The 115343-nt window shown below is 57.5% G+C and carries 103 protein-coding genes and 2 pseudogenes (2 of these 105 only partly in view); 67 read left to right on the forward strand and 38 right to left on the reverse strand.

Annotated features, from left to right (window positions below; all coding sequences use genetic code 11):
• The 3 genes in view from H2Z33_RS09705 to H2Z33_RS09715 are tightly spaced (at most 12 nt apart) and all read left to right on the forward strand, a layout consistent with a single transcriptional unit that may run on beyond the window.
• Nucleotides 1–244 carry the end of a TRAP transporter substrate-binding protein gene (locus tag H2Z33_RS09705; protein WP_045328567.1) on the forward strand. The gene continues 728 nt to the left of window position 1, outside the view, so only the last 244 of its 972 coding nucleotides appear in the window; its start codon lies off the left edge, out of view; its stop codon occupies nt 242–244.
• A 12-nt stretch (nt 245–256) separates the two neighbouring features.
• Complete coding sequence (locus H2Z33_RS09710; RefSeq protein WP_015571482.1) at nt 257–766, forward strand: TRAP transporter small permease; 510 nt, start codon at nt 257–259, stop codon at nt 764–766.
• A gap of 10 nt (nt 767–776) precedes the next feature.
• Nucleotides 777–2063, forward strand: coding sequence for a TRAP transporter large permease (locus H2Z33_RS09715; RefSeq protein WP_015571481.1), 1287 nt, complete (start codon nt 777–779; stop codon nt 2061–2063).
• Between the two features lie 99 nt (nt 2064–2162).
• Here the strand turns inward: H2Z33_RS09715 and zntA are convergent, their stop codons facing one another.
• On the reverse strand, nt 2163–4334 hold the full coding sequence (gene zntA / locus H2Z33_RS09720) for a Zn(II)/Cd(II)/Pb(II) translocating P-type ATPase ZntA (RefSeq protein WP_063135393.1): 2172 nt from the start codon (nt 4332–4334) through the stop codon (nt 2163–2165).
• Nucleotides 4335–4410: 76 nt separating this feature from the next.
• Nucleotides 4411–5037, reverse strand: coding sequence for a lysoplasmalogenase (locus tag H2Z33_RS09725; protein ID WP_003861515.1), 627 nt, complete (start codon nt 5035–5037; stop codon nt 4411–4413).
• A 129-nt stretch (nt 5038–5166) separates the two neighbouring features.
• On the opposite strand from H2Z33_RS09725, the gene H2Z33_RS09730 reads away from it, so the two are divergent.
• The gene (locus tag H2Z33_RS09730) at nt 5167–5526 is read left to right on the forward strand and encodes a DUF2500 domain-containing protein (protein WP_017384123.1); all 360 of its coding nucleotides are present in this window, start codon (nt 5167–5169) and stop codon (nt 5524–5526) included.
• Nucleotides 5527–5609: 83 nt separating this feature from the next.
• On the opposite strand, the gene H2Z33_RS09735 is transcribed toward H2Z33_RS09730, so the two are convergent.
• Nucleotides 5610–5891 carry a DUF1145 family protein gene (locus H2Z33_RS09735; protein WP_015571478.1) on the reverse strand — a complete coding sequence of 94 codons (282 nt, stop codon included), beginning with the start codon at nt 5889–5891 and terminating at the stop codon, nt 5610–5612.
• Entirely contained in the window at nt 5875–6477 is a 603-nt protein-coding gene (gene rsmD / locus H2Z33_RS09740) for a 16S rRNA (guanine(966)-N(2))-methyltransferase (RefSeq protein WP_015571477.1), read from the reverse strand. Before rsmD ends, H2Z33_RS09735 begins: the two co-directional genes overlap by 17 nt.
• A 127-nt stretch (nt 6478–6604) precedes the next feature.
• Here rsmD and ftsY point away from each other — a divergent pair, with 127 nt between their 5' ends.
• The 6 genes from ftsY (at nt 6605) to livJ (ending at nt 13589) form a co-directional block, all read left to right on the forward strand.
• Entirely contained in the window at nt 6605–8065 is a 1461-nt protein-coding gene (gene ftsY / locus H2Z33_RS09745) for a signal recognition particle-docking protein FtsY (RefSeq protein WP_015571476.1), read from the forward strand.
• A 2-nt stretch (nt 8066–8067) separates the two neighbouring features.
• Nucleotides 8068–8733, forward strand: coding sequence for a cell division ATP-binding protein FtsE (ftsE, locus tag H2Z33_RS09750; protein ID WP_006812284.1), 666 nt, complete (start codon nt 8068–8070; stop codon nt 8731–8733).
• Nucleotides 8726–9781, forward strand: coding sequence for a permease-like cell division protein FtsX (gene ftsX / locus H2Z33_RS09755; protein WP_017384126.1), 1056 nt, complete (start codon nt 8726–8728; stop codon nt 9779–9781). Before ftsE ends, ftsX begins: the two co-directional genes overlap by 8 nt.
• Nucleotides 9782–10031: 250 nt before the next feature.
• Nucleotides 10032–10889 (forward strand): RNA polymerase sigma factor RpoH, encoded by an 858-nt coding sequence (rpoH, locus tag H2Z33_RS09760; RefSeq protein ID WP_000159624.1) that lies wholly within the window; start codon nt 10032–10034, stop codon nt 10887–10889.
• 136 nt (nt 10890–11025) lie between these two features.
• Nucleotides 11026–12291 carry a 4-aminobutyrate--2-oxoglutarate transaminase gene (locus H2Z33_RS09765; protein WP_032655388.1) on the forward strand — a complete coding sequence of 422 codons (1266 nt, stop codon included), beginning with the start codon at nt 11026–11028 and terminating at the stop codon, nt 12289–12291.
• Nucleotides 12292–12488: 197 nt separating this feature from the next.
• Entirely contained in the window at nt 12489–13589 is a 1101-nt protein-coding gene (livJ, locus tag H2Z33_RS09770) for a branched chain amino acid ABC transporter substrate-binding protein LivJ (RefSeq protein ID WP_074133822.1), read from the forward strand.
• Between the two features lie 596 nt (nt 13590–14185).
• Here the strand turns inward: livJ and panM are convergent.
• Nucleotides 14186–14569 (reverse strand): aspartate 1-decarboxylase autocleavage activator PanM, encoded by a 384-nt coding sequence (gene panM / locus H2Z33_RS09775; RefSeq protein ID WP_063135391.1) that lies wholly within the window; start codon nt 14567–14569, stop codon nt 14186–14188.
• A 424-nt stretch (nt 14570–14993) separates the two neighbouring features.
• Between panM and livK the strand changes: the two genes are divergently transcribed.
• The 10 genes from livK (at nt 14994) to ugpQ (ending at nt 25044) form a co-directional block, all read left to right on the forward strand.
• Nucleotides 14994–16103, forward strand: coding sequence for a high-affinity branched-chain amino acid ABC transporter substrate-binding protein LivK (gene livK / locus H2Z33_RS09780; RefSeq protein ID WP_023295547.1), 1110 nt, complete (start codon nt 14994–14996; stop codon nt 16101–16103).
• Between the two features lie 46 nt (nt 16104–16149).
• On the forward strand, nt 16150–17076 hold the full coding sequence (gene livH / locus H2Z33_RS09785) for a high-affinity branched-chain amino acid ABC transporter permease LivH (RefSeq protein ID WP_015571470.1): 927 nt from the start codon (nt 16150–16152) through the stop codon (nt 17074–17076).
• Nucleotides 17073–18350: a high-affinity branched-chain amino acid ABC transporter permease LivM gene (locus H2Z33_RS09790; RefSeq protein ID WP_003861542.1), complete on the forward strand. Its 1278-nt coding sequence runs from the start codon at nt 17073–17075 to the stop codon at nt 18348–18350. Before livH ends, H2Z33_RS09790 begins: the two co-directional genes overlap by 4 nt.
• Nucleotides 18347–19111, forward strand: a complete 765-nt coding sequence (gene livG / locus H2Z33_RS09795; RefSeq protein WP_003861544.1) for a high-affinity branched-chain amino acid ABC transporter ATP-binding protein LivG — start codon at nt 18347–18349, stop codon at nt 19109–19111. Before H2Z33_RS09790 ends, livG begins: the two co-directional genes overlap by 4 nt.
• Before the next feature lies 1 nt (nt 19112).
• Entirely contained in the window at nt 19113–19826 is a 714-nt protein-coding gene (gene livF / locus H2Z33_RS09800; protein WP_015571469.1) for a high-affinity branched-chain amino acid ABC transporter ATP-binding protein LivF, read from the forward strand.
• A gap of 260 nt (nt 19827–20086) precedes the next feature.
• Nucleotides 20087–21403, forward strand: coding sequence for a sn-glycerol-3-phosphate ABC transporter substrate-binding protein UgpB (ugpB, locus tag H2Z33_RS09805; protein ID WP_045333883.1), 1317 nt, complete (start codon nt 20087–20089; stop codon nt 21401–21403).
• A 102-nt stretch (nt 21404–21505) separates the two neighbouring features.
• The gene (ugpA, locus tag H2Z33_RS09810) at nt 21506–22393 is read left to right on the forward strand and encodes a sn-glycerol-3-phosphate ABC transporter permease UgpA (protein WP_003861551.1); all 888 of its coding nucleotides are present in this window, start codon (nt 21506–21508) and stop codon (nt 22391–22393) included.
• Nucleotides 22390–23235 (forward strand): sn-glycerol-3-phosphate ABC transporter permease UgpE, encoded by an 846-nt coding sequence (gene ugpE, locus H2Z33_RS09815; RefSeq protein WP_015571468.1) that lies wholly within the window; start codon nt 22390–22392, stop codon nt 23233–23235. The genes ugpA and ugpE overlap by 4 nt, the downstream gene beginning before the upstream one ends.
• A 1-nt stretch (nt 23236) precedes the next feature.
• Entirely contained in the window at nt 23237–24307 is a 1071-nt protein-coding gene (locus H2Z33_RS09820; protein WP_017384129.1) for a sn-glycerol-3-phosphate import ATP-binding protein UgpC, read from the forward strand.
• Complete coding sequence (gene ugpQ / locus H2Z33_RS09825) at nt 24304–25044, forward strand: glycerophosphodiester phosphodiesterase (protein ID WP_063135390.1); 741 nt, start codon at nt 24304–24306, stop codon at nt 25042–25044. The genes H2Z33_RS09820 and ugpQ overlap by 4 nt, the downstream gene beginning before the upstream one ends.
• Here ugpQ and H2Z33_RS09830 read toward each other — a convergent pair.
• Nucleotides 25034–25405: a DUF2756 family protein gene (locus tag H2Z33_RS09830; protein WP_015571465.1), complete on the reverse strand. Its 372-nt coding sequence runs from the start codon at nt 25403–25405 to the stop codon at nt 25034–25036. The genes ugpQ and H2Z33_RS09830 overlap by 11 nt on opposite strands.
• 122 nt (nt 25406–25527) lie before the next feature.
• On the opposite strand from H2Z33_RS09830, the gene ggt reads away from it, so the two are divergent.
• Nucleotides 25528–27273, forward strand: a complete 1746-nt coding sequence (gene ggt, locus H2Z33_RS09835) for a gamma-glutamyltransferase (protein ID WP_074133821.1) — start codon at nt 25528–25530, stop codon at nt 27271–27273.
• 87 nt (nt 27274–27360) lie between these two features.
• Here ggt and yhhY read toward each other — a convergent pair whose 3' ends face one another.
• Nucleotides 27361–27849, reverse strand: a complete 489-nt coding sequence (gene yhhY, locus H2Z33_RS09840; protein ID WP_015571463.1) for an N-acetyltransferase — start codon at nt 27847–27849, stop codon at nt 27361–27363.
• 310 nt (nt 27850–28159) lie between these two features.
• Between yhhY and H2Z33_RS09845 the strand changes: the two genes are divergently transcribed.
• The 5 genes from H2Z33_RS09845 to gntU all read left to right on the forward strand — a co-directional run bounded on the left by H2Z33_RS09845 (nt 28160) and on the right by gntU (nt 33101).
• The gene (locus tag H2Z33_RS09845; RefSeq protein ID WP_032655374.1) at nt 28160–29197 is read left to right on the forward strand and encodes an oxidoreductase; all 1038 of its coding nucleotides are present in this window, start codon (nt 28160–28162) and stop codon (nt 29195–29197) included.
• Between the two features lie 123 nt (nt 29198–29320).
• Nucleotides 29321–30016, forward strand: coding sequence for a pirin family protein (locus tag H2Z33_RS09850; protein WP_003861565.1), 696 nt, complete (start codon nt 29321–29323; stop codon nt 30014–30016).
• A 91-nt stretch (nt 30017–30107) separates the two neighbouring features.
• Nucleotides 30108–31103: a gluconate operon transcriptional repressor GntR gene (gene gntR, locus H2Z33_RS09855; RefSeq protein ID WP_032655371.1), complete on the forward strand. Its 996-nt coding sequence runs from the start codon at nt 30108–30110 to the stop codon at nt 31101–31103.
• A gap of 126 nt (nt 31104–31229) precedes the next feature.
• Nucleotides 31230–31757 (forward strand): gluconokinase, encoded by a 528-nt coding sequence (gntK, locus tag H2Z33_RS09860; RefSeq protein WP_003861569.1) that lies wholly within the window; start codon nt 31230–31232, stop codon nt 31755–31757.
• Nucleotides 31758–31760: 3 nt separating this feature from the next.
• The gene (gntU, locus tag H2Z33_RS09865; protein ID WP_017693851.1) at nt 31761–33101 is read left to right on the forward strand and encodes a gluconate transporter; all 1341 of its coding nucleotides are present in this window, start codon (nt 31761–31763) and stop codon (nt 33099–33101) included.
• A gap of 153 nt (nt 33102–33254) precedes the next feature.
• On the opposite strand, the gene H2Z33_RS09870 is transcribed toward gntU, so the two are convergent.
• Together H2Z33_RS09870 and yhgN are read right to left on the reverse strand one after the other, a co-directional pair.
• The gene (locus tag H2Z33_RS09870) at nt 33255–33701 is read right to left on the reverse strand and encodes a hypothetical protein (RefSeq protein ID WP_032655370.1); all 447 of its coding nucleotides are present in this window, start codon (nt 33699–33701) and stop codon (nt 33255–33257) included.
• A gap of 365 nt (nt 33702–34066) precedes the next feature.
• A complete protein-coding gene (gene yhgN, locus H2Z33_RS09875; protein ID WP_003861574.1) occupies nt 34067–34660 on the reverse strand; it encodes an NAAT family transporter YhgN in 594 nt (197 codons plus the stop codon).
• A 178-nt stretch (nt 34661–34838) separates the two neighbouring features.
• Here yhgN and asd point away from each other — a divergent pair, with 178 nt between their 5' ends.
• From asd to glgP, 6 genes are all read left to right on the forward strand, one after another.
• On the forward strand, nt 34839–35942 hold the full coding sequence (asd, locus tag H2Z33_RS09880) for an aspartate-semialdehyde dehydrogenase (protein WP_003861575.1): 1104 nt from the start codon (nt 34839–34841) through the stop codon (nt 35940–35942).
• Between the two features lie 239 nt (nt 35943–36181).
• Nucleotides 36182–38368: a 1,4-alpha-glucan branching enzyme gene (gene glgB, locus H2Z33_RS09885; protein WP_045328586.1), complete on the forward strand. Its 2187-nt coding sequence runs from the start codon at nt 36182–36184 to the stop codon at nt 38366–38368.
• Entirely contained in the window at nt 38365–40338 is a 1974-nt protein-coding gene (gene glgX / locus H2Z33_RS09890; RefSeq protein WP_063135389.1) for a glycogen debranching protein GlgX, read from the forward strand. The genes glgB and glgX overlap by 4 nt, the downstream gene beginning before the upstream one ends.
• A 17-nt stretch (nt 40339–40355) precedes the next feature.
• A complete protein-coding gene (gene glgC / locus H2Z33_RS09895; protein WP_017384139.1) occupies nt 40356–41651 on the forward strand; it encodes a glucose-1-phosphate adenylyltransferase in 1296 nt (431 codons plus the stop codon).
• Complete coding sequence (gene glgA, locus H2Z33_RS09900) at nt 41651–43084, forward strand: glycogen synthase GlgA (RefSeq protein WP_017384140.1); 1434 nt, start codon at nt 41651–41653, stop codon at nt 43082–43084. The genes glgC and glgA overlap by 1 nt, the downstream gene beginning before the upstream one ends.
• Before the next feature lie 18 nt (nt 43085–43102).
• Nucleotides 43103–45550: a glycogen phosphorylase gene (gene glgP / locus H2Z33_RS09905; RefSeq protein ID WP_032103634.1), complete on the forward strand. Its 2448-nt coding sequence runs from the start codon at nt 43103–43105 to the stop codon at nt 45548–45550.
• A gap of 87 nt (nt 45551–45637) precedes the next feature.
• Here glgP and glpD read toward each other — a convergent pair whose 3' ends face one another.
• A complete protein-coding gene (gene glpD, locus H2Z33_RS09910) occupies nt 45638–47146 on the reverse strand; it encodes a glycerol-3-phosphate dehydrogenase (protein ID WP_032649735.1) in 1509 nt (502 codons plus the stop codon).
• Between the two features lie 285 nt (nt 47147–47431).
• Here glpD and glpE point away from each other — a divergent pair, with 285 nt between their 5' ends.
• From glpE to H2Z33_RS09925, 3 genes are read left to right on the forward strand one after another with little or no spacing between them, the layout of a single operon-like run.
• Nucleotides 47432–47764 carry a thiosulfate sulfurtransferase GlpE gene (gene glpE, locus H2Z33_RS09915; RefSeq protein ID WP_015571452.1) on the forward strand — a complete coding sequence of 111 codons (333 nt, stop codon included), beginning with the start codon at nt 47432–47434 and terminating at the stop codon, nt 47762–47764.
• Nucleotides 47765–47811: 47 nt separating this feature from the next.
• A complete protein-coding gene (glpG, locus tag H2Z33_RS09920) occupies nt 47812–48642 on the forward strand; it encodes a rhomboid family intramembrane serine protease GlpG (RefSeq protein WP_063135388.1) in 831 nt (276 codons plus the stop codon).
• A 16-nt stretch (nt 48643–48658) separates the two neighbouring features.
• Nucleotides 48659–49417, forward strand: a complete 759-nt coding sequence (locus H2Z33_RS09925; RefSeq protein WP_045142188.1) for a DeoR/GlpR family transcriptional regulator — start codon at nt 48659–48661, stop codon at nt 49415–49417.
• 62 nt (nt 49418–49479) lie between these two features.
• Here H2Z33_RS09925 and malT read toward each other — a convergent pair whose 3' ends face one another.
• Nucleotides 49480–52185 carry an HTH-type transcriptional regulator MalT gene (malT, locus tag H2Z33_RS09930; RefSeq protein ID WP_015571449.1) on the reverse strand — a complete coding sequence of 902 codons (2706 nt, stop codon included), beginning with the start codon at nt 52183–52185 and terminating at the stop codon, nt 49480–49482.
• Between the two features lie 572 nt (nt 52186–52757).
• On the opposite strand from malT, the gene malP reads away from it, so the two are divergent.
• Both malP and malQ read left to right on the forward strand, forming a co-directional pair.
• Entirely contained in the window at nt 52758–55151 is a 2394-nt protein-coding gene (gene malP / locus H2Z33_RS09935) for a maltodextrin phosphorylase (protein WP_033488065.1), read from the forward strand.
• A gap of 9 nt (nt 55152–55160) precedes the next feature.
• Entirely contained in the window at nt 55161–57239 is a 2079-nt protein-coding gene (malQ, locus tag H2Z33_RS09940; RefSeq protein WP_063135387.1) for a 4-alpha-glucanotransferase, read from the forward strand.
• A gap of 111 nt (nt 57240–57350) precedes the next feature.
• On the opposite strand, the gene gntT is transcribed toward malQ, so the two are convergent.
• The 3 genes from gntT to gntX all read right to left on the reverse strand — a co-directional run bounded on the left by gntT (nt 57351) and on the right by gntX (nt 60290).
• A complete protein-coding gene (gene gntT, locus H2Z33_RS09945) occupies nt 57351–58667 on the reverse strand; it encodes a gluconate transporter (RefSeq protein ID WP_017384145.1) in 1317 nt (438 codons plus the stop codon).
• A gap of 305 nt (nt 58668–58972) precedes the next feature.
• On the reverse strand, nt 58973–59548 hold the full coding sequence (gene nfuA / locus H2Z33_RS09950; protein ID WP_003861601.1) for a Fe-S biogenesis protein NfuA: 576 nt from the start codon (nt 59546–59548) through the stop codon (nt 58973–58975).
• A 61-nt stretch (nt 59549–59609) separates the two neighbouring features.
• A complete protein-coding gene (gntX, locus tag H2Z33_RS09955; RefSeq protein ID WP_017384146.1) occupies nt 59610–60290 on the reverse strand; it encodes a DNA utilization protein GntX in 681 nt (226 codons plus the stop codon).
• Between the two features lie 36 nt (nt 60291–60326).
• On the opposite strand from gntX, the gene bioH reads away from it, so the two are divergent.
• Entirely contained in the window at nt 60327–61109 is a 783-nt protein-coding gene (gene bioH, locus H2Z33_RS09960; RefSeq protein ID WP_063135386.1) for a pimeloyl-ACP methyl ester esterase BioH, read from the forward strand.
• Here the strand turns inward: bioH and feoC are convergent.
• The 5 genes from feoC to greB form a co-directional block, all read right to left on the reverse strand.
• The gene (feoC, locus tag H2Z33_RS09965; protein ID WP_017384148.1) at nt 61084–61320 is read right to left on the reverse strand and encodes a [Fe-S]-dependent transcriptional repressor FeoC; all 237 of its coding nucleotides are present in this window, start codon (nt 61318–61320) and stop codon (nt 61084–61086) included. The two genes, bioH and feoC, sit on opposite strands and share 26 nt — an antisense overlap.
• 11 nt (nt 61321–61331) lie before the next feature.
• Entirely contained in the window at nt 61332–63650 is a 2319-nt protein-coding gene (feoB, locus tag H2Z33_RS09970) for a Fe(2+) transporter permease subunit FeoB (protein WP_015571442.1), read from the reverse strand.
• Nucleotides 63651–63680: 30 nt separating this feature from the next.
• A complete protein-coding gene (gene feoA, locus H2Z33_RS09975; RefSeq protein ID WP_015571441.1) occupies nt 63681–63908 on the reverse strand; it encodes a ferrous iron transporter A in 228 nt (75 codons plus the stop codon).
• A gap of 319 nt (nt 63909–64227) precedes the next feature.
• Nucleotides 64228–66558, reverse strand: coding sequence for a Tex family protein (locus tag H2Z33_RS09980; protein WP_015571440.1), 2331 nt, complete (start codon nt 66556–66558; stop codon nt 64228–64230).
• A gap of 87 nt (nt 66559–66645) precedes the next feature.
• A complete protein-coding gene (gene greB / locus H2Z33_RS09985; protein WP_017384149.1) occupies nt 66646–67119 on the reverse strand; it encodes a transcription elongation factor GreB in 474 nt (157 codons plus the stop codon).
• A gap of 228 nt (nt 67120–67347) precedes the next feature.
• Here greB and ompR point away from each other — a divergent pair, with 228 nt between their 5' ends.
• Nucleotides 67348–68067, forward strand: coding sequence for a two-component system response regulator OmpR (gene ompR, locus H2Z33_RS09990; protein ID WP_001157751.1), 720 nt, complete (start codon nt 67348–67350; stop codon nt 68065–68067).
• On the forward strand, nt 68064–69410 hold the full coding sequence (gene envZ / locus H2Z33_RS09995) for a two-component system sensor histidine kinase EnvZ (protein ID WP_003861615.1): 1347 nt from the start codon (nt 68064–68066) through the stop codon (nt 69408–69410). The genes ompR and envZ overlap by 4 nt, the downstream gene beginning before the upstream one ends.
• Nucleotides 69411–69503: 93 nt before the next feature.
• On the opposite strand, the pseudogene H2Z33_RS10000 reads toward envZ, so the two are convergent.
• From H2Z33_RS10000 to H2Z33_RS10025, 6 genes and pseudogenes are all read right to left on the reverse strand, one after another.
• A pseudogene (locus tag H2Z33_RS10000) lies at nt 69504–70133 on the reverse strand (phosphoenolpyruvate carboxykinase (ATP)); the annotation flags it as partial.
• A gap of 153 nt (nt 70134–70286) precedes the next feature.
• A pseudogene (locus H2Z33_RS10005) lies at nt 70287–71273 on the reverse strand (phosphoenolpyruvate carboxykinase (ATP)); the annotation flags it as partial.
• Nucleotides 71274–71619: 346 nt separating this feature from the next.
• The gene (hslO, locus tag H2Z33_RS10010) at nt 71620–72498 is read right to left on the reverse strand and encodes an Hsp33 family molecular chaperone HslO (RefSeq protein WP_023304550.1); all 879 of its coding nucleotides are present in this window, start codon (nt 72496–72498) and stop codon (nt 71620–71622) included.
• Between the two features lie 24 nt (nt 72499–72522).
• The gene (gene hslR / locus H2Z33_RS10015; protein WP_003861618.1) at nt 72523–72924 is read right to left on the reverse strand and encodes a ribosome-associated heat shock protein Hsp15; all 402 of its coding nucleotides are present in this window, start codon (nt 72922–72924) and stop codon (nt 72523–72525) included.
• Entirely contained in the window at nt 72921–73604 is a 684-nt protein-coding gene (gene yrfG / locus H2Z33_RS10020; RefSeq protein WP_000550486.1) for a GMP/IMP nucleotidase, read from the reverse strand. Before yrfG ends, hslR begins: the two co-directional genes overlap by 4 nt.
• 64 nt (nt 73605–73668) lie before the next feature.
• The gene (locus H2Z33_RS10025) at nt 73669–75807 is read right to left on the reverse strand and encodes an intracellular growth attenuator family protein (RefSeq protein ID WP_017384151.1); all 2139 of its coding nucleotides are present in this window, start codon (nt 75805–75807) and stop codon (nt 73669–73671) included.
• Between the two features lie 327 nt (nt 75808–76134).
• Here H2Z33_RS10025 and nudE point away from each other — a divergent pair, with 327 nt between their 5' ends.
• Nucleotides 76135–76695 carry an ADP compounds hydrolase NudE gene (gene nudE, locus H2Z33_RS10030; RefSeq protein WP_003861622.1) on the forward strand — a complete coding sequence of 187 codons (561 nt, stop codon included), beginning with the start codon at nt 76135–76137 and terminating at the stop codon, nt 76693–76695.
• Nucleotides 76696–76789: 94 nt separating this feature from the next.
• Here nudE and mrcA read toward each other — a convergent pair whose 3' ends face one another.
• On the reverse strand, nt 76790–79342 hold the full coding sequence (gene mrcA / locus H2Z33_RS10035; RefSeq protein ID WP_045907643.1) for a peptidoglycan glycosyltransferase/peptidoglycan DD-transpeptidase MrcA: 2553 nt from the start codon (nt 79340–79342) through the stop codon (nt 76790–76792).
• Between the two features lie 120 nt (nt 79343–79462).
• On the opposite strand from mrcA, the gene pilM reads away from it, so the two are divergent.
• From pilM to trpS, 12 genes are all read left to right on the forward strand, one after another.
• Nucleotides 79463–80236 carry a pilus assembly protein PilM gene (gene pilM, locus H2Z33_RS10040; protein ID WP_058687098.1) on the forward strand — a complete coding sequence of 258 codons (774 nt, stop codon included), beginning with the start codon at nt 79463–79465 and terminating at the stop codon, nt 80234–80236.
• Complete coding sequence (locus tag H2Z33_RS10045; RefSeq protein WP_063135385.1) at nt 80236–80727, forward strand: PilN domain-containing protein; 492 nt, start codon at nt 80236–80238, stop codon at nt 80725–80727. The genes pilM and H2Z33_RS10045 overlap by 1 nt, the downstream gene beginning before the upstream one ends.
• 3 nt (nt 80728–80730) lie before the next feature.
• Complete coding sequence (locus H2Z33_RS10050; RefSeq protein ID WP_058686421.1) at nt 80731–81183, forward strand: hypothetical protein; 453 nt, start codon at nt 80731–80733, stop codon at nt 81181–81183.
• Entirely contained in the window at nt 81173–81577 is a 405-nt protein-coding gene (locus tag H2Z33_RS10055; RefSeq protein WP_045907644.1) for a HofP DNA utilization family protein, read from the forward strand. The genes H2Z33_RS10050 and H2Z33_RS10055 overlap by 11 nt, the downstream gene beginning before the upstream one ends.
• A complete protein-coding gene (gene hofQ, locus H2Z33_RS10060) occupies nt 81489–82727 on the forward strand; it encodes a DNA uptake porin HofQ (RefSeq protein ID WP_023295533.1) in 1239 nt (412 codons plus the stop codon). Before H2Z33_RS10055 ends, hofQ begins: the two co-directional genes overlap by 89 nt.
• Before the next feature lie 286 nt (nt 82728–83013).
• Nucleotides 83014–83535 (forward strand): shikimate kinase AroK, encoded by a 522-nt coding sequence (aroK, locus tag H2Z33_RS10065; protein ID WP_003861630.1) that lies wholly within the window; start codon nt 83014–83016, stop codon nt 83533–83535.
• Between the two features lie 57 nt (nt 83536–83592).
• Nucleotides 83593–84681: a 3-dehydroquinate synthase gene (gene aroB, locus H2Z33_RS10070; RefSeq protein WP_063135384.1), complete on the forward strand. Its 1089-nt coding sequence runs from the start codon at nt 83593–83595 to the stop codon at nt 84679–84681.
• 92 nt (nt 84682–84773) lie between these two features.
• Nucleotides 84774–86063: a cell division protein DamX gene (damX, locus tag H2Z33_RS10075; protein ID WP_048219403.1), complete on the forward strand. Its 1290-nt coding sequence runs from the start codon at nt 84774–84776 to the stop codon at nt 86061–86063.
• Nucleotides 86064–86130: 67 nt separating this feature from the next.
• Complete coding sequence (gene dam / locus H2Z33_RS10080) at nt 86131–86943, forward strand: adenine-specific DNA-methyltransferase (protein ID WP_015571432.1); 813 nt, start codon at nt 86131–86133, stop codon at nt 86941–86943.
• A 39-nt stretch (nt 86944–86982) separates the two neighbouring features.
• Entirely contained in the window at nt 86983–87660 is a 678-nt protein-coding gene (gene rpe, locus H2Z33_RS10085; protein WP_003861634.1) for a ribulose-phosphate 3-epimerase, read from the forward strand.
• A complete protein-coding gene (gene gph / locus H2Z33_RS10090; protein ID WP_015571431.1) occupies nt 87653–88414 on the forward strand; it encodes a phosphoglycolate phosphatase in 762 nt (253 codons plus the stop codon). Before rpe ends, gph begins: the two co-directional genes overlap by 8 nt.
• Complete coding sequence (gene trpS / locus H2Z33_RS10095) at nt 88407–89411, forward strand: tryptophan--tRNA ligase (protein ID WP_015571430.1); 1005 nt, start codon at nt 88407–88409, stop codon at nt 89409–89411. The genes gph and trpS overlap by 8 nt, the downstream gene beginning before the upstream one ends.
• A gap of 137 nt (nt 89412–89548) precedes the next feature.
• Here the strand turns inward: trpS and H2Z33_RS10100 are convergent, their stop codons facing one another.
• The 5 genes from H2Z33_RS10100 to tsgA form a co-directional block, all read right to left on the reverse strand.
• Entirely contained in the window at nt 89549–89719 is a 171-nt protein-coding gene (locus H2Z33_RS10100) for a YhfL family protein (RefSeq protein WP_008503029.1), read from the reverse strand.
• A gap of 142 nt (nt 89720–89861) precedes the next feature.
• The gene (cysG, locus tag H2Z33_RS10105; protein WP_017384159.1) at nt 89862–91235 is read right to left on the reverse strand and encodes a siroheme synthase CysG; all 1374 of its coding nucleotides are present in this window, start codon (nt 91233–91235) and stop codon (nt 89862–89864) included.
• 134 nt (nt 91236–91369) lie between these two features.
• Entirely contained in the window at nt 91370–91696 is a 327-nt protein-coding gene (gene nirD / locus H2Z33_RS10110; protein WP_015571429.1) for a nitrite reductase small subunit NirD, read from the reverse strand.
• Nucleotides 91693–94236 (reverse strand): nitrite reductase large subunit NirB, encoded by a 2544-nt coding sequence (gene nirB / locus H2Z33_RS10115; protein WP_063135383.1) that lies wholly within the window; start codon nt 94234–94236, stop codon nt 91693–91695. The genes nirD and nirB overlap by 4 nt, the downstream gene beginning before the upstream one ends.
• A gap of 260 nt (nt 94237–94496) precedes the next feature.
• A complete protein-coding gene (gene tsgA, locus H2Z33_RS10120) occupies nt 94497–95681 on the reverse strand; it encodes an MFS transporter TsgA (RefSeq protein ID WP_063135382.1) in 1185 nt (394 codons plus the stop codon).
• Nucleotides 95682–95959: 278 nt separating this feature from the next.
• Between tsgA and ppiA the strand changes: the two genes are divergently transcribed.
• The 4 genes from ppiA (at nt 95960) to argD (ending at nt 99124) form a co-directional block, all read left to right on the forward strand.
• Nucleotides 95960–96532 (forward strand): peptidylprolyl isomerase A, encoded by a 573-nt coding sequence (ppiA, locus tag H2Z33_RS10125; RefSeq protein ID WP_000920483.1) that lies wholly within the window; start codon nt 95960–95962, stop codon nt 96530–96532.
• 105 nt (nt 96533–96637) lie between these two features.
• Nucleotides 96638–97222 carry a putative adenosine monophosphate-protein transferase Fic gene (locus H2Z33_RS10130; RefSeq protein WP_026080671.1) on the forward strand — a complete coding sequence of 195 codons (585 nt, stop codon included), beginning with the start codon at nt 96638–96640 and terminating at the stop codon, nt 97220–97222.
• Nucleotides 97223–97252: 30 nt separating this feature from the next.
• On the forward strand, nt 97253–97816 hold the full coding sequence (gene pabA, locus H2Z33_RS10135; RefSeq protein WP_017384162.1) for an aminodeoxychorismate synthase component 2: 564 nt from the start codon (nt 97253–97255) through the stop codon (nt 97814–97816).
• Nucleotides 97817–97903: 87 nt separating this feature from the next.
• The gene (gene argD / locus H2Z33_RS10140) at nt 97904–99124 is read left to right on the forward strand and encodes a bifunctional acetylornithine/succinyldiaminopimelate transaminase (RefSeq protein WP_177799048.1); all 1221 of its coding nucleotides are present in this window, start codon (nt 97904–97906) and stop codon (nt 99122–99124) included.
• Here the strand turns inward: argD and H2Z33_RS10145 are convergent.
• Together H2Z33_RS10145 and crp are read right to left on the reverse strand one after the other, a co-directional pair.
• Nucleotides 99121–101208, reverse strand: coding sequence for a YccS/YhfK family putative transporter (locus H2Z33_RS10145; RefSeq protein ID WP_063135380.1), 2088 nt, complete (start codon nt 101206–101208; stop codon nt 99121–99123). The genes argD and H2Z33_RS10145 overlap by 4 nt on opposite strands.
• A gap of 57 nt (nt 101209–101265) precedes the next feature.
• On the reverse strand, nt 101266–101898 hold the full coding sequence (crp, locus tag H2Z33_RS10150) for a cAMP-activated global transcriptional regulator CRP (protein ID WP_000242758.1): 633 nt from the start codon (nt 101896–101898) through the stop codon (nt 101266–101268).
• Nucleotides 101899–102208: 310 nt separating this feature from the next.
• On the opposite strand from crp, the gene H2Z33_RS10155 reads away from it, so the two are divergent.
• Nucleotides 102209–102613 (forward strand): OsmC family protein, encoded by a 405-nt coding sequence (locus H2Z33_RS10155; protein WP_015571423.1) that lies wholly within the window; start codon nt 102209–102211, stop codon nt 102611–102613.
• 94 nt (nt 102614–102707) lie between these two features.
• On the opposite strand, the gene H2Z33_RS10160 is transcribed toward H2Z33_RS10155, so the two are convergent.
• From H2Z33_RS10160 to H2Z33_RS10170, 3 genes are read right to left on the reverse strand one after another with little or no spacing between them, the layout of a single operon-like run.
• Entirely contained in the window at nt 102708–103577 is an 870-nt protein-coding gene (locus H2Z33_RS10160) for a phosphoribulokinase (RefSeq protein ID WP_003861663.1), read from the reverse strand.
• Nucleotides 103578–103607: 30 nt separating this feature from the next.
• Nucleotides 103608–103826: a YheU family protein gene (locus tag H2Z33_RS10165; RefSeq protein WP_014171926.1), complete on the reverse strand. Its 219-nt coding sequence runs from the start codon at nt 103824–103826 to the stop codon at nt 103608–103610.
• Complete coding sequence (locus tag H2Z33_RS10170; protein WP_017693875.1) at nt 103826–104845, reverse strand: hydrolase; 1020 nt, start codon at nt 104843–104845, stop codon at nt 103826–103828. Before H2Z33_RS10170 ends, H2Z33_RS10165 begins: the two co-directional genes overlap by 1 nt.
• 228 nt (nt 104846–105073) lie before the next feature.
• Between H2Z33_RS10170 and mdcA the strand changes: the two genes are divergently transcribed.
• The 8 genes from mdcA to mdcH all read left to right on the forward strand — a co-directional run bounded on the left by mdcA (nt 105074) and on the right by mdcH (nt 112120).
• Nucleotides 105074–106729: a malonate decarboxylase subunit alpha gene (mdcA, locus tag H2Z33_RS10175; protein WP_015571421.1), complete on the forward strand. Its 1656-nt coding sequence runs from the start codon at nt 105074–105076 to the stop codon at nt 106727–106729.
• Nucleotides 106729–107586: a triphosphoribosyl-dephospho-CoA synthase gene (locus H2Z33_RS10180; RefSeq protein ID WP_017384166.1), complete on the forward strand. Its 858-nt coding sequence runs from the start codon at nt 106729–106731 to the stop codon at nt 107584–107586. Before mdcA ends, H2Z33_RS10180 begins: the two co-directional genes overlap by 1 nt.
• A 9-nt stretch (nt 107587–107595) precedes the next feature.
• The gene (gene mdcC, locus H2Z33_RS10185; RefSeq protein ID WP_000411786.1) at nt 107596–107895 is read left to right on the forward strand and encodes a malonate decarboxylase acyl carrier protein; all 300 of its coding nucleotides are present in this window, start codon (nt 107596–107598) and stop codon (nt 107893–107895) included.
• Complete coding sequence (locus H2Z33_RS10190; RefSeq protein WP_017384167.1) at nt 107888–108721, forward strand: biotin-independent malonate decarboxylase subunit beta; 834 nt, start codon at nt 107888–107890, stop codon at nt 108719–108721. Before mdcC ends, H2Z33_RS10190 begins: the two co-directional genes overlap by 8 nt.
• Nucleotides 108721–109521 carry a biotin-independent malonate decarboxylase subunit gamma gene (gene mdcE, locus H2Z33_RS10195; protein WP_032104009.1) on the forward strand — a complete coding sequence of 267 codons (801 nt, stop codon included), beginning with the start codon at nt 108721–108723 and terminating at the stop codon, nt 109519–109521. The genes H2Z33_RS10190 and mdcE overlap by 1 nt, the downstream gene beginning before the upstream one ends.
• A 123-nt stretch (nt 109522–109644) precedes the next feature.
• Nucleotides 109645–110604, forward strand: coding sequence for an AEC family transporter (locus tag H2Z33_RS10200; protein WP_000222846.1), 960 nt, complete (start codon nt 109645–109647; stop codon nt 110602–110604).
• Nucleotides 110605–110606: 2 nt separating this feature from the next.
• Complete coding sequence (locus H2Z33_RS10205; RefSeq protein ID WP_045910890.1) at nt 110607–111224, forward strand: malonate decarboxylase holo-ACP synthase; 618 nt, start codon at nt 110607–110609, stop codon at nt 111222–111224.
• Nucleotides 111224–112120 (forward strand): malonate decarboxylase subunit epsilon, encoded by an 897-nt coding sequence (gene mdcH / locus H2Z33_RS10210; RefSeq protein ID WP_023295524.1) that lies wholly within the window; start codon nt 111224–111226, stop codon nt 112118–112120. The genes H2Z33_RS10205 and mdcH overlap by 1 nt, the downstream gene beginning before the upstream one ends.
• 85 nt (nt 112121–112205) lie before the next feature.
• Here mdcH and H2Z33_RS10215 read toward each other — a convergent pair whose 3' ends face one another.
• Nucleotides 112206–113138: a LysR substrate-binding domain-containing protein gene (locus H2Z33_RS10215; protein ID WP_017384171.1), complete on the reverse strand. Its 933-nt coding sequence runs from the start codon at nt 113136–113138 to the stop codon at nt 112206–112208.
• A 15-nt stretch (nt 113139–113153) separates the two neighbouring features.
• Nucleotides 113154–115058 (reverse strand): ABC transporter ATP-binding protein, encoded by a 1905-nt coding sequence (locus tag H2Z33_RS10220; protein ID WP_063135379.1) that lies wholly within the window; start codon nt 115056–115058, stop codon nt 113154–113156.
• Nucleotides 115059–115190: 132 nt separating this feature from the next.
• On the opposite strand from H2Z33_RS10220, the gene kefG reads away from it, so the two are divergent.
• Nucleotides 115191–115343, forward strand: the beginning of a protein-coding gene (gene kefG / locus H2Z33_RS10225; RefSeq protein WP_003861686.1) for a glutathione-regulated potassium-efflux system ancillary protein KefG. The gene runs 399 nt beyond the window's last position; only the first 153 of its 552 coding nucleotides appear in the window; its start codon is at nt 115191–115193; its stop codon lies off the right edge, out of view.

Genomic DNA, 115343 nt, shown 5'->3' on the forward strand with positions numbered 1-115343 from the left:
GAAATGGGACAAGCTCAGCGCTGACGAACAGCAAAAGATCCTGGTGCTGGCCCGCGAAGCGCAGTTCGAGCAGCGCAAGCTGTGGAATGCGTATAACGACCAGGCGCTGGCGAAAATGAAGGCCGGCGGGGTGCAGTTCCACGACATCGATAAAACGGTGTTTATCAAGGCGACAGAGCCGGTGCGCGCGCAGTATGGCGATAAGCATCAGGATCTGATGAAAGCCATCGCTGACGTCCAGTAAACCGGAGTACGTATGTCCGAACTCTACCTGAAGTGGATGGACCGTCTGTACCTGTTCGCCATGGCGGTGGCAGGTATTTCGCTGTTGGTGATGACGATTGTCATCCCCATCGGCATTTTTTCACGCTACGTGCTTAATCGCGGCGAATCCTGGCCGGAGCCGATCGCCATTATCTGCATGGTGACGTTTACCTTTATCGGCGCGGCGGTGAGCTACCGCGCCGGGTCGCATATTGCGGTCAACATGCTCACCGACCGCCTGCCCGCGTCGCTGCAAAGAGTGTGCGCGCGGATGGTGGATCTGCTGATGCTGCTGATTTCAGGCCTGATGTGCTGGTACAGCTACTGGCTGTGCGTCGAGCTGTGGGAGCAGCCGGTGGCGGAGTTTCCGCTTCTGACCTCCGGCGAAAGCTATCTGCCGCTACCTGTCGGATCGGCCATTTTGATCCTGTTTGTGCTTGAACGCCTGCTGTTTGGCTCGCAGGAAAACCGTCCGGTCGTGCTGATCGGCAATCACAGTTAAGGGGTGAACAATGGATGCGTTTGTTTTGTTATTCACCCTCGCCATTTTGCTGGCGCTGGGGATGCCGGTGGCCTTCGCCGTCGGCTTAAGCGCCGTGGCGGGCGCGCTGTGGATTGACCTGCCGCTGGAGGCGCTGATGATCCAGATCACCAGCGGGGTGAATAAATTTACCCTGCTGGCGATCCCGTTCTTCATTCTTGCCGGGGCGATCATGGCGGAAGGGGGCATTGCCCGACGGCTGGTCAACTTCGCGTACGTTTTTGTCGGCTTTATTCGCGGCGGGCTGTCGCTGGTGAACATCGTGGCATCAACGTTCTTCGGCGCGATTTCCGGCTCGTCGGTGGCGGATACGGCGTCTATCGGCAGCGTGATGATCCCGGAGATGGAGAAGAAGGGCTATCCGCGCGAATACGCGGCGGCGGTGACGGCCAGCGGGTCGGTGCAGGCGATCCTGATCCCGCCCAGCCACAACTCGGTGATTTACTCCCTGGCGGCAGGGGGAACGGTCTCCATCGCCACGCTGTTTATCGCGGGCGTGCTGCCGGGCCTGCTGCTGGGCGTGAGCCTGATGGTGCTCTGCCTGTGCTTCGCCCGCAAGCGCGGCTATCCGAAAGGGGACAAAATCCCGTTCAGGCAGGCGCTGAAAATCATGCTAGATGCTCTGTGGGGGCTGATGACGGTGGTGATTATCCTCGGCGGGATCTTGTCCGGGATATTCACGGCGACCGAATCTGCCGCCGTGGCCTGCCTGTGGGCGTTCTTCGTCACCATGTTCATTTACCGCGATTACAAGTGGAATGAACTGCCGAAGCTGATGTGCCGCACGGTGAAAACCGTCACCATCGTGATGATTTTGATTGGCTTTGCCGCGGCGTTTGGCGCGGTAATGACCTACATGCAGCTGCCGATGCGCATCACCGAATTCTTCACGTCGCTGTCCGATAACAAATACGTGATCCTGATGTACCTCAACATCATGCTGCTGCTGATTGGCACGCTGATGGACATGGCGCCGATCATCCTGATCCTGACCCCGGTGCTGCTGCCGGTGACCAACTCGCTGGGGATCGATCCGGTGCATTTCGGGATGATCATGATGGTGAACCTGGGGATTGGGCTGATCACGCCGCCGGTCGGGTCGGTGCTGTTCGTGGCGAGCGCGGTGAGTAAGCAGAAGATCGAGCACGTGGTGCGGGCGATGCTGCCGTTTTACGGTATGTTGCTGGTGGTGCTGGGGATGGTGACGTACATCCCGGCGATATCATTGTGGTTGCCGGGGGTGCTAGGGATGCAGTGACGCCGTTTTATGCCGGGTGGCGGCTACGCCTTACCCGGCCTACGGTTACGGTTCGGAGATGTTGTAGGCCCGGTAAGGCGTAGCCGCCACCGGGCATTTTTACCGACGGCGCAACAGCCGCAACGCGTTCGCCGTAACCAGCACCGTCGCCCCCGTATCCGCCAGCACCGCCAGCCACAGGCCGGTCATGCCGAGCAGCGTGGTGACGAGGAATATCCCCTTCAGCCCCAGCGCAATCCCAATGTTCTGGCGGATGTTGGCGCGCGTCGCCCGCGCCAGGCTAATCATCTGCGCCAGCCCGGTCAGGCGGTTGTGGGTCAGCGCCGCATCCGCCGTCTCCAGCGCCACATCGGTGCCGCTGCCCATCGCAATGCCGATGGTGGAAGCCTTCATTGCCGGGGCATCGTTTATCCCGTCCCCGACCATCGCCAGCGGGGCATGACCGTTCAGCTCGGTTACCGCGCTGACTTTATCCGCAGGCAACAATCCGGCCTTAAACTCCAGCCCCAGCTCGCCGGCAATCGCCGCCGCCGCACGCGGGTTATCACCGGTCAGGATCACGCCCTGTACCCCCAGCCTGTGCAGCGCGTCGACGGCGTCTTTCGCATCGTCACGCAGGGTGTCGCGCAGCGCCAGCATGCCCATCGGTACACCGTCCTGCATCACGGCAACGACCGTCTGCCCGGCCTGCTCTAATGCCTCAACCTGTGGATTCGGGAACGCGCCTGCCGCGGCGATCAGCACTTTTTTGCCTTCGACCACAGCCTCAATCCCTGACCCGACCAGCGCTCGCTGGGCGGTTGCCGGAGGGATGGTCAGCCCGCGCCCCTTCGCTTCACGCACAATCGCCTGCGCCAGAGGGTGGGTGGAGCCCTGCTCCACGGCAGCGGCCAGCGTCAGCAGGGCGTCTTCACTGATGTCCTGCGGATACACGCCGGTCACCTGCGGCTTGCCGACGGTCAGCGTGCCGGTTTTATCGAAGGCGATGTGCTGAACCTGGCTCAGCTGTTCCAGCGCCGCGCCGCCCTTAATCAGCGCCCCGCGACGTGCCGCCGCCGCCAGCCCTGAGGTAATCGCCGCCGGGGTGGAGATCACCAGCGCACACGGACAGCCGATCAGCAGCAGCGTCAGCCCTTTGTAAATCCAGCCCTCCCACGGCGCGCCGAAGAACAGCGGCGGGACGACGGTGACCAGCAGCGCCACCAGCATGATGGCGGGGGTGTAAATCCGGCTGAAGCGATCGATAAAGCGTTCTACCGGCGCGCGGCGCTCCTCGGCTTCTTCTATCAGCCTGAGGATGCGGTCGATGGCGCTGTCGCCCGGTTCGGAAAGGACCGTCAGCAGCACCAGTCGGTCGACGCTGGTGGCGCCCGCAGGCACCTTTTCACCTGCCGCGCGCGCTACCGGGATGGATTCCCCGGTCAGGGCGCTTTCGTCAAAGCTCGCGGTGGCGGTAATGAGGGCCCCATCGGCTGGCAGACGTCCGCCTGCGGGCACTTCAATCACGTCGCCCGGGCGCAGGGTATTGATGGCGACCGTTTCACGCTGACCACGAATAACCCGCGTGGCGGTTTCCGGCTTCAGCGCCATCAGCGCGCTCACCCCTTTACGCGCCCGGCTCGCCGCCCAGCCCTCAAGGCGTTCGCCAATTAAGAACAGCAGCAGCACAATCGCCGCTTCGGCCGTCGCGCCAATAAACAGCGCCCCGATAGCCGCCACGCTCATCAGCGTTTCGATGGCAAACCAGCTGCCGCTTCTCATCAGACGCAGCGCCTGACGCGCAATAGGGAACAGGCCAACCAGCGTGGTGGCGATAAACGCCAGGTTGCCGAACGGGTGGTTGATTTGCTCCAGCCCCCAGCTCAGGGCCATCATGATGATGAGGGTAATGAGCGGCAGATTTTCTTTTAGCGGGGACGTTTTTTCTGCGGGCGCCGTTTCGCTGCGCAGGGTATAACCCGCTTTGCTGACGGCGGCTTCAACCTGTCTGCTGACGTCGTTTTCGGCGCTGACCAGCAGCTTTTCGGTAGCGAACAGCACCTGAACGTGTTTCACACCCGGCACCTGCTTCACCGCATTTTCCACTTTGCGGGCGCAGGCCGCGCAGTCCATGCCGTTGACCACCCAGCTATAGTGATTGCCGTTTTCAGGCAGCGCTTCGGTCCGGGTTTCGCACGCGCCCTCGCCGCAGCAGTCCTCTTTTGGCGGAACCGGGCTGAGCTTAAGTGCCGAGAATTGGGGAACTTTTTTAGGTATTTCTGGAGTCGACATGGCAGTCTCCGGTAATGATAATTTTCTCATTAACCGCAGCATACACTCTGGAGTCGACTCCAGAGTCAAGCGTTATTTAGATATACAGCGAACGTACAATCAGGAAGTGTCCGGCAAAGTAACAGGCGGCGGAAATCGCATTATCCGCACGGAAGCGGCGGCGATAGTGGCTGCCCAGCCAGACGATATTGCCCAACAGCAACAGTGCGGCACCAAAGAACGCAGACATTGCCGGAGCGGTCGGACGGAAGAACCACAGCTCGCCCGCCAGCCACACCATCACCAGCGTCATGGCGATAAACGTACAGACCGGGAGACGCATCTCTTCCAGACGCGACCAGATCACCGCGATCAGCAGGGCGCCAATCACCAGCAGCACCAGCGGCAGCGGCCAGAAGAAGGAGAGCGTCATCTGGCTGGCAAAGTAGATGGTATAGAGCAGATGCGACAGGAAGAACGCCCCCACGGCGTACAGCAGGCGCTGGCGCGGCAGCAGGGTTAAGGCATCGCCAATCAGGGAAGCACACAGCCCCGCGAGGACAAGATAGCTAACGGCGTTAAACATCGGGGCCTGCCAGGCAAGCAACAGCAGGAGTAATAGCGTGACGGGTTTAAACAACCAGCGCTGCCAGGCTGGGCCACGGTAAGACGCATCGACGTAAAGCCATGCGGAAAAACAGACAGCGATAAATGACCAAAGCATATTAACTCCCTGTAACTGTTGAGGCTGAATGATCAGTTCCTGATCCAGTGTAGTGACGCGAGCGGGCGTTTGGCAATGCCGGGGCAGGCGAGGTATCCTGAATTCCGCATAATCTGATGGGATTTTTCAATGAGCAAGATGCCGCTGTTTTTCATTATCGTGGTGGCGATTATCGTCATTGCCGCCTCGTTTCGCTTCGTGCAGCAGCGCCGTGAGAAGGCCGACAATGACGCCGCGCCGCTGATGCAAAAGCGCGTGGTGGTGACGAACAAGCGTGAGAAGCCGCTTAACGACCGCCGCTCCCGCCAGCAGCAGGTGACGCCAGCGGGCACAACGATGCGCTATGAAGCGAGCTTTAAGCCGGAAACCGGCGGGCTGGAGATGACCTTCCGCCTGGAGGCGCAGCAGTACCACCAGCTGACGGTGGGGGAGAAAGGCACGCTGAGTTACAAAGGGTCGCGGTTTGAAGGATTTGAACCGGAGCTGTAATTTTCCCCTCACCCCGGCCCTCTCCCAAGGGGAGAGGGTGTAATCGTCCCCTCTCCCCTTGGGAGAGGGTTAGGGTGAGGGGCCTACTTCTTCACCTGCGCCTTAAACTTCTTCATCCACACCAGCAGCTCAAACACGCCGAAAATAAACACCCGCAGCTGCTGCCAGCCGGTCATCGGTGGGCCATCTTTCGGCAGACCGTTTTTCAGCATCACCATCTGCAAGGCATGCATGAACGCGGTAAAAATCAGCGCCACGTTAATAAAGATATTCAGCGGACGCGGGAACGGGTGCACCAGATTCAAAATCAAAAATGCCCAGACGCCCAGCATCAGCACGCGCCCTACGTTAATCAGTACTGGCATCGGATCCTCCTTGTGCCTGACGGTGATACAGACGATAAGCCACCTGGCCGGCGACCTTCTCGCGGTGCAGATCCCAGTGAACGGGAACGGGCGGCAGGCCATTTTCCACTTCGCTTTCAACGTAAATCAGCGCGTCGTCTGCCAGCCAGCCATTTTTTTCCAGCAACGATAATGTCTCTTCCAGCAGCCCTTTACGGAACGGCGGGTCAACAAACACCACGTTGAAGGGCGTCCCCTGTTGGGCGAGGAAGCTCAGCGTGTTGGTATTCACCACTTTCGCGTTGGTTGCCTTCAGCGTAGCCAGATTTTGCTGCAACGTCTGCGCGACGCCGCGCTCCATCTCCAGCAGCGTGGCGCTGGCGGCATAACGCGACAGCGCTTCCAGCCCCAATGCACCGCTTCCGGCGAAGCAGTCCAGGCAGTTGGCGTCTACCATAGACGGGGCGAGCCAGTTAAACAGCGTCTCGCGAACGCGGTCCGTGGTGGGGCGTAAACCGGGGCTGTCCGGCACCGGTAATTTCCGGCCTCGCCACTGACCGCCGATAATGCGAATTTGACCGGCCGGGGCGCGGGTGGGTTTCTTCATCTCAGGAAAGCTCTGTTAACCATTGCCCTGCGATTGCGGGCGGTGATGTCAATTAAGTAAAGTGTTAGACTATTTCATCATTTTTTTAGCTTCCCTGTATATAGCGCCGCGAGGAGTGTAGTCGCAGATGGCAAAACAAAAAAAACGTGGCTTCTTTTCCTGGTTGGGTTTCGGTGAAAAAGAGCAAGAAACAGAACAGAAAACCGAGGAACAGCAGGTTGTAGAAGAGCCGTCACAGCCTGAAACGCCTGTCGAAACCGCTGCGGTTGTCGAAGCGGAAGAGCCAGCCCACAGCAAAGAAGAGATTGAATCCTTTGCCGAAGAGGTGGTTGAGGTTACTGAACAGGTTCAGGAGAGCGAAAAACCAGAGCCGGTTATCGTTGAAACCCTTAACGAAGCGCCGCAGGCCACTATCGAACACGAAGAGCTGCCGCTGCCGGAAGAGGTGAAAGCTGAAGAGGTTTCTGCCGAAGAGTGGCAGGCCGAAGCGGAAACCGTTGAAATTGTTGAGGCGGTGGAAGAAGAAGCGGCCCTTGAGCCAGAGCTGACCGACGAAGAGCTGGAAGCCCAGGCGCTGGCGGCGGAAGCGGCTGAAGAAGCGGTCATCGTCGTGCCGGTGGAAGCGCAGGCCGAAGAAGAGATCGTTCAGGAGCAAGAAAAACCGACTAAAGAAGGTTTCTTCGCGCGCCTGAAGCGCAGCCTGCTCAAAACCAAAGAAAATTTAGGTTCCGGATTTATCAGTCTGTTCCGCGGCAAAAAGATCGACGACGATCTGTTTGAGGAGCTGGAAGAGCAACTGCTGATTGCGGACGTGGGCGTGGAAACCACCCGGAAGATCATCGCCAACCTGACCGAAGGGGCGAGCCGCAAACAGCTGCGTGACGCCGAGGCGCTGTACGGCCTGCTGAAAGACGAGATGGGTGAAATTCTCGCAAAAGTTGACGAACCGCTTAATATTGAAGGAAAAATGCCGTTTGTTATCCTGATGGTTGGCGTCAACGGCGTGGGCAAAACCACCACCATCGGCAAGCTGGCGCGCCAGTTTGAGCAGCAGGGCAAATCGGTGATGCTGGCGGCGGGCGATACCTTCCGTGCGGCAGCGGTGGAACAGCTTCAGGTGTGGGGCCAGCGCAACAATATTCCGGTTATTGCTCAGCACACCGGCGCGGATTCCGCGTCCGTGATTTTCGATGCCATCCAGGCGGCGAAGTCGCGTAACGTGGACGTGCTGATTGCGGATACCGCAGGGCGTTTGCAGAACAAATCGCACCTGATGGAAGAGCTGAAGAAAATCGTTCGCGTCATGAAGAAGCTGGACGAAGATGCACCGCATGAAATTATGCTGACTATCGACGCCAGCACCGGACAGAACGCCATCAGCCAGGCGAAACTGTTCCATGAAGCGGTAGGACTGACCGGGATCGCGCTGACCAAGCTGGACGGGACCGCGAAAGGCGGGGTGATCTTCTCCGTGGCCGACCAGTTCGGCATTCCTATCCGTTACATCGGTGTGGGCGAGCGTATTGAGGATTTACGTCCGTTTAAAGCGGACGACTTTATTGAGGCACTATTTGCCCGAGAGGACTAACAATGATTCGCTTTGAACACGTCAGCAAGGCCTATCTCGGCGGGAGACAAGCGCTACAGGGGGTGACATTCCACCTCCAGCCAGGCGAGATGGCATTCCTGACCGGCCATTCCGGCGCGGGGAAAAGTACCCTGCTCAAGCTGATCTGTGGGATCGAGCGGCCAAGCGCCGGGAAAATCTGGTTCAGCGGCCATGAAATTAGCCGTCTTAAGAACCGTGAAGTGCCGTTCCTGCGTCGTCAGATTGGCATGATTTTCCAGGATCACCACCTGCTGATGGATCGCACGGTTTTCGATAACGTCGCGATCCCGCTGATTATTGCTGGCGCCAGTTACGATGATATCCGCCGTCGTGTTTCGGCGGCGCTGGATAAGGTCGGGCTGCTGGACAAAGCGAAGAACTTCCCGATCCAGCTCTCCGGCGGTGAGCAGCAGCGCGTGGGTATCGCCCGCGCGGTAGTGAACAAGCCTGCCGTTTTGCTGGCGGATGAACCGACCGGTAACCTGGACGATGCCCTCTCTGAAGGGATCCTGCGTCTGTTTGAGGAATTTAACCGCGTGGGGGTCACGGTACTGATGGCGACGCACGACATGGGGCTGATCTCCCGCCGTTCGTACCGCATGCTGACCCTGAGCGACGGGCATTTGCACGGAGGCCACGGTGAATAAGCGTGATGCAATGAACCAGATTCGGCAGTTCAGCAACCGGTTTGACCGTTTCCGCAAGCCTCAGGGCGGCGGGGACGGCAATCGCAATGCGCCTAAGCGTGCCAAAGCGGCACCGAAACCGAACTCCCGCAAAACCAACGTCTTTAACGAGCAGGTGCGGTACGCCTTCCAGGGCGCGTTGCAGGATCTGAAAAGCAAACCGCTGGCGACGTTCCTGACGGTGATGGTGATTGCCATCTCCCTGACGCTGCCCAGCGTCTGCTACATGGTTTACAAAAACGTAAACCAGGCGGCGTCCCAGTACTATCCGTCGCCGCAGATCACCGTTTATCTGGATAAAGCCCTCGACGATAACGCGGCGGCTCAGGTGGTGGGGCAGATTCAGGCCGAGCAGGGCGTGGAGAAGGTGAACTATCTTTCCCGCGATGAAGCGCTGGGTGAGTTCCGCAACTGGTCCGGATTCGGCGGCGCGCTGGATATGCTTGAAGAGAACCCGCTGCCCGCGGTGGCGGTGGTGATCCCGAAACTCGATTTCCAGGGCACGGATTCGCTCAACACCCTGCGCGACCGCATTACCCGCATTAACGGGATTGATGAAGTGCGCATGGACGACAGCTGGTTTGCCCGTCTTGCCGCCCTGACCGGGCTGGTAGGACGCGTGTCGGCGATGATCGGCGTGCTGATGGTGGCGGCGGTGTTCCTCGTCATCGGTAATAGCGTGCGCCTGAGCATCTTCGCCCGTCGCGATACCATCAACGTGCAGAAACTGATTGGCGCAACGGATGGTTTCATCCTCCGCCCATTCCTTTACGGCGGCGCGTTATTAGGTTTTTCTGGTGCATTTCTTTCATTGATATTGTCAGAAATTTTGGTGATGCGGCTGTCGTCTGCCGTGACTGAAGTGGCGCAGGTTTTCGGAACTAAGTTTGATATCAGTGGCTTAGGGTTCGATGAGTGCCTGCTGTTGCTGCTGGTGTGCTCCATGATCGGCTGGGTGGCGGCATGGCTGGCAACGGTTCAACATTTACGCCACTTTACTCCCGACTAATAAAAGCGTGATATAATCTTTCCCTGCACCGAGATGTTCGCTTGCAGGGAAAGCGTCCCTGTTGTCACTTCCCCTGTAATCATCTTCATGTCACATTTTGTGCGTAATTTATTCACTGTTGCACCTGGAACTTGTGGATAAAATCACTGTCTGATAAAAGAGTGAATGCTAATCTCGTTGCTCAAACGCTTTGGCATGGTTGTTGCCTGACGGGGACAACCTGGACCAGAAGAAACATTGAGAGGAATGAATGACCAAAGAAATGCAAACTTTAGCTTTAGCCCCTGTTGGTAACCTGGAATCTTACATCCGGGCTGCGAACACCTGGCCGATGTTAACGGCTGAGGAAGAAAAGGAGCTTGCTGAAAAGCTGCATTACCAGGGCGATCTGGAAGCAGCTAAAACGCTGATCCTGTCTCACCTGCGCTTTGTTGTTCACGTTGCTCGTAATTATGCGGGCTACGGCCTGCCGCAGGCGGACCTGATTCAGGAAGGTAACATTGGCCTGATGAAGGCGGTACGTCGCTTTAACCCGGAAGTGGGTGTGCGACTCGTCTCCTTCGCCGTGCACTGGATCAAAGCGGAAATTCACGAATACGTCCTGCGTAACTGGCGTATTGTGAAAGTCGCCACGACGAAAGCGCAGCGCAAACTGTTCTTCAACCTGCGTAAAACCAAGCAGCGTCTGGGCTGGTTCAATCAGGATGAAGTGGAAATGGTGGCGCGCGAGCTGGGCGTTTCCAGCAAAGACGTCCGCGAGATGGAATCCCGTATGGCCGCGCAGGACATGACGTTTGATATGTCTGCCGACGATGACGCGTCCGACAGCCAGCCGATGGCCCCGGTTCTGTATCTACAGGACAAAACCTCTAACTTTGCTGACGGCATTGAAGAGGATAACTGGGAAGACCAGGCGGCGAACAAGCTGACCTTCGCGATGGAAGGCCTCGACGAGCGTAGCCAGGATATTATTCGTGCCCGCTGGCTGGACGAAGATAACAAGTCCACGTTGCAGGAACTGGCCGACCGCTACGGCGTCTCCGCTGAACGTGTGCGTCAGCTTGAGAAAAACGCCATGAAAAAACTTCGCGCCGCTATCGAAGCGTAATTTCCGCGAAGTATACCGAGAACCCTCGAATGCAAATTCGGGGGTTTTGTTTTTTTAGCGCCCGCTCTGGCGAATTTCTTCCCCCTGGCAAACACTTACTGATGCGCTAAGCAGGCGACTTTCAGAGGGTGACAGGGTGAAAAATAACGAACTGAACGACCGGCGTTTACAGGCGACGCCGCGCGGTATCGGCGTCATGTGTAACTTCTATGCCGATAAAGCCGAAAACGCCACGGTGTGGGACGTGGAAGGTAACGAGTATATTGATTTTGCCGCCGGGATCGCCGTGCTGAATACCGGGCATCGACATCCTAAAGTTATCGCCGCCATCGAAAAACAGCTTCACGCCTTTACCCATACCGCTTATCAAATCGTCCCCTATGAAGGTTATGTGGCGCTTGCCGAGCGCATCAACCAGCGCGTACCCATAGAGGGGCCAGCCAAAACCGCCTTCTTCTCAACGGGGGCGGAAGCGGTCGAAAACGCGGTGAAAATCGCCCGCGCGTACACCAGACGTCCCGGCCTTATCACCTTCGGCGGCGCGTTCCACGGCCGTACCTTTATGACCATGGCGATGACCGGCAAAGTGGCGCCCTATAAGCTCGGCTTCGGCCCGTTCCCCGGCTCGGTGTACCACGCGCAATTCCCCAACAGCCTGCACGGGGTTAGTACCGCCGAAGCGCTAAAAAGCCTGGAGCGCATCTTCAAAGCCGATATCGCGCCCGATCAGGTGGCGGCAATCATTATTGAACCGGTTCAGGGCGAGGGCGGGTTCAACGTCGCGCCCGCTGATTTTATGCAGGCGCTGCGTGCCCTGTGCGATACCCACGGGATTTTACTGATTGCCGACGAAGTGCAAACCGGCTTCGCGCGTACCGGCAAGCTGTTCTCCATGGAAAATCACTGCGTGAAGCCCGATCTGATCACCATGGCGAAAAGCCTGGCGGGCGGGATGCCGCTCTCTGCCGTCTCTGGCCGGGCGGAGGTGATGGATGCGCCCGCGCCGGGTGGGTTGGGCGGCACCTACGCGGGTAACCCGCTGGCGATTGCGGCGGCCCATGCGGTGCTGGATGTGATTGACGAGGACGATCTCTGCACCCGCGCGGCGCATCTCGGGCATCATCTGGTCGAGGTGCTGAATAAAGCGAAGGATGGCTGTCCGTATATCGCCGATATCCGTGGGCAGGGCTCGATGGTGGCGGTAGAATTTACCGATCCGCAAACCGGACAGCCGTCGCCCGAATTTACCCGTCAGGTTCAGGAGCGCGCGTTGAACGAAGGGCTGCTGCTTTTGAGCTGCGGCGTTTACGGCAACGTTATTCGCTTCCTCTACCCGCTCACCATCCCCGAAGTGCAGTTCCGTAAAGCGCTGGATATTATTTCCGCCTCGCTGACACGATAAAGCCAAAAGCCCGGCTGAAATGACAGTTGGGCTTATCATATTTTCATTTCAAATTAGCTATTCCAAAATCATAAAAATGGGGTATGTTTTAGCAGAGTATGCTGAAAAAGCGCGAACAGCACGCCTATAACTGAAATAAAGCGCTACACAACAACATCACAACAATCGTTATAACCATAATAATGGGGAATCTCAGGATGAACATGAAGGGTAAAGCGTTACTGGCAGGATGTATCGCGTTGGCACTCAGCACTATGGCCCAGGCCGATATTAAAGTGGCCGTGGTGGGCGCGATGTCCGGTCCGGTAGCACAGTACGGCGACCAGGAATTTACCGGCGCGGAACAGGCGGTTGCAGACATTAATGCTAAGGGCGGCATCAAGGGCGAAAAGCTGCAAATCGTAAAATATGACGATGCCTGTGACCCGAAACAGGCGGTCGCGGTGGCGAACAAAGTGGTAAACGACGGGATCAAATACGTTATCGGTCACCTGTGCTCCTCTTCCACCCAGCCCGCGTCTGACATCTACGAAGACGAAGGCATTCTGATGATCACGCCGGCCGCGACGGCGCCAGAGCTGACCGCGCGCGGCTATAAGCTGATCCTGCGTACCACCGGTCTGGACTCCGATCAGGGGCCAACCGCCGCGAAATACATCGTGGAAAAAGTGAAGCCGCAGCGCATCGCGATTGTTCATGACAAACAGCAGTACGGCGAAGGCCTGGCCCGTGCGGTGCAGGATAACCTGAAAAAAGCGAACGCCAACGTGGTGTTCTTTGACGGTATCACCGCCGGTGAGAAAGACTTCTCGACCCTGGTCGCGCGTCTGAAGAAAGAAAATATCGATTTCGTTTACTACGGCGGCTACCACCCGGAAATGGGGCAGATCCTGCGCCAGGCGCGTGCGGCGGGTCTGAAGACGCAGTTCATGGGGCCAGAAGGTGTCGCGAACGTTTCCCTGTCTAATATCGCGGGTGAATCCGCTGAAGGGCTGCTGGTGACCAAACCGAAGAACTACGACCAGGTGCCTGCGAACAAACCTGTTGTCGATGCCATCAAGGCGAAGAAACAGGATCCAAGTGGTGCGTTCGTCTGGACCACCTACGCAGCGTTGCAGTCTCTGCAAGCGGGCCTGAACCAGTCAGCCGATCCGGCGGAGATTGCCACCTGGCTGAAAGCGAACTCGGTGGAAACCGTGATGGGGCCGCTGTCCTGGGATGAGAAGGGCGATTTGAAGGGCTTCGAGTTCGGCGTGTTTGACTGGCATGCCAACGGCACGGCGACTGACGCAAAATAAACGTAAAAAGGCAACGCAAGTTGCCTTTTTTAATGTTTTCTCCCTCTCCCCGTGGGCTGAGGGATCCCCAGTAATTTGAAAGCAAAAGCGATAACGTTGCCTCAGAATAACTGAGGGCTTTCAGCGATGCCTCGGTCCGGCTGTAAATCGCTGAGGCGTTTCCTGTAGGCCGGGGCGAGGCGCAGGGATGCGCCGAGAGGGCGGGCTTTACAGGGATGTTACCTCCGCCCGTCCCCGATAAGCCGGAAGGAATATGCCGAAGGCACCGCGAAGCGGCGATTTACCGCCGGAAGCCCGGGTCGCCAGGGTGGTGGCGACTGAGCCACCCTGGCACGTTCACCGGTCATGTCGTGACAGAGTAGCAAGGAACATAAAGTGAACGGAATGACCACCAGAGCCGTATGTTCCCCCTCACCCCAGCCCTCTCCCTCAAGGGAGAGGGGGCCGTCTGTGCAGGTATTATTTTGTGGGGAACCCTCAGCCCCGTGGGAGAGGGCCGGGGTGAGGGCATCAGCCCGCTCAGCCCTCTTTTGCCCGGTGGCGCTTCGCTTGCCGGGCCTACAATGAGCACCTCGCAGCCGCCACCCGGCTTTCTTTTAGCGCTTCTCCCACCCGTTCGCCTGCGCCGTAAACCCTAACGCCTGCATAAACGCCGCCATCACGCCGCGATCCTCTACGCCCACGTCGGCCATCCACCAGGAGGTTACGCTCGGGTTTTCGCGGATCACCTCTTCAATCAAATACTGCCCGACCCCGCGACGACGGGTCACGTCGCGCACGCGCAGGGAGTCCAGCGCCCCTTCCGTGCCGCTCAGCGTTATGCGGACGGCGGCCAGCAGACGTTCATTAAAACGCGTGGCATAGATGCGATGGTTTTCATCGACGGCCAGCGATGAAGGGGAATATTCCGGCCAGATCTTGCCCAGGTCGATACGATCCTGGTCGCTAAAGGTCACCAGACGCACGATAGTCAGTTTCATTAGCTGCTTGTCCAAATCAAAAAGAGTAGGGCCAGTGTACTCAATTTATTTGCTCAGGCGCTTTCTCTTTTTCTTCCCATTTACCAGGTGATTAGTTTTTTGGCAGCGCGATGGGCAGTTTGAAAACACATGGATCGAAAAATAAGCAGAATTTTAACCTGAAGGGCAGTGATTTATTCGGCGCTTTGTACCGTTATTTTATGCTGCAAACCGCGCTTTTATTTGTTTATCTCCGCCTGATTTCAGAATATTATCTTTGCTTAATCGCCTGAAAAATAGAGATTTTAGTCTGGTTTTTGACAAAAAACTGCGCTAAACCATTAAAGGCACTGGTAAAAATAGCGTTGTTCATAAAAAGTACAGAATGCTTTTTAACCATAATAAAACAAAATATAAACATGACATCACGAATGGGGATTCAGAGATGAAAAGGAACGCGAAGACGTTAATCGCGGGGATGGTCGCACTGTCGATCTCGCATGCCGCTATGGCAGACGACATTAAAGTTGCGGTAGTGGGGGCGATGTCCGGCCCTGTTGCCCAGTGGGGTGACATGGAGTTCAACGGCGCGCGTCAGGCCATCAAAGATATCAACGCCAAAGGCGGCATCAAAGGCGACAAGCTGGTAGGCGTGGAGTATGACGACGCCTGCGATCCTAAACAGGCCGTCGCGGTCGCCAATAAAATCGTTAACGACGGTATCCAGTACGTCATCGGGCACCTGTGTTCTTCCTCCACGCAGCCTGCGTCTGATATCTACGAAGACGAAGGCATTCTGATGATCACCCCGGGTGCCACCAACCCGGAACTGACCCAGCGCGGCTACCAGCACATCATGCGTACCGCCGGTCTGGACTCCTCTCAGGGGCCAACCGCCGCCAAATACATCCTCGAAACCGTTAAGCCGCAGCGTATCGCCATCATCCATGATAAGCAGCAGTACGGCGAAGGCCTGGCGCGTTCCGTACAGGACGGCCTGAAAAAAGGCGGGGCGAATATCGTCTTCTTCGACGGCATTACCGCCGGTGAGAAAGACTTCTCCGCGCTGATCGCCCGCCTGCAAAAAGAGAATATCGACTTCGTTTACTACGGCGGCTACTACCCGGAAATGGGGCAGATGCTGCGCCAGGCGCGCGCCACCGGCCTGAAAACCCAGTTTATGGGGCCAGAGGGCGTCGGTAATGCCTCCCTGTCCAACATCGCGGGCGATTCTGCCGAAGGCATGCTGGTGACGATGCCAAAACGCTATGACCAGGATCCGGCGAATAAGGCTATCGTGGATGCGCTCAAGGCGCAGAAGAAAGATCCGAGCGGTCCGTACGTCTGGATCACCTACGCGGCCGTGCAGTCTCTGGCCACCGCGCTGGACCGTACCGGCAGTAAAGAGCCGCTGGATCTGGTGAAAGATTTAAAAGCACACGGGGCGAACACCGTGATTGGGCCGCTGAACTGGGATGAGAAAGGCGATCTGAAGGGATTTGAGTTTGGTGTCTTTAAGTGGCACGCCGACGGGTCTTCCTCGGTCGCCAAATAATCATCCCACCGCCCGGCTCACCGGGCGGGTATAAAAAGGTTTTCTTATGTCCGAGCAGTTTCTCTACTTCTTGCAGCAGATGTTTAACGGCGTCACGCTGGGAAGCACCTACGCGCTGATCGCCATCGGCTACACGATGGTTTACGGCATTATCGGCATGATCAACTTCGCCCACGGCGAGGTGTACATGATCGGTAGCTACGTCTCCTTTATGATTATCGCCGCGCTGATGATGATGGGCATCGACAGCAGCTGGCTGCTGGTGGCCGCCGGGTTTGTCGGCGCGATTGTGATCGCCAGCGCCTACGGCTGGAGTATTGAACGGGTGGCCTACCGGCCGGTGCGCAGCTCCAAGCGCCTGATCGCGCTGATCTCCGCCATCGGTATGTCCATTTTCCTGCAAAACTACGTCAGCCTGACCGAAGGTTCACGCGACGTAGCGCTGCCAAGCCTGTTTAACGGCCAGTGGATTGTGGGGGCCAGCGAAAACTTCTCTGCCACCATCACCACCATGCAGCTGGTTATCTGGGTTGTGACCTTTATTGCCATGCTGGCCCTGACCCTGTTCATCCGCTACTCCCGCATGGGACGCGCCTGCCGCGCCTGCGCGGAAGATCTGAAGATGGCGAGCCTGCTCGGGATTAACACCGACCGCGTGATTGCCCTGACCTTCGTGATCGGCGCAGCGATGGCGGCGGTGGCTGGCGTGTTGCTCGGCCAGTTCTACGGCGTAATCAACCCGTACATCGGCTTTATGGCCGGGATGAAAGCCTTCACCGCGGCGGTACTGGGCGGCATCGGCAGCATTCCGGGCGCGATGATCGGCGGCCTGATCCTGGGCGTGGCCGAAGCGCTCTCCTCGGCGTACCTGAGCACCGAATATAAAGATGTGGTGTCGTTTGCCCTGCTGATTCTGGTTCTGCTGGTAATGCCTACCGGTATTCTGGGCCGTCCGGAGGTAGAGAAAGTATGAAACCGATGCATTTTGCGATGGCGCTGCTCTCTGCCGCCATGTTCTTCGTCCTGGCGGGCGTCTTTATGGGCGTCCAGTTAGGACTGGACGGCACGAAGCTGGTGGTGGATACCGCTCCCGACATCCGCTGGCAGTGGGTGTTTATCGGCACCGCGGTGGTGTTCTTGTTCCAGCTGTTGCGTCCGCTGTTCCAGAAGACGCTGAAAAACGTCTCCGGGCCGAAATTCGTCCTGCCGGCGATCGACGGTACAACGGTGAAACAGAAGCTGTTCCTGGTGGCGCTGCTGGTGGCTGCCGTGGCGTGGCCGTTTATGGTCTCGCGCGGGACGGTGGATATTGCCACTCTGACCATGATCTACGTGATTCTGGGGCTCGGTCTGAACGTGGTGGTGGGGCTGTCTGGCCTGCTGGTGCTGGGCTACGGCGGGTTCTACGCCATCGGCGCGTACACCTTCGCGCTGCTGAACCACTATTACGGCCTCGGCTTCTGGACCTGTCTGCCGCTGGCGGGGCTGGTCTCTGCCGCGGCGGGCTTCCTGCTCGGCTTCCCGGTGCTGCGCCTGCGCGGTGACTATCTGGCGATTGTGACCTTAGGCTTCGGCGAAATCGTCCGTATTCTGCTGCTCAACAATACCGAAGTGACCGGCGGTCCGAACGGCATCAGCCAGATCCCGAAACCGACCTTCTTCGGCCTGGAGTTCAGCCGTACCGCCCGTGAAGGCGGCTGGGATACCTTCAGCAATTTCTTTGGCATCAAGTACGATCCGTCCGACCGCGTGATCTGGCTCTATCTGGTGGCGCTGCTGCTGGTGGTGATTACCCTGTTTGTGATCAACCGTCTGCTGCGCATGCCGCTGGGCCGCGCGTGGGAAGCGCTGCGCGAAGATGAGATCGCCTGCCGCTCCCTGGGCCTGAACCCGACCCGCATCAAGCTGACCGCATTTACCATCAGCGCCGCGTTTGCCGGTTTCGCCGGGACGCTGTTTGCCGCACGTCAGGGCTTCGTCAGCCCGGAATCGTTCACCTTTGCCGAATCCGCCTTTGTGCTGGCGATTGTGGTGCTCGGTGGAATGGGCTCGCAGTTCGCCGTGATCCTCGCGGCTATCCTGCTGGTGGTCTCCCGCGAGCTGATGCGCGACTTTAACGAATACAGCATGTTAATGCTGGGTGGTTTGATGGTGCTGATGATGATCTGGCGTCCGCAGGGTCTGCTGCCGATGACCCGTCCACAGCTGAAGCTGAAACGCACACAGGCGAAAGGAGAGCAGGCATGAAGCCTTTATTATCCGTTAACGGCCTGATGATGCGTTTTGGCGGCCTGCTGGCGGTCAACAATGTGAATCTGGATCTGCACAAGAAAGAGATTGTCTCCCTGATTGGCCCGAACGGCGCGGGAAAAACCACGGTCTTTAACTGTTTGACCGGCTTCTACAAGCCGACGGGCGGCACCATCATGCTGCGCGACCAGCACCTTGAAGGGCTGCCGGGCCAGCAGATTGCCCGCATGGGCGTGGTGCGTACCTTCCAGCACGTGCGTCTGTTCCGCGAGATGACGGTGATTGAGAACCTGCTGGTGGCACAGCATCAGCAGCTGAAAACCGGGCTGTTCTCCGGCCTGCTGAAAACCCCGGCCTTTCGCCGCACGCAGGAGGAGGCGCTCGACCGCGCCGCGACCTGGCTCGACCGTATCGGCCTGCTCCAGCACGCTAACCGTCAGGCGAGCAACCTCGCTTACGGGGATCAGCGTCGCCTTGAGATCGTGCGCTGTATGGTGACCCAGCCGGAGATCCTGATGCTCGACGAACCAGCGGCAGGTCTCAATCCGAAAGAGACCAAAGAGCTGGACGAGCTGATTGCCGAGCTGCGCGACCATCACGACACCACCATCCTGCTGATTGAGCATGACATGAAGCTGGTGATGGGCATTTCGGACCGTATCTACGTGGTAAACCAGGGCACGCCGCTGGCAAACGGCACGCCGGAAGAGATCCGCAACAACCCGGACGTGATCCGCGCATACCTTGGTGAGGCATAAGATGGAAAAAGCGATGTTAACGTTCGACAAGGTCAACGCGCACTACGGCAAGATCCAGGCGCTGCACGACGTCAGCCTGCACATCAATCAGGGCGAAATCGTCACCCTGATTGGCGCCAACGGCGCGGGTAAAACCACGCTGCTCGGCACCCTGTGCGGCGACCCGCGCGCCACCAGCGGGCGGATTGTGTTTGACGGCAAAGATATTACCGACTGGCAGACGGCTAAGATCATGCGTGAAGCGGTGGCGATTGTCCCGGAAGGGCGCCGCGTATTCTCCCGCATGACGGTGGAAGAGAACCTGGCGATGGGCGGTTTCTTCGCCCATCGGGATGAATTCCAGACCCGCATCAAGTGGGTGTACGAACTCTTCCCGCGCCTGTGGGAGCGTCGTATTCAGCGAGCGGGCACCATGTCCGGCGGCGAGCAGCAGATGCTGGCGATTGGCCGCGCGCTGATGAGCCAGCCGCGCCTGCTGCTGCTGGACGAGCCGTCGCTTGGTCTTGCGCCGATCATTATCCAGCAGATCTTCGACACCATCGAGCAGTTGCGTAAAGAGGGGATGACCATCTTCCTCGTCGAGCAGAACGCCAACCAGGCGCTGAAGCTCGCCGACCGTGGCTACGTGCTGGAGAACGGGCGCGTGGTGCTCTCCGATACCGGTGACGCGCTGCTGGCGAACGAGGCGGTGCGGAGTGCGTATTTAGGCGGTTAATCGCATTTCCCCCTCACCCTAACCCTCTCCCTCAAGGGAGAGGGAACCGATCGCTTTTCTCCCTCTCCCCGTGGGAGAGGGCCGGGGTGAGGGCACCAGACCGCACCCAATCCCCCTTCACACAACCATCATCCCCCTGACGCCTGGCTGTCACTTATCTGTAAACAAACAGTTATTTTTCTGTCATTCGAGCATGTCATGTTACCTCGCGAGCATAAAACGCGTGATATCGCGCATCCGGCACAATAAGAGAGATGACAATGACATCGTTACGACACACAGCTTTGGGTCTGGCACTGGGTCTGGCTTTTGCGACAAACGCAATGGCTGTGACCACCATTCCGTTCTGGCATTCCATGGAAGGGGAGTTGGGTAAAGAGGTTGACTCCCTGGCGCAGCGTTTCAACGACACCCACCCGGATTACAAAATTGTGCCGGTGTACAAAGGCAACTACGAGCAGAGCCTGAGCGCGGGCATCGCCGCCTTCCGTACCGGTAACGCGCCTGCGCTGTTACAGGTTTATGAAGTGGGCACCGCCACCATGATGGCCTCCAAAGCCATCAAGCCGGTCTATGAAGTGTTCAAAGAAGCAGGTATTAACTTCGATGAATCCCAGTTCGTACCGACCGTCTCCGGTTATTACACCGATTCCAGAACCGGCCACCTGCTGTCCCAGCCGTTTAACAGCTCCACGCCGGTGCTGTACTACAACAAAGACGCCTTCAAAAAAGCCGGTTTAGATCCGGAGCAGCCGCCAAAAACCTGGCAGGATCTGGCGGAGTACACCGCGAAGCTGAAAGCGGCGGGGATGAAGTGCGGCTACGCCAGCGGCTGGCAGGGCTGGATCCAGATTGAAAACTTCAGCGCCTGGCACGGGCTGCCGGTTGCCACCCAAAATAACGGCTTCGACGGTACCGACGCGGTGCTGGAGTTCAACAAGCCGGAGCAGGTGAAGCACATCGCGCTGCTGGAAGCACTCAACAAGAAGGGCGACTTCAGCTACTTCGGGCGTAAAGACGAATCCACCGAGAAGTTCTACAACGGCGACTGTGCCATTACCACCGCCTCGTCCGGCTCGCTGGCGGATATACGTCACTATGCCAAATTCAACTACGGCGTGGGCATGATGCCGTACGACGCTGACGTGAAGGGCGCGCCGCAAAACGCTATCATTGGCGGGGCGAGCCTGTGGGTGATGCAGGGTAAAGACAACGGCACCTACAAAGGAGTGGCCGAGTTCCTCGACTTCCTGGCGAAGCCGGAAAACGCCGCCGAGTGGCACCAGAAGACCGGCTATCTGCCGATCACCAAAGCCGCGTACGACCTGACCCGCGAGCAGGGCTTCTACAGCAAGAACCCGGGCGCAGACATCGCGACGCGCCAGATGCTGAACAAGCCGCCGTTGCCGTTCACCAAAGGCCTGCGTCTGGGCAACATGCCGCAGATCCGCACCATCGTCGATGAAGAGCTGGAAAGCGTGTGGACCGGTAAGAAAACGCCACAGCAGGCGCTGGACTCTGCGGTAGAGCGCGGAAATCAGCTGCTGCGCCGCTTTGAGCAGTCGACCAAATCGTAAAAAAATGCCCGGTGGCGCTGCGCTTACCGGGCCTACGACGTGCCCCATGTAGGCCGGGTAAGGCGTAGCCGCCACCCAGCATTGTTCAGGAACCTAATCTCAATGTCCTCATCCCGTCCGGTGTTCCGTTCCCGCTGGCTGCCGTACCTGTTGGTCGCGCCGCAGCTGGTCATCACCGTTATCTTCTTTATCTGGCCTGCGGGCGAAGCGCTGTGGTACTCGGTACAAAGCGTCGATCCGTTCGGGCTTTCCAGCCAGTTTGTCGGGCTGGACAACTTTACCGCGCTGTTCCACGACAGCTACTACCTGGACTCCTTCTGGACGACGATCAAATTCAGTGCGCTGGTCACCGTGAGCGGTCTTGTCGCGTCGCTGTTTTTCGCCGCGCTGGTGGATTACGTGGTGCGCGGCAGCCGTCTGTATCAGACCCTGATGCTGCTGCCCTACGCCGTGGCTCCTGCCGTGGCCGCCGTGCTGTGGATCTTCCTGTTTAACCCAGGGCGCGGGCTGATTACCCACTTCCTGGGCGAGTTTGGCTACGACTGGAACCACGCTCAGAACAGCGGTCAGGCGATGTTCCTGGTGGTGTTCGCCTCGGTGTGGAAGCAGATCAGCTATAACTTCCTGTTTTTCTTTGCCGCGCTACAGTCTATCCCGCGTTCGCTGGTGGAGGCCGCCGCCATCGACGGCGCAGGGCCGGTGCGCCGCTTCTTCCGGCTGTCGCTGCCGCTGATCGCCCCGGTGAGTTTCTTCCTGCTGGTGGTTAACCTCGTGTACGCCTTCTTCGATACCTTCCCGGTGATCGACGCGGCGACCGCAGGCGGTCCGGTGCAGGCGACCACCACGCTGATCTACAAGATCTACCGCGAAGGCTTTGCGGGGTTGGATCTCTCCGCTTCTGCCGCGCAGTCGGTGGTGCTGATGTTCCTCGTCATCATCCTCACGGTGGTGCAGTTCCGCTATGTCGAAAGTAAGGTGCGCTACCAATGATTGAGAACCGTCGCGGGCTGACGATTTTCAGCCATACCATGCTGATTTTAGGGATTATCGTCATCCTGTTCCCACTGTACGTGGCCTTCGTCGCCGCCACGCTGGACACTAAAGCGGTGTTCGACACGCCGATGACGCTGATCCCGGGCGGACACCTTTTCGAAAACATGAAGACCATCTGGACCCAGGGCGTGGGCGCCAACAGCGCGCCGTTCTGGCTGATGATGCTCAACAGCTTCATCATGGCGTTTGGCATCACCGTCGGCAAAATTACGGTGTCGATGCTCTCAGCGTTCGCCATCGTCTGGTTCCGCTTTCCGCTGCGTAACCTGTTTTTCTGGATGATTTTCATCACCCTGATGCTGCCGGTAGAGGTGCGTATCTTCCCGACGGTGGAGGTGATCGCCAACCTGAAGATGCTCGACAGCTACGCGGGCTTAACCCTGCCGCTGATGGCCTCGGCGACCGCCACCTTCCTGTTCCGCCAGTTCTTTATGACTCTGCCGGACGAGCTGATTGAAGCCGCGCGCATCGACGGGGCCTCGCCGATGCGCTTCTTCCGCGACATCGTGCTGCCGCTGTCGAAAACCAACCTCGCGGCGCTGTTTGTGATCACCTTTATCTACGGCTGGAACCAGTATCTGTGGCCGTTGCTGATCGTTCAGGACGTCAACCTCGGCACCGCCGTGGCAGGCATCAAAGGCATGATCGCCACCGGCGAAGGCACCACCCTCTGGAACCAGGTGATGGCGGCGATGCTGCTCACCCTTATCCCACCCGTAGTCATTGTTTTAGCCATGCAGCGCGCGTTTGTCCGCGGCCTGGTCGATAGCGAGAAATAAGATGGCAGGTTTAAAATTACAGGCAGTTACCAAAAGCTGGGACGGTAAAACCCAGGTCATTCAGCCGCTGACGCTCGACGTGGCGGACGGGGAATTTATCGTGATGGTCGGCCCGTCCGGCTGCGGAAAATCCACCCTGCTGCGTATGGTGGCCGGGCTGGAGCGCGTAACGTCCGGGGATATCTGGATTGACCGCCAGCGCGTCACCGAGATGGAGCCCAAAGATCGCGGCATCGCGATGGTGTTCCAGAACTATGCCCTCTATCCGCACATGAGCGTGGAAGAGAACATGGCCTGGGGGCTGAAAATTCGCGGTATGGGCAAAGGTCATATCGACGAGCGCGTAAAAGAAGCCGCGCGCATTCTGGAACTTGACGGCCTGCTTAAGCGCCGCCCGCGCGAGCTCTCCGGCGGCCAGCGTCAGCGCGTGGCGATGGGGCGCGCCATCGTGCGCGACCCGGCGGTATTCCTGTTCGACGAACCGCTGTCAAACCTCGACGCCAAACTGCGCGTGCAGATGCGCCTTGAGCTACAGCAGCTGCATCGCCGCCTGAAAACCACGTCCCTCTATGTGACTCACGATCAGGTTGAAGCCATGACCCTCGCCCAGCGCGTGATGGTGATGAACAAAGGCATCGCCGAGCAGATTGGCACCCCGGTGGAGGTCTACGAAAAACCGGCCAGCCGTTTTGTGGCGAGCTTTATCGGCAGCCCGGCGATGAACCTGCTGGACGGGCGGATCAATGCGGCGGGAACCCACTTCGAGCTGGAAAGCGGGATGGCGTTGCCGATCAACTGGTACTATCGTGGCTACGCCGGGCGTAAGATGACGCTCGGTATCCGCCCGGAGCATATTGGTTTGACGTCTCAGGCGGACGGCGGCGTGCCGCTGGTGATGGACACGCTGGAGATGCTGGGCGCAGACAACCTGGCGCACGGGCGCTGGGGCGAGCAAAAGCTGGTGGTGCGTCTGCCGCACCAGGAGCGCCCGAAGGCAGGCAGCACGCTGTGGCTGCATATGCCGGAAAATCACCTGCACTTATTTGACGGTGAAACAGGACAACGAGTATGAGCAACTGGCCTTACCCCCACATCGTCGCCCACCGTGGCGGCGGTAAACTGGCGCCGGAAAACACCCTGGCGGCAATTGACGTTGGCGCGCGCTACGGCCACACGATGATCGAGTTCGACGCGAAGCTGTCGAAGGACGGCGAAATTTTCCTGCTGCACGACGACAATCTCGAACGCACCAGCAACGGCTGGGGCGTGGCGGGCGAACTGCCGTGGCGTGACCTGCTGAAGGTGGATGCCGGTAGCTGGTACAGCGGCGAATTTAAAGGCGAACCGCTGCCGCTGCTGGCGGAAGTGGCGGACCGCTGTCGTCAACACGGCATGATGGCCAACATCGAAATCAAACCGACCACCGGCACCGGGCCGCTGACGGGTAAAGTGATTGCCCTTGCCGCGCGCGAGCTGTGGGAAGGGATGACCGCGCCGCTGTTATCGTCGTTTGACATCGACGCGCTGGAAGCCGCACAGGCCGCCGTACCGGAGTTGCCGCGCGGGCTGCTGCTGGATGAGTGGCGAGAAGACTGGCGCGCGCTGACGACCGGCTTAGGCTGCGTGTCGATCCACCTCAACCATAAGCTGCTGGATGAAGTGCGCGTGACGCTGTTGAAGGAGGCCGGTCTGCATATCCTGGTGTATACCGTCAACAAACCCCAGCGTGCAGCCGAGCTGCTGCGCTGGGGCGTGGACAGCATCTGTACCGATGCGATTGACCAGATCGGGCCGAACTTTATTTATTAAGCATACTGCCGTTCTGCTGGGTCGGCAGCATGTGCTGCTGACCGCTGCTTTGCGATACCCCGCCTCCTAACATCCCACCGTTTGAGTTTGGCAGCGGCTGTTCAAGCATCTGGCCCTGCTGCACGCGCTGGGTGTTGGTATTCATCTGGTTTTGCAGGTGCTGCTGCTGCACCTGGGTCTGCGTCTTTAACTGCTGATTGAGCATCCCTTTCTGCTGCTGTTGCTGGCTCATCATCTCCGTCTGCATACGCTGCTGGCTCGGAATGACGTAGCCCGGCTGGTTCGGGTTGTTCAGGGTGTTGATTGGCTGTGCGAGCGCGGCGAACGGAAGCAGCGCGGTCAGGATCAGTAATCGTTTCATGGTTATCTCCTCCTTTGAGGCTTCTCTTAAGTTTACCCTGATTCCGGCATAACGATGATTTTTTAAGAGTTGTGAACCAGGCTTAAGCGGGGAATATGGGCCCCTTCACCTGGAGAACAATAATGATGAAACCAACCTTTTTGCGCTGGGTCGCCATCGCTGCGCTGATGGCAGGCGGCACATTTACCGTGGCGGCCAACCCGCCCGCCGCTCCACCGGTCTCTTACGGCGTGGAGGAGGATGTTTTTCACCCCGTGCGGGCGACGCACGGCATGGTGGCCTCGGTTGACGCGCTGGCAACGCAGGTGGGCGTCGATATTCTTAAACAGGGCGGTAACGCGGTGGATGCGGCGGTCGCGGTGGGATATGCGCTGGCGGTGACGCATCCACAGGCGGGGAACCTGGGCGGCGGCGGGTTTATGATGCTGCGCACCAAAGACGGTATAACCACGGCCATCGACTTCCGTGAGATGGCGCCGAATCAGGCCTCCCGCGATATGTTCCTCGACGATCAGGGCAATCCGGACAGTAAAAAATCCCTGACCTCGCACCTTGCCTCCGGCACGCCGGGCACCGTTGCGGGCTTCTCGCTGGCGCTGGAAAAATACGGCACGCTGCCGCTGAATAAAGTGGTGCAGCCTGCCATCAAGCTGGCGCGCGACGGCTTCGTCGTCAACGACGCGCTGGCGGACGACCTCAAAACCTACGGCAGCGAAGTCATTCCCAATCATGAGAACAGCAAGGCTATCTTCTGGAAAGACGGCGAGCCGCTGAAGAAGGGCGATAAGCTGGTGCAGAAGAATCTCGCAAAAAGTCTCGAACTGATTGCTGAAAACGGTCCGGACGCCTTCTATAAGGGGCCGATTGCCGATCAGATTGCCGATGAGATGCAGAAGAACGGCGGGCTGATCACCAAAGCGGATCTGGCGGAATATAAGGCGGTGGAGCGCGAGCCGATCAGCGGCACCTATCGCGGCTACGAGGTCTTCTCCATGCCGCCGCCGTCCTCCGGGGGCATTCACATCGTGCAGATCCTCAATATTCTGGAAAACTTCGATATGCACAAGTTCGGCTTCGGTAGTGCCGATGCCATGCAGGTGATGGCGGAGGCGGAGAAGCGTGCCTACGCTGACCGCTCGGAATACCTTGGCGATCCGGACTTCGTGAAGGTGCCGTGGCAGGCGCTGACCAACAAAGCCTATGCCAAATCGATTGCCGACGAGATCGACATCAATAAGGCTAAGCCGTCGAGCGAGATCCGCCCCGGCAAGCTGGCGCCGTATGAAAGTAACCAGACCACCCACTTCTCGGTGGTAGATAAAGACGGTAACGCGGTGGCGGTGACCTACACGCTTAACACCACTTTCGGCACCGGGATTGTGGCGGGCAACAGCGGTATTTTGCTGAACAACGAGATGGATGACTTCTCTGCCAAACCGGGCGTGCCGAACGTCTACGGCCTGGTCGGCGGCGATGCGAATGCGGTCGGGCCGAAGAAGCGCCCGCTGTCGTCCATGTCGCCCACCATCGTGGTGAAAGACGGCAAAACCTGGCTGGTGACCGGCAGCCCTGGCGGGAGCCGGATTATCACAACCGTGCTGCAAATGGTGGTGAACAGTATCGACTTTGGGATGAACGTCGCCGAAGCGACCAATGCGCCGCGTTTCCACCACCAGTGGCTGCCGGACGAGCTGCGCGTGGAGAAGGGCTTTAGCCCGGACACCCTCAAGCTGCTTGAGCAGCGCGGGCAGAAGGTGGCGGTGAAGGAGGCGATGGGCAGCACCCAGAGCATTATGGTCGGGCCGGACGGGGCGCTATTTGGCGCATCGGACCCGCGTTCGGTGGATGATTTAACGGCGGGGTATTGATTTTTTTGCCCGGTGGCGCTGCGCTTACCGGGCCTACAACGGCACGAACGTAGGCCGGGTAAGGCGAAGCCGTCACCCGGCAACAAACTACTTCATACGCGCCATATAATACGCATCCACATACTCGCCGTTGCGCAGGGCGTAGCGCCTGCCGGTGCCTTCAATCTCAAACCCGTGCTTTTTGTACACCGCGATTGCCGGTTCGTTATCCACAAACACCGTTAACTCGATGCGGTCGACGCGCAGCCAGTTGTCGCACATATCGATCATGGTGCGAATCAGCGCGCTGGCCACGCCGCGGTTATGCCACTGCGCGCCAACGCAGATACCGAAATCTGCAACGTGGCTGCGGCGTGGTCGCTGGGCGACATCAATGGTGAGGTGGCCGACCACGATATCATCAATGCAGGCAACCAGCTGTTTAATGCCCGGCTGTTCGCCTAGCCGCATTTGCCACATTTCCATTGAAGGATGAGGAACCTGTAGCGTGTTGTGGTACACCTCCGGCTGGGCGTGGATCTGACGAATGGCGTCGTAATCTTTCGGTTCAGCGTGGCGTATCACTATCTCACTCATTCCTTGTTCCTCAGTCAGTTAAAAGTCCCCTCCAACATCAGTGACTTTAAAAGTTGAGTCAATCGCTATTTTTTGCAAAAAGTGTTGGACAAGTGCGAATGAGAATGATTATTATTGCTCTGCATTCAGGAAGACCTCCTACGGGAACCTGAAAGCACGACATTGCTCACATTGCTTCCAGTATTACTTTAGCCAGCTTCTCGCTGGCTTTTTTTTGCCCTTTTTCTCCCTCTCCCTGTGGGAGAGGGCTGGGGTGAGGGCAAAACATGCGCTATGGTAAAACCCAGTAACCTTCCAAAAGGACTGAGCCATGACACTACATTGTGCATTTATTGGATTTGGCAAAAGCACCACGCGTTACCACCTTCCGTATGTTCTTAACCGAAAAGAGACCTGGCACGTGGCCCATATCTATCGCCGCCGCGCGAAGCCAGAAGAGCAGTCTCCGCAATATTCCCATATTCATTTCACCAGCGATCTTGATGAGGTGCTTAACGACCCGCAGGTGAAGCTGGTGGTGGTCTGTACCCACGCCGACAGCCACTTTGACTACGCGAAACGCGCGCTGGAAGCAGGTAAAAACGTGCTGGTGGAAAAGCCGTTCACCCCGACCATCGCCGAAGCGAAGGAGCTGTTCGCGCTGGCGAAAAGCAAAGGGCTGACCGTCACGCCGTACCAGAACCGTCGCTTTGACAGCTGCTTCCTGACGGCAAAAAAGGCAATTGAGAGCGGCAAACTCGGCGAGATCGTGGAAATCGAAAGCCACTTCGATTACTACCGCCCGGTGGCGGAAACCCAGCCCGGACTGCCGCAGGACGGATCTTTCTACGGTCTCGGTGTGCACACCATGGACCAGATCATCTCCTTGTTTGGCCGCCCGGACCACGTGGCGTATGACATCCGCAGCCTGCGCAATAAGGCCAACCCGGACGATACCTTTGAAGCGCAGCTGTTCTACGGCGACCTGAAAGCCATCGTAAAAACCAGCCATCTGGTGAAAATCGACTACCCGAAATTTATCGTTCACGGCAAGAAAGGCTCCTTTATCAAGTACGGTATTGACCAACAGGAGACCAGCCTGAAGGCCAATATCATGCCGGGTGAACCGGGCTTTGCGGCAGATGATTCCGTGGGCGTGCTGGAGTACGTGAACGACGAGGGCCTGACGGTCAGGGAAGAGCTAAAGCCGGAAACGGGCGACTATGGACGCGTCTACGATGCGCTGTATGACACCCTCGCCACCGGCGCGCCGAATTATGTCAAGGAATCTGACGTTCTGACCAACCTGGAAATCCTCGAGCGGGCCTTTGAACAGGCTTCTCCTGCCACGGTAACCCTCGCCAGATAAGCAAAAATGGCTCCTCTGCGCTTGTTCTAAATTTTTGAACAGAGGAGTCAATTTTCACCCTCTATGATCCCAGGGCGTTTGCGTCCACACTTACTCCATCGAAACGAACTGAGGGTGAAAACAATGATCTACTTACGCAAAGCAAACGAACGTGGTCACGCGAATCATGGCTGGCTGGACTCATGGCATTCATTCTCGTTTGCCGACTACTACGACCCGAACTTTATGGGCTTCTCCGCACTGCGCGTGATTAACGACGACGTGATTGATGCAGGCCAGGGCTTCGGTACCCACCCGCACAAAGACATGGAAATCCTGACCTATGTGCTGGAAGGGGCGGTTGAGCACCAGGACAGCATGGGCAACAAAGAGCAGGTTCCGGCGGGCGAGTTCCAGATTATGAGCGCGGGTACCGGGGTGCGTCACTCTGAGTACAACCCGAGCAAAACGGAAAAACTGCACCTGTATCAAATCTGGATCATTCCAGAAGAGACCGGCATCACGCCACGCTACGAGCAGCGCCGCTTCGACGCGAAACAGGGCAAACAGCTGGTGCTGTCCCCGGATGCGCGTGAAGGTTCCCTGAAAGTGCATCAGGATATGGAGCTGTACCGCTGGGCGCTGGCGAAAGATGAACAGTCTGTACACCAGATTGCCGCTAACCGCCGCGTGTGGATCCAGGTGGTGAAAGGTGAAGTGTCCATCAACGGCACCAAAGCGACAACCGCCGATGGCCTGGCAGTCTGGGATGAGCAGGCGCTCTCCGTGCATGCCGACAGCGAAAGTGAAATTCTGCTGTTTGACCTGCCGCCGGTCTAAATAATTTCTCAACCTTCCCTTTAAACGGGGAAGGTTGAGCTTTGTCCGTGATAAACTGAGCAAATCTCTCACTTCAAGATTTCTCAGGACGATGAAAAAGAAACGCCCCGTACTTCAGGATGTCGCCGATCGCGTCGGTGTGACCAAAATGACGGTCAGCCGTTTTTTACGTAACCCGGAACAGGTTTCCGTGGCGTTGCGTGGCAAGATTGCCGCCGCCCTTGATGAACTGGGTTATATCCCCAACCGCGCGCCCGATATTCTCTCCAATGCAACCAGCCGTGCGGTGGGCGTCCTGCTTCCTTCCTTAACCAACCAGGTATTCGCCGAAGTGCTGCGTGGCATTGAAAGCGTCACCGATGCGTTTGGCTATCAGACCATGCTCGCCCACTACGGGTACAAGCCGGAACTGGAAGAGGAACGTCTTGAATCGATGCTTTCCTGGAACATCGACGGCCTGATTTTAACGGAACGTACTCACACCCCGCGCACGCTGAAAATGATTGAAGTGGCAGGCATTCCGGTGGTGGAACTGATGGACAGCCAGTCGCCGTGCCTCGACATCGCCGTGGGGTTCGATAACTTTGAAGCGGCGCGTCAGATGACGGCGGCGATCATCGCCCGCGGTCATCGCCATGTGGCCTATCTGGGTGCGCGTCTGGATGAACGTACTATCATCAAACAGAAGGGATACGAGCAGGCGATGCTCGACGCCGGTTTAACCCCGTACAGCGTGATGGTGGAGCAATCTTCTTCTTACACGTCGGGTATTGAGCTGATGCGTCAGGCGCGACGCGAGTATCCGCAACTGGACGGTATTTTCTGCACCAACGATGACCTTGCGGTCGGCGCCGCGTTTGAGTGCCAGCGTCTGGGTTTAAAAATCCCGGATGATATGGCGATTGCCGGCTTCCACGGCCACGACATTGGCCAGGTGATGGAGCCGCGTCTGGCGAGCGTCCTGACCCCGCGTGAACGCATGGGCCGCATTGGCGCAGAGCGCCTGCTGGCGCGCATTCGTGGTGAGTCAGTTACCCCGAAAATGTTAGATTTAGGTTTCACCTTGTCACCGGGTGGATCTATTTAATCCGACAAATTTGAAGTAGCTCACACTTATTCACTTCGCGCACGTTTGGATATTGCTTCTCTTATGCCCCGGCAGGACAATGTTACCGATAACTGTTACCCGTAACAATTGACTGAGGGACACCCTTTGAGCACGACTAATCACGATCACCACGTTTACGTCCTGATGGGCGTGTCCGGTAGCGGTAAATCTGCCGTGGCGAGCGAAGTGGCGCATCAACTCCAGGCTGCGTTTCTTGATGGTGACTTCCTCCATCCGCGCAGCAACATCATGAAAATGGCTTCCGGCGAGCCGCTGAACGACGACGACCGCAAACCATGGTTGCAGGCGCTGAATGACGCCGCGTTCGCGATGCAGCGCACCAATAAAGTCTCCCTGATCGTCTGTTCCGCACTGAAAAAAACCTATCGCGACCTGTTGCGCGACGGCAACCCGAACCTCTCTTTCATCTACCTGAAAGGTGATTTCGGGGTGATTGAAAGCCGCCTGAAGGCGCGTAAAGGCCACTTCTTCAAAACCCAGATGCTGGTAACGCAGTTCGAAGCGTTGCAGGAGCCGGGAGCTGACGAACAGGATGTCTTAGTGGTTGATATCGATCAGCCGCTGGAAGGTGTTGTTGCCAGCACCATCGAGGTTATTAATAAAAGGCAGTAAGTTTTGAGTACATTAACGCTAGTTTTGACAGCAGTGGGCTCCGTATTGCTGCTGCTGTTTTTAGTGATGAAGGCGCGTATGCACGCCTTTGTGGCTTTGATGGTGGTTTCTATTGGTGCCGGTCTCTTTTCCGGCATGCCGCTCGACAAAATCGCGGCGACGATGGAAAAAGGGATGGGCGGCACGCTCGGCTTCCTGGCCATTGTGGTGGCGCTGGGCGCGATGTTTGGCAAGATTTTGCACGAGACGGGCGCGGTCGATCAGATTGCGGTCAAGATGCTGAAATCCTTCGGGCACAGCCGTGCGCACTACGCGATTGGTCTGGCCGGTCTGATTTGCGCGCTGCCGCTGTTCTTTGAAGTGGCCGTTGTGCTCCTGATTAGCGTGGCGTTCTCCATGGCGCGGCATACTGGTACCAACCTCGTGAAGCTGGTCATTCCGCTGTTTGCGGGCGTGGCGGCGGCGGCGGCGTTCCTGCTGCCGGGGCCTGCGCCGATGCTGCTGGCCTCCCAGATGCATGCTGACTTTGGCTGGATGATCCTGATTGGCCTGTGCGCGGCAATTCCGGGGATGATTATCGCCGGTCCGCTGTGGGGCAACTTCATCAGCCGTTACGTTGAGCTGCACATTCCGGATGACATCTCTGAGCCGCACCTGGGCGAGGGAAAAATGCCGTCCTTCGGCTTCAGCCTGTCGCTGATCCTGCTGCCGCTGGTGCTGGTGGGCCTGAAAACCATCGCTGCGCGCTTTGTGCCGGTGGGGTCAACCGCTTACGAATGGTTCGAATTTATTGGTCATCCGTTCACCGCGATCCTGGTGGCGTGTCTGGTAGCAATTTACGGCCTGGCGATGCGTCAGGGCATGCCGAAAGACCGCGTGATGGAGATCTGTGGTGCCGCGCTGCAACCGGCGGGGATTATCCTGCTGGTGATCGGGGCGGGCGGCGTGTTTAAGCAGGTGCTGGTGGATTCCGGCGTTGGTCCGGCGCTGGGCGAAGCGCTGACCGGGATGGGGCTGCCGATTGCAGTCACCTGTTTCGTGCTGGCCGCGGCGGTACGTATCATTCAGGGCTCCGCGACCGTAGCGTGCTTAACCGCCGTGGGTCTGGTAATGCCGGTGATTGAACAGCTGAACTACTCCGGTGCGCAGATGGCGGCGCTCTCTATCTGTATCGCGGGTGGCTCGATTGTGGTTTCTCACGTGAACGACGCGGGCTTCTGGCTGTTCGGTAAATTTACCGGCGCAACCGAAGCGCAAACCCTTAAAACCTGGACGCTGATGGAAACCATCCTCGGCACGACGGGTGCGGTTGTCGGGATGATTGCGTTTACGCTGCTGAGCTAATCCCGGTTTTCTCCCTCTCCCCGTGGGAGAGGGCTGGGGTGAGGGCATCAGGCCGCAGAGGGCGTATTTTGTCGGGTGGCGGCTTCGCCTTACCCGATCTACAAAAAACTTAGGTCCCGTAGGCCGGGTAAGCGCAAGCGCCACCCGGCTTTTTTACAGCGGCACGATGCCTTCCTTTGTGCGCAACCAGCGCGGCGCTTTCAGCGTATCACTGTAAAACCCCACTAAATCCTGCAACAAATCTCCTGCGACTCTTTCATCGCTCGCCGAGAGCGTTCGAGCCAACAGCATTTGCGTTAGCAACTGGCAATACCGTCCTAACTGATCCACTTCCGGCTCGAAGACCGGCACGTCCAGCGGCAGGTCATCCACCGTCAGGCTGGCTTTTAGATATTCCGGAACAGGTTCAAGCAGCGTGGGCTGGAGCAGGGCGAGGCAGGCGGAAAGCCGTCCGCATAGCGCCATCTTTTGTGCTGAATCGTCACATTCAACCAGCACGTCTACGAATCGCTCGCAGTTGTCTGCCAGTTCGGTGAAATCGGTAGTGTGATCGAACGGGGTAGTAAATAAAGTGTGAGAAAAGTTAGGGGGAGTAGTCATAAGACAGCCTCTAATGAGTTGAGTTGACCATCTTTGGAGGGACCAACCTCACTGGTGATGGACTGAACGGAGTTGGTCCTACCGGCCTCATCAGCTACCGGCGCGCCTTGCGGCGCCACCGTCCAGCCCACCATTGAAGTGTAACTGACTGCGCGATAAAAAGAGATTCATCGCGGATGAGGATAACAGGGGACCAACCCTGACGCCTGATTTTGCAGGCGCGGCAAGAAGATACTGCGTTAGGGGCGGAGTGGCAAGAGAGGCTCTGGAAGGCGGCTCGCAAAACGAATGAATATTTTTAATGGTAGAGGCATCAGGTCCCGTAGGCCGGGTAAGCGCAAGCGCCACCCGGCTTTTTTACATCTTCACCCTTTCATCCATGCCCGGATCCCGTCCAGGAACATCTGCGTCGCCATCATCACCAGAATCAGCCCCATCAGGCGCTCCAGGGCGTTTACCCCTTTCTCACCCAGCAGGCGCAGGAACAGCGACGACTGCAACAGGATAATAAACGTCCCGCCCCAGGCGATCAGCAGGGCAATCACCAGATGGCTCATCTGATTCGGATACTGATGCGACAGCAGCATCAGCGTCGCCAGAATCGTTGGCCCGGCGACCAGCGGAATTGCCAGCGGCACGATAAACGGCTCTTCACCCGCAGGCAGGCCGCTGCTGCTGCCCTCCGCGCTCGGGAAAATCATCTTAATAGCAATCAGGAACAAAATGATCCCGCCGGAAATGGAGACCGTTTCGGCGCGTAAGTTCAGGAAAGCGAGGATTTTTTCACCGGCGAACAGGAAGATAAACATCACCAGCAGGGCGATGAGCAGCTCGCGGATCATGATCGCCCGGCGGCGCTTCGGCTCGGTATGCTTCAGCACCGACATGAAGATCGGCAGATTACCGAGCGGATCCATAATCAGGATCAATAAAACCGCTGCGGAAATGATTTCACTCATCTTAAATTATCCCTGATACTTATTGTGGTCATTGCGATGATTAGCACTTTTTCTGATTGCCGGGCAATCATCGATTAATTTCGCTTGCGACTTTGGCAGCATTTTGTAATGTGAAGCATACCCCAGTTCAATACTGGCTTGCACAATCAGCACACACCCCTTGCAGGAAAAAAATGCTATGAAAAACGTTGGTTTTATCGGCTGGCGCGGTATGGTCGGCTCTGTACTCATGCAACGCATGGTTGAAGAGCGCGATTTCGACGCCATCCGCCCGGTCTTCTTCTCCACTTCCCAGCTCGGCCAGGCTGCACCGTCCTTTGGGGGTACCACAGGCACGTTGCAGGATGCTTACGATCTGGAAGCGCTGAAGGCACTCGACATTATTGTGACCTGCCAGGGCGGCGATTATACCAACGAAATCTATCCGAAGCTGCGTGAAAGCGGCTGGCAGGGCTACTGGATTGATGCGGCCTCTTCGCTTCGCATGAAAGACGATGCCATCATTATTCTTGACCCGGTTAACCAGGGCGTCATCACCGACGGCCTGAACAACGGCGTGAAAACCTTTGTTGGCGGTAACTGCACCGTCAGCCTGATGCTGATGTCCCTCGGCGGCCTGTTCGCACAGGATCTGGTGGAGTGGGTCTCCGTGGCGACCTACCAGGCGGCGTCCGGCGGCGGCGCGCGTCATATGCGTGAGCTGCTGACCCAGATGGGCCAGCTGCACCAGAGCGTCGCTGCCGAGCTGGCAGACCCGGCGTCCGCCATCCTCGACATCGAGCGTAAAGTCACTCAGCTCACCCGCAGCGGCGAGCTGCCGGTGGATAACTTTGGCGTACCGCTGGCCGGTGGCCTGATCCCGTGGATCGACAAACAGCTGGATAACGGCCAGACCCGCGAAGAGTGGAAGGGCCAGGCTGAGACCAACAAAATCCTCGGCACCGCGAACACCATTCCGGTTGACGGTCTGTGCGTGCGTATCGGCGCGCTGCGCTGCCACAGCCAGGCCTTTACCATTAAACTGAAAAAAGATGTGTCTATTCCGACCGTGGAAGAGCTGCTGGCCGCACACAACCCGTGGGCGAAAGTGGTGCCAAACGATCGCGATATCACCATGCGAGAACTGACCCCGGCAGCCGTTACCGGCACGCTGACCACCCCGGTTGGTCGTCTGCGCAAGCTGAACATGGGGCCGGAGTACCTCTCCGCGTTCACCGTTGGCGATCAGCTGCTGTGGGGTGCAGCCGAGCCGCTGCGCCGCATGCTGCGCCAGCTGGCGTAATAATTTGTTAAACACGGGGGGTGATTGTCACCCCCTTTTTTTGCGTACTACATGGAGTAAAACGCAGATGTCTTATTTTTTATCAGGAGGACCCACGACGTTGGCTATGCTTTAAGGAAGATTTATTTCTCACCTGAGGGTAGGGCGGAGCAGAGAGGATTAACTGCACCGTTTAGGTCACATTAAAAGTCGTCCCGGAGCGCGTAAAAAGGGCGACATAAAAAAACAGGATGAACACCATGTCCGATCGTATTTCGAGAGACGTGATTAATGCGCTTATTGCGGGTCACTTTGCCGACCCCTTTTCTGTGCTAGGGATGCACCGTACAGAGGCCGGACTGGAAGTTCGGGCGCTTTTACCGGATGCAACAGAAGTGTGGGTTATCGAACCCAAAACCGGCCGCAAGGTGGGTAATCTGGAATGCCTCGACTCGCGTGGCTTCTTCTCGGGCGTCATGCCCCGCCGTAAAAATCCTTTTCGTTATCAGCTTGCCGTTATCTGGCACGGTCAGCAAAACCTGATTGACGATCCCTATAGCTTCGGCCCGCTCTTAAAAGAGATGGACGCCTGGCTGCTGTCCGAAGGGACCCATTTACGCCCCTACGAAACGCTGGGTGCCCATGCGGATACCATGGACGGTATCACCGGCACGCGTTTTGCCGTATGGGCGCCAAACGCCCAGCGCGTCTCCGTCGTCGGGCAGTTCAACTACTGGGACGGTCGTCGTCACCCCATGCGCCTGCGCCGGGAAACCGGCATCTGGGAGCTGTTTATCCCCGGCGCGCACAACGGTCAGCTCTACAAATTCGAGATGATCGATGCCAACGGCAAGCTGCGCATTAAATCCGACCCGTACGCCTTTGAGGCAGAGCTACGCCCGAATACCGCATCGCTGATTTGCGGCCTGCCGGAGAAGGTTGTCCAGAGTGAGGAGCGCAAGCAGGCCAACCGCTTTGATGCGCCAATCTCCGTCTATGAAGTGCATCTCGGCTCGTGGCGTCGCCACACCGATAACAACTTCTGGCTGAGCTATCGCGAGCTGGCGGACCAGCTGGTGCCGTACGCCAAATGGATGGGCTTTACCCATCTGGAGCTGCTGCCGATCAACGAACACCCATTTGACGGCAGCTGGGGCTATCAGCCAACCGGGCTGTATGCGCCCACGCGCCGCTTCGGCACGCGCGATGACTTCCGCTATTTCATCGATGCCGCGCACGCCGCCGGGCTGAACGTGATCCTCGACTGGGTGCCGGGCCACTTCCCGTCGGATGATTTTGCGCTGGCAGAGTTCGACGGCACAAAGCTGTACGAGCACAGCGACCCGCGCGAAGGCTATCACCAGGACTGGAATACGCTGATCTATAACTACGGTCGCCGTGAGGTATCGAACTACCTGGTCGGGAACGCGCTGTACTGGATCGAACGTTTCGGCATTGATGCCCTGCGCGTGGATGCGGTGGCGTCGATGATCTACCGCGACTACAGCCGCAAAGAGGGGGAGTGGATCCCGAACGAGTATGGTGGCCGTGAAAACCTCGAAGCGATTGAGTTTCTGCGCAACACCAACCGGATTATCGGCGAGCAGGTGGAAGGCGCTGTGACCATGGCGGAAGAGTCCACCGACTTCCCGGGCGTTTCCCGTCCACCGGCAATGGGTGGTCTGGGCTTCTGGTACAAATGGAACCTCGGCTGGATGCACGATACGCTCGACTACATGAAGCTCGACCCGGTTTATCGTCAGTATCACCACGATAAGCTTACCTTCGGGTTGCTCTATAACTACACCGAAAACTTCATGCTGCCGCTGTCGCACGATGAAGTGGTGCACGGCAAGAAATCCATTCTCGACCGCATGCCGGGGGACGCGTGGCAGAAGTTTGCCAACCTGCGCGCTTACTACGGCTGGCTGTTTGCTTTCCCGGGTAAAAAGCTGCTGTTTATGGGCAACGAGTTCGCTCAGGGCCGCGAATGGAACCACGATAGCAGCCTTGACTGGCATCTGCTGGAAGGTGCGGACAACTGGCACCACGGCGTACAGCGTCTGGTCCGTGACCTGAACCTGACTTATCGCCACCACAAAGCGCTGCACGAGCTGGACTTCGATCCGTACGGCTTTGAGTGGCTGGTGGTGGACGACCACGAGCGCTCGGTGTTTGTCTTTGTGCGCCGCGACAAAGCGGGTAACGAGATCATCGTCGCCAGCAACTTCACGCCGGTGCCGCGCGAACACTACCGCTTCGGCATTAACCAGCCGGGCAAATGGCGCGAAATTCTCAATACCGACTCCATGCACTACCACGGCAGCAACGCCGGTAACGGTGGCCTGGTGCAGAGCGATGCCATTGAAAGCCACGGCCGTCCGAACTCCCTGAGCCTGACGCTGCCGCCGCTTGGCACAATCTGGCTGGTGCGGGAGGGTGAATGACGCAGCTTACGGCAGGTAAACCCGAACCGCTCGGGGCGAGTTTTGACGGAAAGGGGGTGAACTTCACGCTCTTTTCCGCCCATGCGGAGCGGGTGGAACTCTGTGTGTTTGACGGGGAAGGTAACGAGCACCGTTACGATTTACCGGCGCGCACGGGGGATACCTGGCATGGCTACCTGGCCGGAGGACGGCCGGGGATGCACTACGGTTTTCGCGTACACGGCCCCTGGGAGCCCTCTCAGGGGCACTGGTTTAACCCGGCGAAGCTGCTGATTGACCCGTGCGCGCACCGCGTGGACGGTGAATTTAAAGATGACTCGCTGTTCCACGTTGGCTACGGCGAACCTGACCACCGCGACAGCGCGCCCGTCGCGCCCAAAAGCGTGGTGGTGCACGATCTCTACGACTGGGAAGACGATGCCCCGCCGCGCACGCCGTGGGGCAACACCGTTATTTATGAAGCCCACGTTAAAGGGCTGACATATCTGCACCCGTCAATCCCTAAAGAGATGCGCGGCACCTACAAAGCGCTTGGGCTTCCGACGATGGTCGCGTACCTGAAGCACTTAGGGATCACCGCGCTGGAGCTGTTGCCCGTGGCGCATTTCGCCAGCGAGCCGCGGCTACAGCGTCTTGGGTTAAGCAACTACTGGGGCTACAACCCGCTGGCGATGTTCGCCCTCGACCCGCGCTACGCGGTGCAGCCGGAGAAGGCACGGGATGAGTTTCGCGATGCGGTGAAGGCGCTTCACGCGGCGGGTATCGAGGTCATTCTGGACGTGGTGCTGAACCACAGTGCGGAAAGCGATCTTGACGGCCCGACGCTCTCACAGCGCGGAATCGATAACCGTAGCTATTATTGGATCAGGGACGACGGCGATTACGAGAACTGGACCGGGTGCGGTAACACCCTCAACCTCAGTCATCCGGCCGTTACGCATTACGCGTACGAGTGCCTAAAATACTGGGTTGAGACGTTCCACGTGGACGGTTTTCGCTTCGACCTGGCGCCGGTGATGGGGCGCACCCCGGCGTTCAGCCAGCAGGCGCCGCTGTTTGAGGCCATCAAAAACTGCCCGGTGCTCTCAAAGGTTAAGCTGATCGCGGAGCCCTGGGACATCGGAGAGGGCGGTTATCAGGTGGGGAATTTCCCGCCGCTGTTTGCCGAGTGGAACGACCACTTCCGCGATGCCATCCGCCGCTTCTGGCTGACGCGCGATCTATCGCTGGGGGAGTTTGCCGGTCGCTTTGCCGGCTCCAGCGATCTCTTCAAGCGTGACGGCAAACGTCCGTCGGCCACCATTAACCTGCTGACGGCACACGACGGTTTTACGCTGCGCGACTGCGTTTGTTTCAATCAGAAACACAATGAGGCAAACGGCGAGGAGAATCGCGATGGGACTAACAATAACCATAGCTTCAACCATGGTATAGAAGGGTTAGGCGGAAGTCTGGATGTGATCGAGCGGCGACGCGCCAGCGTTCATGCGCTGCTGACGACGCTTTTGTTGTCGCAGGGCACGCCGATGCTGCTAGCGGGCGATGAGCACGGCCACAGCCAGCACGGCAACAACAACGCCTATTGCCAGGACAACACCCTGACCTGGCTCGACTGGGGAGAAGCGAACAGCGGACTGACCCATTTCACCGCGGCGCTGATCCATCTTCGCCAGCGCATCCCCGCGCTCACCGCCGACCGCTGGTGGGAAGAGGGCGACGGAAACGTTCGCTGGCTGAATAAAGACGCGCAACCGTTAAGCGCGCAAGAGTGGCAACACGGCATACCCTGTCTGCAAATCCTGCTTTCGGATGCGTGGCTGGTGACGCTGAACGCGACGGATGACGTCGCAGAGATTGTTTTACCTGACGGGGAATGGCGAGCCATTCCTCCCTTTGCCGGAGCGGATAATCCGGTTGTTATGGCTGTCTGGCACGGGCCTGCGCACGGAGTGTGCGTATTCCAAAGATGATAAAAAAGGAGTTAGTCATGGTTAGATTAGAGAAGAACGATCCGTTAATGTTGGCGCGCCAGCTACCATTAAAAACAGTTGCCCTGATACTCGCGGGCGGGCGTGGTACCCGTCTGAAAGATTTGACCATCAAGCGCGCCAAACCGGCCGTTCACTTTGGTGGTAAGTTCCGTATTATCGATTTTGCACTTTCCAACTGCCTGAACTCAGGCATTCGCCGTATTGGCGTCATTACCCAGTATCAGTCGCACACGCTGGTGCAGCACATTCAGCGCGGCTGGTCATTCTTCAGCGAAGAGATGAACGAATTTGTCGATCTGCTCCCGGCGCAGCAGCGCGTTCACGGGGAGAACTGGTACCGCGGCACGGCGGATGCCGTGACCCAGAACCTCGACATCATTCGTCGCTACAGCGCGGAATACATCGTCATCCTCGCCGGGGACCACATCTACAAGCAAGATTACTCCCACATGCTGATCGACCACGTCGAAAAAGGGGCGCGCTGCACCGTGGCGTGTCTGCCGGTGCCTGTTGCGGAAGCAACCGCGTTTGGCGTGATGCATGTAGATGGCGACGACAAGATTATCGACTTTGTCGAAAAACCGGCGAACCCGCCAACCATGCCGGGCGACGACACCAAATCGCTCGCCAGCATGGGGATCTATGTCTTTGATGCCGATTATCTTTATGAACTGCTGGAAGAGGACGACAAAGACGAAAACTCCAGCCACGACTTCGGTAAAGACATCATCCCGAAAATTACCAAAGCTGGCATGGCGTATGCACATCCCTTCCCGCTGTCCTGCGTGCAGTCCGATCCGAATGCGGAGCCTTACTGGCGCGATGTGGGAACGCTGGAAGCCTACTGGAAAGCCAACCTCGATCTGGCGTCCGTCACGCCTGAGCTGGATATGTACGACCAGAACTGGCCGATTCGCACGCATATGGAATCGTTGCCGCCGGCGAAGTTCGTTCAGGATCGCTCCGGCAGCCACGGCATGACGCTCAACTCGCTGGTCTCTGGCGGTTGCATTATCTCCGGTTCGGTGGTGGTGCAGTCCGTGCTGTTCCCGCGCGTGCGTATAAACTCATTCTGTAATATCGATTCGGCAGTTCTGCTGCCGGATGTCTGGGTAGGGCGCTCATGTCGTCTGCGTCGCTGCGTTATCGATCGTGCCTGCATCATTCCCGAAGGGATGGTGATTGGGGAAAACGCGGAAGAAGATGCGCGTCGTTTCTACCGTTCGGAAGAGGGGATCGTGTTAGTAACACGGGAAATGTTGCGGAAGCTGCAAATCAAACAGGAGCGATGATGCAGGTTTTACACGTATGTTCTGAGATGTTCCCGTTGTTAAAAACGGGCGGCCTGGCGGATGTTCTTGGTGCATTACCAGCGGCGCAAATCGCCGGAGGGGTGGATACCCGCGTGTTGTTGCCCGCTTTTCCGGATATCCGGCGCGGTATTCCCGATGCAAAGGTTGTTACCCGTCGCGAGACCTTCGCGGGACGTATCACCCTGCTGTTTGGACATTACAATGGCGTAGGGATTTACCTGATTGATGCCCCGCATTTATACGATCGACCCGGCAGCCCGTATCACGATACCAACCTGTACGCCTATACCGATAACGTGATGCGCTTTGCCCTGCTCGGCTGGGTGGGGGCGGAAATGGCCGTCGGACTGGATCCGTTCTGGCGTCCGAACGTGGTGCACGCGCATGACTGGCATGCGGGGCTGGCTCCTGCGTATCTGGCGGCGAAGGGGCACCCGGCCAAATCGGTGTTTACGGTGCACAACCTGGCGTATCAGGGCATGTATTACGCGCATCATATGAATGACATCGATCTGCCATGGTCGTTCTTTAACATGCACGGACTGGAGTTTAACGGACAGATTTCGTTCCTGAAGGCGGGTCTGTACTACGCCGACCACATCACGGCGGTCAGCCCAACCTACGCGCGGGAAATTACCCAGCCGGAGTTCGGTTACGGTATGGAAGGGCTACTGCAACAGCGCCACCGTGAAGGTCGCCTGTCGGGCATTCTGAACGGCGTGGATGAACAGATCTGGAATCCGGAAACGGACCTCCTGCTGGCGGCGCGCTATGGTCGCGACTCCGTGGAGGACAAAGCGGAGAACAAGCGCCAGCTACAGATTGCGATGGGGCTGAAGGTCAACGACAAGGTGCCGCTGTTTGCGGTGGTCAGCCGCCTGACCAGCCAGAAAGGGCTGGATCTGGTGCTGGAAGCGCTGCCGGGATTACTGGAGCAGGGCGGCCAGCTGGCGCTGCTCGGCGCGGGCGACCCGGTATTGCAGGAAGGTTTCCTCGCGGCCGCGGCGGAACATCCGGGGCAGGTGGGCGTGCAGATTGGCTATCACGAAGCGTTCTCGCACCGCATCATGGGCGGCGCGGACGTGATTCTGGTGCCGAGCCGCTTCGAGCCCTGCGGCCTGACGCAGCTCTATGGTCTGAAATACGGCACGTTGCCGCTGGTACGCCGCACGGGCGGGCTGGCGGATACGGTGTCTGACAGCTCCCTGGAAAACCTGGCGGACGGTATCGCCAGCGGGTTTGTTTTCGAGGACAGTAATGCCTGGTCGCTGCTTCGGGCGATCCGGCGTGCTTTCGTCTTGTGGTCCCGTCCATCCCTGTGGCGTTACGTACAACGTCAGGCGATGTCCATGGACTTTGGCTGGCACGTTGCGGCGCAGTCCTACCGCGACCTTTATCAACGCTTGATGTAACGAGGCGAAGTTACTGATATGAATGCTCCATTTAGCTACTCTTCCCCCACGCTCAGCGTTGAGGCGTTGAAACACTCCATCGCCTATAAGCTGATGTTTACCATTGGGAAAGATCCCGTTATTGCCAACAAACATGAGTGGCTGAACGCCACGCTGTTTGCGGTGCGTGACCGTATGGTCGAACGCTGGCTGCGCTCCAACCGCGCCCAGCTTTCGCAGGAGACGCGACAGGTGTATTACCTGTCGATGGAGTTTCTGATTGGTCGCACCCTCTCCAATGCGCTGTTATCGCTCGGGATTTATGACGACGTCAAAAACGCACTTGAAGAGATGGGGCTGGATTTAGAAGAGCTGATTGACGAAGAGAACGACCCGGGGCTGGGTAACGGTGGTCTCGGGCGTCTTGCCGCCTGTTTCCTCGATTCACTGGCGACGCTGGCGCTGCCCGGGCGCGGCTACGGTATTCGCTACGACTACGGTATGTTCAAGCAGAACATCGTGGATGGTCGTCAGAAAGAGTCTCCAGACTACTGGCTGGAGTACGGTAACCCGTGGGAGTTCAAGCGCCACAACACGCGCTACAAGGTGCGTTTTGGCGGGCGTATTCAGCAGGAAGGGAAAAAATCCCGCTGGGTGGAAACCGAGGAGATCCTCGCCGTGGCCTATGACCAGATCATCCCCGGCTACGACACCGATGCGACCAATACGCTGCGCCTGTGGAACGCGCAGGCCAGTAGCGAGATCAACCTGGGTAAATTCAACCAGGGTGACTACTTCGCGGCGGTGGAAGATAAAAACCACTCCGAGAATGTGTCACGCGTCCTGTATCCGGATGACTCGACCTACTCAGGCCGCGAGCTGCGCCTGCGTCAGGAGTATTTCCTCGTCTCGGCAACGATTCAGGATATCCTTAGCCGTCACTATCAGCTGCACAAAACCTATGCGAATCTGGCGGAAAAAACCGCCATTCACCTCAACGATACCCATCCGGTGCTGTCGATCCCTGAGCTGATGCGCCTGCTGATTGACGAGCATAAGTTCAGCTGGGATGACGCGTTTGAAGTAACCTGCCAGGTGTTCTCGTACACCAACCATACGCTGATGAGCGAAGCGCTGGAGACGTGGCCGGTGGATATGCTCGGCAAAATTCTGCCGCGCCATCTGCAAATCATCTTCGAGATCAACGACTACTTCCTCAAGACCTTGCAGGAGCAGTACCCGAACGATACCGGTCTGCTGAGCCGCGCCTCGATCATTGATGAATCCAACGGGCGTCGCGTACGCATGGCCTGGCTGGCGGTGGTGATCAGCCACAAGGTGAACGGCGTGTCAGAGCTGCACTCGAACCTGATGGTGCAGTCCCTGTTTGCGGACTTTGCGAAGATCTTCCCGACGCGTTTCTGCAACGTGACCAACGGCGTCACCCCGCGCCGCTGGCTGGCGCTGGCGAACCAGCCGCTCTCCGACGTTCTGGATGAGAACATTGGCCGCACCTGGCGCACCGATTTGAGCCAGCTGAGCGAGCTGGAGCAGCACATTGATTTCCCGACGGTGAATAAAGCGGTACGGGAAGCCAAGCTGCTGAACAAGAAGCGTCTGGCGGTCTGGCTGGCGATGCATCTGAACGTGGTGGCGAACCCGAAAGCGCTGTTCGACGTGCAGATCAAACGTATCCACGAGTACAAGCGTCAGCTGATGAATGTCCTGCACGTTATTACCCACTACAACCGCATTAAGGCTGACCCGACGGCGGAGTGGGTGCCGCGCGTGAAAATCTTTGCCGGTAAGGCGGCGTCCGCGTACTACATGGCGAAGCACATCATTCATCTCATCAACGATGTGGCGAAGGTGGTGAACCACGATCCGGACATTGGCGATAAGCTGAAGGTCGTGTTTATCCCGAACTACAGCGTAAGCCTGGCGCAGCTGATTATTCCGGCGGCGGATCTCTCTGAGCAGATTTCCACGGCGGGGACGGAAGCATCCGGCACCAGTAACATGAAGTTTGCCCTGAACGGCGCGCTGACTATCGGCACGCTGGACGGCGCAAATGTCGAAATGCTGGAGCATGTGGGCGCGGAGAATATCTTTATTTTCGGGAATACGGCGGAAGAGGTGGAGGCGCTGCGCAAGCAGGGCTACTCGCCGCGTGAGTATTATGAAGAGGATGAAGAGTTACGCCAGGTGCTGACGCAAATCGCCACCGGCGTGTTTAACCCTGAGGAGCCCGGACGCTATCGCGATCTGGTGGACTCGCTGATTAACTTTGGCGATCACTATCAGGTGCTGGCGGATTACCGCAGCTACGTGGATTGTCAGGATAAGGTGGACGAACTGTACCGTCAGCAGGAGAAGTGGACCAGCGCCGCGATGCATAACATCGCCAACATGGGGTACTTCTCGTCGGACAGGACCATCAAAGAGTATGCCGAGAATATCTGGCATATTGATCCGGTGCGGTTGTAAAAACAAAGCCCGGTGGCGCTGCGCTTACCGGGCCTACGGGATCGAGTAGGCCGGGTAAGGCGGAGCCGCCACCCGGCTTTTTTTCAATTACGACGCCAACGACAATTCACGCTTTCCCGCATGCTGCTGCAACCATTGCGCCACGCGAGACTGCTGCTCGGCATTCAGCCACATCCCTTCTTTAGTACGACGCCAGATAGCATCGTCCAGACGGCGCACCCACTCGTGTTCCACCAGGTAGCGCAGTTCCGCTTCGTACAGCTCATGGCCAAAATGTTCGCCCAGATCGGCAATCTCTTTCGCCTCGCCGAGGAACAGTTCGGTGTTGCTGCCGTAGGTACGGGCATAGTGGCGCGCCATTCCTTCGGTAATGAACGGGAAGCGGCGACGCAGCTTCGCGGCGTAATCGTCGCGGTTATCGCCGATATCGCCGCCAGGCAGCACGGCGCCTTTCGTCCACGCCGGGCCGATGCCTTTGTAATACGGCGCCAGTTTCTCCAGCGCGTGCTCCGCCAGTTTACGGTAGGTGGTGAGCTTACCGCCAAATACCGACAGCAGGGGCGCCTGACCGTTCACGTCATGAATATCAAGCGTATAGTCACGGGTGATGGCCTGCGGTGAGTCAGACTCGTCATCACACAGCGGACGCACGCCGGAGTAGGTCCAGACCACGTCATCGCGCGCCAGCTGTTTCTTAAAGTGCGCGTTGTACACTTTCAACAGATAGCTGACTTCACTCTCGTCGATCTCAACGTTTTTCGGATCGCCTTTGTACTCTACGTCGGTGGTGCCGATGATGGAGAACTCGTCCATCCACGGGATCACAAACACAATGCGCTTGTCTTCATTTTGCAGGATATAAGCCTGTTTCTGGGTATGCACGCGCGGCACCACAATGTGGCTGCCCTTGATCAGGCGGATGCCGTACGGAGAAGGCAGGTGCATACCGTCATCGAAGAACTGTTTTACCCACGGGCCGGTGGCATTCACCAGGCCGCGCGCTTTCCAGCTAAACTTCTCACCGGTATCCACGTCTTCCGCTTCCACAATCCACAGGCCGTTTTCGCGGCGTGCGGCGGTCGCGCGGGTACGGGTTTTCACCTCGCCGCCTTTCTTCTCGACCATCTGCGCGTTAGCCAGCACCAGACGCGCATCGTCCACCCAGCAGTCGGAATATTCGAAACCGCGCACGATTTCAGGCTTAAGAACCGACTCTGAGCCAAAACGCAAACCAGTCGAACCCGGCAGGCTGGTGCGTTTACCCAGATGATCGTACATAAAAAGACCAATGCGGATCATCCACGCCGGACGCAGATGCGGGCGATGAGGCAGACGGAAACGCATCGGGATCGCCAGATGCGGAGCCATTTTCAGCAGTACTTCGCGTTCAGCCAGCGCTTCGCTGACCAGGCGAAATTCGTAGTGTTCCAGGTAGCGCAGGCCACCGTGGATCAGCTTGGAGCTGGCGGACGACGTCGCGCAGGCGAGATCGTTAGCTTCCAGCATCAGCACGGATAAACCGCGTCCTGCGGCATCAACCGCAATACCGGCACCGTTGATGCCACCGCCTATCACAATCAGATCTTTGGTTTCCATAACACCCTCATGCACTTTCGTTAAAGCTCAAAAATGTTCGATATCGCTCATAATAGCAAAGGAACGCGCTTTTGGTAACATCAAAAAAACAATTTAGAGTGATATGGATAACATAATGGCGTTTACCCGCCGCCAGGACGTACACTACGGGGTAAAATAGTGCGGTCTGATGCCCTCACCCCAGCCCTCTCCCACGGGGAGAGGGTGATCCGTTTCCCTCTCCCTCCGGGAGAGGGTAGGGTGAGGGGAAAACCGCACCACACCTGAATATAAGATGAGAACACCATGGATCAGTTTGAATGTATTAACGTAGAAGAAGCCCATCAGAAGATGCACCAGGGACAAGCGGTGCTGGTGGATATCCGCGATCCGCAGAGCTTTGCGATGGGCCACACGCCGGGCGCGTTCCATCTCACCAACGACACGCTGGGCGCGTTTATGCGCGATAACGACTTCGATACCCCGGTGATGGTGATGTGCTATCACGGCAACAGCAGTAAAGGCGCGGCGCAGTATCTGCTCCAGCAGGGTTACGACGCGGTGTACAGCGTCGATGGCGGCTTCGATGCCTGGCATCGTCATTTCCCGGCAGAAGTTGAATACGCGTTTGAACGCTGATCCCGCTATACTGTCCCCTTTTGTGTGGAAATAAGCGACCGCTGCCCATGTTGATGATCACCTCTTTTAGCAACCCGCGCGTCGCCCAGGCGTTTGTCGACTATATGGCGACGCAGGGCATTATCCTGACTATTCAGCAGCATACACAGACGGATGTCTGGCTGGCAGACGAAAGCCAGGCCGGCCGCGTGAACGACGAGCTGGCGCGTTTTCTGGAAAACCCGGGCGACCCGCGTTATCTGGCGGCAAGCTGGCAATCCGGCCAGACCGGCAGTGGCCTGCACTATCAACGTTTTCCGTTTCTCGCCACCCTCCGCGAGCGCGCAGGGCCGTTTACGCTGCTTTTGATGACAGCCTGCATCATCGTCTTCATTATTATGAGCGTGGTGGGCGACCAGAGCGTGATGATTGCCCTCGCATGGCCGTACGATCCCTCCCTGCAATTTGACGTCTGGCGCTACTTCACGCATGCGCTGATGCACTTCTCGGTGATGCATATCCTCTTTAACCTGCTGTGGTGGTGGTATCTCGGCGGGGCGGTGGAGAAGCGGCTCGGCAGCGGCAAGCTGATTGTGATCACCCTTATCAGCGCCCTGTTAAGCGGCTACGTGCAGCACAAATTCAGCGGTCCATGGTTTGGCGGGTTATCCGGCGTGGTGTACGCCCTGATGGGTTACGCCTGGCTCAGAGGCGAGCGCGACCCGGATAGTGGCATCTATTTACAACGTGGATTAATAACCTTTGCGTTAATATGGCTTATTGCCGGATGGTTTGATCTGTTTGGTATGTCTATCGCCAATGGTGCGCACGTTACCGGCCTGGCGGTCGGGCTGTCGATGGCGCTGGCCGATACGCTCCATGCGCGAAAACGAACATAATTCCCAGGGATATTTCATGAAACAAACACAACGTCATGACGCCATTATCGAACTGGTAAAAAAACAGGGATACGTCAGTACTGAAGAGCTGGTGGAGCAGTTTGCCGTCAGCCCGCAAACCATCCGTCGTGACCTCAACGACCTGGCCGATCAGAACCGTATTCTGCGTCACCACGGCGGCGCCGCACTGCCGTCCAGCTCGGTGAACACCTCATGGCATGACCGTAAGGCGACGCAAACGGCAGAGAAAGAGCGTATCGCCCGTAAAGTGGCGAGCCAGATCCCGAACGGCGCGACGCTGTTTATTGATATCGGCACCACGCCGGAAGCGGTCGCCCATGCGCTGCTGAACCACGAGAACCTGCGCGTGGTGACCAACAACCTGAACGTGGCCAACACGTTGATGCAGAAAGACGATTTCCGCATCATCCTCGCGGGCGGCGAACTGCGCAGCCGCGACGGGGGCATTATCGGCGAAGCGACCCTCGACTTCATCTCCCAGTTCCGCCTCGACTTCGGCATTCTGGGGATCAGCGGCATCGACAGCGACGGCTCGCTGCTGGAGTTTGATTACCACGAGGTGCGCACCAAGCGCGCGATCATTGAGAACTCACGCCATGTAATGCTGGTGGTGGATCACTCCAAGTTTGGTCGTAATGCGATGGTGAACATGGGCAGCATCAGCATGGTGAATGCGGTCTACACCGACGTGATGCCGCCGGCGGGCGTCATGCAGGTGATTAAAGATAATAATGTGCAGTTAGAGTTGTGTTGAAAAGCCGTTCTCCCTCTCCCTGTGGGAGAGGGCCGGGGTGAGGGCATCAGACCGCAGAGGATCTACACTCCATATCCCATCATCTTCAACAGCTGCTGCGCATGCTGCACCGCATCCTGACGGTGCGCCACGCCCAGCTTCTGATACAGATTGCGAATGTGCGTTTTGATGGTGGTCGCCGCCACCGCCAGCTCACCGGCAATCTGCTCGTTGCTGTAGCCTGAGTAGATCAGCCCCAGCACCTGCCATTCACGCTGGGTGAGCGGGCTGGTGCGGATAAGCTCCGGCACTTCTGGATGGTTCAGCAGACGTTCAACAAAGTTCTCATCGAAGTGCGCAAACTTGTGGCGATGATGCTGGTTAATCTCGCGCAGAATGCGCTGGGCGCGATGCTGATCCAGTTCCGGCAGCGTGTTGAGCTGAATCAGCTGGCGCAGCTGCTGGGCCATCACTTCACCCTCAATCACAAAGTGGCTGATAAACCCGGTGCGGTTCGCCAGCTGTAACGCTTCCAGCAGTACGCGCTGGGCATCGTTTTTACGGCCCGCCTGCCAGTAAAGCTGGTTTAACAGCAGCAGGTTGCGGTTTAAATCGCTCATCAGGCGCAGGCTGCGGGCGTTTTCGTTTAACTCTTCCAGCACAATCTCGGCAGGCTCAAAGTCACCCAGCAGGATCTGCACGCGAGCGATGTTGCGCCACTGGCTTTGCAGGAAGTGGTTATTGGCGAATTCCGGTTTAGGCGTATGACGCAGCCAGTTGGCGGCGGACTTTTTATCGCCGGTCATCTGCCAGTAAATCACCCGGACCTTATCGGCGTTGGATACCCAGTCGCTATGGTACTGCCCGTTGCCGAGCAGGTTTTCCAGGCGGTTAAGATGGTTGCGGGCATTATCCAGGTCGCCGCGCGCCAGCGAGCACTGCACCAGCAGAGCCAGACACTGGAGCTGCTGCTGCGGCTGGAAGCTTGAAAGAACATTCAGACCCTGGCGGGCACAGCTTTCTGCTTCATCCAGACGCGACCATGCCCACAGCAGCTGAGCGCGAATACGCAACAGGAACTCGTGCATCGGCAGCTGTTCCAGATGTTGTTCACGGATCAGCTGGAACGCTTTCTCCTGATTTTCCCAGGCGGCTTGCAGGAATCCCTGAGCAAATAAAATCTCGCTTTGCTGGATCAGGCTCCAGAGGGCGTAATGCCAGACATCGTGGCGGCGCGCCATCTGTTCGGTTTGCTGCATGAGTGAAAGCGAACGCGTGAGATCGCCCTTACAGTGCAGCACTTCGCCGTGTACCGAGGTGGCCACAATACGGCTGTAAAAATTCGCCAGCGGCAGCTCATCCAGCGCGACCATCGCCAGCCGTTCGGCTTCCTCAGGGTCACCGTCGTTAATCGCCACCTGCGCACGCAGGGCGTTAAATTCGCCATGCAGGGTGGTATCCATCTCGCTTTCCATCTCCTGCTCGGCGCGCGCCAGCAGGGTGTTCACTTCGCTGTAGCGATGCTGGCTCTGCATCAGCCAGGCCTGGAGCAGCACCAGACGCGGATTTTCCAGCAGGCTTTCCCACGGCAGCGCTTTTAACGACTCTTCCAGCAGCGTCAGTTCACTGTGGTTGAACAGTCCCCACGCGTGGTTGAGCAGAATATCGCGCAGCATACCGGCATCCCCGGCGGCCAGCGCATGGTGGATAGCCTCGCTCGGGAAACCTTGCGCCATCCAGCTTTCGGCGGCGGCGCGGTGAATGTCAGGCAGCTCTGCGGCCAGTTCCCACTGGCAACGCTGGCGCAGGAAGCTGCCAAACAGCGGATGGTAGCTAAACCATTCGCCGGGATCGTCCATGCGCGTCAGGAACAGACCCTGACGTTCAATCTCTTCGAGCTGAAGCTGCCCGTTTTCAATGCCGGTGACGCGTACAATCAGCGCATCGTTCATGGAACGCAGCAGGGAGCTTTTCAGCAGGAAATGGCGGGTGGAGAGGTCAACGCTGTCGAGTACCTCATCCACCAGATAATCCGACAGGTGGCTGGCGTTGATGCCCGCCAGGCGGCGCGCGGACTGATGCGTCGGGCTGTTGTTTTGCCGCGCGGAGAGGGCAATCAGCTGAAGCGCCGTGGCCCAGCCGGCAACGTCATCGCACAGGCGGCTGCTTTCCGACGCCTCAATCGGAGACGTCAGGCGGCAGTCAAAGAACTGCTTCGCTTCCTGATGGGTAAAGGCCAGCTGCTGACTGCCGATTTCCAGCAGCTGATCGCGCACGCGCAGGTTGGCAATGCCCAACTGCGGAAGGTTACGCGACAGGACAACCAGCGTCAGGTTTTCCGGCTGATGGCGCAGGAAGAAACGCATGGACTCGTGAATAACCGGGTTGGTGATCAGATGATAATCATCAATCACCACATACAGCGGGCGATGCCATTCGGCCAGCTCGATAAACAGCTGGGAGAAAAGAGAGGACAGGCTGGCGTACTGGCGCTTTTGCACCATCACCTCGCTGGTGACGCAGTGTCCGTTGGTTGCCTGCTGAATCGCGGCAATTAAATAGCTGGCAAAACGCTCCTGCTGGTTATCCCCTTCATCCAGGGAGTACCAGCCAAGATCGCTTTTACCTGCCGCCCATTGCGAAATGAGCGTTGTTTTTCCATAACCCGCAGGACTCGTAACCAGCGCCAGTCGGAAATTATGCGCACCGGAAAGTTTAGCCAGCAGGCGCTCGCGGACCACAGTATGGTCAAGACGAACCGGGCGACTTAATTTGGACGGAATCAACATAGTTTTCACTTCACTGTGGGGAACGAGAGAATTTATTTTTTTTGCGCTTCGTAATTAATATCTATAAGTTCGGCCAATAGAGGAACTATTGCAAGTTATGTCTGGGTTTGGAGGCTCTGAATTTGCACTCTGTCACAAAACATTCTCATCACTGATGGAACTTTCCGTAAATGGCTGGATGCCGCGCTGCTTCTGGCTTGTGTGCATAAGTCGCGGTTGCGCTGAAACTGGTTTCAGAAAGAGATAATGACGCTGAAGTTAATTAACTTCGGGGAAAGTTGCATCGGCTTAATAGGGGTGCTGAATAATCGCGACGCGCGGAAATATTATTCTACGTAAGTAATCATTTCAGCGAAGATTAATTTCCTCCGAAACTGCATTTCATTTCTTTGACGCTCTTCCGGGATCGCTTTTTCAGCGAAGCGCACACTCACACAGTGGCCTCGATCACACTTTTATGCTCATCCCCGCTACTCCTCCCTGTCTAATCCCCGACAGGAGGAGGAAGAGGCGCAATGAGCCAGGCACACTAGCGTTAAATGTTTTTACTCTCTACAGGATGCCGATTCCCTATGTCACAGCCTACTTTCAACAAAGCTCAATTTCAGGCTGCCCTGACACGTCAGTGGCAGCGTTTTGGCCTTCATGCTGCAAACGAAATGACGCCTCACCAGTGGTGGCAGGCGGTGAGCGGGGCGCTCGCAGAGCAGCTGGACGCTCAGCCTGTGACGAAGCCCGTGAAAGGCCAGCGTCACGTCAACTACATTTCAATGGAGTTCCTGATTGGCCGTCTGACGGGTAACAATCTGCTGAACCTTGGCTGGTATCAGGAGGTCGGTGACGTGCTGAAAGAACACGACATCAACCTGACCGATCTGCTGGAAGAAGAGATTGATCCGGCGCTGGGTAACGGCGGTCTGGGACGTCTGGCAGCCTGTTTCCTGGATTCCATGGCAACCGTGGGTCAGTCGGCGATTGGCTATGGCCTGAACTATCAGTACGGCCTGTTCCGTCAGTCATTTGCCGACGGCCATCAGATGGAAGCGCCAGACGACTGGCACCGCAATACCTATCCGTGGTTCCGCCACAACGCGCAGCTGGATGTGCAGGTCGGGATTGGCGGGAAAGTCACGAAGCAGGGACTCTGGGAACCGGCGTTCACCATTACCGGTGAAGCCTGGGACCTGCCGGTACTCGGCTACCGTAACGGCGTGGCGCAGCCGCTGCGCCTGTGGCAGGCGAAGCACGCGCATCCGTTTAACCTGACCAAATTCAACGACGGTGATTTCCTGCGCGCCGAGCAGCAGGGGATCGACGCCGAGAAGCTGACCAAAGTCCTCTACCCGAACGATAATCATCTGGCGGGTAAAAAGCTGCGTCTGATGCAGCAGTACTTCCAGTGCGCCTGTTCCGTGGCGGATATTCTGCGTCGCCACCACCTGGCGGGCCGCAAGCTGGCTCAGCTGCCGGACTTCGAAGTTATTCAGCTTAACGACACGCATCCGACCATTGCCATCCCGGAACTGCTGCGCGTGCTGATCGACGAGCATCAGCTGAGCTGGGACGACGCCTGGGCCATCACCAGCCGCACCTTCGCCTACACCAACCACACCCTGATGCCGGAAGCGCTCGAGTGCTGGGATGAGAAGCTGGTGAAAACGCTGCTGCCGCGCCATATGCAGATCATCAACAAGATTAACGACCAGTTCAAAACGCTGGTGGAGAAAACCTGGCCGGGCGATAAGGCCGTCTGGGCGAAGCTGGCCGTTGTGCACGACAAGCAGGTGCGCATGGCGAACATGTGCGTGGTCAGCGGCTTTGCGGTGAACGGCGTTGCCGCGCTGCACTCGGATCTGGTGGTGAAAGATCTCTTCCCGGAATACCACCAGCTGTGGCCGACCAAATTCCATAACGTGACCAACGGCATCACGCCGCGTCGCTGGATTAAGCAGTGCAACCCGCTGCTGGCCGGCCTGCTGGACAAGTCCCTGAAGAAAGAGTGGGCCAACGACCTGGACCAGCTCATCAACCTGGAAAAACAGGCCGACAACGCGAAGTTCCGCGAGCAGTACCGCGCCATTAAGCTGGAGAACAAGGTTCGTCTGGCCGAGTTTGTGAAAATGCGCACCGGAATTGAGATCAACCCGAATGCGATTTTCGATATCCAGATCAAACGACTGCACGAGTACAAACGTCAGCACCTGAACCTGCTGCACATTCTGGCGCTGTACAAAGAGATCCGCGAGAACCCGCAGGCCGACCGCGTCCCGCGCGTGTTCCTGTTCGGTGCGAAAGCGGCGCCGGGCTACTACCTGGCGAAAAACATTATCCTTGCCATTAATAAAGTGGCGGCGGCGATCAACAGCGATCCGAAAGTGGGCGACAAGTTGAAGGTGGTGTTCCTGCCGGACTACTGCGTTTCTGCGGCTGAAATGCTGATCCCGGCGGCGGATATTTCCGAGCAGATCTCTACCGCCGGTAAAGAAGCGTCCGGTACCGGCAACATGAAGCTGGCCCTGAACGGCGCGCTGACCGTCGGCACGCTGGACGGTGCGAACGTCGAAATCGCCGAGAAGGTCGGCGAAGAGAACATCTTTATCTTCGGCCATACTGTTGAAGAAGTGAAAGCCATCAAAGCCAAAGGGTACGACCCGGTGAAATGGCGTAAAAAAGATAAAGTGCTGGATGCGGTGCTCAAAGAGCTGGAAAGCGGGAAGTACAGCGACGGCGACAAGCACGCGTTTGACCAGATGCTGCACAGCATGGACAAACAGGGCGGCGACCCGTACCTGGTGATGGCTGACTTCTCGGCTTACGTTGAAGCGCAGAAGCAGGTCGACGTGCTATATCGCGACCAGGATGCCTGGACCCGCGCGTGTATCCTGAACACCGCGCGCTGCGGTATGTTCAGCTCTGACCGTTCAATCCGTGATTATCAGGCTCGTATCTGGCAGGCAAAACGCTAAGGAAGCGCGATGGAGAGTAAACGTCTGGACAGTGCCGCGCAGGCGGCGGGAATTAGCCTCAGTTACATCAATGCGCACGGCAAACCGCAGTCTATTGGTGCGGACACCAAAAGACGTTTGCTGGATGCCATGCACAAAACCGACGCGAAAGCGTCGGGTGCGCCGGTGCCGAACGTCAAGGTCTTTACCGCGGGCAAAAAGATGCCGCTGGCGGTGGAAGGGCGCGGCGAGTTCAGCTGGCTGCTCACCACCGAAGAGGGGCATCAGCACAAAGGCCATGCCACCGGCGGCAAAACCCTTAACCTTCCGGCGAAGCTGCCGGAGGGCTACCACACGCTTACGCTGACCCGGGACGACCAGCGTTTTCACTGTCGGGTGATTGTGGCGCCAAAGCGCTGCTATGAGCCGCAGGCGCTGCGTGAAGGCAAAAAGCTGTGGGGCGCCTGCGTGCAGCTCTATACCCTGCGTTCGGACAGCAACTGGGGCATTGGCGATTTTGGCGACCTGAAAAAGATGCTGGCATCTGTTGGTGAGCGCGGCGGCGCGTTCATCGGCCTCAACCCGATCCACGCCCTCTATCCGGCGAATCCGGAAAGCGCCAGCCCGTACAGCCCGTCTTCCCGTCGCTGGCTGAACGTGATTTACATCGACGTTAACGCGTTAGACGATTTCAAAAACAGCAAAGAGGCGCAGGCGTGGTGGAAGCTTGAGACCACGCAACAGCTGCTGAAACAGGCCCGCGATGCGGACTGGGTTGATTACGCCTCCGTTACCGCGCTGAAAATGGCGGCTCTGCGTCTGGCCTGGAAGGGCTTTGCGAAGCGTGACGACGAGCAGATGGCAGCCTTCCGCCAGTTTGTGATGCAGGAAGGTGAGAGCCTTTACTGGCAGGCAGCGTTTGATGCGCTGCATGCGCATCAGGTTCAGGAGGACGAGATGCGCTGGGGCTGGCCGGTGTGGCCGGAAGCCTATCAGTCCGTTGATACCCCGGAAGTGAAGGCATTCTGTGAGACGCATGCCGACGAGGTGGATTTCTATCTCTGGTTGCAGTGGCTGGCGTACAGCCAGTTTGCCGCCTGCTGGCAGGTGAGCCAGGGCTATAACATGCCGATCGGGTTGTATCGCGATCTGGCTGTCGGCGTGGCGGAAGGCGGGGCGGAAACCTGGTGTGACCGTGAACTTTACTGCCTGAAAGCTTCTGTGGGGGCGCCGCCGGATATTCTGGGCCCGCTCGGTCAGAACTGGGGCTTACCGCCGATGGATCCGCACGTGATGACGGCGCGTGCCTACGAGCCGTTTATCGACCTGCTGCGCGCTAACATGCAGAACTGCGGTGCGTTGCGTATCGACCACGTGATGTCCGTGCTGCGCCTGTGGTGGATCCCGTACGGTGAAACGGCTGACCACGGGGCGTACGTGCAGTATCCGGTGGACGACCTGCTCTCAATCCTCGCGCTGGAGAGTAAACGTCATCAGTGCATGGTGATTGGCGAAGATCTCGGTACCGTGCCGGTGGAAATTGTCAGCAAGCTCCGCGACAGCGGGGTTTACTCCTACAAAGTGCTCTATTTTGAAAAGGACCATGAGAAAACCTTCCGCGCGCCGAAAGCGTACCCTGAACAGTCAATGGCAGTCGCGACGACGCATGATCTTCCTACGCTCAGAGGCTACTGGGAAAGCGGCGACCTGACGCTCGGCAAAACGCTGGGTCTCTACCCGAATGAAGAGGTTCTGCGTGGGCTGTATCAGGATCGCGAGCTGGCGAAGCAGGGGCTGCTGGATGCGCTGCATAAGCATGGCTGTCTGCCGAAGCGCGCCGGGCATAAGGCGTCGCTGATGTCGATGACGCCAACGCTTAACCGTGGCTTACAGCGCTATATTGCCGACAGCAACAGCGCGTTGCTCGGTCTGCAACCGGAAGACTGGATTGATATGGCGGAGCCGGTAAACATCCCCGGCACCAGCTATCAGTACAAAAACTGGCGTCGCAAGCTGTCCACAACGCTTGAAGCGATGTTTGCCGATGACGGGGTGAACAGGTTGATTAAGGATTTGGATAAACGGCGAAAAGCAGCCGCGAAGAAGTGATAAAAAACCCGCCAGTGGCGGGTTTTTTATTGCCCGGTGGCGCTAACGCTTACCGGGCCTACGTGCATTAAGTAGGTCGGGTAAGGCATAGCCGCCACCCGACTTAATACATCAAACCACCATATTCAACAGCAGCACCCCGACCAGACCGCACACCGAAATAATGGTTTCCAGCGCGGACCAGGACTTGATGGTTTCACCGATGGTCAGGTTGAAGTACTCCTTGAACAGCCAGAAGCCCGGATCGTTCACGTGGGAGAAAATCACGCTCCCGGAACCAACCGCGATAACCATCAGCTCAGGGCTTACGCCCGTGGTCGCAATCAGCGGCGCAACGATACCGCCTGCGGTAATCGCCGCAACGGTCGCAGAGCCCAGCGCGATACGCAGAACGGCGGCGATAGACCATGCCATCAGCAGCGGGGAGACGTTGGTTTCATGCATCATGGCAGCGATGTATTTATCCACGCCGCTGTCGACCAGCACCTGCTTGAACGCGCCGCCACCGCCGATGATCAGCAGCATCATGGCAATGATTTTGATGGAAGAAGTCAGCGTGTCGTTGATCTGATCCATGGAACGGCCACGGTTAAGACCGAAGGTGAACATGGCGATCAGGACCGCAATCAGCGTCGCCATCACCGGGTCGCCCAGGAACTCCGCAACGGACAGGAACGCGTGACCTTTCGGCAGAACCATCTCTGCTATGGCACGCATCGCCATCAGGATCACCGGTACCAGTGAGGTCCAGACGCTGACGCCAAAGCCTGGCATCTCTTCTTCAGTAAAGGTTTTGGCGCTGTACAGCCCTTCCGGGATAGGCTTATCAATGCCTTTCAGGAAGCGCGCATACACCGGGCCTGCCAGAATCACCGTCGGGATCGCCAGAATCGTACCAAACAGCAGGGTTTTACCCATATCGGCATGGAAGATGGTGGCGATAGCCGTTGGGCCCGGATGCGGCGGCAGGAAACCGTGGGTGACGGACAGCGCCGCAGCCATCGGCACACCCACGAACAGCAGCGGGATGTTGGCGGCAGCGGCGATGGTGAACACCAGCGGCAGCATCAGCACGAAGCCCACTTCATAGAACAGCGCGAAACCGACGGTAAAACCGGTTAACACCACCGCCCATTGAATGTTCTTCTTACCAAATTTGTCGATCAGCGTGGTGGCAATACGCTGTGCGCCACCGCAGTCCGCGAGCATTTTACCGAGCATGGCGCCGAAGCCCATGATCAGCGCCAGGCTGCCGAGCGTACCGCCGACACCGGCTTTAATGGAGCTGATAACTTTAACCAGCGGCATTCCCTGCATCAGACCGACTGCAAGTGCCACCAGAACCAGAGCGATAAATCCGTTCATTTTGAAGCGGATCATCAAGAGCAGTAATAACACAACACCGATAGCGACGATGACTAATGGCATGATTGACCTGGCCTTTGAATTGTTATGGGTAACGTCATTGTTTCAACGACAAATTCCGGTTGTCCCAACTGGGAACAGAGTGTTAACGGCACTCATACTGATGCCTGCGAAAACGTTAAGTTTAGTCGGCTGTTATAAGGGTGTTGAGTGCCCACGAGAATGATACGGGTAACATGCGGTGATTGAGAATCACCCAGGGAGGCAAAATTTGAATTATGAGACGCAGGTCAACATACAGAGGGGGAGGCAAGAAAAAGTAGGCCCGGTAAGCGCAGCGCCACCGGGCAATACAGACGGGGACTGAATCAGTAGTAAGAGTGCTCGCCGCGCTGGTGCTCGGTCAGATCGCGCACGCCTTTCAGTTCCGGAAATTCGTTCAGCAGCTGCTTCTCGATCCCTTCTTTCAGGGTTACATCAACCATGGAGCAGCCGTTACAGCCGCCGCCGAATTGCAGGATCGCCAGACCATCTTCGGTGATTTCCATCAGGGAAACACGTCCCCCGTGGCCGGCCAGCTGCGGGTTGATCTGCGATTGCAGCAGATATTCCACACGTTCCATCAGCGGGGCATCGTCAGAGACTTTACGCATCTTCGCGTTTGGCGCCTTCAGCGTCAGCTGAGAACCCAGCTGGTCAGTGACGAAATCAATCTCCGCATCTTCAAGATACGGCGCGCTCAACTCATCAACGTACGCGGTGAGCTGTTCAAATTTAAGGGCAGTGTCAGTTGCTTCCACAGCATCCGGAGGACAATAAGAGACACCACATTCTGCATTCGGAGTGCCTGGATTGATCACAAACACGCGGATCTGCGTCCCTTCTTCCTGATTTGCCAGCAGTTTGGCAAAGTGCGCTTGTGCAGAATCGGAAATACGGATCATAGCTTTGACCTAATAGTTGACTAAATTACCTGGGTATAATCATACGCCCATTGAAGAAGGGCTACAAGGTACGGCACAGACACCATACCTGAACTGACGCGGCGCCGCTTTGCAAAAGCAGTCGGGAAAGTTCAGCCACGGTACTGCCCGTGGTGACGACATCATCCACAATCGCGATATGGAGGCCGTTGACCGGCAATTCAAGGCGAAAGGCGTTTTTCAGGTTCCTTTTGCGCGACCGGGCGTTGAGCCGGTGCTGAACGGCAGTGGCATGAGTACGTTTCAGCGCAGAGGCTGGGTACCGGCAACCCAGCCAGTGGGCGAGCGGACGGCACAGCAGGTCGCTCTGATTGTATCCCCGCCGCCAGTGCCGACGCTGAAACAGTGGCACGTTCACAAGCGTGTCGACCGGCGGCAGCCCGCGCGTTCTTCGCGCCTGTAATACCGCCAGTAACAACAGGCGTGCCAGGGGCTGCGCCAGTGCAGTCTGGCTGGAAAACTTAAACTGATGAACCAGACGACTCAGCGGCAAAACGTAATCATCCACCGCCACCAGCGCGCTCCACGGCGGCGCTTTTTTCAGGCAACGGCCGCAGGGGAGCGTCTGGCTTACGGCAGGCAAGCCGCATTGCGGACAGCCCTTCAGGTAACCCAGCGCTCGCGTGCAAACGGAACAGACGCCCCACGCGCTCATCGCAAGTGGCATTCGGCATAGCCAGCACAAGCCGGGCACTGTTAGCATACGCAACCTCCATGTGAAAAAAGAGAACGTTAACTGATGAAGACGCTGTGGTGGCAGACCGTTGGGACGGGAAATTGTCATCTTGTGCTGCTGCACGGATGGGGACTGAACGCCGAAGTGTGGCGTTGCATAAGTGAGGAACTGGCCTCGCAATTCACGGTACACCTGGTGGATCTACCGGGCTATGGCCGCAGCCGCGGCTACGGCGCGATGACGCTCGACGACATGGCGGAGCAGGTTCTGGAAGCGGCGCCGCAAAAAGCCGTCTGGCTCGGCTGGAGCCTGGGCGGGCTGGTGGCAAGCCAGATTGCGCTGCGCCATCCTGAACGGGTCCAGGCGCTGGTGACCGTGGCCTCATCACCCTGTTTCAGCGCCCGCGAGGCGTGGCCGGGCATCAAACCTGAGGTGCTGGCCGGGTTCCAGCATCAGCTGAGCGAAGACTTCCAGCGGACGGTGGAGCGTTTCCTGGCATTACAGACGATGGAAACAGAAACCGCCCGTCAGGATGCGCGGACGCTGAAGCAGACGGTGCTTTCTCTGCCGATGCCGGAGGTTGAGGTGCTGAACGGAGGGCTGGAAATCCTGAAAACGGCCGATCTGCGCGAGCCGCTGGCGTCGTTAACGGTGCCGCATCTGCGTATTTATGGCTATCTGGATGGACTGGTTCCGCGCAAGGTGGTTCCGCTGCTGGATGCGCTGTGGCCGGAGAGTAAATCAATGGTGGTTGCCAAAGCGGCACATGCGCCGTTCATCTCTCATCCTGCTGAGTTTTGTTCGGCGCTGTCCGGTTTTATCAGCGAAGCGTCCACCACTCCCTGAGACAGGCTTTACCTTCAGGACAACTCTTACAACTGCCGGACAGACAACCGTCCGGCTCTTCCTGAATGCGCACGGCTTTCCCCATGGCCTCCAGCCTTTCCAGCATGGCATCGATCATCGGCTGCGGCGTATGCAGGCTGAGGCTGAGCTGCTTCGCCTCCATTCGCCCCTGTAACGCCAGTAAGTCACGAACCTGAATCAACGATGCCATCTTTCTTCCCCTTAGTGACAGTCGCCCGCAGGGCTGCTACAGCAGGTCGTCGGGGTTTTGCGCGTTGCCAGCAGGTTAACGTCAACGCGGCTACGCGCCCGGCGCAGCAGGCCAATCACCATCACGTTAAACAGGATCACCGCGAGGATACAGACCAGGCTGTAGCGCGGATGCTGGCTGTAATTGACGGCCTGATAAAACACGGTCGCCAGCGAGTAGGCAATGTTCAGCCCCCACAGAATGGAGAAGCCCATCCAGCCGCGGCTGGACTCACGGGCAATGGCGCCCATGACCGAGATGCACGGAATATAGAGCAGGACGAAGATCAGGTAGCTGTAGGCCGCCGACGCGCTGCCAAATTTCTGGCCCATCACGCCCATTGCTCCGGTCGCCATTTCGCCGTCGCCTTTGCTGGCTTCAATCGGGTTCGCCAGTACGCTCAGGCTGAAGGTGTCTTTCAGGCTCTGCCAGGTTTCTTCCACCGCGCCAAGCAGTTCATCGCCGAGGTTGAACGCTGCCGGATTAAACTCCTCTTCCTGGATGTTTTCCGCGGTGTAAAGCGTGTTCAGGGTGCCGACAACCACCTCTTTTGCCATCGCGCCGGTGAACAGGCCCACGGTTGCCTGCCAGTTGTCTTCCTGAACGCCAATCGGTTTGAAGACCGGCGTAATGATCCGGCTGACGGAGGCCAGGGCAGAGTCATTAATGTTGTCCGCGGCCTGGCCGCTCAGAGTGAAGCTGTTCAGGGCGCTCAGGAAAATGCTGACCACCACAATCACCTTACCGGCGCGCAGAACGAAGCCCTTCAGGCGCTGCCATGTCTGAATAATCAGGCTTTTCAGATGCGGAACGTGATAAACCGGCAGTTCCATCACGAACGGCGACGCTTCGCCACGCATGATGGTGTGCTTCAGCATCAGGCCGGTGAGAATAGCCATCACGATACCCAGCACATACAGGGAGAAGACGGCCAGCGCTCCTTCCTGACCAAAGAACGCCGCGGCAAAGACCGCGAAGATCGCCAGCCGCGCGCCGCAGGACATGAACGGCGCCATCATGATGGTCATCAGGCGTTCGCGCGGGGCATCCAGCGTACGCGCGCCCATGACTGACGGCACGTTACAGCCAAAGCCGACAATCAGCGGCACGAAGGATTTGCCCGGCAGCCCCAGCGCCTGCATCAGGCGGTCCATCACGAAGGCGGCGCGCGCCATGTAACCGGAATCCTCAAGGAAGGAGAGGAACAGGTACATCATGCCGATCTGCGGTACCAGCGGCAGGACGGTATTGATCCCGCCGCCGATCCCCTGCGCAAGGAAGATGGTCAACCATTCCGGGAAGTGGAGGGTGTAGCCCAGCCACTGAATACCGTGCACGAAGATAGCGACAGAGCCGCCATCAAAGATAGGTTGTAATGCACCGCCGATGTTAATGGCGAGCAGGAACATCACATACATCACCAGTAAAAAGATCGGCAAACCGAGGAAGCGGTTGAGCACAATCTTATCCACGGCGGCGGTGAAGCGGCTGGGTTCAGCGGTTAATGCATTGCTGACCACGTCACAGATAGCGGCAATGGCCTGATAGCGCGCATCCGCAATGTGCAGGGCCGGGTCATCCAGCTCGTCGCTCAGGCGAGCCTGTGCGACATCCAGCTTATCCGCCGCATCGCCTGCGTAGGCGCGGCTGTAGATATCGCCTTCCAGCATTTGCAGGCCAAGCCACAGACGTTGTCTGGCGGGCATGCTGTTATCCATCTCCTGCGCCAGCTGCCCGGCTTCGCGCAGCAGCGGCTGGGCGTAGTGCACCAGTTCGACGTCGGCATTGCCCGTGTGGCGGTCAATCGCCAGCTTCAGGGCGTCAATGCCGCGAGCGCGGGTGGAAACCAGCGGAACCACCGGGCAGCCCAGACGGGCGGAGAGGGCATCGACGTCGATGCGCAGCTTTTGCTTCTCCGCGATGTCGAGCATGTTAAGCGCCACGATGCAGGGAATACCCAGCTCCAGCAGCTGTAACGTGAGATACAGATTTCTTTCGAGGTTAGAGGCATCCACCACGTTGATAAGCAGATCCGCGTCGCCGCTCAGAATATAGTGGCAGGCAATTTGCTCATCGAGAGAGGTCTGGGATGAAATCGTGGTGAGGGAATAGGTCCCCGGTAAATCAACCAGCGTGACCTGATTATCTGTCGTGGTGAACTGGCCTTCTTTGCGTTCAACCGTCACGCCTGCCCAATTTCCCACACGCTGGCGTGCGCCAGTTAACTGATTAAATAAGGTTGTCTTGCCGGAATTAGGATTGCCAATTAAGCCAATAGTTAATTTTTTCATTGTAGTAGACTCACTGAAACCGCTGGCTTGTTAACGGGATAAAGATTCAATTTCAATTAATGCGAGATCTTTTTTACGCAGAACCAGATTAACGCGTCGGGTTTCGATATGAACTGGATCGCCCAACGGTGCAACGCGCACAACCTGGAATGATGAGCCGGGTAGCATGCCCAGTGACAGGAGCTTCTGCCGATAGGCCGGGCTTATCTCACGGGTAAAACCGATAATTTTCCACGCACTGTCTGGAGTGAATTGCATAGCGCCTGATTCCACGATAGGTTAAATAATCTACACTGCGATGATAATGAGAATAGTTTTTATCAGCAATAATAAAAATGTGACGGGATGTTGTTAATCGTATTAATTTGCGGTCTGCTTGACCTTGCTCAATATTTTCGAAATTGAGGTGAAAATAAAAAGAGGGCTATTTGTTAATGAGGTGATAATTCGTGGTTTAAATATGGATACAACATATTTATTTTAATTCCCTGCGGCCTGCTTGCCGGGCGGCACTGCGTTTGCCCGGCCTACAAAACCGTAGGCCCGGTAAGCGTCGCGCCACCGGGCATTTACAGCATTAGCGTTTCTTACCCATCGCCGCTGCCAGCGCATCCATCATCGCGCTGTTGCCCGCCGGCTGTGCGTCACGTCCGCGTGGCTTCGCGGCTTTCGCTGCCGGACGCTGCTGTTCACGGCCACCGCCATTACCGCCACGGCGCGCGTTAGTGTCGCCCGGCTGCTCGTCCAGACGCATGGTCAGGGCAATACGCTTGCGCTGGAGATCCACTTCCAGCACTTTCACCTTCACGATGTCGCCCGCTTTGACCACGGTGTGCGGATCTTCAACGAACTTGTCGGCGAGGGAAGAGATATGCACCAGACCATCCTGATGTACGCCGATATCCACAAACGCGCCAAAGTTGGTGACGTTGGTTACCGCCCCCTCCAGCACCATGCCCGGCAGCAGGTCGTTCATGGTTTCTACGCCCTCAGCAAAGGTCGCGGTTTTAAACTCAGGACGCGGATCGCGGCCCGGTTTTTCCAGCTCTTTGATGATGTCGGTGACCGTCGGCACGCCGAACTGTTCGTCGGTGAAATCCACCGCTTTCAGGTTACGCAGCGCGCTGCTGTCGCCCATCAGGTCTTTCAGCGCCTGCCGGGTGGCGGCCAGGATACGCTCGACAACTGGATAGGCTTCCGGGTGAACGGTAGAGGCATCCAGCGGGTTATCGCCGTGGTTGATGCGCAGGAAGCCCGCGCACTGCTCAAATGCTTTCGGCCCCAGACGGCTCACCTTCAGCAGCTGCTGGCGGTTCTGGAACTGACCGTTTTCATCACGCCAGGCGACGATATTCTGCGCCATCATACGGGTCAGGCCCGCCACGCGGGTCAGCAGGGGCACGGAAGCGGTGTTCAGGTCCACGCCGACGGCGTTAACACAGTCTTCCACTACCGCATCCAGCTTACGCGCCAGCTGCGTCTGGCTCACGTCGTGCTGATACTGGCCCACGCCGATGGATTTCGGGTCAATCTTCACCAGCTCCGCCAGCGGATCCTGCAAACGACGGGCGATAGAGACCGCGCCGCGCAGGGAAACGTCCAGATCCGGGAACTCCTGCGCTGCCAGTTCCGAGGCGGAATAGACAGATGCCCCCGCTTCACTGACGATCACTTTCTGCGCCGTCACTTTCGGGAACTGCTTCTGCACGTCGAGATAGAAACGTTCAGTTTCGCGGGACGCCGTACCGTTACCGATGGCAACCAGCTCAACGTTGTACTTCTCGCACAGCGCGGCGACGACGACAGCCGCTTTCGCTGCCTGACCGGTGTGCGGGTAAATGGTGTCGGTGGCAACCAGCTTGCCGGTGCCGTCAACCACGGCCACCTTCACGCCGGTACGCAGACCCGGATCGAGACCCATGGTGGCGCGCAGGCCAGCTGGCGCCGCCATCAGCAGGTCGTGCAGGTTACGGGCGAAGACGTTGATCGCTTCGTCTTCGGCGCGCTCGCGCACGGTGCCCATCAGCTCGGTTTCGAGGTGCATCAGCACCTTGATGCGCCAGGTCCAGCTCACCACGCCTTTGCGCCAGCTGTCCGCCGGGGCGTTGTTCAGGCGCAGGCCCAGATGGTCGATAATGATCTGCTCGCAGTGGCTCTCTTTTGGCGGCTCGTCAAACTGTGGGTCGGCATTCAGGGAGAGTTGCAGCACGCCTTCGTTACGGCCGCGGAACATCGCCAGCGCGCGGTGAGACGGCGCGGTAGAAATGGGTTCGTGGTGATCGAAGTAGTCGCGGAATTTCGCGCCTTCTTCCTCTTTGCCGGACACCACGGTGGAGACGATATGCGCGTTCTTCCACAGGTAATCACGCACTTTGGCCAGCAGCGCCGCGTCTTCGGCGAAGCGCTCCATCAGAATATAGCGCGCGCCGTCCAGCGCAGCTTTGGTGTCCGCTACGCCTTTATCGGCGTCGATAAATTTGGCGGCTTCGGTTTCCGGATCGTGAGACGGCTCGTTCCACAGCAGATCGGCCAGTGGCTCAAGGCCGGCTTCGATCGCAATCTGCCCGCGCGTGCGGCGCTTCGGTTTGTACGGCAGATAGAGGTCTTCGAGCTCGGTTTTACTCAGGGTACCGTTAATGGCTTTTTCCAGGTCACTGGTCAGCTTGCCCTGCTCGCCGATAGATTTGAGGATCGCCTGACGTCGGTCTTCCAGCTCGCGAAGATAGCCCAGACGGGTCTCCAGGTTTCGCAGCTGCGTGTCATCCAGACCGCCGGTGACTTCCTTACGATAACGTGCAATAAACGGCACGGTGTTCCCTTCATCAAGCAGGCGAACGGCAGCTTCTACCTGTTCGGCTCTGGCCTGAAGTTCACCCGCAATAATGCGGCAGAGCGACTCTTTCATCATGGTCAGTTCATCTTGTGGATCGAAAATCAGGGGGATAGTTATACGGGCTGACACCAAAAAATGCCAGCCGGGGAGGGCGCTCTCGGACTATTTAACATACTCGATTTCGTTGACGTACCAGCTTGCTTCACCCGCAGGCGTCTGGACAACGGCTAAATCGCCTACCTCTTTTTTCAGCAGGGCGCGGGCCATGGGTGAGTCGATAGAAATGTAATCCTTACGACCGAAAATTTCATCGTAGCCGACGATACGAAAACGCAGGGTGTCGCCGCTGTCGTTTTCAATTTCGACCCACGCGCCGAAGAAGACTTTACCTTCCTGCTGCGGGGAGTAATCGACAATTTTGAGATTCTCGAGGCACTTCGTCAGGTAGCGTACCCGGCGATCGATTTCGCGCAGCCGCTTTTTATTGTACTGGTAGTCCGCATTCTCGCTGCGGTCGCCCAGGCTTGCTGCCCAGGTGACTTTTTTGGTCACTTCCGGACGCTCTTCGCGCCACAGGTAATCCATCTCTTTTTTGAGTTTCTCGTACCCTTCACGGGTGATCAGAGGCGTTTTCATGGTGCAGCCTTTAATGCCGGTTAACTGTCTTTGCGCACAATACGTAGCGCACAGTGTAACAGACAAGATTAATAATGATTTATGTGATGAAATGAACAGATAAGCTGCTGTTAAATATGCTTTGTAACAATTTCGTCTAGAATTTATACCAGAATTCGCTGGTCGAACCCGTGCACTTTTTTAGAATACGCTGTTCCAGGCTTATCCGAACCTTTGGGAGTACACACAATGCAAGAGAACTACAAAATTCTGGTCGTAGATGACGACATGCGCCTGCGTGCGCTGCTGGAACGTTATCTGACCGAGCAGGGCTTCCAGGTTCGTAGCGTCGCGAACGCGGAACAGATGGATCGTCTGCTGACGCGTGAATCCTTCCACCTGATGGTGTTGGACCTGATGCTGCCTGGCGAAGACGGGCTCTCTATTTGCCGCCGTCTGCGCAGCCAGAGCAACCCGATGCCGATCATCATGGTGACGGCGAAGGGTGAAGAAGTTGACCGCATTGTCGGCCTTGAGATCGGCGCTGATGACTACATTCCAAAGCCGTTCAACCCGCGTGAACTGCTGGCGCGTATTCGCGCCGTGCTGCGTCGTCAGGCGAACGAGCTGCCGGGCGCGCCATCTCAGGAAGAGGCCGTCATTGCATTCGGTAAGTTCAAGCTGAACCTCGGCACCCGTGAAATGTTCCGTGAAGATGAGCCAATGCCGCTCACCAGCGGCGAGTTCGCGGTGCTGAAAGCGCTGGTCAGTCACCCGCGTGAGCCGCTCTCCCGTGACAAGCTGATGAACCTGGCGCGTGGTCGTGAATACTCCGCGATGGAGCGTTCTATCGACGTGCAGATCTCTCGTCTGCGCCGCATGGTGGAAGAAGATCCGGCGCATCCTCGTTATATTCAGACCGTGTGGGGTCTGGGCTACGTGTTTGTTCCGGACGGCTCTAAAGCATGAGGCGAATGCGCTTCTCGCCGCGAAGTTCGTTTGCCCGCACGCTGTTATTGATCGTCACCCTGCTGTTTGTCAGTCTGGTGACGACCTACCTGGTGGTGCTGAACTTTGCAATCCTGCCGAGCCTTCAGCAGTTTAATAAGGTGCTGGCATACGAAGTGCGTATGCTGATGACCGACAAACTGCAACTGGAGGACGGCACGCAGTTGGTTGTTCCCCCGGCGTTCCGTCGGGAAATCTACCGTGAGCTGGGCATTTCTCTCTACTCGAACGAAGCGGCGGAAGATGCCGGCCTGCGCTGGGCGCAGCACTATGAATTCCTTAGCCAGCAGATGGCGCAGCAGCTTGGCGGCCCGACGGAAGTGCGCGTTGAGGTCAATAAAAGCTCGCCGGTTGTCTGGCTGAAAACCTGGCTGTCACCCAACATCTGGGTGCGCGTTCCGCTCACCGAGATTCATCAGGGCGACTTCTCGCCGCTGTTCCGATACACCCTGGCGATCATGCTGCTGGCCATCGGCGGCGCATGGCTGTTTATTCGTATCCAGAACCGACCGCTGGTCGATCTGGAGCATGCGGCATTGCAGGTCGGTAAAGGTATTATCCCACCGCCGCTGCGCGAGTATGGCGCATCGGAAGTGCGCTCGGTAACGCGTGCGTTTAACCACATGGCGGCAGGCGTTAAACAGCTGGCGGACGACCGTACGCTCCTGATGGCCGGGGTCAGCCATGACCTTCGCACCCCGCTGACGCGTATCCGGCTGGCAACAGAGATGATGGGCGAGCAGGATGGTTATCTTGCAGAGTCCATCAACAAGGATATCGAAGAGTGTAACGCCATCATCGAGCAGTTTATCGACTACCTGCGCACCGGGCAGGAGATGCCGATGGAGATGGCGGATCTGAACGCGGTTCTGGGCGAAGTGGTTGCCGCCGAAAGCGGCTACGAACGTGAAATTGCGACCGACCTTCAGGCAGGTGAGATTCAGGTACGTATGCATCCGCTCTCCATTAAACGCGCGGTGGCGAATATGGTGGTTAACGCGGCGCGGTACGGCAACGGCTGGATCAAAGTCAGCAGCGGTACGGAACTCAACCGCGCCTGGTTCCAGGTGGAAGACGATGGCCCGGGCATCAAGCCTGAGCAGCGTAAGCACCTGTTCCAGCCGTTCGTGCGCGGCGACAGCGCGCGCAGCACCAGCGGAACCGGCTTAGGCCTGGCGATTGTGCAGCGTATTGTTGATAACCATAACGGACTGCTGGAAATTGGCACCAGCGAGCGGGGCGGTTTGAGCATTCGTGCGTGGTTACCGGTGCCGGTTTTACGGGGGCAGGTGAAAGAGAGTTAAAAAAGGGGGGGGCCTGATGCCCTCATCCCGGCCCTCTCCCACGGGGAGAGGGAGAAAACATTAAAAAAGGCAACTTTCGTTGCCTTTTTGCTTTTACCTTGGTCCCGCACTCACCAGCGCAGCACCGGCCGGGGTGTCGGTATACTTCTCGAAGTTTTCGATAAACAGTTTCGCCAGCGATTCAGCCTTCTCACGCCACTGTTCCGGTGAACCGTAGGTGTTACGCGGATCCAGGATACGCGTATCCACGCCCGGCAGCGCTGTTGGGATCGCCAGATCGAACATCGGCAGCGTAAAGGTCTCAGCGTTATCCAGCGAACCATCCAGAATCGCGTCGATGATGGCACGTGTATCTTTGATGGAGATACGTTTGCCCGTACCGTTCCAGCCGGTGTTCACCAGGTACGCCTGGGCGCCGGATGCCTGCATGCGTTTCACCAGCACTTCCGCGTACTGCGTTGGGTGCAGCGACAGGAACGCCGCGCCGAAGCAGGCGGAGAAGGTTGGGGTTGGCTCGGTCACACCGCGCTCGGTACCCGCCAGTTTAGCGGTAAAGCCGGAGAGGAAATGGTACTGCGTCTGGCTGGCGGTCAGGCGGGAAACCGGTGGCAGCACGCCGAACGCATCCGCGGTCAGGAAAATCACCTTCGTGGCATGACCCGCCTTCGATACCGGCTTGACGATGTTCTCGATGTGGTAGATCGGGTAAGAGACGCGGGTGTTTAATGAGATGGTCACTCCCTCCTTCCCGGTACTATGCTGAGGACAGGCTTTCATTCGGAGAACTATCATGGAAAACAATTCAGACGCCGGATAGATTCAAGCAAGCCAATTTATCGTCAAAATCGGTGTTGCAAAAACGGGAGTGACCATAGATTCCGTTTTCGAGGCATCGTCGAAGTCGATAGAACCATCGGCACGCACGGTGACGTTTTCCAGCAGCGCATCGCGGCGAATCGCGTGGTAGATATCCGGCTCTGCCTCTTCCGACAGGCGAATGGTCTTCGCGTAGCAGCCGCCTTCAAAGTTAAACACGCCGTCATCATCCCAGCCGTGTTCATCGTCGCCAATCAGACGACGTTTTGGATCGGTGGACAGCGTTGTTTTACCGGTGCCGGAAAGGCCGAAGAACACTGCTACATCGCCTTTTTCCCCGACGTTCGCCGAGCAGTGCATGGAGGCGATACCGCGCAGCGGCAGCAGGTAGTTCATGACCGAGAACATCCCTTTCTTCATTTCGCCGCCGTACCAGGTACCGCCGATCAGCTGGATACGCTCGGTCAGGTTGAAGGCGATAAAGTTTTCGGAATTAAGACCCTGCTCTTTCCACTGCGGGTTGGTGCATTTCGCGCCGTTCATCACGATAAAGTCAGGGGTGAAGTCTTGCAGTTCTTCATCGGTCGGACGAATGAACATGTTCTTCACGAAATGCGCCTGCCAGGCCACTTCAGTAATGAACCGTACGGAGAGACGGGTGTCGGCGTTAGCGCCGCAGAACGCATCAATAATAAACAGACGCTTGCCGGAAAGCTGATGGGTGACAAGTCCTTTCAGATGCTGCCAGGTTTCCGGGGAGAGCGGTTTGTTATCGTTCTTCCCTTTGCCCTTATCAGCCCACCACAGCGTATCGCGGGTGGTGTCGTCTCGGACGATATACTTATCTTTAGGCGAACGACCGGTAAAAATACCCGTATCGACGGCGATAGCACCCAGGTTCGTCAACACACCGCGCTCGTATCCTTCCAGTGCCGGATTGAGCTCTTCCTGATACAGCGTATCGTAATCGGGGTTGTAGACCACTTCCTGGACGTCGTGAATACCATAAGCCTTGAGATCTTGCGGGGTTAAACCATTAACACGCATATCACTGCTCCTTAGCCAATATGTACTGCCTGAAATTGTAGGGTTTTTCTGGGGATGTTAACCGCGACGGGGCTCATAGATTTACGTATCTGGTTAAAACCCTTACTAACGGAAAACGCTGCGACTCCAGTCACAGGGCGGGCAGATTATCGCAGGAATCGCTTTTTGGATGGGGAAAATGTTCTTAAAAGGTTAATCTCTGGTGAATTTATCCAGAAGAATGTGAATGTAATCGCATACATGTAAGAAAATTACGTAAGGGTTACACTGGGAAAACGATTCAGCTTGGGTGGCGTTTTTTACCCCTCACCCAAAGGGGTGAGGGTTAGGGTGAGGGGAAAGAGGTTTAGTGAACCTGCGGGTCCGCTGGAGAGGCGTTATTGCGGATCTCCGCGATATCCATGGAATTGAACACGTAGTGCGTACCGCAGTAATCACAGTGCATATCGATCTCACCGTCTTCCGCCATGATGCTGTCGATCTCTTCATCCGGCAGCGTTTTCAGGGCGCCAGCACAACGCTCGCGAGAGCAGGTGCACTTAAATTCCACATCCTGCGGATCGTAAACCGTCACTTCTTCTTCGTGGTACAGACGCCACAGCACGTCGGTCGCCGACAGGGTGAACAACTCTTCCGCTTTGATGGTTTCCGTCAACGTTGCCAGATGCTCGAAATCATTGGTCTGCGCATCCTGCGCAGGCAGAACCTGAAGCAGCATACCACCGGCAGCAGGCTGACCATCCACTTCACCGGTGCGGATGAACAGGCGGGTTGGCAGCTGTTCGGAACGCATGAAGTAATCTTCCAGGCAGGCGGCAAGCGTGTCGCCTTCCAGACCGACAACGCCCTGATAGCGCTCACCCTCTTCAGGCGAGATCGTGATAACCAGATAGCCATTTCCGACCAGCGTTTTCAGATCCGCATTTTCAGGGATATCGCCCTGAACGCGCGCCACGCCGCGCATCTGCTGCTGGTTATTGCCGTTGATCACCGCCAGCGACATCGGGCCATCACCCTGCAACTGAACGGTAATATCGCCAGCGAACTTCAGCGTGGCGGTCAGCAGGCTGGTGGCAACCAGCAGTTCGCCCAACAGGGTTTTCACCGGCAGCGGGTAGTTGTGGTTTTCCAGAATCTGTTTCCAGGTTTCGGATACGGTGACCAGCTCGCCGCGCACGGCGAATTGTTCAAACAGATAGCGGTGTAATTGGTCGTGTTGGGCCATTTTCATCTCTCGTGCAGGTGAGGGTTACTCGCTCTCACCGTGTTTAAATTTCATCAGATCGCGGCGCTCTTTTTTATCCGGTCGCCGGTCCGGGTGAGGCATGGTCAGCGCATTCATCTTGCGCGCCAGCGCGGTTTTCTCGCGCTTCTCTATGCTTTCGGCCGTCTCTTCATACAGCAAAACGGCTTCGGTTGCGGGCCGCCGCTGCTCGGTAATGGCTTTCACCACCACCGTTTTCTCATCGTTGCCCTGGCGAAGCGTTAGCGTGGCATTCAGTTCAACCAGCTTGCTCGGTTTGCTGCGCTGACCGTTGTAATGCACCTTTCCGCCATCAACCATTTCACGGGCAAGGGCGCGCGTTTTGTAAAAACGGGCGGCCCACAGCCATTTATCCAGTCTTACCCCATCAGAGGGTTTTTCTTTCATGGCGTCTCCTTCACGGTGAGTGAGGGGATCATCCGGCGATAGTCGTTCAGCCCCGGATGTCGCAGATAGCTTTTTTCAGCCAGGCCGGAATCCGGATTAGTCACGCCCAGACAATAGCGAATGCCAAAAGCGGCCGCAGAATCCAGAATCGGCTCGCTGTCGTCAATAAACAGCGTGCGTTCAGGCTGTAAACCGGTCTCTTCCACCACGGCATGCCACAACCGCTGATCCTCTTTCGGATAACCAAATGTGTGGGTGGAAAGCAATAAATCAAGGTGTGAAGCAAGACCGGTATGTTCCAGCTTCACGGCCAGGTTATGGGGATGCGCATTCGTCAGCAAAATGCGGCGCTTACCGCAGGCTTTCAGCGCATCCAGGAACGGGACCGTATCGTCGCGCAGTACAGCGCGTGCGCCCTGGGCGGTGGTCATGGCACAAATATCCAAACCGAGTCGCTCGCTCCAGTAGTCAAGACAGTACCAGTTTAGCGTATGCTGCACCGCGCTATATTGCGAACGAATGAATTCCTGCGCTTCCGCCGGGGAGATCCCCTGCTGTTCACCGTATGTTTCCGGGACCAGCTTTTGCCAGAAATAGTTATCAAAGGCGAGATCAAGCAGCGTGCCGTCCATATCAAGCAGGACGGTATCGACCGCCTGCCAGTCGATATTAAGATGCATAAGGGGGAACTCCAGCCAGAAGAAACGTGCGCGACAGGGTAGCACAACTTGTCGCGCAGGGACGTTATCCGATCAGGCTCTCGGAAGAGGAGATCAGTTTCGGGTTCAGGCAATTTTCGTAGTAGGCCTGGATTTCTGCCAGCCGCGTGCGGGAACGCTGATAGCGGCGTACGGCCTGATAACCGTTCCAGACAATGCACGCCAGCATTGCAATCAGCAGCAGGGATGTCCCTATATAGCGCCACAGGCCAGCGCTATCCGGCATACGGTGCAGGCCAATATGACGCGTGCCGTTGGCGTCGGTAAAGAGGGTGGTGACGATCCCTTCCGCGCTGAATGGCGTCTGCATCAGCATCTGCGCCAGACGCTGGAATTCGCTCCACTGCTCCTGGGCAGGATAGTCATAGAGCGAAACCTGCGGATAAGGTTGATCCACCAGGTCGCTGCCTTCATCGCTGGCAATCACAAAACCGCCGGGCGCCGGGCTGTTAAGCGCCTGGGCGGCACGGGTGGTTTCACGCATCACGAAGGGGGCGGTAGAGGTCGCCACCAGGTTATCCAGCGACTCGGCGCTGACCGGACGCAGAAGCACGTTCACACCGTCCAGGCGTCCCGCTTCGGCGCGTTTCACCAGCGCGTCCCAGTCTTTGCTGTTGCCGAGGTTGACCAGCGCGTTCTTGAGCCGGATACAGTCATCCTGGGCGGAACAGAGATCCTCTGTTTTCAGGACGATTTCGCCAAAGTCATCCAGCAGTACCATGCCCGACTTCTGAATAGCCGAACGCAGGGCAGGGCTGACGCGAGAATCATCATCCGGTTTTGGATGGAGCTGGCGATTAATCGTCTGGGTGAGCGCAGTGGCCTTGTTGACCACATCTGATTCCGGCAGCGGCAGCGGAGAGGCGTCATTCCAGATGATCTGAGAGCAGTCGAACGGCGCGAACGGCGAGTTCTGGCGCGTGTTCCAGGCGCCCGGCGTGTGGATATTACACATCCCGGTGCCTTTGAGGCGCAACGTATCTCCCACGCGTACACCCGCTTCTTCGAGCTGCTGTACGCTGGTGGCTTCCACAGTTTGCGCCCCTTTGATCCACGACAGGGTAAATTTAATCGGCATATCCAGCGGCACGAAGAGCAGCAGCATGACGAAGATTAACGCGGCACCACCGGCAATCACCGCGCTGCGGAGCCAGTGCTGAAGCGGGAAGTTTTTCACTTCGTCGTGCAGGGATAAGTAGCGCCCCTGGCGTACAACGTGGCGGTCGAGATAGATATCAATATCCGTTTTGTGGCCAAGGTCCTGCGCTATCCACGGCTGCCAGTGGCGCGGATAGATAAGATCGATGATCCCGAGCGAGATATTGTTGATATGTTCCTGATCGTTCTCACCGAACAGTCCCCAGCGTTTTGGGGTTCCGCGCAGGCAGTGAATTTCGCGTAATGACGTTTTTGCCGGCGGAGCAAATATGCCCCACAGCCCGGCGGCCAGAAGCAGTACTGCACCACCCGCGAGCCACGGAACAAACACGTCCGGCGTCAGCAGGCAGATGAAAAAGAGCAGGAACGAGGCGACAATCAACACCGCTTCGCGAATGCCATCCGGGCGGCTCAGGACGTACTCTTCATGCGTCTCCTGGCGGATGTTCAGCAGTTCGATCTGCTCAGTCTCTTCACCGCGAATAGAGGCCTGCGTTCCGCTTGCGCGTTCCAGCGCAAAGCGTGGCGCTTCCTGAACATATTCGCTCAGCGTATGACCATTGAGGGAGATAACCAGCGGCAGCGTATCGGTATGGATGAGCTCGACGCTGTTTTCGTCGTTAATATACTGCTCCCAGAAGGGAGGCAGGTGCACTTCAACAGAGTCGAGATAGTAACGCCACTTGTTGGGATCGTCGGTTGTAATGCCGTAGCGGGTAATGGAGCGCGTCACGCACAGAACGGTGTCGCTTTGGGCGTTAAGGTTGAGCGATACGGGGGCGGCGCTGGCACCGGTAGGGCCAGGCGAAAGCCGGGATCGGTTCAGCGTGTCGAGATACTGCTCAACGGTGCTGCGTTCCTCTGGCGAAAGCTTGCGCGTGTTTGCCCCGGCGAACGCGTTCAAAAAGGGCAGCCGATAACGGCGATGTACGCGGCGCCTGAATACCCACACCGCAATCGACGCGCAGGCCAGCACAGCAGCGAGAAAAATCAAAATGGTGCTCATGCTTTCCCCATCTTACTTATCTTCTTACAGGTGTTGTCAGTCGCACCTTTTGTACAATGAATGAGATTCTGTGGTCGGCTATCGGCAAGTATGGAGTCTAACTTGAGCATGTTGACGCGCATCCCAGTGACCGGTAATGATAACAAAGCCTGTTCCGGCGCGATATCAGCAAATTCCTGGAAACATTTCAACCTCTTGACATTTGTTTTGAAATGAGAATCGCCTACAGTTACGTTGCATAAATGTAAATAAAGAGCAATTGACATTGCCGAAACCGTGCGGCGTATCGCACAATAAAGCCAGTTCACCCAGCAAAGACCCGTCAAGATGACCAAACCCTTACAAAAGCCCACCATTCTGAATGTTGAAACCGTCGCGAAATCGCGTCTGTTTAATGTCGAAAGCGTGGATCTGGAGTTCAGCAACGGTGTGCGTCGTGTTTATGAGCGTATGCGCCCCTCCTCGCGTGAAGCGGTGATGATTGTGCCCATCGTCGACGAGCACCTGATCCTCATTCGTGAATACGCCGTGGGCACAGAATCCTACGAGCTGGGCTTCTCCAAAGGACTGATCGACCCGGGTGAAACGGTGTTTGAAGCGGCAAACCGGGAGCTGAAAGAAGAGGTCGGTTTTGGCGCGAAAGAGCTGACGTTCCTGAAAAAGCTGAGCATGGCACCGTCCTATTTCTCCAGCAAAATGAACATCGTTGTCGCGGAAGATCTCTATCCTGAATCGCTGGAAGGAGACGAGCCGGAACCGCTGCCGCAGGTTCGCTGGCCGCTGGCTCATCTGATGGATTTGCTGGAAGATCCTGACTTTAACGAGGCGCGCAACGTGAGCGCACTGTTCCTGGTGCGGGAATGGCTGAAGGGGCAGGGGCGTTTGTAGCGCCACCATTAAAAACGGCAACCGAAGGTTGCCGTTTTGCATTGACGTTGTAGGCCGGGTCAGGCGTAGTCGCCACCCGGCTTTTTTATTGGCGTCAGAACAGCTCGTGCGTTTCGCCGTTATCAATCAATTCCGTACCCACCTCATGCACTGCCTGCGTGGTTGGCTGAGTGCCCTCGATGAAATACTCGGCACGGCTGTTACCGCCATTCGCGAGCTGTCCGGTACTGCGGTCGATATTCACCGTCACCACGCCCGGTGGAGGCGTTAGCGGCTGCTCTGGTACGCCCTCGAGAACGGCCTTCATGTATGCATCCCAGGCAGGTTGCGCACTCTTCGCGCCGCCTTCGTAACCGGAAATCTGATCTTTAATCGCGCCAGAGGCGGTCGTGCGCCCCAGATCGCGGCGGTGATCGTCAAAACCAATCCAGACGGAGGTGACAACCCCCGGGCCATAACCTGAGAACCAGGCATCTTTTGAACTGTTGGTTGTCCCGGTTTTTCCGCCGATGTCGTGGCGCTGCAAATCGCGGCCCGCTCGCCAGCCGGTGCCTTGCCAGCCCGGTTCACCAAAGATGTTGGTGTTCAGTGCGCTCTTAATCAGGAACGACAGCGGCGTGCTGATCACGTGCGGGGCATACTCCTGCGCGCCACTCTGGGCGACCAGCGCCTGATTGGCCTGTTCCAGCTGCGGCTGCGGCACCGCCAGATTCTGACGTTCCTGAGAGATCGCCACATCTTCCATATCCTTGTTTTCCAGGACATTGGATTTTGGCGTGTCGCCGTAAATCACCGGAATATCGCATTCAGGGCAGGCAATTTTCGGTTTCGCTTCAAACAGTACGCCGCCCTGATCGTTCTCTATTTTGCTGATGAAATACGGATCGACCAGGAAGCCGCCGTTCGCCATCACCGAGTAGCCACGCGCAACCTGGAGCGGCGTAAAGGACGCGGAGCCGAGCGCCAGAGATTCAGTATGAACGATGTTTTGCGCCGGGAAGCCAAAGCGTTGCAGATACTCTGCCGCATAATCCACGCCCATCGCACGCATCGCGCGAACCATGACCACGTTCTTCGACTGGCCAAGGCCCTGGCGCAGGCGGATAGGGCCAGCGTATTGCGCCGGAGAGTTCTTCGGCTGCCAGTCAGAGCCCGCACCGGCATCCCAGCGGGAAATTGGCACGTCGTTGAGAATGCTGGCGAGAGTCAGCCCCTTATCCATCGCCGCGGTATACAGGAACGGTTTGATGTTCGAACCAACCTGACGCAGCGCCTGGGTCGCGCGGTTAAATTTGCTCTGGTTGAAATCGAACCCGCCAACCAGCGCCATCACGGCGCCATTCTGCGGATTGATGGAGACCAGCGCAGAGTTTACGTCCGGCACCTGTGCCAGCCACCAGGCATCGCCGACCTGACGCACCCAGATTTGTTGTCCGATTTGTACGACATCGGTCACTTTACGTGGCGTTGGCCCCTGAAGGGTGTCAGAACGGTATGGACGCGCCCAGCGGACACCCTCCATGCGCAGCGAAACGGATGTGCCATCGGCCATCATCGCCACTGCTTCCTGTGGATCGGCCTGGGTGACGACCGCCGGACGCAGCGGGCCATAGGTCGGCAGCGCTTTCAGGGAATCCGTGATTTTTTTACTGTCCCATGCGCCTTCACCCACTTTCCACAGCACGTTGGACGGGCCGCGATAGCCGTGACGCATATCGTAATCCATCACGTTATTACGCACCGCCTGCTGGGCAGCCTGCTGCACCTTGCGGGTCACGGTGGTATAGACGCGATAACCATCTTCATACGCTTTATCACCGTAGCGACTCACCATCTCCTGGCGAACCATTTCAGTGAGATACGGTGCAGAGAAAGCAATTTCCGGCGCATGGTAATTGGCGTCAATAACGTCGCTGCGCGCCTTATCGTATTCAGACTGGCTGATATAGCCTTCGCTCAACATACGCGACAGCACCACGTTACGGCGCGCGGTGGCGCGGTCCAGCGAGTAGAGCGGGTTAAACGTGGATGGCGCTTTTGGCAGGCCGGCAATGGTCGCCATTTCGCTCAGCGTGAGCTGATCGATCGGCTTACCAAAATAGACCTGAGCCGCAGCCCCTACGCCATAGGCGCGGTAGCCCAGATAGATCTTGTTGAGGTAAAGCTCAAGGATCTCGTCTTTGCTCAGCAGTTGCTCAATGCGGATCGCGAGGAACACCTCTTTGATCTTACGCATCAGCGTCTTTTCCGGGCTGAGGAAGAAGTTACGCGCCAGCTGCTGGGTAATGGTACTTGCCCCCTGAGAGGCATGACCGGAGAACAGCGCCACGCTTGCCGCACGGAAAATACCGACCGGATCGACACCGTGGTGCTCGTAAAAACGGCTGTCCTCGGTGGCGATAAAAGCCTTCACCATCACGGGTGGAATTTGATTTAAGGTCAGAGGGATACGACGTTTCTCGCCGTATTGCGCCATCAGTTCACCATCGGCGCTATAGACCTGCATAGGGATCTGAAGCCGCACATCACGAAGCGTGGCGACATCAGGGAGTTGCGGCTCGACATATTTGTACAAACCAATAATCGAGCCTGCTCCCAGCAGAATGCAACAGACTGCAAGGATCAATAAATACTTTACGAACTTCACCGGAGATTTCCCATTTGGTTTAGCCTGGGCAGTTTCTAAACAATCGCGCGGTAGTATAAAGGCAAGCCTGATTCATTGATATAGCCGTCACTCCGACGGGCGATAAGGAGATCGTGAAGCATGGCTTTTAAAACGTGGCAAACAGGCGTTCATATTCAACAGGATAAGGTGGTTGCGGTAGCGCTGACCAGAGAGCGGGCCGGTTGGCGTTTACGGCGCTGGTGGGCGGTACCGCTGTCGGACGGCGTTATCGGGGAAGGCAAAATACTTAAGCCAGAACAGCTGGTTAACGCATTACGTGGCTGGCGGAAAACATTGCCGCACTCGCATCGGGTATTTCTCTCATTTCCGGCGACGCGCGTTCTGCAACGCGCGTTGCCCCGTCCATCCGTTACCTTGCGTGACAGCGAACAGCTCACCTGGGTAGGCGCCGCATTAGCGCGTGAGCTGGAGATGCCCGCCGATACGCTCTGTTTTGACTACACGCAGGATACGTTCAGCAACACTTTTCAGGTTACCGCAGCGCAAAACAGAGAGGTCGATACCCTGTTGACGCTGGCGAACGCGCTGCGTTTGCGTCTGGCAGCAATCGCCCCGGATGCCGGCGCGCTGGCTAATCTTCTCTCTGCTGTTGCCCCCGCCCGGTGCGTCGCCTGGAGAGATCAACACCAGTGGCTATGGGCGATGCGTCACCAGTGGGGGCGGCGCTATACCACAGAAGCGGCGACGGTGAATGAACTGGCGGCGCTGCTTGCGCTTTCTCCTTCTGATATCGCCGTGTTTGATGCTGCCCGCGATCCCTGGGAAGCGGTGACGCTGTGCCAGCCGCCGTTGCCGGAATGCGGTGCTGATTACACCGTCGCCCTGGCGCTGGCCATGAGCGAGGCGCCGTAATGAGCATGCCCAATCTTTTACCCTGGCGTCGGCAGCAACGTAATCAGCGTCTGCGTTTCTGGGGGCTGCTGTTTGCTGGCTCATGGCTGGTGATGCTGGCGGGGAGTATCAGCCTGCGGGCGACGCAGACTCTCGCATTACAGGCGTTGCAGAGCGAACTGGCGGGGACACGTGCGGTACAGAAAGTATTGAGAGTCCGTCAGCCGCAGTCAGCGGGGCAGAAAACCCCTTCGCTGCCGTTTGATCCGGCCTGGCAACCTGCGCTGGAGTCCCTTGCCAGCGCAATGCCCCGGCAGGCGTGGCTAACGGCGCTGCGTTATCAGCCACCCTCGCTGACCCTGACCGGCTATACCACCTCACTGCCAGCGCTCACCGCCATGACCGATGCCCTGAAAAGGGTGACGGGATTTAACCCCGGACCGGCAGGCGAAATGCAACAGGATAGCCAGGGGCGATGGATGTTCTCTTTTCAACTGCATAGCCGGAGGTAGCCCGTGGGTATCTGGTATCAACGCTGGACTGATGCACGTCCTTCCCGGCGCGTCCTTTGCTGGTTGATCGCATCGGGGCTTGTTGCGTGGGCAATTTGGGGACTGCTGCTCAGGCCCGCAGCTCTGCGCTACACCGATATTCAGGCGCAGGCCATCAGTGCGAAGCGAATTAACGCCTCGCTGTGGCCAGAGGCCGGACGGCGAGTAGTGGTTAGGCAAGTGACGCCCTCGCAGCCCTTTTCTCCCCTGGCTTTTCAGCGTGAGGGCGCAAGGCTGGTGTACTGGAAGCCGCAGCAGAGTGGGGGAGAGCTGGCGCTGGATGCCTCCTGGGGCGCGGTCCCGGCGCTCTTTTCCCGGCTGGCGCTTGAGAACGCGCGGGTGAGGGCGTTTTCCATCACCCCACAGGGCAAACAGTTACGCCTCAGCCTGCAACTGGAGATCGGTCATGCGCAGTAAAGCCCGTTTGCTGATCCTGCTTTCTCCACTTTTCCTGACCGGGATGCGGGATCCCTTCTCTGTACCGGAAGAGCGTTGCGCAGCCGGGCAGCTCAGCCAGTGGCGGTATCAGGGGGTAGTCAGCGGCAGCAGGGATATCGGCCTTATGCAGGACGGGCAGAAACGCTGGCACCGGGTAAATACGCAGGTGCGGTTACCGACAGGCTGGCGGGTGAGCGCGATAGATAAACAACAACTGACCGTTGATGTCGGCGACATGTGCGAGCCGAAGCGATGGACATGGCAACGAGAAGGAACGAAAAAAAGTGAAGATAAGGATAGGGCTGTTACTGGCGGCACTCAGCCAGCCCCTGTGGGCCGCGACGCCAAAACCAGTCACCCTGCTGGTGGATGATGTCCCGGTGGTGCAGATATTACAGGCGCTGGTGGCGCAGGAGGATCGCAATCTGGTGGTGTCGCCGGATGTCAGCGGTTCGCTTTCGCTGAATTTAACGCGGGTGCCCTGGAGACAGGCGCTTCAGACAGTAGTGAACAGCGCCGGGCTGGTATTGCGGGAAGAGGGCGGCATTTTTTATGTGCATACGGCGGCCTGGCAACGGGAGCAACAGACGCGTAAAGAGCAGGAGCGGGCCCAGCGTCTGCTCGACGCCCCGCTGCACTCTCACAGCATTCCGTTTGCTTATGCGGATGCAGCCGAATTGCAAAAAGCGGCAGAAAAGCTCTTAAGCCCGAAAGGCAGTCTCTCCGTCGACAAGCGCACCAACCGTTTTCTGGTCAGGGATAACCAGACGGTGGTGGATATGCTCCAGCGCTGGGCTGTGCAGATGGATCTGCCCGTCGAGCAGGTGGAACTGGCGGCGCAGATTGTGACCATCAGTGAAAAAAGCCTGCGTGAACTGGGGGTGAAATGGAACCTCGCTGACGCAACGGAGGCCGGTAAGGTGGGTCAGGTCACGACGCTGGGGGCGGATCTGTCGGTGGCCAGTGCAACCACCCACGCAGGGTTTAACATCGGGCGCATCAACGGCAGGATGCTGGATCTTGAGTTGTCGGCGCTTGAGCAAAAGCAGCAGGTGGATATCATCGCCAGCCCGCGGCTGCTGGCGTCGCACATGCAGCCGGCCAGCATCAAGCAGGGCAGCGAAATTCCGTATCAGGTTTCCAGCGGCGAGAGCGGGGCGACATCCGTTGAATTTAAAGAGGCTGTGTTAGGCATGGAGGTCACGCCAGTGGTCCTGCCGGGCGGCCGCGTGCGCCTGAAATTGCATATCAGTGAAAATATGCCTGGCCAGGTGCTGCAACAGGCAGACGGCGAAACGCTGGCGATCGATAAGCAGGAGATCGAAACGCAGGTTGAGGTAAAAAGTGGGGAAACGCTCGCGCTGGGCGGGATCTTTTCGCAAAAGAATAAAACCGGACGCGACAGCGTGCCCGTGCTGGGCAACATTCCGTGGCTGGGTCAGCTGTTCCGCCATGATGGAAAAGATAACGAACGGCGCGAGTTAGTGGTGTTTATCACGCCACGTCTGGTCAGTATTCAGTAATGGGTAACGATCCCCGCAATGATTTTGCATTCAGTTTGTTGCAGATGTTTGACGTGGGGCATGAATTAGCATACAAGGAGTACCGATTTGAGTTGGACTTACGTCTTATTTCCTTATGCGCCGGGAACGGTGATTTAATCAGTTGCCAAACAAGCCGGAGTATTGAGATAATTTTTCGTCTGACTCTCGCTCTATTGCAAATGAGGTTTCAGTTCATGTCCTGCTACGCCGGGTGTCTGCGCAGCGGGGATTACCATTAACGAATAGTCTTAGTAGTACCGAAAAAATGGCAGAGAAACGCAATATCTTTCTGGTTGGGCCTATGGGTGCCGGCAAAAGCACTATTGGGCGTCAGTTAGCTCAACAACTCAATATGGAATTTTACGATTCTGATCAAGAGATTGAGAAACGAACCGGAGCGGATGTGGGCTGGGTCTTCGACGTAGAAGGCGAAGAAGGTTTCCGTGACCGAGAAGAAAAAGTGATCAACGAACTCACGGAAAAACAGGGCATTGTGCTGGCAACTGGCGGCGGCTCTGTAAAATCTCGCGAAACCCGCAACCGTCTCTCCGCCCGTGGCGTAGTGGTCTATCTTGAGACGACCATCGAAAAACAGCTGGCACGCACGCAGCGTGATAAAAAGCGCCCGTTGTTGCAGGTTGAAACACCGCCACGTGAAGTTCTGGAAGCTTTGGCCGATGAACGCAATCCTCTGTACGAAGAGATTGCTGATGTGACCATTCGTACTGACGATCAAAGCGCTAAAGTGGTTGCAAACCAGATTATTCATATGCTGGAAAGCAACTGATTCTGGCTTTATATACACTCGCCTGCGGGTAAAAGCATTTAAGGTGGATGTCGCGTCATGGAGAGGATTACAGTTACTCTCGGGGAACGTAGTTACCCTATCACCATCGCGGCTGGTTTGTTTAACGACCCAGCTTCCTTCTTACCACTGAAAGCGGGTGATCAGGCGATGCTGGTCACCAACGAGACGCTGGCTCCGCTTTATCTCGACCGTGTACGTCACCTGCTTGAGCAGGCGGGCGTGAAGGTCGACAGTGTGATTCTGCCCGATGGCGAGCAGTACAAAAGCCTGACGGTACTGGATACCGTCTTTACCGCACTTCTGCAAAAACCGCACGGTCGTGATACAACACTGCTTGCCCTGGGCGGCGGCGTTGTGGGCGATCTGACCGGTTTTGCAGCCGCCAGCTATCAGCGCGGCGTGCGCTTTATTCAAATTCCAACCACGTTGCTCTCACAGGTCGATTCTTCTGTGGGCGGTAAAACGGCGGTTAACCATCCGCTCGGCAAAAACATGATTGGCGCGTTCTACCAGCCTGCCTCGGTGGTGGTGGATCTCGACTGTCTGAAAACCTTGCCAGCGCGCGAACTGGCGTCCGGCCTTGCAGAAGTGATCAAATACGGCATTATTCTTGACGGGGAGTTCTTCACCTGGCTGGAAGAGAATATGGATGCGCTGCTGCGCCTCGACGGGCAGGCAATGGCCTACTGTATTCGCCGTTGTTGTGAGCTGAAAGCAGAAGTCGTTGCCGCAGATGAGCGTGAAACCGGCTTACGTGCTTTACTGAATCTGGGGCATACGTTTGGTCATGCGATCGAAGCCGAAATGGGCTACGGTAACTGGCTTCACGGTGAAGCTGTCGCTGCCGGAATGGTTATGGCGGCGCGAGCCTCTGAACGTCTGGGGCAGTTCAGGCCGGAAGAGACAGCACGTATCATCGCGTTGCTTCAACGTGCTGGCTTGCCGGTGAGTGGTCCGCAGGAAATGTCTGCGCAGGCGTACCTTCCCCACATGATGCGCGATAAAAAAGTATTGGCAGGTGAGATGCGTCTGGTACTCCCGCTTGCAATAGGGAAAAGTGAAGTGCGCGGCGGAGTGCCGCGCGAAGTCGTACTTGGCGCTATTGCTGATTGTCAGCAGGCGTAACAACTAGAAAGGTCAGACCGCTGTAACAGGTGGTCGTTTTAGCTTCAGGTAAATGCAGAGTCGTTGGCAGAAGCCTTTGAGTGGGGTGTTAAATGGATGAATTCAAACCAGAAGACGAGCTGAAACCCGATCCCAGCGATCGTCGTACTGGTCGTTCTCGTCAATCTTCAGAACGTGATAACGAGCCGCAGATCAATTTTGACGATGTCGAACTGGATGCAGACGATCGTCGCCCTTCGCGTAGCCGTAACGCGCGAAATGAGCGAGAAGACGAGGAGTATGAATCCGAAGAAGAGTTAATGGATGAACAGCCTGTTGAACGTCGTCCGCGCAAACGTAAAAAAGCGGTAGCGGCAAAACCGGCCTCCCGTCAGTACATCATGATGGGCCTTGGCGTTCTGGTGCTGGTCTTGCTGATTGTCGGCATTGGGTCCGCGCTAAAAGCACCTTCTACCAATTCTACCGAGCAGACGGCGTCTGCCGAGAAGAGCATCGACCTGTCTGGTAACGATGCGAGCAACCAGGCGAATGGCGCTCAGCCTGCGCCGGGCACCACTTCCGCAGAGCAGACCGCAGGTAACACCAGCGCTGGCCAGGATATCTCTCTGCCGCCTGTCTCTGCGACCCCGACTCAGGGCCAGGCGCCTGCGACGCCTGAAGGCCAGCAGCGTGTTGAAGTTCAGGGCGATCTGAATAACGCGCTGATGCAGCCGCAGAATCAGGAGCAGGTTAACGCTGCCGTGGTGAACTCCACGCTGCCAACTGAACCAGCCACCGTTGCGCCAGTTCATGGCAGCAATGCCCAGCAGCAAACGGCGACAACGGAAACCAAACCGCGCCAGACGCAGACTGCGCCACGCCAGGAGCGTAAGCAGGCTGTGATTGAGCCGAAGCGTGAGACGAAACCGCAAACCGTGGCAAAAGCGCCAGCGCAGACAAAACCTGCGGCGACTCAGCCGGTTAAAGCGCCAACGCCTGCGGCAACCACTGCACCGAAAGCAACGGCGACCACAACCGCGCCTGCTGCAACAACACCTTCTGCAACAACACCTGCGGCTCCCGCAGCCAAAACGGGCGCTGCATCAGGTAAAACGACGGGCAACGTGGGTTCTTTGCAGTCGGCCTCTTCCAGCAACTACACCCTTCAGCTGAGCAGTTCGTCTAACTATGACAACCTCAACGCCTGGGCGAAGAAATCGAATCTGAAAAACTACGTGGTTTATCAGACGACCCGTAACGGTCAACCGTGGTATGTGCTGGTGAGTGGTATTTATGCTTCCAAAGATGAAGCAAAACGTGCCGTTTCCACGCTGCCAGCCGACGTGCAGGCGAAAAACCCGTGGGCGAAGCCGATTCATCAGGTGCAGGCCGATCTGAAGTAATGTTTAAAGCGCAGGATGCTGTCGGAGCTTTCTCCACAGCCGGAGAAGGTGTAATCAGTTAGTCAGCATGAAAAAAAATCGCGCTTTTCTGAAATGGGCAGGGGGGAAATACCCCCTGCTCGACGATATTAAAAAGCACCTGCCGAAAGGCGAGTGTCTTATCGAGCCCTTCGTGGGTGCTGGATCGGTGTTCCTGAATACCGATTTTTCTCGTTATATCCTGGCGGATATCAACAGCGACCTTATCAGCCTCTATAACATCGTCAAACTGCGTACCGATGAGTATGTGGAAGAGGCGCGGAAGCTGTTTACGCCAGAGAACAACAACCCGGACGTCTACTATCAGTTCCGCGCTGAGTTTAATCAAAGCCAGGACCCGTTCCGTCGCGCGCTGTTGTTTCTTTATCTCAACCGCCATGGCTACAACGGTCTGTGCCGGTATAATCTGCGTGGCGAGTTTAACGTGCCGTTTGGCCGCTATAAGCGTCCCTATTTCCCACAGGACGAACTGTATCACTTTGCTGAAAAAGCGCAGAATGCCGAGTTCTACTGTCTCTCCTATGAAGAGTGCATGGATCTGGCGGGCGTAAACTCGGTGGTCTACTGCGACCCGCCTTACGCGCCGCTGTCTGCCACGGCAAATTTCACCGCCTACCACACCAATAGCTTCAGCCCGGCCGAGCAGGCTCGTCTGGCTGAGATGGCGGAAAAGCTGGTCAGCAAAAGAATTCCGGTGTTAATTTCGAATCACGACACGCCTGATACGCGCGAATGGTACAAAGCCGCGAAGCATTTTCAGGTAAAAGTGCGACGTAGCATTAGCAGCAACGGCGGCACACGTAAAAAGGTGGACGAACTTCTGGCGCTTTATCGACCCTGAGCCTTTGCCCGCCGGTAAACACATTTCAAGGAGATGCGGATGAAACAGTTTTTGATTGCCCCCTCAATTCTGTCGGCCGATTTTGCCCGCCTGGGTGAAGACACTGCCAAAGCTCTCGCGGCTGGCGCGGATGTCGTCCATTTCGACGTTATGGATAACCACTACGTTCCCAACCTGACCATCGGTCCGATGGTGCTTAAAGCGCTGCGTAACTACGGGATCACCGCGCCCATTGACGTGCATCTGATGGTGAAACCGGTTGACCGCATCGTGCCTGATTTCGCCGCGGCGGGTGCCAGCATCATCACTTTCCACCCGGAAGCCTCCGAACACGTTGACCGTACGCTACAGCTGATCAAAGAGAACGGCTGTAAGGCGGGACTGGTCTTTAACCCGGCGACCCCGCTGAGCTATCTCGACTACGTGATGGACAAGCTGGACGTGATCCTGCTGATGTCCGTTAACCCGGGCTTTGGTGGTCAGTCATTTATCCCTCAGACCCTCGACAAACTGCGTGAAGTGCGCCGCCGTATTGATGAGTCTGGCTATGATATTCGTCTGGAAGTGGACGGCGGCGTGAAGGTCAATAACATCGGTGAGATTGCGGCGGCAGGGGCGGATATGTTCGTTGCAGGCTCCGCCATCTTCGATCAACCGGATTACAAAAAAGTCATTGATGAAATGCGCCGTGAACTGGCGAAGGTAAGTCATGGATAAATTGCAGGCTATTCGGGGTGTAGCATTTGACCTCGACGGCACGCTGGTCGACAGCGCGCCAGGATTAACCCGCGCCGTCGATCAGGCGCTGTATGCCCTTGAACTCCCCGTTGCAGGCGAAGAGCGCGTGGTGACGTGGATTGGTAACGGTGCAGACGTGCTGATGGAGCGCGCGCTGTCCTGGGCTCGTCAGGAGCGTGCCTCTCAGCGTTCCGCGCAAGGTAAACCGAGTGTTGACCACGCGGATATTCCCCAGGATGAGCAGCAGCGTATTCTGCGCAAACTGTTCGACCGTTTCTACGAAGAGACCGTCGAAGAGGGCAGCTTCCTGTTCCCGGATGTCGCTGAAACGCTGAGCGCGCTACATGCCAAAGGCATCCCGCTGGGACTGGTGACTAACAAGCCGACACCGTTCGTTGCGCCTCTGCTGGAAGCGCTGGATATCGCGAAATACTTCTCCGTAATTGTGGGCGGCGATGACGTGCAGAATAAAAAGCCGCATCCGGAACCGCTATTGCTGGTGGCAGGAAAATTATCCTTAGCGCCTGCGGAGCTGCTCTTTGTCGGGGATTCCCGCAATGATATTCTGGCTGCCAGAGCGGCAGGTTGCCCGTCGGTTGGGTTGACCTACGGCTACAACTACGGTGAAGCCATTACGCTGAGTGAGCCGGACGTTGTGTTCGACCACTTCAAAGATTTGTTGCCCGCACTCGGGCTCTCGCACAGTGAACATCAGGAATTGAATAATGACTAAGCCCATCGTTTTTAGTGGCGCACAGCCTTCAGGTGAACTGACCATTGGTAACTACATGGGTGCGTTACGTCAGTGGGTGAGCATGCAGGATGACTACCACTGCATTTACTGCATCGTGGATTTGCATGCTATCACCGCGCGTCAGGATCCCGAGAAGCTGCGCAAAGCAACACTTGATACGCTGGCGCTGTACCTGGCGTGCGGTATCGATCCAGAGAAGAGCACCATTTTCGTTCAGTCTCACGTGCCAGAGCACGCGCAGCTGGGCTGGGCGCTGAACTGCTACACCTATTTCGGCGAGCTGAGCCGCATGACCCAGTTCAAGGATAAGTCTGCCCGCTACTCTGAAAACATCAACGCCGGTCTGTTTGACTATCCGGTGCTGATGGCGGCCGACATTCTGCTGTACCAGACCAACCAGGTGCCGGTGGGTGAAGACCAGAAGCAGCACCTGGAGCTGAGCCGCGATATTGCCCAGCGCTTCAATGCGCTTTACGGTGACGTGTTCAAAGTGCCTGAGCCGTTTATTCCGAAATCCGGTGCGCGCGTGATGTCGCTGCTGGAGCCGACCAAAAAGATGTCCAAGTCTGACGATAACCGCAACAACGTTATCGGCCTGCTGGAAGATCCGAAATCGGTGGTGAAAAAGCTCAAGCGTGCGGTGACCGACTCCGACGAGCCGCCAGTGGTGCGCTACGACGTGCAGAACAAAGCGGGCGTGTCTAACCTGCTGGACATTCTCTCCGGTGTGACCGGACAGAGCATCCCTGAGCTGGAAAAACACTTTGAAGGCAAGATGTACGGCCACCTGAAAGGCGAAGTGGCAGACGCCGTTTCCGGCATGCTGACCGAGTTGCAGGAGCGCTATCACCGTTACCGTAACGACGAAGCTTTCCTGCAAAAAGTGATGAAAGAGGGCGCGGAAAAAGCCAGCGCGCGCGCCTCCGAAACCCTGAAAGCGGTGTACGACGCGATTGGGTTTGTGGCGAAACCTTAAGCCGCTTTGCCGGGTGGCGCTTACGCTTACCCGGCCTACGGGACCGTGCAGGTCGGGTAAGGCGGAGCCGCCACCCGACAAAACTGACGAAACAAAAAAACCGGGACATCCCCGGTTTTTTTACGCCTGAAAAACGCTTACTGCTGTGCCGCCGGGCCGCAACCGCCGATGATCTTCGAAATGGAGATCGCCGGGTGAAGCAGGTAATCGTAGCTGCAATTATTTTTAGTATTTTGAACGTGACCGGTGCAGGCCGTCAGAGTTGATAACAGGCCGACCAGAACGGCAGCTTTTGCCAGTTTGAACATACGCATTCCTTGTCAATAAATCGAAAATTGGATGTAACACGAGGGAATAAATGGAAAAGTTCCATTATGCGGGCGGTATGTTATCGACTGAGGTAAGAAGGGAGTAGTCCGCTTAAAGACTACTCCCGGGAGAGATTATGCGTTAGTGGCTGGAGAACCAGTTCAGTTTTTCGCGCAGGGCTACCACGCGACCCACCACGATCAGCGCCGGGCTTTCAACCTGCTGCGCCAGCTCACCCAGCTGCGTCAGCACGCCATCGACCACGCGCTGCGTAATGGCGGTGCCGTTTTCCACCAGTGCGACCGGCATATCTGCTTCCATGCCGTGCTCCAGCAGTTTCGCCTGGATCGTGGCTGCCTGATTTAGCCCCATATAGAACACCAGCGTCTGCTTTTCAGCGGCCAGATTATGCCAGTCCAGTTCGCTGCCGGTTTTCAGGTGGCCCGTCACCAGGCGCACGCTCTGGGCATAGTCGCGATGGGTTAACGGAATGCCGGAATAGGCAGAACAGCCGGACGCCGCCGTAATGCCCGGCACCACGGAGAACGGAATACCCGCGTTGCACAGGGTTTCCAGCTCTTCGCCGCCACGACCAAAGATAAACGGATCGCCACCCTTCAGGCGCACCACGCGCTTACCTTTTTGCGCTTCCCGCAGCAGGGTCTGATTGATCTCCTCCTGCGGCACGCAGTGATAACCTGCCCGTTTGCCGACGAACACGCGGTCAGCATCGCGGCGCACCAGATTCATGATGTCATCAGAGACCAGACGGTCATACACCACGATGTCCGCCTGCTGGATCTGCTGGAGACCCTTCAGCGTCAGCAGGCCCGCATCGCCGGGACCTGCGCCCACCAGCACCACTTCACCGCGATGGTCCAGCGGCTCGCTCAGGAGCTGTTCGGTCGTCTCTTCAACGGCTTTGGTGTCCTGATTGGCAAGGGACTGCGCCAGCCTGTCGTTGACAAAGAACTTCTCCCAGAAGCGACGGCGTTCGCCCACGGTTGCGAAGGTTTGCTTCACGCGGGAGCGCAGCTCCCCGGCGTATTGGGCAATCTGACCAAGATGCTGCGGCAGCACGGCTTCCAGTTTTTCCCGCAGCAGACGGGCAAGAACGGGCGAGCGCCCGCCGGACGACACCGCAATCATCAGCGGTGAACGGTCAATAATCGACGGCATGATAAAGCTCGCCTCTTTCGGCGCATCCACAACGTTACAGAAGATGCGGCGCGCTTCGCAGGCGTCGCTGACGCGCTGGTTAACGTCATCGTTATCCGTTGCGGCGATGGTCAGCCAGCAGGTATCCAGCAGGGATTCATCAAATTCGCCCTGCACCTGGGTGAGCATCCCTTCCTGCGCCCAGACGTCAAACTGTGGGGCAAAGGTGAGGGCGTTGACGGTCAGCCGGGCACCCGCCTCTAACAGCAGGCGTGCCTTGCGTTCAGCCACATCGCCGCCGCCCACGAGCAGGCAGTCGCGGTTGCGTAATTGACAAAAAATCGGCAGGTGATCCACGACGTTACCTCACAGCATTCATGGCGGGGGAAGAATTGACGTCAGGATAACAGCAGGAATCGTACAGAACATACGGTTTTTCCTGCCGTTACCCATAAGGGGTCATAAGCCTTTCCTATTGAAAAGGCGAGAGGTTACGCTTTCAGCTGCACCTCGCCGTCCTTTACGCGGACGTCGTAGTGTTTGACCGAGAAGCTTTCATCTTCCATGCAGAGTCCGTCGGTTAAGCGGAAGCGCTGCTTTTTCAGCGGGCTGGCAACCCACAGCTCGCCCTGGTGCTCCGCAATCAGACCGCGGGAGAGCACGCTGGCCTCGAAGAACGGGTCGATATTGCTGATGGCATAGACCTGTTCATCGTGGCGAGGGCGGAAAATCGCCACCTGCTCGTTGCCCAGCAGGGCACAGACGCCGGTTGCTGGCAGAATGTCGTTAATATTGCAGATGTTTACCCACTGGCTCATGCGTTTTCCTCCACCAGCATCACCGGAATACGTTCATACGGGGTCGCTGGACGATGCTGCTCGCGCTCCGGCACCACCTGCACGTTCGGGTCGCGCTGGGTGCTGTTGATAAAGTGTTTGAAGCGCGTCTGCGCCGCTGGCGTGTTCACGGTTTCGGTCCACTCGCAGATCACCGCCTCGCGCAGGCGAGTCATCTCGGATTCCAGCTGTTCATTCAGACCCAGCTTGTCGTCGATAATGACCGATTTCAGGTAGTCGATGCCGCCTTCGAGATTATCCAGCCAGGACGCGGTACGGGTCAGCTTATCGGCGGTACGAATGTAGAACATCATGAAGCGGTCGAGGTATTTGATCAGTGTATCGCGATCGAGATCGGCGGCCAGCAGATCCGCGTGGCGAGGTTTCATCCCGCCGTTACCGCACACGTACAGGTTCCAGCCTTTCTCCGTGGCAATGATACCCACGTCTTTCCCCTGGGCTTCCGCACATTCACGGGTACATCCTGACACGCCGAACTTCATTTTGTGCGGCGTACGGATGCCTTTGTAGCGGTTTTCCAGCTCTACGCCGAAGCCCACGCTGTCGCCCACGCCGTAGCGGCACCAGGTGCTGCCCACGCAGGTTTTCGCCATGCGCAGCGCCTTGGCGTACGCGTGACCGGTTTCAAAGCCCGCTTCAATCAGCTGACGCCAGATTTCCGGCAGGTCATCTTTCTGCGCACCGAACAGGCCGATACGCTGGGAGCCGGTGATTTTGGTGTACAGGTTAAACTCACGGGCGATACGGCCCACGGCGACCAGCCCTTCCGGGGTAATCTCCCCTCCGGCAGAACGCGGGATCACCGAGTAAGTCCCGTCTTTCTGAATATTGGCCAGGAAGTTATCGTTGGTGTCCTGAAGCGGAGTGTGTTGTGGTTTGAGCACATATTCGTTCCAGCAGGACGCCAGCAGGGAACCGACGGTAGGCTTACATACTTCACAGCCATAGCCCTGGCCGTGTTTCTCCAGCAGTTCGTCGAAGGACTTAATGCCTTCCACGCGGATCAGGTGATACAGCTCCTGGCGAGAGTAAGCGAAGTGCTCGCACAGGTTGTTGTTCACTTCAATGCCCTGTTTTGCCAGCTCGGCGTTCAGCACCTGAGTGACCAGAGGAATACAGCCTCCGCAGCCGGTCCCGGCTTTGGTTTCCGCCTTCAGCGCCGCAACGGTGTGGCAGCCTTTGTTAATGGCGGAGATCAGCATGCCTTTGGTCACGTCGAAGCAGGAGCAAATCTGCGCGCTGTCCGGCAGTTTATCCACGCCGATGGACGGCTTACCGCTGGAGGCGTGCGCCGGGAGGATTAGCGCGTCCGGGTTCTCCGGCAGCTCAATGGCGTTCAGCACCAGCTGGAGCAGGTTACCGAAGTCGCTGGTATCACCCACCAGCACCGCCCCGAGCAGGGTTTTGTTGTCCTGGCTGACGATGAGACGTTTGTAGACTTCTTTGCTTTCGTCCAGATAAACATAGCTGCGGGAGTTCAGGGTGCGGCCATGCGCATCACCAATACCGCCCACGTCCACGCCCAGCAGTTTAAGCTTGGCGCTCATGTCTGCGCCAGTGAAGGCGTTTTCGCTGCCGAGGATATGGTCAACGGCGACCTGCGCCATTTTGTACCCTGGTGCAACCAGACCGTATACGCGGTTATTCCAGCTGGCGCATTCGCCGATGGCGTAGATATCCGGATCGGAGGTCTGGCAGGTATCGTTGATCATGATCCCGCCGCGCTGCGCAACGGCCAGACCGCACTGGGTGGCCAGCTTGTCGCGCGGGCGAATACCGGTGGAGAAGACGATGAAATCCACTTCCAGCTCGCTGCCGTCTGCAAAGCGCATGGTTTTACGCGCTTCGGTGCCTTCCTGCACGATCTCTTTGGTGTTCTTGCTGGTGTGAACCTTCACGCCCATGCTTTCGATTTTACGGCGTAGCTGGTCGCCACCCATATGGTCCAGCTGTTCCGCCATCAGCATCGGGGCAAATTCGATGACGTGGGTTTCAACGCCGAGGTTTTTCAGCGCGCCTGCCGCTTCCAGACCCAGCAGACCACCGCCGACAACCGCGCCGCGTTTGCTTCGACGTGCGCAGGATTCAATGGCGTTGAGGTCTTCAATGGTACGGTAAACGAAGCAATCCTGGGTTTCCGACCCTTTAATAGGCGGGATCCACGGATACGAGCCCGTCGCCATGATCAGCTTATCGTAAAAAACCGTACGTCCGGCGCTGGAGTGGATCACTTTCTCCTGACGGTTGATGGTGATAGCGCGTTCGCCCACCAGCACTTTTACGCCATGCTTCTCGTAGAACCCTTCACGCACAAGAGAGAGCTCTTCGGCGGTATGGTGAGAGAAGTAGGAAGACAAGTGCACACGGTCGTACGCCTTGCGGGGTTCTTCACAGAACACGGTAATATCGAACTGCTCAGCATCGGCTTTATCGAGAAGATCCTCAATAAAGCGGTGGCCGACCATGCCGTTACCGATGATAGCGAGTCTGACTTTGCTCATTTTTGCCTCGATTTCTTTTCTATTACTGCCTACCTTAACGATTCAGCAGGGGCACTTATTGATGCAAATCAAATACGCCTTCACCTACCCCTTAGTGGGTATATCTATGATTTGTCAGGATTTTTATAAGTGACGGATATTGTTTGATTTTTGTGCTTGCTTATTTTTTGCACAAATATAGTGGGGTTTTTTACCCATCGGCGGGCAGGGCGGGTGAGCAGGGGAAAACCCCTTTGCAGTACGCAAAGGGGTTATGGCGATTAGTGGGTAGCTGTTGCCGGGTTGTGTTGACGGTGACGGGTCACAAAGCCCAGCACGAAGCACATGATGAACACCACGGCGTACAGACCGTTAGCGGTATGCAGCGCCGCCAGCGGGCCGCTGTGCGCAACAATCGGGCCCGTGACCACGAAGGTCAGCATGGTGCCGATGGTGCCGCAGGTCAGCACGAAGTTCACCAGCTTTGGCGAGGCCACTTTGGTCTGAAGAGAGCCAAGGGTGATGATCGAGGTGTAAATCGCACTGGAGAAGAAGCCCAGGGTCAGGATGGACCACGGCATATGCTCCGGGGAACCGTTGATGAACAGATACATCAGCACGGTCGCCAGACCCGCCAGAACGGTCAGGATCCGTTGCAGGTCGAAGAAGCGCAGGATAAAGCTAAACGCCCACATGCCGAACATGTAAGACATCCAGAAATCGCTCACCAGTTTACCCGCGTCGTTCAGGCTCATGCCCAGACCTTTCGCGTATTCAGGAACCCAGGAGATAAAGCCCAGCTGACCGAGGATGTAACACAGCGCGGCGATGGAGAGGAACAGTACGCCGATACCCCATTTTTCTTTCGCAACCGGCTCGGACGTAGTCTGCGCTTTTTTGCCCAGCACCGGGAACTCGCAGCCGAAGGTGAGAACAAAGATCGCGACATAAACCAGACCAATGCAGGCGTACACCCAGTACCACTCAATGCTGCGCGCCAGAAGATACGCGGCGACCATCGGGAAAATCATCCCGGCCATGCTGAAGAAGGAGTCGGTGAACAGCAGACGCGCGCCGCGCTGGCGGCCTTCATACATGTGCGTAATCAGGAACGTACCGATCGACATGGTGATCCCGCTCACCAGGCCCAGCACGAACATGGCGGCAGAGAAGAGGGCGATGCTGTGGCTCAGCATCAGGCCCGCCACGGCGGCAACCATCAGCACGAAGCCGAAACGCAGCTGCGTTTTCAGCGGCACGATTTCCATCAGCCAGGCATTAAGGAAAATAGAGATCAGGATCCCCGCGTTCAGGAAGGTGAAGGTGTTACTCATGCTGGAAACGGGCAGCTGGAAGTAGTCTGCGATATTTCCCATCACCATCCCGGTGACGATCACCAACGCGCCGGTCAGGGCGTAAGAGAAGAAGCTGATCCATGTGAGCTTGATGCGATTGCTGTTAGTCATGTCTGGCCTGTTAAAAGTAAAGAAAAACGCAATGACTGCGTTTGAGCGGGCAGATTTTAGTCGCGAAAGTGATCTAATTAAATCTTTTCAGAAAATTTTGAGCACAATTGCAGGTTTTAACGTGATGCAGATCACATTACGTTGTGGGGTTAACAATCGTTTGCGCGGTAATAATTGTTTCAATTTGGTAAAATTAGGTAAAAGACTGGTCTGGGTTCATACTGCTCTTTAGAATCAAGCCATTCGCTTTTTATACTGCGCTTTGTTAAGGAATTCTCATGCTCAAATCAACACTGGCGGCTGTCGCAGCTGTGTTTGCTCTTTCTGCCGTTTCCCCTGCTGCGCTGGCAGCCAAAGGAGACCCCCACGTCCTGCTGACTACCTCTGCGGGGAATATTGAGCTGGAGCTGGATAGCCAGAAAGCCCCTGTTTCGGTGAAAAACTTCCTCGACTACGTGAACAGTGGTTTTTATAACAACACCACGTTCCACCGCGTGATCCCGGGCTTTATGATTCAGGGTGGCGGTTTTAACGAGCAGATGCAGCAGAAACAGCCCAACCCGCCCATCAAAAATGAAGCAGACAACGGCCTGCTGAACAAGCGCGGCACCATCTCCATGGCGCGTACGGCGGACAAAGACAGCGCCACCAGCCAGTTCTTCCTCAACGTGGCTGATAACGCCTTCCTGGACCACGGTCAGCGCGACTTTGGCTACGCGGTGTTTGGCAAAGTGGTGAAAGGCATGGACGTTGCGGATAAGATCTCTCAGGTTCAGACTCACGATGTCGGTCCATACCAGAATGTGCCGTCTAAGCCAGTCGTCATTCTCTCCGCGAAAGTGCTACCGTAATCGTTCCCCCACACGGGCACATCTTGCCCGTGTCTTTCCACCCTCCCTGCGAAAGCGCGTTTTGCTGCTTATACTTGTGGCAAACGGACTATTCAGGGAGGCGTAGTGAAAAAACTCACCGACAAGCAAAAATCCCGTCTCTGGGAGCAACAACGTAAGGTCAATTTTCAGGCCAGCTGCCTCCTTGAAAAAGGTAAGGGTCCCGCTGAACCCGATATCGAGACGCTGGAACTGGGGCCTTCCGCACCGGGTTTACCCCATCTGTGTCTTATTCACCGCCATTTATTCCGCAACGAAATGAAAGGCGCGGGCGAGCTGCGCACCGCCGATATTTCTAAGGGCGACATTCCTTTTTGCCATTTCGAGTACATCGAGAAAGTGGGTAATGAGCTGATGGCTTCGCTGGAAAGTGATAAATATCTGGTGGGCCTTCAGAAAGAAGAGTTTACAGACAGAATCAGTCATTACTACTGTGAAATCAACATGCTACATCCGTTTATGAGCGGTAATGGCGTGGCCCAGCGGATCTTCTTTGAACAACTGGCTATTCATGCGGGCTATGTGCTGAACTGGCAGGGGATCGACCCGAACGACTGGGCAGCCGCCAATCAGAGCGGGGCAATGGGGGATTTGACCGCCCTGAACGCCATCTTTGCCAAAGTTGTGAGCGAAGCGCGGGAATCTGCGTAAAATAGGGCGGCCATTTTTTCAGGAGCCGCCATGATTCTGCTGATTGATAACTACGATTCCTTTACCTGGAACCTTTACCAGTATTTTTGTGAGCTGGGGGCAGAGGTGGTTGTCCGCCGTAACGATGAGATCGCGCTGGCTGACATTGACGCGCTGGCGCCCCAGAAAATCGTGATTTCGCCGGGGCCGTGTACCCCTTCGGAGTCTGGTATCTCGCTGGAGGCGATCCGCCATTATGCGGGCAAACTGCCGATTCTGGGCGTCTGCCTGGGTCATCAGGCCATTGCGCAGGTCTTTGGCGCCACCATTGTCCGTGCCGCGAAAGTCATGCACGGCAAAACCTCTCCGGTCACGCACACCGGTACCGGCGTATTCCTGGGGCTAAACAATCCGTTAACCGTGACGCGCTACCATTCTCTGATCATTGATCCGCCGACCCTGCCGGCCTGCTTTGAGGTCACCGCCTGGAGCGAGACGCAGGAGATCATGGGCATTCGTCACCGTGAGTACGATCTGGAAGGCGTGCAGTTCCACCCGGAAAGCATTCTCAGCGAACAGGGGCACGCGCTGCTGGCCAATTTCCTTAATCGCTGAATATCTGTTGCCTTGTTGTGATTTTTTATGCATATTTTGTGATTATATTTTCACAATCAATGTGACATAAAAATGGATGGTCATGACATGGCAACTGAACAACCAGCAATTACCCGCGCGACATTCGATGAAGTGATCCTGCCGATTTATGCACCGGCTGAGTTTATCCCGGTGAAAGGGAGAGGCAGCCGCGTCTGGGATCAGCAGGGCAACGAGTATGTTGATTTCGCAGGCGGTATTGCGGTGACGGCGCTGGGCCATTGCCATCCTGCGCTGGTGGACGCGCTGAAAACGCAGGGCGAAACGCTGTGGCACACGAGCAACGTGTTCACCAACGAACCGGCGCTGCGTCTGGGGCGTAAGATCATCGATGCCACCTTCGCCGAACGCGTGCTGTTTATGAACTCCGGCACCGAAGCCAACGAAACCGCCTTTAAGCTGGCGCGCTACTACGCAACCACGCGTCATAGCCCGTACAAAACCAAAATCATCGCCTTCCATAACGCCTTCCACGGTCGCTCCTTCTTTACCGTTTCCGTTGGCGGCCAGCCGAAGTATTCCGACGGCTTTGGTCCGAAACCTGCGGATATCATCCACGTGCCGTTTAACGATCTCCACGCCGTTAAAGCGGTGATGGACGATCACACCTGTGCCGTGGTGGTCGAGCCCATTCAGGGGGAAGGCGGCGTCACGGCGGCCACCCCGGAATTTCTGCAAGGGCTGCGCGAGCTGTGCGACGAGCACCAGGCGCTGCTGGTGTTTGATGAAGTGCAGTGTGGGATGGGGCGTACCGGAGACCTGTTTGCTTATATGCACTACGGCGTAACGCCGGATATTCTGACCAGCGCGAAAGCGCTCGGCGGCGGTTTCCCGGTCAGTGCGGTGCTCACCACCCAGGATATCGCTTCCGCATTTCATGTGGGCTCACACGGCTCCACCTACGGCGGTAATCCGCTGGCGTGCGCCGTGGCGGGTGCGGCGTTCGACATCATTAATACGCCGGACGTCCTGAATGGCGTGAATGCGAAACGCGACCTGTTTGTGAAACATCTTCAGCAGATTGACGAACAGTTTGATGTCTTCAGCGAAATCCGCGGGATGGGGCTGCTGATCGGCGCCGAACTGAAGCCGCAGTACAAAGGCCGCGCGCGCGATTTCCTGCACGCCGCCGCGCACCAAGGCGTCATGGTGCTCAACGCCGGGCCGGACGTGATGCGCTTTGCGCCATCGCTGGTGGTGGAAGACAAAGACATTGAAGACGGATTAACCCGTTTTGCCGCGGCGGTCGCGAAGATCGTCAGCGGCTAATACGCGGTTCGCTTTAACCGACGCGTTAACCAAATCCCGTGATGCGGGCGCTGACGCCATGCCACCGACGAAATGGTGTGCATGGTGTTCAGATGCCCGAGAACGCGCTGTAAATGCTGCTCAAGGGTGCTCATCGGCCCATGGGTCAGCGTCTCCGGCGCTTCCAGAATGTTCGAATCCCCTGACTCGCCCGGCGCGTCATACTCCAGACGCTGCTGACAGCGCTGCAACGCAATTTCACACGACTGCAAATAGCGCTGCGCCAGATCCGGCGTCAGCATCGTGTGCTCCCGCGCCAGCGTCGTCATGGCATTGATGTGCTCGACGATAAACTGGCTGTGCGTGACCCACAGCTTCATGTCAGCCAGATAGTGCGCGTTAAAGCCCGGCTCCTGCATGGCCTGGTTAAGAGAGTTGAACAGGGCGTTATGCGCCTGGTTGACCTTCATGCGCTCGTAGGCCAGCGGAGAGGGCTGCGGGTCATCGCTCAGAATAAGACGAATGGCCTGCTGGTCAGCTTCGAGCGCGTCGTGGGCGTTCTGCCTGAGCAGCCCGCTTTGCCACTGCGGCCACAGCCAGACCATGCCGCCAAAGGCGATCAGGCAGCCAATTAGCGTATCGACCAGCCGGGCAATAATAAACTGTTCCCCGTTAAGCGTGAGCAGTTGCAGGGTATACACCGCCGTGACCGTAAAGCCCACCATCGCCCAGCCGTAGTTTTTGCGGATGATCAGGTAGCTCACCAGCGTGATTGCCAGCATACCGGCCAGGGTATAGCCTTCCGGCACGTGGAAGTGCAGCGTCACGCCCGCGATAATCAGCCCCGCCATCGTACCGCCCGCCCGATGCAGAATGCGCACCCGCGTGGCGCCATAGCCGTTCTGGGTGACAAACAGCACGGTCATTAAGATCCAGTAGGGTTTCGGCAGGTGCAGGGCCATTCCCATCAGGCTGGCGATGCTCAGCATCACACTGATCCGCGCGGCATTGCGCAGGGCGGAAGATTTCAGTGATAGATAGCTTTTGAGCGCGGGCAGTAGCGGCAGCCGTTTTTGCTTATCGGCCATCAGGTCCCGGGCATAAAGCGGGCGCTGGGTGCGTAACACCCGGGCGATGCGGCTGAAATGCCAGGCAGCAAATTGCCCGACCGGGTTATCCGCGTGCTGACGCGCAATCTTTTCCAGCGCGCCGAGCTGTTTGTCCATGTTAAAGCGCGTCGGGTAGCGTTGATAGAGGATATCGTCAGCCAGCACCCGCAGGCGGGCCGCGACGGTCTGCGCGTTCCAGCGGATCACCGCTTCCGCATGGCTGCGCTCTACCAGCTTTTGCACCTCTTCCGGATTATGAAGGCTGACGGAGATATGCTCCTGCAAATCCAGCCCGACCTGGAAGGTTCGCAGCAGCCGCTTGTATTCATGATTTTTGTTGGCGGCAAGCATGTGCAACTGCTGATAGCACTGGCTGATCAGATCCACCACTTTTTGCTGGCGCGCCAGCAGCGGCGGCAGGGATTTTTCCGGGTCGGTATGTTGAGTGAGCAGGGTGTATTTTGCTTCGCAGTATTCAGCAAGCTGCACGTAGAGCAGGCTCAGGGATTCGCGCAGCGGCTGTTCCCGCCACAGCCAGAACCAGAACCAGTTAAACAGCCCGTACCACAGCGTGCCGAGGGCGTAGATCAGCAATGGCTCCCACACCGGCATATTGCCCGCAAGGCTTAAGGTGAAGATGGCGGCAATCAGCGATGCGGGAAGCAGGCGGGCGTGCAGCGAGCTGATTTCGGCGGTGACGCCGAGCGTCATCGCCAGCACGGTCAGGATCAACGGCAGAGGAATGTCGCGGGCCAGTAAGAGTTGTACGGCAAGGCTACAGCCGGCAAACAGGCAGCCGCCAATAATCAGACGTTTAAAAAAGCGTTTATGCGGCGTATCCAGACCGGCAATGTTGCAGCAGGCGGGCACGAGGGAAAACAGCAGGCCTTGCTGAAGATGTCCGAGGATCAGGCCCACGGCCACGGGAAGACACAGCACCAGCGTTTGTCGTAGTGCGTAGTTAACTTCCGGGTGATAGATCAGCCTGCGCCACATGAGGAGTAGAGACAAAAACGGCGTGCCACCCTGCGGCGGCACGCCGTTTGACCGAAATTAACGGGTTCCGTAGACCACGATAGTTTTACCGTGGGCAGAGATCAGGTTCTGGTCTTCCAGCATCTTCAGGATACGGCCCACTGTTTCACGGGAGCAGCCGACGATCTGACCGATTTCCTGACGGGTAATTTTAATTTGCATACCGTCAGGGTGGGTCATGGCGTCTGGCTGTTTCGCCAGGTTCAACAGCGTCTGCGCGATACGACCGGTCACGTCCAGGAAGGCGAGGTTACCCACCTTCTCAGAGGTCACTTGCAGACGGCGTGCCATCTGGGAAGAAAGACGCATCAGGATGTCAGGGTTGACCTGAATCAGCTGACGGAATTTCTTGTAAGAAATTTCAGCCACTTCACATGCTGTTTTTGCACGAACCCAGGCGCTACGTTCCTGGCCTTCTTCAAACAGGCCCAGTTCACCGATAAAATCGCCCTGGTTCAGATAAGAAAGGATCATCTCTTTCCCTTCTTCATCTTTGATCAGCACGGCCACCGAGCCTTTAACGATGTAATACAACGTTTCCGCTTTTTCACCCTGGTGAATCAGCGTGCTCTTTGATGGGTACTTATGAATGTGGCAATGAGACAAGAACCATTCGAGAGTCGGGTCTGTTTGCGGTTTGCCAAGCACCATGCGCTGTTATCCTCTGTTATAAGCTGTCACCAGAGTCATAAGATGCATCCGGACTCTGGGGTTGCAATCGAATTCTTACCCATACCTGGGAAGTCGGCTGTCGTAACGTTTCGCAGCCAGTAAAGTTTGATGTCCTCTGCATACATGTGTAACGTCAATGTATTACTGTAGCATCCAGAGTGTTTTAGCATAGCTTTCGCCGCGTGTCTCCTGGTGTCTCGCTTCAGCATGACGCAGGTCGCCTTCCGTTGCGAGAAATGTAACGTACACGTAATCTGTCATAAAAAATGCAACGTTGGAGTGAGTGAATATGCAAGCGCGTGTGAAATGGGTTGAAGGGTTAACGTTCCTGGGCGAGTCTGCTTCTGGGCACCAGGTTTTGATGGATGGCAACTCCGGCGATAAAGCGCCAAGCCCAATGGAAATGGTGCTGATGGCGGCAGGCGGATGCAGTGCGATCGACGTGGTGTCGATCCTGCAAAAAGGCCGTCATGACGTGACCGATTGTGAAGTGAAGCTGACGTCGGAACGTCGTGAAGAGGCGCCCCGCCTGTTCACGCATATTAATTTGCACTTTATCGTCACCGGCAAAGAACTGAAGGACGCGGCGGTCTCGCGTGCGGTTGACCTGTCTGCGGAAAAATACTGCTCTGTGGCGTTAATGCTGGAGAAAGCGGTAAAAATCACCCATTCGTATGAAGTGATCGCGGCTTAATTTTTGGAGGGTGGCGCTTCGCTGACCCGCCCTACCAAAGCTACAACTGCACGAACGTAGGCCGGATAAGCGAAGCGCCATCCGGCAACAGGCGTCACGCGATCTGCTTTCCTTCCATCAGCCGCTGCACCAGCGGTGTCATGATCAGCTCCATTGCCAGCCCCATTTTTCCGCCTGGTACCACTAACGTATTCATGTGCGAAATAAACGAACCCTGTAGCATCGCCAGCAGCCAGGGGTAATCAATGCCTTCCAGGTTGCGGAAGTGGATCACCACAAAGCTCTCGTCCAGGGAAGGGATGCTTTTTGCAGCGAACGGGTTGGAGGTGTCCACGGTGGGGACGCGCTGGAAGTTAATGTGGGTTCGGGAGAACTGCGGCGTCAGGAAGTTGATGTAATCTTCCATGGAGCGCACCACCGAGTCCATGACCGCCTCTCGCGAATGGCCGCGCTCGCTCATGTCACGCGTCAGCTTCTGGATCCACTCAAGGTTAACAATCGGCACCACCCCCACCAGCAAATCCACGTGGCGCGCCACATCGTGCTGAGGCGTCACCACGCCGCCGTGCAAACCTTCGTAAAACAGAACGTCAGTCGGTTCCGGCAGCGGCTGCCAGGGCGTGAACGTGCCGGGGACCTGGTTCCAGGGCACGGCTTCATCGTAGGTGTGGAGATACTTGCGGGACTGCCCGGTACCGCTTTGCCCGTATTCACGGAAGGTTTGCTCCAGCAGGCCGAAGTCATTCGCCTCCGGGCCGAAGTAGCTGATGTGTTTACCCAGATCGCGCGCCTTGCGGATGGCCATATCCATCTCCGGGCGCGTGTAGCGGTGAAAGCTGTCGCCTTCTACCTCTGCCGCCCGTAAGTTAAGCTGGGCAAAGATCTTGCGGAAGGCGAGGCTGGTGGTAGTAGTTCCCGCCCCACTCGAACCCGTAACGGCAATAACCGGATGTCTGGCAGACATAGCAACTCCCTGACTGGAAAAGTGTAAAGATCAGCCGTGAAACGCGTTGCGTGGCATGATATTGACCGTCTCATGCAGTTCGGACCATACCAGCACCACGTCGCCGCTTTTAAGCTGGCGCTTAACATCGTTGACCTTTTGTTCAAGCGAACGTTCATGTTCACCATAATCGGTGCCTTCGCGCAAGACAAAGCTTTCAATCAGATTATCGAGCGTGTCGGGAGAGAGATCCTGCCAGGGAATAATCATTATTTACCGTCCAGATAAGCCGTTAACCAGTCGGGAATACGCGTCTCAAGCCACATTTTGGGCCGACGCAGCGTGCCGCCAACAAAGCCGACGTGTCCGCCGAATTGGGTGAGCTGATACTCCACGTTGGCCGGCAGATGATCGGGTGCCGGAATCGAGTGGTGATCCATAAACGGATCATCTTTGGCGTGGATAATCAGCGTAGGTTTCGTGATTTGGTTCAGTAAAGGCATGGCGCTGCACTGACGGTAATAGTCAATCGCATCGGCAAAGCCGTGAATTTTCGAGGTGATCAAATCATCAAACTCGCGCAGGCGCTTCACGCGTTTGAGCTGTTGCAGCGTCACAGGCAGCGTATCCGGATAGGCCTTCAGCTTGCGCGCGGCGTTGGCTTTCAGCAGGTTGAGCAGGTAGCGCTGGTACACTCGCGAAAAGCCCTTTTCCATATGATAGCTGCACTGCTCCAGCATAAAGGGCGCAGAGACAATCACCGCCGCATCCAGCGGTACGGCGTCGCTCTCCTTCGCCAGCAGGCAGGCCAGCATATTGCCGCCCAGCGAATACCCCACCGCTGCCGTTGGCGCCTCGCCGAAATTGTCTCTTAGCCAGCGCAGGAACCAGGTACCGTCCTCGGTTTCACCCGAGTGATAAATACGTTTCTGACGATTAGGCTCGCCGCTGCATCCGCGAAAATGCATCACTACCCCAAGCCAGCCGCGGGCTTTCGCCGCCTCAATGAGACCGTGTGCGTAAGGGCTGTGCAGGCTGCCTTCCAGACCGTGAAACACCACCAGACGGGGTTTATGTCTGGCCCGATCCGGATCTTCGCTCCAGGCGAGATCCAAAAAATCGCCATCCGGCAAATCCAGCCGTTGCCAGTGCGGGGTGAACTGTACCTTGCGGCGGATCAGGCGCGGCAGCATGGTTTGCAGGTGAGGGTTAGCCACACCGCGCATGGGCACGAACTCTGCGCTCTCTTCGGCTGCAATGTCGAAGTCTGAGGGAATGATTTGGGTCATAAGGGCGATGCTGATTCTTGTCAGAAATTAACTATACCTTCCGAATTGTACCCCGTTTAGCCCGTTTTTCCGAAACATGAACTGATCCCGATCACAAATATTTACCTTGATTATTACTCTCAGGCTAATGATTTGGCTCTACGCTTAATTGATGCCTTTCTCACCAGAGCGCACACTTTACTCAACGTTAAGCAAATCAGAATGATGTGCTGAATCAGGAGGTTAATAATGTTATCTGGGCAAACACCCACCCGGCAATGGAACACCCGACGCAGTGAGAAAGCGCGTCGTCTGGCGTCCGTACCGGTGCAGGGCAAGGTACTGCCAACCGGCGATCTTGTCGCCATGCTGGAAAAACTGATCGCACCAGGCGACAAAGTCGTTCTGGAAGGCAACAACCAGAAGCAGGCGGATTTCCTTTCCCGTTCACTGGCGGAAGTGAACCCGCAAATCGTGCACGATCTGCATATGATCATGCCGAGCGTGGGCCGCAGCGAACATCTGGACATCTTTGAGAAAGGCATCGCCCGCAAGCTGGACTTCTCCTTCTCCGGTACGCAAAGCCTGCGAATCTCCCAACTGCTGGAGGATGGTCAGCTCGAAATCGGGGCGATTCACACCTACATCGAACTCTACTCACGTTTATACGTCGACCTATCGCCAAACGTGGCGCTGATTGCCGGTTTTAAAGCGGACCGCAAAGGCAACCTCTATACCGGGGCGAGTACCGAAGATACTCCGGCGCTGGTGGAAGCCGCCGCATTCCATGACGGCATCGTCATCGCGCAGGTGAACGAGCTGGTGGACGACGAGTGCGACCTGCCGCGTGTGGATATTCCGGGCTCGTGGATTGATTTTGTGGTGGTTGCCGATAAGCCGTTCTTTATCGAACCGCTCTTCACCCGTGACCCGCGCCTGATCAAACAGGAACATATCCTGATGGCGATGATGGCGATTAAAGGCATCTACGCTGAACACCAGGTGCAGTCCCTGAACCACGGGATTGGCTTTAACACCGCAGCGATCGAGCTGCTGCTGCCAACCTACGGCGAACAGCTCGGACTCAAAGGCAAAATCTGTAAACACTGGACCCTGAACCCGCATCCAACGCTGATCCCGGCCATCGAAAGCGGCTGGGTGGAGAGCGTCCACTGCTTCGGCGGCGAGCTGGGAATGGAAGAGTACATCCGCGCCCGTCCTGACGTGTTCTTTACCGGTGCCGACGGCTCCATGCGCTCTAACCGCGCCTTCTGTCAGCTGGCAGGTCAGTACGCGGTCGATATGTTTATCGGCTCCACGCTACAGGTCGACGGTTACGCTAACTCCTCAACCGTGACTCGCGGCCGTCTTTCCGGCTTCGGCGGCGCGCCAAACATGGGCCACGATCCGCACGGTCGTCGCCACGCCACACCGGCCTGGCTGAACATGATCACCGAGCCTGACCCGATGCAGCGCGGTAAAAAGCTGGTTGTGCAGATGGTGGAAACCTTCCAGGCGGGCGTGAAGCCAACCTTCGTGGAAAAACTCGACGCCGTTGAGGTCGCGAAAGCCTCTGGTATGCCGCTGGCGCCGGTCATGATTTACGGCGATGACGTCACCCACGTGCTGACGGAAGAGGGGATTGCTTACCTCTACCGGGCGAAAGATCTGGAAGAGCGTCGCGCCATGGTCGCCGCCGTGGCGGGTATCACCGATATCGGTCTGGGCGTTGACGCCAAACGCGTGGCGGAACTGCGCCAGAGCGGCAAGGTTGTGTATCCGGAAGATATGGGCATTCGCCGCACCGATGCCACCCGTTCGCTGCTGGCGGCCGGTAGCGTCGCGGATCTGGTGGAATGGTCCGGCGGTCTTTACAACCCACCTGCGAAATTCCGGAGCTGGTAATGAAACTTCTGCCCCAGATCCAGGTTGAAGGCGGTGCCGAATGGCTGGCGCGAACCGCCACGCAGTGTCTGATTGACGAAGCACGTTTAAGCCCGAAGCCCGGTCTGGTGGACAGCCGGGGGAACGGCGCGCACCACGATTTATCGCTTGCGCTGATGGAGCGCTCCGCTCACAGCCTGACCCCCACGTTTCAGGCGCTGGCGCAGCAGAGCTGGCAGCGTCCGGCGGATATTGCCCTCAGGCAAACCGTTGGCCGCCTGGGTCGCGAAGGTGAACGGCAGATGATGGCCGCTACCGACGGCGTGAACACGCACCGTGGCGCGATCTGGGCGCTGGGATTGCTGGTGAGCGCGGTGGCGATGCTGGGCGGCGATGCCCGGGCGCAAACCGTCGCGAACACCGCCGCTCAGCTGGCGAAGCTGCCGGATGACGCGGCGCCGAAAGTGTTCAGCAAGGGGTTACGCGTTACGCACCGCTACCGTGTGCCGGGCGCGCGTGAAGAGGCTCAGCAGGCGTTTCCGCACATCATGCAGCGCGCGCTGCCGCAGCTTCGCCTCAGCCGTCTCAACGGCAGCAGCGAAACGCAGGCCAGACTCGACGCGCTGATGGCGATCATGACCTCGCTCACCGACACCTGCGTGCTGTCGCGCGCCGGCATGGAGGGGCTGGACGCCATGCAGAACGGCGCCCGTGCGGTGCTGAACGCCGGAGGATGCGCAACCCTCGCCGGGCAGCAGGCGCTGGCGCGGTTAGACCGTCAGATGCTGGCGCTTAACGCCTCGCCGGGCGGAGCCGCAGACCTGCTTGCCGCCACGCTGTTTCTTGACCGCGCCGAAACGCCCTATTCAAAGCATTAAGAGGATGTTATGGAAAAAATCACATTGACCGTGCCCGCCAGCCGCGAAGTAAGCGGCAGGGCGCTGGCAGGGGTCGTCGGTTCCGGGGATATGGAGGTGCTTTTCACCGCCGAACCGGGCCAGACCTTAACCATTGATATCACCACCTCCGTCGACAACAGCCGCGGGCGCTGGGAGGCATTGTTCAACCGCCTGCAAACCGTCAGCAGCCTGCCCGCAGGTAAGCTGACCATCCACGACTTCGGCGCGACGCCGGGCGTGGCACGCATTCGTATCGAACAGGTTTTTGAAGGGGTGAACCATGCGTGATGACAGCAGCTTTATCGAATTAAAAGCGCGCCAGCGTGCGCAGGCGCTGCTCGACGACGGCAGCTACCGCGAACTGCTGGATCCGTTTGAAGGCATTATCTCTCCGTGGCTTGGGCCACAGGGGATTGTTCCTCAGGCCGATGACGGCATGGTGGTCGCGAAAGGGACCATCAACGGCCAGCCTGCGGTGGTGGTGGCGATTGAAGGCACCTTCCAGGGCGGCAGCATGGGCGAAGTGTCCGGCGCCAAAATGGCGGCAGCGCTGGAGCTGGCGGCGGAAGATAACCGCAACGGCATTCCGACTCAGGCGGTGCTGTGCCTCGAAACCGGCGGCGTACGTTTGCAGGAAGCCAACCTCGGCCTGGCGGCGATTGCCGATATCCACGCCGCGATCGTTGACCTGCGTCGCTATACCCCGGTCGTCGGGATTGTCGCCGGGACCGTGGGCTGCTTCGGTGGGATGTCTATCGCCGCGGCGCTGTGCAGCTACCTGATTGTGACCCGCGAAGCGCGGCTCGGCCTCAACGGTCCGCAGGTTATCGAGCAGGAAGCGGGCATTGAAGAGTATGACTCCCGCGACCGTCCGTTTATCTGGAGCATGACCGGCGGCGAAGTACGCTTTGAAAGCGGGCTGGTGGACGCGCTGGTGGGCGACGGCGTGAACGCGGTGAAAGCCGCGATGAACGAAGCCATCGCCAAAGGCGTACCGGCGAAACATCGCACCGATAACTACGACGATTACCTGAACCGTCTGACGAATTTCGACACCCGCAAACAGGCCGATGCCGAACAGATTAAAGCGCTTTTTGCCCGGGAGGTGAAATGATGACTAACTCAATTAGCCGTGGCGAACTCTGGCTGGAAACTCTGGCCCCGAACGCGAAACGTCTGGAGGGGTTATGCCCGTCCGTGCAGGCCGCAGACGGCGAGCTAAACGGTGAAACGGTGCGTTTTGTCGCCGTGGTGCCGGACGCCAACAACCACTTCCCGCGCGCGGCGCAGGGTGAAGTCGGCCTGCTGGAAGGATGGACGCTGGCAAAAGTGGTCAGCGAAACCGTCGCCGCCGACGCAGATAAAGCCGTGAAGCGCCCGATTGTGGCGGTAATCGACGTCCCAAGCCAGGCCTATGGCCGTCGCGAAGAGGCGTTTGGTATCCACCAGGCGCTGGCCGGCGCCGCTGCCGCCTACGCTAATGCGCGGCTGGCGGGTCATCCGGTGATTGGTCTTATCGTCGGTAAGGCCATGTCCGGCGCGTTTCTGGCGCACGGCTACCAGGCTAACCGTCTGATTGCCTTCAACGATAAAGGCGTGCTGATCCATGCCATGGGCAAAGAGTCTGCGGCGCGCATTACGCTGCGTACCGTTGAGGCGCTGGAAAAACTGGCTGCAACCATTCCGCCAATGGCGTATGACATCAGCAACTACGCCACGCTGGGGCTGCTTTCCGACCTGCTGGATATCAGCAATCCGGATGCCCCTACCGAAAGCGATCTGACGCGGGTGAAAACCACCCTGCAACAGGCCATCAGCGACGCGCGTCAGGACACCACGTTGAAAAACCGTCTGGGTGCTGACAACCGCCGCAGCTCGGCGCTCGTACGTGAACGTATGCGAGCCAGCTGGTAAGTAAAAAGAGACCTGCCAGATGCATCACCCCGTGGGCGCGCCCGTTGCGTCCACGCGGGAACCTGCATCCTGAAAATAATAAACATCGCGCCAGTGCTTAAACTTTTTTACTACAGGTGATTTATGACTTACGTAATTGTTCATGCTCTTGCACCGATTTTCGTCATCATGCTGCTGGGATTCTGGGCCGGTAAGGCAAAGATGGTCGATAACAAAAATGTTTCCCTGCTGAATATCTTCGTGATGGATTTTGCACTCCCGGCTGCGCTGTTCAGCGCCACCGTGCAAACCCCGTGGACCGGCATCGTGGCGCAGTCGCCGCTGATCCTGGTGCTCACCCTGGCGATGTGGATCACCTATGCGGTCATCTACTTCCTCGCGACGAAAGTGTTTAAAAAATCCCCGCAGGATGCGGCCGTGCTGACGCTTACCGTCGCCCTGCCAAACTACGCGGCGCTTGGCCTGCCGATTCTGGGCAGCGTGCTGGGCGAAGGCCCTTCAACCTCACTGTCCGTGGCGGTCTCCATCGCCTGTGGTTCAGTGTTGATGACCCCGTTCTGCCTGCTGATTCTGGAGCGTGAGAAAGCCCGCGCCGAAGGCAATAACTCGGGTTCAACGCTTTCCATGCTGCCGGTGCTGATGTGGCGTTCCATTAAAAAACCGATCGTGATGGGCCCGCTGCTGGGTGTGATCCTGTCCGCTATCGGCATCAAAATGCCGGAGCTGGTACTGGCGGCGATTAAACCGCTGGGACTGTCTGCGACCGCTGCGGCGCTGTTCCTGACCGGGGTGATCCTCTCCGCGCGTAAACTTCAGATCAACACCATGGTGATCACTTCCACTATCGCCAAGCTGCTGATCCAGCCAGCGATCGCCTGGGGTATCGTTTTAATCTTCGGTCTGCACGGCTCCGTGGCGATCACCGCCATCCTGATGATTGCGCTGTCCGCGGGCTTCTTTGGCGTGGTGTTCGGTAACCGCTTTGGCGTGCAGTCGCCGGATGCTGAAGCCGTGCTGCTGTTGAGCTCCGTACTGTGTATCCTGTCGCTGCCGCTGTTTATCTCGCTGACTTCAGGAATGTAATCATGACCACAACATTACGCCCACACGACCTCATCTGGCTTACCGCGCGCGACGCCCTGGAAGGGGTTACCGAATCCTGGGTGGACGCGGCCTGGCATACCGGACTACCGGTAGTGGTGCGGCGTGATGTTGATAATGAAGGCCGTATTCCCGTTGGCGTGCGCGGATTGCGCCGCGACCAGCGGGCGGGCGGATGGGTGAAGCCTGAGAACGTGTTGCGCGTGGTGTCGCCCGAAGATTTGAGCGTTGCCGCCGACCTGCTGCGTTCGCCGTTTATCACTCAGCCGCCGGTTCAGGTGGCGCTTCAGCTTGCGCAGCAGTCGTGGACGTGGACGTGGGGGATAACCGGCAGTACGGGTTACGCGCTGGCGACCGGCATTCCGGTGATCCACGCCGACAGCGATCTCGATCTGCTCATCCGCGCCCCGCGTGCCGTTTCCCCTGAGGCGTTTACTGGCTGGCAGGCTCAGCTCAGCCGTGCGTTGTGCCGGGCGGATACGCAGGTGGACACGCCCGAGGGCGGATTCGCGCTGGCGGAATGGTTACGCGACGGCAAAACGCTGCTAAAAACGCAATGTGGACCGCGCCTGGTGGCGGATCCATGGCACAGGGAGGAGTAATGAAAATACTGTTTACCTTTCCGGGGCAGGGCACACAGCATGAAGGTATGCTGCAAAACCTGCCGGGAACGGAGCTGGAGCAGGCCCGTGCTGTGCTGGGGGCGGAAGTCGATACCCTGGACAGCGCATGCTCGTTAACCCACACCCGTGCGGTTCAGCTTTCGCTGTTGATTGCCGGCGTGGCGTGGGCGCGCGAGCTGGAACGTCGCGGCGTGTCGCCGGATATCGTCAGCGGGCTGTCCATTGGCGCTTATCCTGCGGCGGTTATCGCCGGTGCGCTGGACTTTATGGACGCGCTGAAGCTGGTGGCGTTGCGCGGCGATCTGATGGAGCAGGCATACCCGCACGGCTACGGCCTGACGGCGATTATGGGGTTGACCCTGCCCCAGGTGGAAAACCTGCTTGAGGGGACAGGAACCTATATTGCTAACCTGAACGCCGAAACGCAGATCGTGATTGCCGGAGCCGATGACGGCATGGCGCAGGTGGCGGAGCGCGCCCTGGCAAAAGGCGCGAGCAAGGCTAAGCGGCTGGCGGTGAGCGTACCGTCGCACTGTGAACTGCTGGCGGAACCGGCGCAGAAGCTGGTGGCAGCATTTAATTCGGTCACGCTTTCACGTCCGGGCTGTGCGTACCTGAGCGGCAGTACCGGACGCGTGCTCTGGCAGCCGGAGAAAATTGCCGACGATCTGGCGATGAATATGGCGCGAACCGTGCGCTGGCAGGAGGCGGTGATTTCCGCTAACGAGCGTGAAGCGCGGCTGGCGATTGAGATGCCGCCAGGGGGCATCCTGACCTGTCTGACGCGGCAGGCGGCGTGGGAAGGCGAATCCATTTCGCTGGAGCGCAGCGGGGTGGACGTGGCGGTGCATCTGGCGGGTCGGCTTCGTGCATGAGTTTTTAGCCCGGTGGCGCTACGCTTACCGGGCCTACAATTCGGGAGTAGGCCCGGTAAGGCGCAGCCGCCACCGGGCAGTAACATCAGGCACTATCCTGCAAACTTCTCGCATACATCCGCCCTTCCGCGGCCAATGCCCGCAGGCTCGGATCCTGCTCGCGGTTGCGGGCAAAGACGATCGCAATCAGCTGCTGCATCTGGTACGGCTGCGCCAGCTTCAGTAGCTGTACCGAATTTTCATACACTTTCTTCATCCTGCCCGGCATCAGCGTAAACCCGACCCCCGCCTGCACCAGACTCAGCATCGAGAAGATATCGTTCACGCGCGTCACAATCTCCGGCTCGAAACCGGCGATATGAAACGCTTCCTGAAACCCGGCGTAAGTGGCGAACCCTTCCGCGAGGGCGACAAACTTCTGATCTTTATAATCACGCAGATCGGCGGGGCCGCTGGTATTCAGCGTGGCAGAGGCCGGTGCGGCAAGGAAAATATCGTCATGGAACAGAGGAAGCACTTCGAGGCTGTTACGGTCGATATCGCTTTCGGAAATAGAGATTAAAATCGCATCCAGCGATCCCTCATCCAGCATATGGAGCAGGGTTTCGTTCGAGCCCATCGTCAGATCCATCTCCAGATCCGGACGGCGCAGCTTCATGCCCATTATCAGGCGCGGCACGGTTTCCAGCGTCAGCGAGTAGAGCGTGCCGACGCGCAACCGTCCCTGGCCGATACCGGCGATCTTGCGCGACTCTTCCAGCCCGCGCTCCATCACCTGCATCACCTCCTGACAATACTCCAGCAGCGTCCACGCGGAGGGGAGGGCAATCAGGTTACGCCCTTTGTGAGCAAAGAGCGGGCAGCGGACGTTCTCTTCGAGGGTATGCAGCGCGCGGTGCACGCTGACACCGCTCAGGCCGAGCGTTTCGGCGGTACGTGCGATATTGCCCTTCTCCATGAACGTCATGAAGATGCTGAGCTTACGGAATGTAATCTCGCTCGTGGTATCGAAGCCCATAACCCTCCCGGCGTGTTAGTCGGCTTGCAGCATCGCTTCCAGCTGTTCCTGCGCGTCCAGCCATGCCATTTCGCACTCTTCGAGGCTGGATTTGGCTTTCGCCTGAGTTTGCAGACAGTCCGTCAGCTCCGCTTTGCGGCTCTGATCGTACAGTTCGCTGTCGCCCAGCTTCTCTTCGACGGCAGCAAGCGTGGCGTTGAGCTTTTCCATCTCTTTTTCAAGACGGGCAATCTCTTTACGCAACGGCTGCGTCTGGGTGCGCAGTTCCGCTTCACGGCGCTTCTGGTCTTTACGCGCCTGGGCGCTGTTGGCGTTGTCTTTCGCTGACTCTTCCGGCTGGTTTTCCTGCTTCTGCACGTCCGTCAGCCACTGCTGGTAATCTTCCAGATCGCCGTCGAACGGCTCCACTTTGCCGCCGTGCACCAGGTAGAGATCGTCGGTGGTGGAGCGGATCAGGTGGCGGTCGTGCGATACGACAACCAGCGCTCCTTCGAACTCGATCAGCGCTTCGGTCAGCGCCTGGCGCATGTCGAGATCGAGGTGGTTGGTCGGTTCATCAAGCAGCAGCAGGTTTGGACGCTGCCAGACGATCAGCGCCAGCACCAGACGGGCCTTTTCGCCGCCGGAGAAACGCGCTGTATTTTCCGTCACCTTATCGCCCTGGAAGCCAAAGCCGCCGAGGTAGTCGCGCAGTTTCTGCTCCATCTCCTGCGGCGCCAGGCGCGCCAGGTGCTGGATCGGCGATTCATCCGCGCGTAAAAATTCCAGCTGATGCTGGGCGAAGTAGCCTAGCTTGATGCCCTTCGCCAGCCCGATTTCGCCGCTGACCGGGTTAAGCTCGCCCGCCAGCAGTTTGATCAGCGTCGATTTACCGGCACCGTTGCGCCCCAGCAGACCAATGCGTGAACCTGGCACCAGGTTGAGCTTGATAGAGTCGAGGATAATGCGATCGCCATAGCCCGCGCTGACCTTCTCCATCTTCAGCAGCGGGTTAGGCAGGCTTTCAGGCTCGCGGAAGCTGAAGTGGAACGGGTTATCCACGTGCGCCGGGGCGATCATCTCCATGCGTTCCAGCATCTTGATGCGGCTCTGCGCCTGCTTGGCTTTTGACGCCTTGGCCTTGAAGCGATCCACAAAGCTTTGCAGGTGCGCCACGCGCTGCTGCTGGCTTTCATACATCGCCTGCTGCTGGGCTAGGCGCGTCGCGCGCTGGCGCTCGAAAGAGCTGTAGTTGCCGGTGTATTCGAACATGCTTTGCTGTTCGATATGAATGATTTTATCCACCACCGGATCGAGGAAGTCGCGATCGTGGGAGATCAGAATCAGAGTGCCCTGATAGCTCTTGAGCCACTTCTCCAGCCAAATAACCGCATCAAGATCGAGGTGGTTGGTTGGTTCATCGAGCAGCAAAAGGTCGGAGCGGCAGATCAGCGCCTGCGCCAGGTTAAGGCGCATACGCCAGCCGCCGGAGAAATCGCTCACCGGGCGTTCAAGCTGTTCGTTGCTGAAGCCCAGACCGTGCAGCAGGCTGGAGGCACGGGAGCGAATGGTCCAGGCATCGATGGCGTCCAGCTTGCCGTGGACGGTGGCGATGGCGTGGCCGTCGTTACGTTCGTTGGCGGCGTTGAGCTCCGCTTCGAGCTTGCGGTATTCACGATCGCCGTCGATAACATAGTCGAGCGCGGGTTCGCTCAGCGCGGGCGTCTCCTGGTTCACCCAGGCGAGCTGCCAGTTGCCCGGGAAGGTAAAGTTACCGCCATCCGCGCTTATCTCGTTTTTCAGCAGCGCCAGCAGGGTGGATTTACCGCAGCCGTTTTTGCCGACCAGCCCCACTTTCTGGCCCGGGTTGATGGTAGCAGTCGCGTTATCCAGCAGGACGCGCACGCCGCGACGAATTTGTAACGAGGAGAAAACTATCATAGAAGCGCCGTATGTTCCGACTATGTTAATTTGTCATTATGATAATGTAAGGTGTGGGCCATTTTCCCCACCGGGCCGCCATGGTAGCCCAAAACGACAACAATACACAAAAACAGAACCGGGAGGGGAGTGATGTCTCAGACAGCGAAAGTGCTGCTGCTGTATGCCCATCCGGAATCACAGGACTCGGTGGCGAACCGGGTGCTGCTTAAGCCGGCCACACAGCTCAGTAACGTAACGGTGCACGATCTCTACGCGCACTATCCTGATTTTTTTATCGATATT

Origin of the sequence: Enterobacter sp. YSU (genome assembly GCF_016082135.1) — a bacterium.
GTDB lineage: Bacteria > Pseudomonadota > Gammaproteobacteria > Enterobacterales > Enterobacteriaceae > Enterobacter > Enterobacter hormaechei_C.

Coding starts and splice junctions, on each gene's coding strand:
- H2Z33_RS09710 (WP_015571482.1), top strand. CDS start 257: ATGTCCGAACTCTACCTGAAGTGGATGGACCGTCTGTACCTGTTCGCC.
- H2Z33_RS09715 (WP_015571481.1), top strand. CDS start 777: ATGGATGCGTTTGTTTTGTTATTCACCCTCGCCATTTTGCTGGCGCTG.
- zntA (WP_063135393.1), bottom strand. CDS start 4,334: ATGTCGACTCCAGAAATACCTAAAAAAGTTCCCCAATTCTCGGCACTT.
- H2Z33_RS09725 (WP_003861515.1), bottom strand. CDS start 5,037: ATGCTTTGGTCATTTATCGCTGTCTGTTTTTCCGCATGGCTTTACGTC.
- H2Z33_RS09730 (WP_017384123.1), top strand. CDS start 5,167: ATGAGCAAGATGCCGCTGTTTTTCATTATCGTGGTGGCGATTATCGTC.
- H2Z33_RS09735 (WP_015571478.1), bottom strand. CDS start 5,891: ATGCCAGTACTGATTAACGTAGGGCGCGTGCTGATGCTGGGCGTCTGG.
- rsmD (WP_015571477.1), bottom strand. CDS start 6,477: ATGAAGAAACCCACCCGCGCCCCGGCCGGTCAAATTCGCATTATCGGC.
- ftsY (WP_015571476.1), top strand. CDS start 6,605: ATGGCAAAACAAAAAAAACGTGGCTTCTTTTCCTGGTTGGGTTTCGGT.
- ftsE (WP_006812284.1), top strand. CDS start 8,068: ATGATTCGCTTTGAACACGTCAGCAAGGCCTATCTCGGCGGGAGACAA.
- rpoH (WP_000159624.1), top strand. CDS start 10,032: ATGACCAAAGAAATGCAAACTTTAGCTTTAGCCCCTGTTGGTAACCTG.
- livJ (WP_074133822.1), top strand. CDS start 12,489: ATGAACATGAAGGGTAAAGCGTTACTGGCAGGATGTATCGCGTTGGCA.
- panM (WP_063135391.1), bottom strand. CDS start 14,569: ATGAAACTGACTATCGTGCGTCTGGTGACCTTTAGCGACCAGGATCGT.
- livK (WP_023295547.1), top strand. CDS start 14,994: ATGAAAAGGAACGCGAAGACGTTAATCGCGGGGATGGTCGCACTGTCG.
- livH (WP_015571470.1), top strand. CDS start 16,150: ATGTCCGAGCAGTTTCTCTACTTCTTGCAGCAGATGTTTAACGGCGTC.
- H2Z33_RS09790 (WP_003861542.1), top strand. CDS start 17,073: ATGAAACCGATGCATTTTGCGATGGCGCTGCTCTCTGCCGCCATGTTC.
- livG (WP_003861544.1), top strand. CDS start 18,347: ATGAAGCCTTTATTATCCGTTAACGGCCTGATGATGCGTTTTGGCGGC.
- livF (WP_015571469.1), top strand. CDS start 19,113: ATGGAAAAAGCGATGTTAACGTTCGACAAGGTCAACGCGCACTACGGC.
- ugpB (WP_045333883.1), top strand. CDS start 20,087: ATGACATCGTTACGACACACAGCTTTGGGTCTGGCACTGGGTCTGGCT.
- ugpA (WP_003861551.1), top strand. CDS start 21,506: ATGTCCTCATCCCGTCCGGTGTTCCGTTCCCGCTGGCTGCCGTACCTG.
- ugpE (WP_015571468.1), top strand. CDS start 22,390: ATGATTGAGAACCGTCGCGGGCTGACGATTTTCAGCCATACCATGCTG.
- H2Z33_RS09820 (WP_017384129.1), top strand. CDS start 23,237: ATGGCAGGTTTAAAATTACAGGCAGTTACCAAAAGCTGGGACGGTAAA.
- ugpQ (WP_063135390.1), top strand. CDS start 24,304: ATGAGCAACTGGCCTTACCCCCACATCGTCGCCCACCGTGGCGGCGGT.
- H2Z33_RS09830 (WP_015571465.1), bottom strand. CDS start 25,405: ATGAAACGATTACTGATCCTGACCGCGCTGCTTCCGTTCGCCGCGCTC.
- ggt (WP_074133821.1), top strand. CDS start 25,528: ATGATGAAACCAACCTTTTTGCGCTGGGTCGCCATCGCTGCGCTGATG.
- yhhY (WP_015571463.1), bottom strand. CDS start 27,849: ATGAGTGAGATAGTGATACGCCACGCTGAACCGAAAGATTACGACGCC.
- H2Z33_RS09845 (WP_032655374.1), top strand. CDS start 28,160: ATGACACTACATTGTGCATTTATTGGATTTGGCAAAAGCACCACGCGT.
- H2Z33_RS09850 (WP_003861565.1), top strand. CDS start 29,321: ATGATCTACTTACGCAAAGCAAACGAACGTGGTCACGCGAATCATGGC.
- gntR (WP_032655371.1), top strand. CDS start 30,108: ATGAAAAAGAAACGCCCCGTACTTCAGGATGTCGCCGATCGCGTCGGT.
- H2Z33_RS09870 (WP_032655370.1), bottom strand. CDS start 33,701: ATGACTACTCCCCCTAACTTTTCTCACACTTTATTTACTACCCCGTTC.
- yhgN (WP_003861574.1), bottom strand. CDS start 34,660: ATGAGTGAAATCATTTCCGCAGCGGTTTTATTGATCCTGATTATGGAT.
- asd (WP_003861575.1), top strand. CDS start 34,839: ATGAAAAACGTTGGTTTTATCGGCTGGCGCGGTATGGTCGGCTCTGTA.
- glgB (WP_045328586.1), top strand. CDS start 36,182: ATGTCCGATCGTATTTCGAGAGACGTGATTAATGCGCTTATTGCGGGT.
- glgX (WP_063135389.1), top strand. CDS start 38,365: ATGACGCAGCTTACGGCAGGTAAACCCGAACCGCTCGGGGCGAGTTTT.
- glgC (WP_017384139.1), top strand. CDS start 40,356: ATGGTTAGATTAGAGAAGAACGATCCGTTAATGTTGGCGCGCCAGCTA.
- glgA (WP_017384140.1), top strand. CDS start 41,651: ATGCAGGTTTTACACGTATGTTCTGAGATGTTCCCGTTGTTAAAAACG.
- glgP (WP_032103634.1), top strand. CDS start 43,103: ATGAATGCTCCATTTAGCTACTCTTCCCCCACGCTCAGCGTTGAGGCG.
- glpD (WP_032649735.1), bottom strand. CDS start 47,146: ATGGAAACCAAAGATCTGATTGTGATAGGCGGTGGCATCAACGGTGCC.
- glpE (WP_015571452.1), top strand. CDS start 47,432: ATGGATCAGTTTGAATGTATTAACGTAGAAGAAGCCCATCAGAAGATG.
- glpG (WP_063135388.1), top strand. CDS start 47,812: ATGTTGATGATCACCTCTTTTAGCAACCCGCGCGTCGCCCAGGCGTTT.
- H2Z33_RS09925 (WP_045142188.1), top strand. CDS start 48,659: ATGAAACAAACACAACGTCATGACGCCATTATCGAACTGGTAAAAAAA.
- malT (WP_015571449.1), bottom strand. CDS start 52,185: ATGTTGATTCCGTCCAAATTAAGTCGCCCGGTTCGTCTTGACCATACT.
- malP (WP_033488065.1), top strand. CDS start 52,758: ATGTCACAGCCTACTTTCAACAAAGCTCAATTTCAGGCTGCCCTGACA.
- malQ (WP_063135387.1), top strand. CDS start 55,161: ATGGAGAGTAAACGTCTGGACAGTGCCGCGCAGGCGGCGGGAATTAGC.
- gntT (WP_017384145.1), bottom strand. CDS start 58,667: ATGCCATTAGTCATCGTCGCTATCGGTGTTGTGTTATTACTGCTCTTG.
- nfuA (WP_003861601.1), bottom strand. CDS start 59,548: ATGATCCGTATTTCCGATTCTGCACAAGCGCACTTTGCCAAACTGCTG.
- gntX (WP_017384146.1), bottom strand. CDS start 60,290: ATGCTAACAGTGCCCGGCTTGTGCTGGCTATGCCGAATGCCACTTGCG.
- bioH (WP_063135386.1), top strand. CDS start 60,327: ATGAAGACGCTGTGGTGGCAGACCGTTGGGACGGGAAATTGTCATCTT.
- feoC (WP_017384148.1), bottom strand. CDS start 61,320: ATGGCATCGTTGATTCAGGTTCGTGACTTACTGGCGTTACAGGGGCGA.
- feoB (WP_015571442.1), bottom strand. CDS start 63,650: ATGAAAAAATTAACTATTGGCTTAATTGGCAATCCTAATTCCGGCAAG.
- feoA (WP_015571441.1), bottom strand. CDS start 63,908: ATGCAATTCACTCCAGACAGTGCGTGGAAAATTATCGGTTTTACCCGT.
- H2Z33_RS09980 (WP_015571440.1), bottom strand. CDS start 66,558: ATGATGAAAGAGTCGCTCTGCCGCATTATTGCGGGTGAACTTCAGGCC.
- greB (WP_017384149.1), bottom strand. CDS start 67,119: ATGAAAACGCCTCTGATCACCCGTGAAGGGTACGAGAAACTCAAAAAA.
- ompR (WP_001157751.1), top strand. CDS start 67,348: ATGCAAGAGAACTACAAAATTCTGGTCGTAGATGACGACATGCGCCTG.
- envZ (WP_003861615.1), top strand. CDS start 68,064: ATGAGGCGAATGCGCTTCTCGCCGCGAAGTTCGTTTGCCCGCACGCTG.
- hslO (WP_023304550.1), bottom strand. CDS start 72,498: ATGGCCCAACACGACCAATTACACCGCTATCTGTTTGAACAATTCGCC.
- hslR (WP_003861618.1), bottom strand. CDS start 72,924: ATGAAAGAAAAACCCTCTGATGGGGTAAGACTGGATAAATGGCTGTGG.
- yrfG (WP_000550486.1), bottom strand. CDS start 73,604: ATGCATCTTAATATCGACTGGCAGGCGGTCGATACCGTCCTGCTTGAT.
- H2Z33_RS10025 (WP_017384151.1), bottom strand. CDS start 75,807: ATGAGCACCATTTTGATTTTTCTCGCTGCTGTGCTGGCCTGCGCGTCG.
- nudE (WP_003861622.1), top strand. CDS start 76,135: ATGACCAAACCCTTACAAAAGCCCACCATTCTGAATGTTGAAACCGTC.
- pilM (WP_058687098.1), top strand. CDS start 79,463: ATGGCTTTTAAAACGTGGCAAACAGGCGTTCATATTCAACAGGATAAG.
- H2Z33_RS10045 (WP_063135385.1), top strand. CDS start 80,236: ATGAGCATGCCCAATCTTTTACCCTGGCGTCGGCAGCAACGTAATCAG.
- H2Z33_RS10055 (WP_045907644.1), top strand. CDS start 81,173: ATGCGCAGTAAAGCCCGTTTGCTGATCCTGCTTTCTCCACTTTTCCTG.
- aroK (WP_003861630.1), top strand. CDS start 83,014: ATGGCAGAGAAACGCAATATCTTTCTGGTTGGGCCTATGGGTGCCGGC.
- aroB (WP_063135384.1), top strand. CDS start 83,593: ATGGAGAGGATTACAGTTACTCTCGGGGAACGTAGTTACCCTATCACC.
- damX (WP_048219403.1), top strand. CDS start 84,774: ATGGATGAATTCAAACCAGAAGACGAGCTGAAACCCGATCCCAGCGAT.
- dam (WP_015571432.1), top strand. CDS start 86,131: ATGAAAAAAAATCGCGCTTTTCTGAAATGGGCAGGGGGGAAATACCCC.
- rpe (WP_003861634.1), top strand. CDS start 86,983: ATGAAACAGTTTTTGATTGCCCCCTCAATTCTGTCGGCCGATTTTGCC.
- gph (WP_015571431.1), top strand. CDS start 87,653: ATGGATAAATTGCAGGCTATTCGGGGTGTAGCATTTGACCTCGACGGC.
- trpS (WP_015571430.1), top strand. CDS start 88,407: ATGACTAAGCCCATCGTTTTTAGTGGCGCACAGCCTTCAGGTGAACTG.
- H2Z33_RS10100 (WP_008503029.1), bottom strand. CDS start 89,719: ATGTTCAAACTGGCAAAAGCTGCCGTTCTGGTCGGCCTGTTATCAACT.
- nirD (WP_015571429.1), bottom strand. CDS start 91,696: ATGAGCCAGTGGGTAAACATCTGCAATATTAACGACATTCTGCCAGCA.
- nirB (WP_063135383.1), bottom strand. CDS start 94,236: ATGAGCAAAGTCAGACTCGCTATCATCGGTAACGGCATGGTCGGCCAC.
- tsgA (WP_063135382.1), bottom strand. CDS start 95,681: ATGACTAACAGCAATCGCATCAAGCTCACATGGATCAGCTTCTTCTCT.
- ppiA (WP_000920483.1), top strand. CDS start 95,960: ATGCTCAAATCAACACTGGCGGCTGTCGCAGCTGTGTTTGCTCTTTCT.
- pabA (WP_017384162.1), top strand. CDS start 97,253: ATGATTCTGCTGATTGATAACTACGATTCCTTTACCTGGAACCTTTAC.
- argD (WP_177799048.1), top strand. CDS start 97,904: ATGGCAACTGAACAACCAGCAATTACCCGCGCGACATTCGATGAAGTG.
- H2Z33_RS10145 (WP_063135380.1), bottom strand. CDS start 101,208: ATGTGGCGCAGGCTGATCTATCACCCGGAAGTTAACTACGCACTACGA.
- crp (WP_000242758.1), bottom strand. CDS start 101,898: ATGGTGCTTGGCAAACCGCAAACAGACCCGACTCTCGAATGGTTCTTG.
- H2Z33_RS10155 (WP_015571423.1), top strand. CDS start 102,209: ATGCAAGCGCGTGTGAAATGGGTTGAAGGGTTAACGTTCCTGGGCGAG.
- H2Z33_RS10160 (WP_003861663.1), bottom strand. CDS start 103,577: ATGTCTGCCAGACATCCGGTTATTGCCGTTACGGGTTCGAGTGGGGCG.
- H2Z33_RS10165 (WP_014171926.1), bottom strand. CDS start 103,826: ATGATTATTCCCTGGCAGGATCTCTCTCCCGACACGCTCGATAATCTG.
- H2Z33_RS10170 (WP_017693875.1), bottom strand. CDS start 104,845: ATGACCCAAATCATTCCCTCAGACTTCGACATTGCAGCCGAAGAGAGC.
- mdcA (WP_015571421.1), top strand. CDS start 105,074: ATGTTATCTGGGCAAACACCCACCCGGCAATGGAACACCCGACGCAGT.
- H2Z33_RS10180 (WP_017384166.1), top strand. CDS start 106,729: ATGAAACTTCTGCCCCAGATCCAGGTTGAAGGCGGTGCCGAATGGCTG.
- mdcC (WP_000411786.1), top strand. CDS start 107,596: ATGGAAAAAATCACATTGACCGTGCCCGCCAGCCGCGAAGTAAGCGGC.
- H2Z33_RS10190 (WP_017384167.1), top strand. CDS start 107,888: ATGCGTGATGACAGCAGCTTTATCGAATTAAAAGCGCGCCAGCGTGCG.
- mdcE (WP_032104009.1), top strand. CDS start 108,721: ATGACTAACTCAATTAGCCGTGGCGAACTCTGGCTGGAAACTCTGGCC.
- H2Z33_RS10200 (WP_000222846.1), top strand. CDS start 109,645: ATGACTTACGTAATTGTTCATGCTCTTGCACCGATTTTCGTCATCATG.
- H2Z33_RS10205 (WP_045910890.1), top strand. CDS start 110,607: ATGACCACAACATTACGCCCACACGACCTCATCTGGCTTACCGCGCGC.
- mdcH (WP_023295524.1), top strand. CDS start 111,224: ATGAAAATACTGTTTACCTTTCCGGGGCAGGGCACACAGCATGAAGGT.
- H2Z33_RS10215 (WP_017384171.1), bottom strand. CDS start 113,138: ATGGGCTTCGATACCACGAGCGAGATTACATTCCGTAAGCTCAGCATC.
- H2Z33_RS10220 (WP_063135379.1), bottom strand. CDS start 115,058: ATGATAGTTTTCTCCTCGTTACAAATTCGTCGCGGCGTGCGCGTCCTG.